Source organism: Streptomyces sp. NPDC006743, from assembly GCF_040703815.1.
Classification (GTDB): Bacteria; Actinomycetota; Actinomycetes; order Streptomycetales; family Streptomycetaceae; genus Streptomyces.
The window spans coordinates 1-113,234 of record NZ_JBEYJA010000005.1 but is presented as its reverse complement, the minus strand read 5'-3'; the positions used below and the strand labels follow the sequence as shown (position 1 = coordinate 113,234).

Here is a 113,234-nt window from a genome sequence, read left to right as displayed (position 1 = left end):
CGCCGTGAGCGCCTCCCGGCGCAGGGGGTCACCCGGCGGCAGGCTCGCCCGTTCCTGGGCCAGCTGGGCCGCCGTGTCGTGCAGCCGGGCCAGCAGTTCGTCGGGCGACAGGTCGAACGCCGACAGCGACCTCAGCACCGTACGCAGCTGACCCATGCCGGCCGCCGCGTTCAGCCCCCGTCCCGAGACGTTCCCCACCACCAGCGCGGTGCGGGCGCCGGACAGGGCGATGGTGTCGTACCAGGCGCCGGGGTCGGCGCCGCTGACCGACAGGTAGGCGGTCTCCAGCGACGCGTGGGACTCGGGACGGCGGGGCAGCAGCTGGCGCTGGACCGTGGCGGCGATGGTGTGTTCGCGGATGAAGCGCCGGGCGTTGTCGACGCACAGGGCGGTGTGCGCGGCCAGCTCCACCGCGAGCCGCCGGTCGCCCGTGTCGAACGGCGGCGAGTCGCCCGACCGGTACAGGCTGACCAGGCCCAGTACCGTGCCCCGCAGGGCCAGCGGCACCACCAGCAGCGTATGGGTGTCCGCGGAGCGGATGGCGTGCGTGCGCGGCGGGTCGGCGGGCATCCACTCGGCGCCCGGGCGCAGCGGGACGATCCGGGGGCGCAGGTCGGTCAGGGCCTGGGTGAAGGGCGTGGGCGCCGGCAGCCGCCGCACGTCGCCGACCGGGTGCGCCTGCGGCGGGTGCGCGGTGCCGCTGCGGAAGGCGGTGCGCATCAGCGGGGTGCCCGGCGGCAGCGGGGCCGGCGGCGGCTCGTCGCCCCGGATCACCGATTCCACCACCTCCACGACCGCGATGTCCGCGAACTGCGGGACCACGGCCTCGACCAGTTCCTCGCCGGTCACCACCGGGTCCAGCGTCCGCCCCACCCGGCGCCGCACGGCGTCGAGGACCCTGGTGCGGGCTCGTCCCCGTTCCCGGTCGGTGACGTCGACCGCGGTGACCGCCACACCCAGTACCTCCCCGCGCCGGCTCTCCAGACGCATGGCGGTCGTCTCGAAGCAGCGCTCCTCGGGCGGATCCCCTTCGACACGCGCCCGCACCAGCCGCTGCCGCAGGGGCTCGCCGGTCTTCAGCACCTCACGCAGCGCGGCCTCCATGTCGTTGTCCTCGACCATGCGGTAGACCTCGCGCATCGGCCGCCCGGTCGGATCGTCGGCGGACTTTCCCCGCCCGGCGGGCGTCCCGGGGGTCAGCCGCACCACCCGCAGCTCGGGGTCCAGCAGATGGAGTCCGACCGGTGAGCCGGTGAAGAGCGCCTCCAGCATGGCTGCCGAGGTCTCGTCCACGCGCCGTCCGGGATCGCCGTACGCCACTGGGACCTCCTTCGGCCGCGCCGGTCCGTCCGCTCGCGCCGCACGCCGGTGGCACGCCCCGGGGGTGCGGGCTTCCAGCGTGCTCCGCCCGGGGGCCCGCCGCACGCGCAGCGCGCGGGCGGCCCGGCGTGGCCGCGGGCGGGCCGGGCGCCGCGCGGCCGGGCGGACGGTCCCGGTCAGTCGAAGTTGACCATTCTCAGGTAGCGGACCCAGTCCCAGTTCGGACCGGGATCGGTGTGGTCCGTGCCCGGCACCTCGTAGTGCCCGATGATGTGCGTGCGGTCCTTGGGGATGCCGTACCGGTCGCAGATCGCCGAGGTGAGCCGGGCCGACTGCTCGTACAGTGCGTCGGTGAAGTACGCCGGTCTGTCCACCCACCCTTCGTGTTCGATGCCGATGCTGTGGGTGTTGTAGTCCCAGTTGCCCGCGTGCCAGGCGATGTCCGATTCACGGACGCACTGCGCGATGTGTCCGTCGGCCGACCGGACGAGGTAGTGCGCGGACACCTTCTTCTGGGGGTTCTGGAAGATGGCCAGCGTGTTGGCGTAGGTCTCCTGGGTGACGTGGATGATCACCCGGTCGAGGGAGTAGCTGGTGGGCCGGTCGGACGCCGTGTAGTTGGAACTCGAGGCGGGCTGCCAGTCGGTGGGCGGGTAGCCGGCGGCCAGGGGCCGGGGGCGCGCGGTGGCGCGGGCGGCGGGGAGCAAGGCGGAGGGGACGGCGGCGAGGGCGGCGCCCTTCAGGAGGCGCCGTCGGCTGGGCTGGGATCCTGCCCGGTCCATGGGCGACGACCTTTCTCGTGTGGGGGGGGAGTCCCGCTTGTCTCGGGGGCTCGTTCTTCGTGGAGGTCCGTGTTCCGAGGAGGTTCGCGTTCCGTAGAAGTTCGTGCGGTTTCGTGGGGGTGTGTCCGCCGGTGGCGGTGAGTCTCGCGCACAGCCGGGCGCTCCGCGCGGAGCCCGGCCGCGTGTCCGGTTGGTGTCGCACACCTCGGTGGCGGTGGTGCGACCGGGTGGGTACGGGCCGCCGCCGTGAGCCCGCGGACGGCGCCTCGCGTGAATCACGGTACGGCGCGCAGGGGTTGGGCAGAAGGGCCCGGCAAGGATCCGTGGACGGGCGGTGAATTGTGGACAACGCCGCCACTCGGACGAGTGAACTGCGCCGGGTTTCAGGCGCGTTCGGCCACGGCCGCCGGGTCGTCGAGTACGGCGCGGACCACCGCGTGCGCGGCGCCGAGCAGCGGGCCCTCTGGGCCGAACGGTGAAACGGTCACCGGGCAGGCCGGTCCCGCGGTGCGCCGGTCCAGCTCGGCCTCCAGCGCGGGCAGCAGCCAGGGAGCGAGCCCGGCCAGCGCCCCGCCGAGCACGACGGACCGGGGGTCGAGCAGGTTGACCGCGCCGGTCAGGGCCACACCGAGCGCCCTGCCGGCGTCGTGCAGGGCCCGCCGTACGTCCTCGTCCCCCTCGGCGGCGCGGGTGGCGAGCAGCCCGACCCGGCCCTCGCCCGCCGCCATCCCGGCGGCCCGCAGCACGGCCTGCTCGCCCGCGTACTGCTCCAGGCAGCCCCGGCCGCCGCACGGGCACGCGGGCCCCTCCGGCTCGACCGGGACATGCCCCAGCTCGCCGGCGAAGCCGCGGGTGCCGCGCAGCAGCCGGCCGTCGACCACCAGCGCCGCGCCGATGCCGATCTCCGCGGACACGTGCAGGAAGTCCGGCGGCGTGTCCTCGCCGAGCCAGAGTTCGGCCAGAGCGCCGAAGTTCGCCTCGTTGTCCACCGTCAGGGGGTAGGCGCCGGGCAGCAGGGTGCCGAGGTCGGTGTCGCGCCAGTCCAGGTTGGGGGCCCGGACGACGGTGCGGCCGTCCCGCGCGACCAGGCCCGGCACGGCGACGGCGAGTCCCGCCGGCCACAGGCCCTGGCCCTGCGCCTCGGCGACGACCTGGGATATGAGCGCGGTGAGGTCCTCGGTCACCGGTTCCGGGGCGCGTCCCCGGTTCGTGCCGTGCCGTACGGCCCGTGCCCTGACCTGCCCGCGAAGGTCGACCACGCAGGCCGCCAGGTGGTCCACGCCGATCTCCGCCCCGATCCCGGCCGGTCCGCGTCCGCTGACGGCGAGCGCCGAACCGGGCCGGCCCACCCGGCCGGGCCGCTCGGGCCCCAGTTCCTCCAGGAGACCCGAGCGGATGAGCTCGTCGACCAGCGTCGACACCGCCGCACGGGTGAGCCCGATGCGCGAGGCGACCGCGGCCCGCGACAGCGGTCCCTCGGCGCTGACGGTGTGCAGGACCCGGGCGAGGTTGCGGCGGCGCATGCCCTGCTGGGTGTCGGACAGCGCACGTCCCGGACCGGTCGGGCGGGGCTCGTTCAGCGGTGCGGTCATGCCTGCGTCGTCCTCGGTCGGTGTACGGCGGCGGGGCCGCACGGTCGTGCCCGGCCGCGGCCCCGCCGGTCCTGTCAGTGCTCCCGCGTCCCCCGCTCCAGCAGCGGCGCCGCGTCGGAGAGTACCCCGGAGATCCTCTCCAGCGTCGCCTCGTCCCGCTCCACCGCGTCGAGCACCGGCCCGTCGGCCGTCCTCCAGCGGCGGGCCACCGCGGCCGGGTCCTCACCGGTCAGCAGCCCGGCGGCCTGGGCCGCGGCCCCCAGCGCGACCAGTTCCCTGGCCTCGGGGATGCGCACCGGGCGCCCCGAGAGCCGGCGTACGGTCTGCTGCCACGCCGTGCCCCGGGCGCCCCCGCCGATCAGGACCAGGGGGGTGGTGCGGTCGGCGTCCCGGTCCAGCACCAGGTCCAGCGCGCCGAGCAGGGAGTGGACGGCCCCGTCGTAGGCGGCCTGCAGCAGCTGTCTGGCGGTCGTGTCGTGGCGCAGCCCGTGCAGCAGGCCGGAGGCGTTCGGCAGGTCGGGGGTGCGTTCGCCGTCGAGGTAGGGAAGCAGGGTGACGCCGCCGGCGCCGGGCTCGACGGCCTCGCGGTCGAGCCCCAGCAGGGTGGCGATCCGGTCGACGGCGAGCGTGCAGTTGAGGGTGCAGGCCAGCGGCAGCCAGTCCCCGCGCGCGTCGGCGAAGCCCGCCACCGTGCCGGAAGGGTCGGCGGGGCGGTGCTCGGAGACCGCGTAGACCGTGCCCGACGTGCCGAGGCTGAGGACCGGCGTGCCCGGGCGCAGCCCGAGGCCGAGCGCCGCGGCGGCGTTGTCCCCGGTGCCGGGCGCCACCAGGGTGCCCTTGGAGAACGGCAGGTCGTGGATGTCGCGCACCGTCCCGGCCACCTCACCCGGGCGCACCACCCGGGGCAGCAGAGCGGGGTCGAGGCCGACCCGGGTGAGGATCTCCTCGTCGTACGCCTCCTCGGCGGACGCCCACCAGCCCGTTCCCGAGGCGTCACCGCGGTCGGTGGTGCCCTGACCGGTCAGCCGCTCGGTCAGGTAGTCGTGCGGCAGGCGCACGGCCGCCACCGACCGCGCCGCCTGCGGCTCGTGCTCGGCGAGCCAGGCCCATTTGGTGACCGTGAAGGACGCGCCCGGCACGCTGCCCGTACGGTCCGACCAGGCCTTCGGGCCGCCCAGCTCGGCCACCAGCCGGCGCGCCTGCGGGGCCGAGCGCACGTCGTTCCACAGCAGGGCGGGCCGTACGGGGTCCCCGTGCGCGTCCAGGGTGACGAGCCCGTGCTGCTGGCCGCCGATCGACACGGCGGATGCCTCGCGCGCCGCGTCCCCGCACTGGTGCAGCGCCGCGACCAGCGCCTCCCACCACTGGCGCGGGTCGCTCTCCCGGCCGGCTCCGGTGGAGACCGTGTGCGGTGCCTGGCCGCTCGCCACGACCCGACCGGTGGCCGCATCGACGACGAGTGCCTTGGTGGACTGGGTGGACGAGTCCACACCGACGACGAGCGGACCCTCGGCTGCTGACATCGGCTCTCCTCTTTTTTCGCGGCTCATGGAGTTCTGACCTGCGGTTTTCCTGCTGCGCCGGGGGCGGATCCGGACGCTGCGGACCGGTCGGCGCCCCGTTGTCCCTTCCCAGGGACGCGTCGGCATACTAATTTGTAAATCGCCATGACGAAATAGTCGCAAGCGAGCAAGGAGCCGCGGCATGAACTACCAGCCCACCCCCGAGGACCGGTTCACGTTCGGTTTGTGGACCGTCGGCTGGCAGGGACGGGACCCCTTCGGCGACGCCACCCGCCCCGCCCTCGACCCGGTGGAGTCGGTCCAGCGCCTGTCCGAACTGGGCGCGTACGGCGTGACCTTCCACGACGACGACCTGATCCCCTTCGGGTCCTCGGACAGCGAGCGCGAGGCCCACGTCAAGCGCTTCAGGCAGGCCCTGGAAGCGACCGGCATGACGGTCCCGATGGCCACCACCAACCTCTTCACGCACCCCGTCTTCAAGGACGGCGCGTTCACCGCCAACGACCGTGACGTGCGCCGGTACGCGCTGCGCAAGACGATCCGCAACATCGACCTGGCGGTGGAGCTGGGCGCGAAGACCTACGTGGCCTGGGGCGGCCGGGAGGGCGCCGAGTCCGGGGCGGCCAAGGACGTGCGCGCGGCACTGGACCGGATGAAGGAGGCCTTCGACCTGCTCGGCGAGTACGTCACCTCCCAGGGCTACGACCTGCGCTTCGCGATCGAGCCCAAGCCGAACGAGCCGCGCGGCGACATCCTGCTGCCCACCGTCGGTCACGCCCTGGCTTTCATCGAGCGCCTGGAACGCCCCGAGATGTACGGCGTCAACCCGGAGGTCGGCCACGAGCAGATGGCCGGTCTGAACTTCCCGCACGGCATCGCCCAGGCCCTGTGGGCGGGCAAGCTCTTCCACATCGACCTCAACGGCCAGTCCGGCATCAAGTACGACCAGGACCTGCGCTTCGGCGCCGGTGACCTGCGCGCCGCGTTCTGGCTCGTCGACCTGCTGGAGAGCGCCGGCTACGACGGCCCGCGCCACTTCGACTTCAAGCCCCCGCGCACCGAGGACTTCGACGGCGTGTGGGCCTCCGCGGCCGGCTGCATGCGCAACTACCTCATCCTCAAGGACCGCGCCGCCGCCTTCCGCGCCGACCCCGAGGTCCAGGAAGCGCTGCGCGCGGCCCGCCTCGACCAGCTCGCCCAGCCCACCGCCGCCGACGGCGTGCAGGCGCTGCTGGCCGACCGGTCCGCCTACGAGGACTTCGACACCGACGCCGCCGCCGCGCGCGGCATGGCCTTCGAACACCTCGACCAGCTCGCCATGGACCACCTGCTGGGCGCCCGAGGCTGAGCCGGGGACGCCGGGTGGGGCGCACGCGCGCGTGCACCCCACCCGGCGGCGCGGCCTCAGACGCGGTGCGGCAGCCGCACGTAGGTCACCGTCGTCTCCACACCGCTGTCCACCAGACGTCCCCGCGCGTCGAACGCCTCCGCGCCGTCCGTCATCCCGAAGTCGTTGTCGTTGACGAGGGCGAGCGTCCGGTCGTCCACGCGCGCGACACCCTCGATCTTCCCCGGCACCCCGGGGACCCCGCCCAGGTCCACGACCAGCCGCTTGCGCAGCACCGGCACACCGGCCGCCGCCGGGTCGTCGAGCTGTTCCAGCGACGGCGAGGCGGTGTCGTCGTCCCAGCGGCCGCCGAGGATGTCCGCCCGGCGCTCCAGCCGCACCAGGTGCAGCCGCGCCGCCCTGTCGGTGCGCTCCTCCACCAGCAGCCGGTCACGGCCCACCGCGACCACGGAGGAGATCTTCAGCTCGGAGGTGTCGTCCTCGCCGGGATCGACCACGTCCACCGGGTCGAAGCGGTACGCGTACTCGGCGGTGACCGCCCGCTGGCGGGGCGAGAAGCGCAGCAGCCGGGTCGTGCGCGAGGCGTCGCCCGCGTCCGCGTCGGGCAGCGACAGCGGGCTCTGCAGAGCCATCACCAGGTCACCGCCCGGCAGTTGCGCCAGACCCTCGAAGCCGCGGTTCGTCTTCCGGTGGAGGAGGACGGACGGCAGCGCCTCCACCACCGGGTAGTCCGCGCCGGTCAGACCCAGTCCCTCGGGCACGTAACGCGTGAGCACCCTCCCGCGCGCGGAGACGTGGACGAGGGAGGGTCCGTACTCGTCGACGAGCCAGAACGAGCCGTCCGCCGCCCGGACGATGCCCTCGGTGTCCAGACCGTCCGGGTCGTACGCCAGCGCCGTCCGGGCGTCGTAGGAGTACGGCGCCTCGTCGCGGCCCGCCTGGTCGGGCAGGCCGGTGACCGCCCTGCCGGAGGCTGTCGTCAGGGGGATCGCGTCCAGCACCCGCACCTTGTCGCCCGACACGCGGATCTTCACGATCGCCGGGTCGAAGCCCGGCACGGGGAACGTACGGCGCTTCTTTCCGGCCACCTTGATCTGGCCGTTGGGCCCGCGGTCGGTGACGGTCCAGAACTCGCCCTTGCGGCCCGCCGGGTAGATGTCGCTGCCGATGCCACCCAGGTCCACGCCCCGGTCGTCGTCCACCGTGCCGGGCAGCAGTCCGTTGCTGAACGCGCCGAGCGGGATGTCCGGGAGCGTCGCCGTGCGGATCACGCGGGCGTCGCCGGTGCGGTCCGCCCGCGCGGCACCGGCAGCGCCGGCGGGGGTGGCCGCTGCCGTACCGGCGGCGAGCCCGGCGAGCAGGGCGAGCGGGAGCCCCGCCGCGAGAGAACGGTGGATGCGCCGCCGACCGGGGGCGTGCGAGGACATCGGGCCTCCTGAGAACACAAGTGCGCTGACAGCGGCCAGCGTTGGGCCACACGCGCAACGGCCGCCGACGGACGGGTGAACGACGGGCGTCCGCGGGCCGTCGGCCTGGGGACGGCGGGGCGCGCCGCCGCCCGGGACAGAGGCATTGCCCGTCCCGGGCGGCGCGGCCCCTCGCGTCAGCCCCCGCACACAACCCCTGCCGCACCGGACCGGGCTGTCTCGGACGGGCACGTGCCGATTCGGGGACGCACGTTCGGTCCCGGCCCTTCACGCGGTCGGGGTGCGAGGTCAGGGGCCTTCCGGGGCGGGGTCCGGCGCGGTGGTGTCCTGCGCCGTCGTGTCCCCCGCGGGGGCGCCTTGTGCGGTGGCGAGTGCGGTGGCCGGGTCCTGGGCGGCGGCGCCGGCCGGCTCCCAGTGGCCGTTCTCCTTGCGGAAGGGCCACCAACGGCCGTCCTGTCCCAGCCGGAGCTGGTGGGCCGTGCCGACGACGGTCCACCGGTTGCCCGTGGCCCGCAGCGGGGGCCGGTCCTCCTCCCAGGCCGACGTCAGCGCGGCACGCGCGCGTGCCTGTGCCTCGCCGTCGGGGCTCCACTCCTCCTCCAGCACGGACAGCCCGGCGGCACCGCCCGCCCGCCAGGCCCGCACAGCCCGCGCGAGCTGTGCCCTGCCCCGTCCCGAGCCCTTGGCCAGCCGGTCCAGCAGGACGTCGTCCGCGCCCTCCGGGTGGCCGGTGCCGTCGATGCCCTCCCACAGGCCCGCGGCAAGGCGCACCGCGTCCTGCGCGGCCGTCAGGCCGTCGCCCGCCGGATGGCCGGCGGGCGCACCCTCCCGTGCCCCGACGAGCCACCTGTGAGCCGTGGCCGCGGTGTGCGCGGCCAGGAACTCCAGGGCGGCCGGGTCGACGCCGGGCGGCGGGGCCGCGTCGGTGCCGAGCGACGGCGGCAGCCCCGGACCGGCGAGAGGTCCGGGCGGGGGCGGCAACGCCGGCAGGGCGCGTCCCGGTGCGTAGGCCGCCGCTGCGTCCACGCCGTCCGGCGCGCTCGGTGCCTCGCCGCGCGCGGCGTCCCGCGCGTGCAGTTCGTCGAACAGGGTCCGCTCGTCGCAGCCGCGCATCAGCAGCAGCACGAAGGGATCCTGGTCCAGGAGGCGGGCCACGAGGTGGCACAGCGCGCTCGTGTGCCCGCAGTGGTCCCAGGCCTCGCAGTCGCACCGCGGTTCCAGGTCGCCGATCCCCGGCAGCAGCTCGATGCCGGCGGCCGAGGCGTCCTCGACGAGGTGGGGCGGCAGGTCGCGGTCGAGCAGGGCGGCGAGGTGCCCGGACCGTTCCACGGCCAGGTCGAGGAACCGGGCCCACTGGGCGTCGGACAACCGCTCCAGCAGGACGTCCGCACGGTGCGCCGTGCGGTCCCGGTCGTGCACGACGGCGGTGATGCGGCCGGGGCGCACCGACACCGCGCCCACCGCTCCCGAACGGGCTAGGCGCCGTCCGGTCCGCACCTGCTGCCCGTCCAGCGCGGTGTCCTCCAGCGCCTTCAGCCAGGCGTGACCCCACCAGGTCTGCGCGAATCCGCGTCCCTGCGCGGGAGGCAGCGCGGCGAAGGTCCGCTCCGGATCGGTGTCGTGGTCGCTCATCGGGATCCTCCTCGCAGCTCCACCAGCGCGGCCAGTTCGGCGTCGGTCAGTTCGGTGAGCGCGGCCTCACCGGATCCGAGGACCGCCTCGGCGAGGCCGCGCTTGCGGCGCAGCAGGTCGGCGATGCGGTCCTCGACCGTGCCCTCCGCGACGAGCCGGTGCACCTGCACGGGCCGGTGCTGGCCGATGCGGTACGCCCGGTCGGTGGCCTGCGCCTCGACCGCCGGGTTCCACCAGCGGTCGTAGTGCACGACGTGTTCCGCGCGCGTGAGGTTCAGTCCCGTGCCCGCGGCCTTCAGCGACAGCAGGAACACCGGGACCTCGCCGTCCTGGAAACGGCGGACCGACGCCTCCCGCTCGGCGACCGGTGTGCCGCCGTGCAGGAACAGCGACCGTACGCCGCGCGCCGCCAGGTGGCGTTCGATCAGCCGCCCCATCTGGACGTACTGCGTGAAGACCAGCACGCTCGCGTCCTCGGAGAGGATGGTGCCCAGCAGCTCGTCCAGCAGCTCGAGCTTCCCCGACCGCCCGGGGAGCACCGGCCGTTCCTCCTTGAGGAACTGCGCCGGGTGGTTGCAGATCTGCTTCAGGCCGGTCAGCAGCTTCACGACCAGTCCGCGCCGGGCCATGCCGTCCGCGCCGGAGATCTCGGCGAGCGTCTCGCGCACCAAAGCCTCGTACAGCCCGGCCTGTTCCCCGGTGAGCGCGACGGCGTGGTCGGTCTCGGTCTTCGGCGGCAGTTCGGGCGCGATCCCCGGATCCGACTTGCGGCGGCGCAGCAGGAACGGTCCGACCAGCCGCGCGAGGCGTTCGGCGGCGGCCGGGTCCCGGCCGCTCTCGACGGCCTGCGCGTACCGGGTGCGGAAGGTGCCGAGCCGGCCGAGCAGGCCCGGGGTCGCCCAGTCGAGGATCGCCCACAGCTCGGACAGGTTGTTCTCCACGGGGGTGCCGGTGAGCGCCACGCGCGCGCCCGCGCGGATGGTGCGCAGCTGGCGGGCCGTGGCCGAGTACGGGTTCTTCACATGCTGGGCCTCGTCGGCCACGACCATGCCCCAGGCCACCTCGGCCAGTCGCGGCGCGTCCAGGCGCATCGTGCCGTACGTGGTGAGGACGAACTCGCCGTCCGCGAGGTCCGCCAGGTCGCGCCGGGTGCCGTGGAAGCGGCGCACGGGTGTACCCGGCGCGAACCTCTCGATCTCGCGGTGCCAGTTGCCCATCAGGGACGTCGGGCACACCACCAGTGTCGGGCCGCCGGCCGTCGGGTCCTGCTGCCGGTGCAGGTGCAGTGCGATCAGCGTGATCGTCTTGCCGAGGCCCATGTCGTCGGCCAGGCAGCAGCCGAGTCCGCCGGCCGTCATCCGTGCCAGCCAGCCCAGGCCGCGCAGCTGGTAGTCGCGCAGCCGGGCGGTGAGCGCGGCCGGCTGTGCGACGGGCTCCTGGGCCTGCGGTCCCGTGAGACGGTCCCGCAGGGCCGCCAGCCATCCGGTGGGACTGACCTCGACGCTGTCGCCGTCGACCTCGGCGGAGCCCGTCAGCGCGGCGCCCAGGGCCTCCACGGGGGTGATCTTCCGGTCCTGCCGGGCTCTGGCGCGCCGCAGTTCGCCGGGGTCGACGAGCACCCACCGGTCGCGCAGTCTGACCAGGGGCCGGTTCGCCTCCGCCAGGCGGTCGAGTTCGCCGCGCGTGAGCCGCTGACCGCCCAGCGCGAACCACCAGTCGAAGGCGAGCAGGGCGTCGGCGGACAGCGCCGCTCGGGGCCCCGGCGAGGCGCGTCGGGCACCGTCCGCGCCGTCCGGCGGCCCGACGGTCGCACCCGACGTCAGCCCGCGGGCCGTCTCCGCGGGCCAGTGCACCTCCACCCCGGCCGCGGCGAGCGCCCGCGCGCCCTCCCCGAGCAGGCCGGCGACGTCCTCGTCGGCGAGTTCGACGGTGTCCGGCACGGTCGCCGACAGCAGCGGGGCCAGGGGCGGCCAGGCCCGGACGGCCCGGCGCAGCGCCAGCAGGACGTCCCTCCTGGCCCCGGGGCCGGACGTCGCGCCCATGACCTCGGGCTCGTCCCAGATCCGCGCCGCGTCGGCCACCCGCGCGCGGCCGCTCACACTGTGCGCCTGCAGTACGGCCCGGAACCGCGGATCCGGGCCGCCCTGTCCGGCGGCGTCCAGCCCCGTCACCTCGACGCGCAACGAGACGCGCAGCCCCGCGTCGTGGCCCGCGGCCACCTCGGCGGCCCACGCCCGGTGCCGCGGTACGTGCTGTGGTTCCCCGACCGCGTAGGCCGCCGCGCCCGTGACGAGGGGCGCGGCCGGTGAGCGGGGCAGGGTGTCGGCGACGGCGTCCAGGAAGGCACGCAGCAGGTGCTCGGGGTCGGGCAGCCGCAGCCGCCCGGTGTCGTCGAGCGGCACCGCGTGCGCCTCGGGCGGCATCGCGGCGGCCAGCGCGCCGACCCGCTCCGCGTCGGCGCCGTGCAGCGGGGCCGCGCGCCAGGCGTCGTGATCGCCCGCCGACAGGCCCGGCAGCAGCAGGCCGCGCGCCGTGAGGTGCAGGCCCAGCATCGCTGCCGCGCCCCAGAAGACGGTGGCCCGGTGGCCCTGCCCGTCCTCACGCGCGCGTGTGAGGACGGGCAGGGCCACCCGCAGGGGGAGAGCGACGGCGGGAACGGTCACCCGCGCGACCGTGTCGTCGCGGGGAAGGACGACCGTCAGGTCCGTCACGGGCACCTCGGCCGGTGCCGCGGGAGCCGAGCCGTCGGGCCGCCAGAAGGCGACCCGGCCGCTGCGCGCGGGGTCCGAAGGCAGGAACACGGCGCAGCAGCGGGCGAGTTCGGAGAGGTCGGGCGGTGTTGCCGGAGAGATCCTCTGCACAGCGACGCTGATTCCTCAAATTTGACTACTGGTGAGCCGCCGAGGGTACAGCACCATGGCGCCCCCCGGAGAGCGGTGCGGCAGTGACGTGCGCCACCGGAGGCAGAGGTGCGGCCGGCCCCCGGGGGCTAACCCCCGCCTCGCCCGTAGGCGGCCCCCCGGCCTGCCCGGGTGCTGGCGCCATGGTCGGCACAGGGCCTCGATCCCTACGTTTGCTCAGGTCAGGCCGATACCGAGAGACCGGAGACCTCGCCATGCCCCAGCCCGCCGCAACCGTCGTGGACGGTATCGCCGAGAGGGCCGGCGGACCGTCCGCCGGCGGCAGTGAATTCGCGCCCCTGCTCCGCACCGTCAAGAGCCAGGAACTGCTGGGCCGGCGCCATGGCTGGTACGCGCGCGTCATCGCCGGCAACGCGCTCGCCCTCACCGCGGTCGTCGCTGGGCTCTTCCTGATCGGCGACTCCTGGTGGGCGCTGCTCCTGGCGGTGCCGTTCGCCGTGCTCTTCGCCCGTACCGCCTTCATCGGCCACGACGCCGGCCACGCGCAGATCACCGGTCACAAGGCGGTGAGCCGGGTGATCGGGCTGGTGCACGGCAATCTGCTGCTCGGTCTGAGCTTCTCCTGGTGGAACGCCAAACACAACCGGCACCACGCCAACCCCAACCACATAGAAAAGGATCCGGACGTCGCCGCCGACGTACTGGTCTTCACGGGCGGGCAGGCCGGTGTCCGGCAGGGCTTCCGCCGCTGGCTCACCCGCAACCAGGCCTGGCTGTTCTTCCCGCTCACCCTCCTGGAGGGCATCGCGCTCAAGGTGCACGGCTTCCAGGACCTGCGCCGCCAGTCCCCCCGGGAGCGCGCGGTGGAGGGCACCCTCCTCGTCGCCCACGTCGTGATCTACGCGGCGCTGCTGCTGGCCGTCCTTTCACCGGGCAAGGCGCTGGCGTTCGCCGCCGTGCACCAGGCACTGTTCGGACTGCACCTCGGGCTCGCCTTCGCACCCAACCACAAGGGCATGGAGATGCCCGACCCGAACGGAGACCGCTGGGGGCACCTGCGCCGTCAGGTGCTCACCTCCCGCAACATCCGCGGCGGCGTACTGACGGACTGGTTCCTCGGAGGACTCAACTACCAGATCGAGCACCATCTCTTTCCCAGCATGCCGCGCCCGCACCTGCGGCTCGCCCAGCCCCTGGTGCGCGCCCACTGCCGGGACCTGGGCATCCCCTATGCGGAGACCGGCCTCGTCGACTCCTACCGGCAGGCCCTGCGCCACCTGTACGAGGTGGGGGAGCCGCTCAGGGCGGAGTAGCCGGGTCCGAGCCGTCGTCGGCGAGAGCAGCGGGGCGGCCGCCGTCCGGGCCGGGCGGCTCGCTGAGGGGCAAGACCCGTAGGGGACAGGACTCCGGGGTCTCTCAGGGGTATCTAGGGGACGTCCTGGGGGTGCGGTCCGGAACCGCCCGAGCGGCGAAACCGTTTCCACGACAGAGAGCGGCAGTGGCCGCGAAGGAGGCGACAGATGTCGAAGAACGCGAAGACCGCCTTGGGCGGAGTGGCGGTCGGACTGATCCTGTGGATCTGGCTGCCCTGGTGGGCCGCGCTCCTCATAGTCCTCGGCGTCCCGGCCGCCGCCTACCTCGCGCTGGACCCCTCCCAGCGCCGCAGGCTGCGCCGCGTCACCCGCAAGGAACTCGGCCGCTGAGGCTCGGCTGCCCCGCCCCGCCGGTCGCCGCGCATGGTCGGCCGCGCGTCCGCCGACCGGCGGCTCCTCGTCCGGGCGGGGAACCGGGTGAGCCGCCCCGCCCGGGGCGGCGGCCAGGGGCGGCGCGACTGTTCAGCTGGGGCGTACGGCCAGCTTGTCCAGGGCTTGCAGCAGGCCGGGCAGCTCGGGCCCCCGCCCGACCGGATGGACCTCACCGGGCTCCTCGTCCAGGAGGACGAACGCGATGTCGTCGGTCCGGGCCACCATCGACCAACCCGGCCCGTAGGCGCGCAGGGTCCGCGCCTCGCCCGGCGCGAAGGAGGACCGGACGCGGCCCACCGGAGGCGGCGAGTCCAGGTACGCCCGCGCCTCCGCCAGGACACGCCGGACGGCCCGGTGCCCAGGGAGAGCCTCCTCCCGGGGTTCGCCCGGCGTGCCGCCGTCCGCCGCGGACCCGCGCCCCTCGCCGCTCTCCCGCGCCCGGCCGCCCTGCCCCTCTTCCCGCGCAGCGCCGGCGCCTGCCTCCCGGTCCGCTGCGGCAGCGTCGCCGCTCGTGTCCCGCACATCGCCGCTCCGCCCGCGCGGGGCGGCGAAGGCGTCGTCGTCGAGCTGTTCCCGCCACGCCGTCCAGCGCAGGGCAATCTCGTCGGCGCCCAGGCGCCGCTGCGCCGGCCCCCAGGTGCTGGTGTCGGGCGGCACCAGCAACGGACCGTACCCCGCCTCCGGGGCGGGATCATGAGGTGCGGGCACACCCGGCGCCGCGACCGCGACGGCCAGCGGCCAGCCCGGCAGCGCGGCGACGACCGTGCGCTCGTCCGGCGACAGGTCGTACTCCATGCCGCAGTCCCAGGAGGCGATGGCCACGGCCACCAGTGACACGTCGTCGACGACGACCGTCCAGCGTGCCCCGGCACCGTCCTGACCGAGCACCAGCCCGTATCCGTCCGCCGCCGGGGCCAGACCGAGCGCCGCGCAGGCTTCGGGATAGTCGTCGCCCAGCACGCTCGGGAACTGCGCCGGCGTCAGCAGCACCGCCGTGAGCACGTAGAGCGCGTCATCCGCGGCGGTGACGGCTTCCTCGTCCGTCCCGGCCATCCCAGCCTCCCCATCGGTTCGTCCAACGGCGCGCACCCTAGTGCGCGGGGAAGGCGGTTGTCACGGCCCGCGTCACCTGTCGGACCTGCAGTTTTCCTCCCCGGAGGGGGCAAACGACCGCACCGCGCGCCGGCTGCTGCGCACTTCGCGCACCGCTTCTCCACCGATGGCTCATATGTCGCTACGCACAGTAGAGTCGGAGCGCGACGGGGAAGAAGGGGGTGCGGCGTGCACAAGCGGTACCAGCGGCTGCAGCAGATCCGCCGGATGGACCCGGTGGCCGAGGCGACCGAGATCCACCGGCTCACCGCGGCGTACGAGTTCCCCTGGGACTTCACCCGCGCCCTGGAACTGGCCCTCTACCGGACGTACGCCGTCCCGAGCATCGGCAGGCTGCTGGCCGAGACCGCGGAACTCACGGACCGCGCCCAGAAACGGTACGACGACACCGCATTGCTCCTGGACACCGTCGTCGAGCACGGGTTCACCGGTGAACAGGGCCGCACCGCGATCCGGCGCATCAACCAGATGCACCGCAGCTACGACATCAGCAACGACGACATGCGCTATGTGCTGTGCACGTTCGTCGTGATGCCCAAGCGGTGGATCGACGCGTACGGCTGGCGCAGGCTCTCCCGGCACGAGACCGTGGCCGCCGCCGTCCACTACCGTACGCTCGGCCGGCACATGGGCATCAAGGACATCCCCGAGTCCTACGAGGAGTTCGAGGCGCACCTCGACGCCTACGAGAAGGCCCACTTCGGCTGGGACGAGCGGGCCCGCACGGTCTCCGACGCCACGCTCGGCCTGATGACGTCCTGGTATCCGCGCGCCCTCGCGCCCCTCCTGCGCGGTGCCACCCTCGCCCTGCTCGACGAACCGCTGCTCAGGGCGTTCCGGTACGACCCGCCGTCCGAGCTGACCCGCACGCTCGTGCGCCGCGCGGTCCGCGCGCGCGGTCGCGCCGTCAGGCTGCTGCCACCGCGCCGCGCACCGCATTTCGCGCGGCAGAACTGGGAGATCAAGAGCTATCCGGACGGCTACCGGGTGGCCGACCTGGGGACCCGTCCGGTGCCCGGCCTCCGGGGCTGCCCCGTGCGGCACGCCGGCGACTCGGAGGGCGGCCGCACCGGCCGGTGAGCCGGCGCAGCCTCTTCGTCGGCCTGCCCGGACGCGGCATCGGCGACCGGCCCGCGGACTTCGGTCACACCCCGGAAGGTCACGCCGCCCTGGCTGCCTGCCGGGCGCGGCAGGGCTGACCGGCGCGGAACTGGTCGCGCCCAGCATGGCGGCGCCGTCGCGACCGTGCTCGTCCACCGCAGGCCAGGACCGGTCTCCCGGCCGGTCCTGGCCGAGAGCGCACCTGGACCGATCCCCTCCGCAGACGCCGGGCAGCAGCGCCATCGCCTCGTTCGACGAGGACGCCCTCGTCGACAGCGGCCACGCGCGCGTGCCGCGCCATGCCGGGCCCGCCCGGGCGGCGACCCGCGGCTGACGCACACCCCGCGCGCTGCACCGCAGCGCGGTCGGTCTCCGGCGCGGCTCGCACCGCACGATGCGCGACATACCCCTGGGGCTCGCCGCCGCCCGCGTCTTCCTGCAGGGCGATCCCGGCGGCGAACTGCCGGGCAGGAGCGGTCTGGAAGCCGGGGGCGTACGCGTGGCGGCCGTGCCGGGCTCGGGCCACGACATCATGTTCGACAGACCGGAAGCGTTCGCGGCCGCTGCCGCGGACAGGGGCGGGCGGTGACCGTGCTCCGACGGCCCGCGCCGAGGGCCTGGCGTTCGACCGTACGGAATGTACTCCCTAAGCCGCCGGTGCCGGTGCCCGCGCGCGGGGACACGGCCGGCGTCAGTCCTCGCGGACGGCCAGCGCGAGGAACCGGGCGTCCTCGTCGGCGTACGAGGTCATGCGCCACCCCGCCCCCGCCAGCAGCGGCCGGAGGCTGGGCTCCGCGCGCAGGTCGTCCGGCGTGAGGCGGCGCCCCTGGCGTGCCGCGAGCGCCGCCCGGCCGATCGGGTGGAACAGCGCCAGGCTGCCCCCCGGCCGCACCACGCGCCGCAACTCCCGCAGGTTCTCGGCCGGGTGGGGAAGATGCGCGACGAGGCCCGCCGCGAACACGGCGTCGAACGACTCCGAGCCGAACGGCAGCGCCGCGACATCGGCGAGCACGAGTCGCCCGTCCCGGTCACGGCCGGCCCGCAGGGCCGCCTCCAGCATCGCGAGGGTCAGATCGGCCCCCACGACCACGCCGGAGGCCCCCACGGCGGCGCGCAGCGGCGGCAGGGCGCGCCCGGTTCCGCATCCGGCGTCGAGTACGCGGTCGCCCTCGCGGAGCCCCAGCTCGGCGACCGCGGCGGCATAGGCGGGCCCGTCATCAGGGAACCGGCTGTCCCAGTCCGCTGCGCGGGCGGTGAAGAACTCCTGTACGCGCGTGTGGTCGTCACTCATGCCGTGCATGATTCCGCACCGCATCGGGTGATGTCACCGCGCGCATGCGCGGACGGGTGTGGGCGCATCCGCCCCACCCGTCGGGTACCAGGGACGGGCGCGCACCGCCCGGCTGGTGGCGACCAGCCGGGCTGAACGGCGCGCGGACGCGCGGCCTGTCCGGCGCGGGTACGGGACCGGATCAGTCCGCGACGTCCCGCAGCGCCACGACCTTGTCGATCCTGGCCCGGACCAGCAGTTCACCCGGGACGCCGTTGCGCGCACCGAACTCCTCCGCGCGCTCCTCGCCCATGTACCGGGCGCCGATCCGGGTGGCCCAGTGCCGGACCTGGTCCAGGTCCTCGGACAGACGCGCGCGTCCCTGCACCACCACGAAGGCGAACGGCGGCCGGTCGTCGTCCACGCACAGCGCGAACCGGCCGTCACGTGCCAGGTTGCCGCCCTTGACCGTGTCCTTCCCGGTGTTGAAGACCACGTCGTCCCCGTCGAGCAGGAACCAGACCGGCGCCACATGAGGGCTTCCGTCGGCCCGTACGGTCGTCAGCTTGGCGGTGCGGGTGCCGTACGAAACGAACGCCCGCCATTCCTCGTCGGTCATCTTGTCTGCCATGCCCCCATCCTCCTTGCCGGGGCAGTGACAGTGGTGAAGGCTGGCGGGAGATCCTCCGGTCAGGAGGAGACCACACAGGGGGGCGACAGCATCATGGAGCAGAAACGCACACTCGGTTGGCTGCTGGACGACCTGACCGAACGGGTGGAACACGTCCGGCATGCCTTACTCCTGTCCACCGACGGGCTGGTCACGGGAGCCAGCACGGGCCTGCGGCGGGAGGACGCCGAGCACCTCGCCGCCGTCTCGTCCGGGCTGCACAGCCTGGCCAAGGGCTCGGGACGTCACTTCGGCGCGGGTGCGGTGCGGCAGACGATGGTCGAGTTCGACGACGCGGTGCTGTTCATCACCGCGGCCGGAGCGGGCAGCTGTTTGTGCGTCCTCAGCGGCGCCGAGGCCGACATCGGACTGATCGGCTACGAGATGACCCTGCTGGTGAACCGGGTCGGTGAGCACCTCGGCGTGGCGACCCGGAGACCTGAAAGCGGTCCCGCGACCGATCTCTGACCAGCGCGTTCGCTTCTTCCCCGGAGTTATCCACAGGCCCGAGCGGAGATTCGCAGCCGCGGCTACCGTTTTTCACAGGCGAGCGCGGCAGACGCGAGCCACTCACTCCACGGGGGACGAACATGTCCGGCGACACCATCACGCACGAGTCCACATCCACGCCCCACCCCGCCGCGGGGAAACGCGACACGACGACTTTCAGCCAGAGCCGGGCCGCCCGCGAACTAGGCCTCACCCGCCGCCAGTTCGACCTGGCGGTACGCCTCGGCCACATCCGCACCCTCCCCGACGAAGGCGGAGGCGGCCGCCGGGTGGCGCGCGAGGAGATCGAGCGGCTCCGTGCTCAGCAGGACTTCCCCGAGGCACTGCGCAAGAGGGCGGAAGCCGTCGGCACCCGGCAGGCCGCGGAGGTCATGGGGGTGACCGGAGACCGGTTCACCCGCCTGGCGCGCCTCGGCCTGGTGGTACCCGTCGACTTTTATGTCAACAGGTATCGGGCCGTGGTGTGGCTGTACCTGCCCGACGAACTCGAGGGATTCGCGGCCGACCCGAACAACGGCCCGCTGCTGAACCGGCCGCTGCCGGAGTCCCTGCGGGACCAGCTGCACGCGGGCCTGGACCTGCGCCCGCGCAACTGGCGCGGCCGGTACCTCGGCTTCCTGCTGCGGCAGGCCGAGGACCCGTGGGAGCGGGCCGCCGCGCTCGCCTCACTGCTCGACCCGCTCCAGGTCTCCGAGACCGTCGGCGACCCCTACGAACGCGCCCATCTGAACCGCTTCCGGGTCCGCCCGCCCGCGCACGGGGCACCCGGTTCGCCCACCGCCCACCTCACCGAGCGGATCGCCACGGCGGAGGACCCCGATGAGATCGCCTGGCTCCGGGCGGACCTGGCGGGCGCGGTGACGCAGGCGCGCCAACACCGTCCCGCGCCGCGCCCGGCGCCCCGGCATCCCGACGGCGGAGCGGCACCGGAGGCAAGGCCCGCACCGGACGGGCAGCGGGAGCCCGCCCGGGAGAACCCGCCGGGGGGTCTGCTCGGGCGGATCTTCCGCAGAGGCGCCTGACCTCCGGGTCACATCTCCCGACGCCGCCACCGAGCCGACGCCGCCCCTGGAGCCGGCATCCGCCACCGAAACCAGCGTCCGCCACCGGCGCCGAACGGCGGCCGCGGACCGTCTACACCGGGCGGAACAGTCCCTCCTGGACGACCGAGACGAGCAGACGTCCCTCCGTGTCGTAGATGCGACCGCGGGCCAGACCCCGCCCGCCCGTCGCGACCGGGGACTCCTGGTCGTACAGGAACCACTCGTCCGCCCGGAACGGCCGGTGGAACCACATGGCGTGATCCAACGAGGCCATGTCGAAGCCGCGCGGACCCCACAACGGCTCGACGGGCAGACGCACCGCGTCGAGCAGCGTCATGTCGCTGGCGTAGGTCAGCGCGCAGGTGTGCACCAGAGGGTCGTCGCCGAGCGGCCCGACCGCGCGCATCCACACCGCGCTGCGCGGCTCGGCGTCCTCGATCTCCTCGGCGGTCCAGCGCAGCCGGTCCACGTAACGGATGTCGAAGGGCTGGCGGCGCGCCATCCGCTCCAGTTGCTCGGGCAGCACGCCCAGGTGCTCGCGGACCTCCTCGGCGACCGTCGGCAGGGATTCCGGTGGCGGAACCTTGCGGGCGGGCGGCAGCTGGTGCTCAAAACCACCCTCTTCGGCGTGATGAAAGGAGGCGGTCAGATTGAAGATCGTGCGGCCCTGCTGCACCGCGGTGACCCGGCGGGTCGTGAAGGACCGTCCGTCCCGCACCCGCTCGACCTGGTACACGATCGGCACCCCCGGCCGGCCGGGCCGCAGGAAGTACGCGTGCAGGGAGTGCACCGGGCGGTCACTGTCCGTGGTGCGTCCCGCGGCCACCAGGGCCTGGCCCGCCACCTGGCCGCCGAAGACCCGTTGCAGGGACTCCTGCGGGCTGCGGCCGCGGAAGATGTTGACCTCGATCTGCTCCAGGTCGAGCAGATCGACAAGCCTCTCGGCCGGGTTCGTCATGGGTGGGATTCTCCTGTGCTCACGGCTGACCGGGACGTGTTCCCGGCTGACCGACGTCCCTTCAGAGCTGTCCGACAGCCGTCACCCGGACGACCGCCCGGCCCTCGACGTCCGAGGCGGCCAGATCGACCTCCGCGCTGATGCCCCAGTCGTGATCGCCGTTCGGGTCGTCGAAGATCTGCCGTACGCGCCACAGCCCGTGCTGGGGCTCCTCCTTGATCACCAGCAGCTTGGGGCCGCGGGCGTCGGGACCGGTGCCCAGATCCTCGTACTCGTCCCAGTACTTGTCCATGGCCTCGCCCCACGCCTCGGCGTCCCACCCGGTCTCCGCGTCCATCTCGCCCAGCTCCTCGACCTGGTCGAGGGCGGCGAGTTCCACGCGGCGGAACATCGCGTTGCGGACCAGGACACGGAAGGCGCGCGCGTTGGAGGTGACCGGCTTGACCTGGTCGGCCTTCTCCTGCGCCTCCTCGGCGGTCATCTCCTCCGGGTTCGCCAGCTGCTCCCACTCGTCCAGCAGGCTGGAGTCCACCTGGCGCACCGTCTCACCCAGCCAGGCGATCAGATCCTGCAGATCCTCGGACTTCAGGTCGTCCGGGACGGTGTGCTCCAGCGCCTTGTAGGCGCTGGCCAGGTACCGCAGGACGATGCCCTCGGTCCGCGCCAGTTCGTAGACGGACACCAACTCGGTGAAGGTCAGGGCCCGTTCGTACATGTCCCGGATCACGGACTTGGGCGACAGCGGGTGGTCGCCGACCCACGGGTGGCTCTTGCGGTAGGTGTTGTACGCGTGGAAGAGGAGTTCCTCCAGCGGCTTGGGGTAGCTGACGTCCTGGAGGCGCTCCATGCGCTCCTCGTACTCGACACCGTCCGCCTTCATCGCGGCCACGGCCTCGCCGCGCGCCTTGTTCTGCTGGGCCGCCAGGATCTGCCGCGGGTCGTCCAGCGTGGACTCCACGACGGACACCATGTCCAGCGCGTAGGACGGCGATTCGGGATCGAGCAGTTCGAACGCGGCCAGCGCGAAGGTGGACAGCGGCTGGTTGAGCGCGAAGTCGTGCTGGAGATCGACGGTGAGGCGGACGATCCTGCCCTCGGCGTCCGGCTGGTCGAGCTTCTCGACGATGCCGCCGTCCAGCAGCGACCGGTAGATGGCGATGGCCCGCCGGATGTGCCGCAGCTGCTGCCTGCGAGGCTCGTGGTTGTCCTCCAGCAGGTGCCGCATCGCCTCGAAGGCGTTGCCGGGGCGCGCGATCACCGACAGCAGCATGGTGTGCGTCACGCGGAAACGGGAGGTCAGCGGCTCCGGCTCGGAGGCGATGAGCTTGTCGAAGGTGGTGTCCGACCAGGCGACGAAACCCTCGGGCGCCTTCTTGCGGACGACCTTGCGGCGCTTCTTCGGGTCGTCGCCGGCCTTGGCGAGCGCCTTCTCGTTCTCGATGACGTGCTCGGGGGCCTGCGCGACGACGAAGCCCTCCGTGTCGAAACCCGCACGCCCCGCCCGGCCCGCGATCTGGTGGAACTCCCGGGCGCGCAGCGTGCGCACACGACTGCCGTCGTACTTGGTCAGGGCCGTGAACAGCACCGTACGGATCGGGACGTTGACACCGACGCCCAGCGTGTCCGTACCGCAGATCACCTTCAGCAGACCGGCCTGCGCCAGCTTCTCCACCAGTCGCCGGTACTTGGGCAGCATGCCGGCGTGGTGGACGCCGATCCCGTGCCGGACGTACCGGGAGAGGTTGCGGCCGAACTTGGTGGTGAAACGGAAGTTGCCGATCAGCTCCGCGATCTGTTCCTTCTCCTCGCGGGAGCACATGTTGATGCTCATCAGCGCCTGCGCCCGCTCCACCGCCTGCGCCTGTGTGAAGTGGACGATGTAGACGGGCGCCTGCCGCGCCTGCAGCAGCTCGGTGAGTGTCTCGGTGAGAGGGGTGCGCCGGTACTCGTACGACAGGGGCACCGGGCGGGTCGCCGAGCGGACCACGGCGGTGGGCCGGCCGGTGCGGCGGGTGAGGTCCTTCTCGAAGAACGAGACGTCGCCGAGCGTGGCCGACATCAGGACGAACTGCGCCTGCGGAAGTTCGAGCAGCGGAATCTGCCAGGCCCAGCCGCGGTCCGGTTCCGCGTAGAAGTGGAACTCGTCCATGACGACCTGGCCGACATCGGCGTCCTTGCCGTCACGCAGGGCGATCGAGGCGAGCACCTCGGCGGTGCAGCAGATGACGGGCGCGTCGGCGTTCACCGAGGCGTCGCCGGTGAGCATGCCGACGTTCTCGGTGCCGAACAGCTTGCACAGCTCGAAGAACTTCTCCGACACCAGTGCCTTGATCGGCGCCGTGTAGAAGGTGACCTCGTCCCGGGCCAGGGCTGCGAAGTGCGCACCCGCGGCGATCATGCTCTTGCCGGAGCCGGTGGGTGTCGACACGATCACGTTCGCCCCGGAGACCGCCTCGATCAGCGCCTCCTCCTGGTGGGGGTAGAGCGTGAGACCCCGCTCCTGGGCCCACGACTCGAAGGCTTCGTAGAGGGCGTCGGGGTCGGCGGTCGGCGGCAGCTGATCGATGAGGGTCACGCACCCATCTTGCCTGGCCGCCCGGCCCGGACGGGAATCGGCTGCCGGAAGGAAGATCACGACCGCTACGCTGTGTGGTCGGCGCCCTCACGGCGCACCGGGCCAACTGGGCGGCAGCACACGACGAATGGGGCGGGGAACGGCCATGATGGGACCAGCACACTCACTGTCGGGCGCCGCGGCCTGGCTCGGGGTCGGAGCGGCGACGGCAGCGGCCGGGCACGCGATGCCCTGGCCGGTCCTGCTGGTCGGTGCGCTGATCTGCGCCGGGGCCGCACTCGCACCGGACCTGGACCACAAGGCCGCCACCATCTCGCGGGCCTTCGGTCCCCTGTCGCACTGGCTCTGCGAGATCGTCGACAAGCTCTCCTACGCCGTCTACAAGGCGACCCGGAAGAAGGGCGACCCGCGCCGTTCCGGTGGCCACCGGACGCTGACCCACACCTGGCTGTGGGCGGTCCTCATCGGCGCCGGTGCCTCGGCCCTGGCGATCACCGGCGGACGCTGGGCGGTGCTCGCCATCCTCTTCGCGCACATGGTGCTGGCCATCGAGGGCCTGCTATGGCGGGCGGCCCGCGGTTCCAGCAGCGACATCCTGGTGTGGCTGCTGGCCGGGACGAGCGCCTGGATCCTCGCCGGCATCCTCGACCAGCCCGGCAACGGATCCGACTGGCTCTTCACGGCGCCGGGCCAGGAGTACCTGTGGCTGGGCCTGCCGATCGTGCTGGGCGCGCTCGTGCACGACATCGGGGACGCGCTGACCGTCTCCGGCTGCCCCATCCTGTGGCCGATACCGCTGGGCCGCAGGCGCTGGTACCCCATCGGACCGCCCAAGGCCATGCGCTTCCGGGCGGGCAGCTGGGTCGAGCTGAAGGTGCTGATGCCGGTGTTCATGCTGCTGGGCGGGGTGGGCTGCGCGGCCGCGCTGAACGTCATCTGAGCCGCTCCTCGCCCCTGCGCTCCCGCGTCCGCCCCGTGCGCGGACGGCGGATGGGGCCGCCGTGGCGGCGGTGGCCGCTCTCACCCCTCGTCCCGGCTCTGCCCCGAGCCGCCGCCGTAGCGGCGTTCGAACCGGGCCACACGCCCCTCGGAGTCCACCGTGCGGGCCTGGCCGGTGTAGAAGGGATGACTCTCCGAGGAGATCTCCACGTCCACCACCGGGTAGCTCTTCCCGTCGTCCCAGTCGATCGTCCGGTCACTGACCGCGGTCGAACGGGTCAGGAACGCGTAGCCCGCCGCCCGGTCACGGAAGACCACGGGGTGGTAGTCGGGGTGCTTGTCCTGCTGCATGGATGCTCCTCGTCGTGCGGCGGTGGCGCGGGAAGCGACGGCGGCGACCGCGGGCGGGCCGCGTCAGCCGTACAGGGTGTCCTCGTCGACGACGTGCATCGCCGCCTCCTCGGCGGAAGCGGCCGCGCCGTCGATCCCGACGTCCATGGCGACCAGCGCGCTCTCCTCGTCCTCGTGGGCGCCCTCGTCGGGAGCGACGAGGCGGCCGGAGCGGGCGGCACCGACCTCGTTGTCCAGGAGTTCCCCGTCGGAGCCGTCACAGTCACCGATGCCGTCGCCGTCCGGCGGGGCGAGGTCGGGCAGCTCCTCCGCCAGACGCTGCTCCAGCGTCTCGCCCTGCCGGCGCTCCGCCGCGGTCACCCCGGTGTGCTCCACGGCCCACGGCCGCTCGGGAGGCGACCAGCCCCGGTCCAGCGGATCGTCGACACCGTCGTACTCGAGGGTGTCCTCCGAGTCCAGCACTCCGGTGTCTTCCTTGATCTCGGAGTCGTCATCGGGCTGGTAGACGTCGTCTCCCCATCCGTCGGCGCTGTCCACGGGTACCTCCAGGTGGTGGGGACGGGCCCGTTCTCTCGCCGCCCGGCGCGCACCGGACGGTTCCAGGGCGCTCCCCGAGCCGCTGCCTCATTCCAGCCTTCCACCCCTGTTCGGCACCGCGCAACGGCACGGCCACGGCACGCCGCCGCCGGGCCCTGCGCCGCCCCTGCACCTTTCGCCGACCGCGTCCCCGGGCCCACCCGTGCCCTGTCCGGCCCGTGCCGTGACCGGAGAATGCCACGGGGTGCGGCGCCCGCCGAAGCGGGCGGCCGCCCGACCTGGGCCGCCCGGGCCCCGGTCCCGCCCCTTGGCTCAGCCGTGCCAGGAACGCCACAGCGCCGCGTACGCGCCGTCCGCCGCGACGAGTTCGTCGTGGCTTCCCAGCTCGCTGACCCGGCCGCTCTCGACCACGGCGATCACGTCCGCGTCATGTGCGGTGTGGAGCCGGTGGGCGATGGCCACGACCGTGCGCCCGTCGAGGACCCGGGCCAGGGAGCGTTCCAGGTGACGGGCCGCCCGCGGGTCCAGGAGCGAGGTCGCCTCGTCCAGGACCAGGGTGTGCGGGTCGGCCAGGACCAGCCGGGCCAGCGCGACCTGCTGCGCCTGGGCCGGGGTGAGCGTGAGGGCGCCCGAGCCGACCTCCGTGTCCAGGCCTTCGCCGAGGGCACGGGCCCAGCCGTCGGCGTCCACCGCGCCCAGCGCCGCCCACAGCTCGGCGTCCACCGCGTCGGTGCGGGCGAGCAGCAGGTTGTCGCGCAGCGAACCCACGAACACGTGGTGCTCCTGGTTGACGAGGGCCACGTGGGAGCGGACCGCTTCCGCGGGCATCCGCGACAGCTCGGCACCGCCGAGGGTGACCCGGCCGTCCCGGGGCGCGTAGATACCGGCGAGCAGCCGTCCCAGCGTGGACTTGCCGGCACCCGAGGGGCCGACCAGGGCCAGCCGGGTGCCGGGGGCCACCTTCAGGGACACCTGGCGCAGTACGTCGACGCCCTCGCGGTAACCGAAGCGCACCCGGTCCGCGTGCACCTCGCGTCCGTCAGGCGCGAGCGAGCCGTCCCCGCCCTCCGGCTCGATGTCACGGACGCCGACCAGCCGCGCGATCGACACCTGAGCGACCTGGAGCTCGTCGTACCAGCGCAGGATCAGCCCCACCGGGTCGATGAGCATCTGCGCGACGAGGGCACCCGTCGTGAGCTGGCCGACCCCCATCCAGCCCCGCAGCACGAACACGCCCCCGACCATGAGCACGGAGGCGAGCACTGTCACATGGGTGACGTTGATGACCGGGAAGAACACCGACCGGAGCCACAGCGTGTAGCGCTCCCACGCCGTCCACTCCTTGATGCGGCGCTCCGACAGGGCGATCCGGCGCGCACCGAGCCGGTGTGCCTCCACGGTGCGGCCCGCGTCGACCGTCTCGGCGAGCGCGGCGGCCACCGCGGCGTACCCCGCGGCCTCCGACCGGTAGGCGGACGGCGCCCGCCGGAAGTACCAGCGGCAGCCGACCAACAGCAGGGGCAGGGCGAGCAGCACGGCCGCGCCGAGCGGCGGCGCGGTGACGACCAGGCCGGCCAGCAGCAGTGCCACCCACACCACACTGATCGCCAGCTGGGGCACGGCCTCGCGCATCGCGTTGGCGAGCCGGTCGATGTCCGTGGTGATGCGCGAGAGCAGGTCGCCGGTGCCGGCCCGCTCCAGCACGCCCGGCGGCAGACCGACCGCCCGGACGAGGAAGTCCTCGCGCAGGTCGGCCAGCATCCGCTCGCCGAGCATCGCACCGCGCAGCCGCACCTCGCGCACGAACGCGGCCTGGGCGAGCAGGGCGATGACGAACAGCGTGGTGGTGAGGCCGAGGCGCAGTTCCCTGCTCCCGTCCGAGACCCGGTCGACCAGGTCGCCGAGCAGCCACGGACCGGCCATGGAGGCGAGGACCGAGACCGTGTTGACCGTGACGAGCAGGCCGAACTCCCGGCGGTGCCGGTGCAGCAGCTCCTTCACGTAGGCGCGTACGGTCGCGGGGGCGCCGACGGGCAGGGTGGCGGCCGTCGTCGGGGCCGCCGGGTCGTACGACGGCGGGGCCACGCCGATCATGCGGTCTCCTCGATCTCTTCCAGCTCTTCGAGTTCTTCCAGCTCTTCGAGCGCGCCCCGGAGGGCGGACTTGCCGTGGCGGTGCGGTGGGCCGGCCGCTGCGGGCTCCGTGTCACTCGTGTCATCCGGGGCGTGTTGCCTGTCACCCAGGGTCTGTTGCCCGCCGTTCACGGCTCGTTGCTCCGCACCGTCGTCGTGTGTCGCGCGCTCCTGGTCCGTCTCGCGTGTCACCACGGCCCGGTACCGGGCGTCGGTGTGCACCAGGTCGCGGTGGGTGCCCACCGCGGCGACCGTTCCCTCGTGGAGCAGCACCACCCGGTCGGCGCGTTCCAGGACCAGCGGTGACGACGTGAAGACCACGGTGGTGCGTCCGTCACGGAGGTCCCGCAGGCCCTGCGCGATCCGAGCCTCGGTGTGGGAGTCGACGGCGGAGGTCGGTTCGTCCAGGACCAGTACCTCGGGGTCGGTGACGAGGGACCGGGCCAGGGCCAGCCGCTGGCGCTGGCCGCCGGAGAGGGAACGGCCGCGTTCCGTGATCCGGACGTCCATCGGGTCCCCGGCGACCGGTGACGCCTGCGCCAGGGCCTCCAGGACATCACCGCACTGCGCCGCCCCGAGCGCGGCCTCCGCGGTGACCTCACCCGAGGCGGGCACGTCGAGCAGCTCCCGCAGTGAACCCGACAGCAGCACCGGATCCTTGTCCTGCACCAGGACGGCCGTTCGGGCCAGGTCGAGCGGCAGTGCGTCGAGGGGCGTGCCGCCCAGGAGCACCGACGGGCCGGGCTCGCCGGGGTGGCCGCCGAGGCGTTCCGCCAGCCGGCCCGCCTCGTCCGGGTCGCCGCAGACCACGGCGGTCAGACGTCCACCGGGCGCCAGCAGCCCCGTCGCCGGGTCACGCAGATCCCCCGCGGGGGCCTGTGCCAGGGAGGAGGGGGACCGCTCGTCCGCGGGGGCCGCTTCCGCGGCGGCGGTCCGCTCCAGCGACAGCACCCGTGCGGCGCGTTTGGCCGACGGCCGGGAGAAGGAGTACGCCATGGCGATCTCCTCGAAGTGCCGCAGAGGATAGGTGAGGACCATGACGGAGCTGTAGACGGTGACGAGTTCGCCCACGGTGATCCGGCCCGCGCGGGCCAGGTGCACGCCGTACCAGACGACCGCGATCAGCAGCAGCCCCGGAAGCAGCACCTGGACGGCGGAGATCAGGGACCACATGCGAGCGCTGCGCACGGCTGCCTGCCGGACTTCCTGGGAGGCGCGGCGGTAGCGGTCGAGGAACAGTTCCTCGCCGCCGATGCCGCGCAGTACCCGCAGGCCGGCCACCGTGTCGGAGGCCAGCTCGGTGGCGCGGCCCGCCTTCTCGCGCTGCAGGTCGGCGCGCCGGGTGGCGCGCGGGAGCAGCGGGAGCACGGCGAGTGCCAGAACGGGCAGGCCCGCGGCGACGACCACGCCGAGCGCCGGCTGGTAGACGAGCAGGGCGATGCACACCAGCAGGATGGTGACGGCGGCTGCGGTGAAGCGGGACACGGCTTCCACGAACCAGCCGATCTTCTCGACGTCCCCGGTGGAGACGGCCACCACCTCGCCGGCGGCGACCCGACGGGTCAGGGCCGAGCCCAACTGGGCGGTTCTGCGGGCCAGGAGCTGCTGGACGCGGGCCGCGGCGGTGATCCAGTTGGTGACGGCGGCACGGTGCAGGAAGGTGTCGCCGAGCGCGTTGCCCGCGCAGGCCAGCGCGAGCAGGCCGCCGCTGAGGGCGAGCCGGGTGCCCGAGCGGTCGACGACCGCCTGGACGGCGAGTCCGACGCAGAACGGGAGCGCGGAGACGGAGGAGAAGTGCAGCAGCCCCCAGGCCAGCGCTCTCAGCTGTCCGCCGAGCTGGTTCCGCCAAAGCCACCACAGGAATCGGGGACCCGAGCGTGCGTCCGGCACGCCCGGGTCGGGATACGGAAGGTCGTGAATCTGCATGACGTCCCAGTGGTTCGGGTCAGGGGCGGAGGAGGGCCGCGACGGCGGCGACGAACCGTGACAGGTTCGCTTCGCCGAGTCGTCGAAGGCAACCGGTTTTCCACTGCGGGGCAACGGGATTGACGACCGCGCACGCCGAGCGGGCCGGGAACGGGCCCGCGCCAGGCGCACGCTCACGCCGGCCGCGATGACCGGCTGCCCGCACGCCGAGCGGGCAGCGACCGGGCGGGAAGCCATGCGCACGTCGGCTGCGGCGATCGGTCACGGGTGCGTCGACCGGATCGGCGGGCCGTCCCGCATGTCGGCCGCGGCGACTGGCCAGGTGGACGCCGACTGGATCGGTGGGTTCACCCGCACGTCGGCCGTGGCGATCGGTCACGGGTGAGCCGACCGGATCGGCGGGCCGTCCCGCATGTCGGCCACGGCGACTGGCCACGTGGACGCGGACCGGATCGGTGGGTTCACCCGCACGTCGGCCGTGGCGATCGGTCACGGGTGCGCCGACCGGATCGGGGAGTTCACCCGCACGCCGACCGGACCCAGGGGCCGCCCCGCACACCCCGACTCCGGCGGTCGGGCACGTGCAGCCGGCCATGCGGCCGGTGCGCGCGCACCGCCGTTCCGACCTGCCGCGCGCACAGGGGCCGTACCGGCAGGCCACGCGTGCGCTGCCGTGCCGGACGGGCCGCCCCTGCGTGCGGCCCACGGGTGCATGTGCGGCCGTCCGGGTGTCGCGCAGAGGGCTCGGATTCCGGATGGCGGTCGGGGCCTCGGCGGCCGTGGTTCCCGTACCTCCTCGACCCCTGCTCCGGGCCTGTCCGCCGCGCCCGGCACCCCCCAAAGAGAAGCGAATAAGGCTGTTTGGACCAACGTCGAGTAGTTCGTCAGGTCCCCGGTGCCCACCATGGGTTCATGCGAAGAGGCGGCGTAAGGCATGCGATGGTCGCGATGACGGCCTGTGGATTCTTTCTGACGGCTCTGGCCGCGTGTGGTGGCCCGCGGACCGAGGTCCGTCACGGAGACGTCCCCCGACCGGGAGGCCCCACGGGGACCGCCCGGCCCAGTCCCACGGTGAAGCCGGCCCGTGTTCCGGGGGTGGGCGAGCGGATGTGGCGGCGGGTTCCGGCGGGCACCCGGCAGGTGGTGGTGGTGTACGGAGAGGGCAAGAACTCCCCGGACTCCACCCTGGTGTTGTACGAGAAGCACGGCACGGCGTGGCAGCGGGTCGACAGTTGGGCCGCGCACAACGGCAAGCAGGGGTGGAATCCCAACCACCGGGAGGGCGACGAGCGCAGCCCCGTGGGCGTGTTCACGCTCTCCGACGCCGGCGGTCTCCTCGACGACCCCGGCACCAGACTGCCGTACACCCAGGACGAGGACGCCTTCGCGACCCCGTACTACTGGGACGAGGCCCACTGGCACGACTTCGACTACGTCATCGCCATCGACTACAACCGCAGGCCGGGCACGCGTCCCGACGATCCGACCCGCCCGCAGGGGCAGAAGAAGGGTGGTGGCATCTGGCTGCATCTGGATCACGGCGACGGCACGCTGGGCTGCGTCAGCGTTCCGGAGTCGGCCATGGAGTACCTGCTGCGCAGGCTGGATCCCAAGGACAAGCCGGTGGTCGTGATGGGGGACAAGGCGGAACTGCGGGCGTAGCGGCCGCAGACCGGTCCACGGACCGTTCCCCGGTCCCGGTCCACGGACCCTTCGCCGGCCCACCCACGAGACACGAACAGTTCGGCAGTCCCCCGCACAGCACGGTTGACCGGTCCGACCACAGCACAATGACCGGTCCGACCACAGGTCAGTCGGCCGGTTCACCTTCAGGAACAGTTCGGGCGGGCGGCCACAGGACAGCCGGCGCGTCCGCCTTCAGGAACAGCCGACCGGTCCGGCTCCGGGAACAGTCGGCCGGGCCACGTACGGGAGCAGTTCGGCGGTCCGCGTGCGGACCGGCAGACGCGGCGCCGGTGATCCGGCAGGATCACGGCGAGGTCGAGCCTGTTGCCGACACGCCCGTGGCCGCGCCCCACCCCGCAGGCGTTCGGGCGTGCGCCCTCGAACGCGCCACCTCACCCCCTTCAACAGCGGTGCCCCCGTGCGGGCGTCGTGCCCACGAGGGTGTCCAGCAGCTCACCGAGGGCCGCACGCTGCGGGTCGGTCAGGGGCGCGAGGATCTCCTCGGCGGCGGTCCGGCGCACTCCGTGCAATTCACGCAGTGCGCCGCGCCCGTCGTCGGTCAACTCGATGCGCGTCACGCGGCGGTTGGCGGGGTCGGGAACCCTGCGCACCTTCCCGCTCGCCTCCAGCCCGTCCACCAGCGTGGTCACCGCGCGCGGCACGACCTCCAGCGACGCGGCGAGATCCGCCATGCGCGGCGGCTCCCCGAAGCGCGCGAGGGTGCGCAGGAGCCGGGACTGCGCCGGCGTGATGCCGAGGGATCGCTGTTCCAGATGGCGCTTCTGGATGCGGTGCACCCGGCGGGTGAGCAGCAGCAACTGCTCGGCGAGGAGGCCGTCGGCGTCGGGGGTCGTCATACGGGAACAATATCAGGACGCTGTTCATTATGAGCATAGGTAACAATGAGCTAGCATCAGGAAAGCCGCCGCCGACCGTATGCCCGGACGGCGCGCGCCGAGCCCACTCACTCCCGTAGGAGCCCATGCACCCCGACCGTCACCCCTCCTGGACCCCGCCCGCCGACGCGAAGGAACAGCCCCGGCAGGTCCGCCGCATCCTCGGGCTGTTCCGCCCCTACCGCGGCCGTCTCGCGGTCGTCGGCCTGCTCGTCGGCGCGGCGTCGCTGGTCTCCGTCGCCACGCCCTTCCTGCTGAAGGAGACCCTGGACGTCGCGATCCCGCAGGGCCGCACCGGCCTGCTCAGCCTGCTCGCCGCGGGCATGATCCTCAGCGCGGTCCTCACCAGCGTCTTCGGTGTGCTGCAGACCCTGATCTCCACGACCGTCGGCCAGCGCGTCATGCACGACCTGCGCACCGCGGTCTACGGGCGCCTGCAGCGCATGTCCCTCGCCTTCTTCACCCGCACCCGCACCGGTGAGGTGCAGTCCCGCATCGCCAACGACATCGGCGGGATGCAGGCCACCGTCACCTCCACCGCCACCTCGCTGGTCTCCAACCTCACCAGCGTGGTCGCCACGATCGTCGCGATGGCCGCGCTCGACTGGCGGCTGACCGTCGTCTCCCTGCTGCTGCTTCCGCTGTTCGTGTGGATCAGCCGCCGGGTGGGCAACGAGCGCAAGAAGATCACCACCCAGCGGCAGAAGCAGATGGCCGCGATGGCCGCGACGGTGACCGAGTCGCTCTCCGTCAGCGGCATCCTGCTCGGCCGGACGATGGGCCGTTCCGACTCGCTGACCGCGTCGTTCGCGGCGGAGTCGGAGAGCCTGGTCGGTCTCGAAGTGCGCTCGAACATGGCCGGGCGCTGGCGCATGGCCGTCATCACCGTGGTCATGGCCGCCATGCCGGCCGTCATCTACTGGACCGCGGGCGTCGCGCTCCAGGTCGGCGGTCCGAAGGTCTCCCTGGGCACGATCGTCGCCTTCGTCTCGCTCCAGCAGGGCCTGTTCCGGCCGGCCGTGAGCCTGCTGGCGACCGGTGTGCAGATCCAGACCTCGCTCGCTCTCTTCCAGCGCATCTTCGAGTACCTCGACCTCCCGATCGACATCACCGAGCGGGAGCGGCCGGTGCGCCTCGACCGGGTCAAGGGCGAAGTCCGTTTCGAGAACGTCACCTTCCGCTACGACGACAAGGGCGGTCAGGACGGGAGGGCCCAGAGGGGCGACAGGAGCGAGAGGAGCGGCAAGGGCGACAAGGCCGACCTGGGAGTCGAGGGGAGCCTGGGAGGTCAGGAGCATCAGGCGCACCAGGGCGGCCAGGGAGCGCCGATCCTCGACGGCATCGATATCACGGTCCCGGCGGGCAGCAGCCTCGCCGTCGTGGGTCCGACCGGCGCCGGCAAGTCCACGCTCGGATATCTGGTCCCCCGGCTGTACGACGTGAGCGGGGGCCGGGTCACGCTGGACGGCGTCGACGTGCGGGACCTGGACTTCGACACGCTCGCCCGCGCGGTGGGGGTGGTCTCGCAGGAGACGTACCTCTTCCACGCCTCGGTGGCCGAGAACCTGCGGTTCGCCAAGCCGGACGCCGCGGACGAGGAACTGCACGCGGCCGCGAAGGCGGCCCAGATCCACGACCACATCGCCGCCCTGCCCGACGGCTACGACACCGTCGTGGGCGAGCGCGGCCACCGGTTCTCCGGCGGGGAGAAACAGCGCCTGGCCATCGCCCGGACCATCCTGCGCGACCCGCCGGTCCTCATCCTCGACGAGGCCACCAGCGCCCTGGACACCCGGACCGAGGCGGCCGTCCAGGAGGCCATCGATGCGCTGTCCGCCAACCGCACCACGCTCACCATCGCGCACCGCCTGTCCACCGTCCGCGACGCCGACCAGATCATGGTCCTCGACTCCGGCCGCGTGGCCGAACACGGTACGCACGATCAACTGCTGGCACTGGGCGGACGCTACGCGGCGCTGGTCCGCCGTGACGCCCGGCTGGAGCCGACGGCCTGACGGCCCGCGGTGGCCCGGCCTGCGCCCGCGGCGGGCGCGCGAGCGCGGGGCCCGAGCGGACCACTCCCCGCCGGACGCCGACAAGATGACGATATGCCGGGTTTGCGGGCCCGGGAGGGTTACCGTGCCCGCATGCAGACGAACACTCCGTCACGGAAGACCGTCAAGCTGACGCGGCGGGGCCGACTGGTCCTCCTCGTGTCCGGGGCCGCCCTGGCCGGCACCGCCGTGGTGGTGCCGCTGCTGACCCTGCGCGACGACGGGGCGGTGCGCCCGCGCACGCTGGTGATCCCGGAGGGCTGGCGGGCCGTCCAGGTGTACGCCGCCGTCGACAAGGCGCTCGCGTTGCCCCCCGGCAGTACGAAACAGGCGACCGCCGGGGCGGGCCTCAAGCTGCCGGATGCGGCCGAGGGCAATCCGGAAGGCTATCTGTTCCCGGCGACGTACCCCGTCGACGAACGGACGACGCCGCGGTCGCTGCTGTCGGCCATGGTCTCCACGGCGAACAGGAAGTTCTCCGCCGCGCCGGTCGCCGCGGGCGCCCCCCGCACCGCGATGAGCCTCTACCAGGCGGTCACCATCGCGAGCATCGTGCAGGCCGAGTCCGCCACCAGGGCCGACATGGGGAAGGTGGCGCGGGTCGTCTTCAACCGGCTGGCGCAGGGCATGCCGCTCCAGATGGACTCCACCTTGAACTACGGCCTCGGCCGCAGCACCGTCCGCACCACCGCCGAGGACACGCGGATCGGCAGTCCCTACAACTCCTATCAGCGCATGGGCCTTCCGCCGACCCCGATCGACAGCCCCGGCGAGGACGCCCTGCGCGCCGTGTACAACCCGACCCCGGGCGACTGGCTGTACTTCGTCACGGTCAAGCCCGGTGACACACGATTCACCGCCGACTACGCCGAGCACCAGCGCAACGTCGAGGAGTTCAACGCGCGCCGGCGGAGCCTCGTCCAGCAGCGGAGCGAGCAGCAGGGGCACGCGGAGCACGGGGACGGAGAGCGCGGGGACGGGGCGCAGGGGGACCAGCGGCCGAGCCGTGGTCCGCAACCGGCCGGGAGGTGAACAGGTCCCCAGGACGGACTCAGGCGGCGACGGCCGGTTCCCCGGCCAGCAGCCGCCGGATGTCCCGGACGGCCGCACGCCCGGCACGGTTGGCGCCCACCGTGCTCGCCGAGGGACCGTAACCGACGAGGTGGACGCGGGGATCGGCCGCGGCACGGGTGCCTTCGACGCGGATGCCGCCGCCCGGCTCCCGCAGCCGCAGCGGGGCGAGGTGGCCGAGCGCGGCCCGGAACCCCGTCGCCCACAGGATGACGTCGGCCGCCAGGCGCTGCCCGTCCCGCCACTCCACCCCGTCGGGGGTGATCCGGTCGAACATGGGCCGGCGGTCCAGGACGCCGCCGCGCAGCCCCTCCCGCACGGCGTCGTTCAGCGGAAGCCCCGTGACCGAGACGACGCTGCGGGGCGGCAGCCCCTGGCGGACCCGTTCCTCGACGAGCGCGACCGCGGCACGGCCCGCGTCCTCGTCGAAGGGTCCCGCACGGAAGACCGGCGGCCGTCTGGTCACCCACGTGGTGGCGGCGGCGTAGGGCGCGAGTTCGAGCAGGTGCTGGGTGCCGGAGGCGCCGCCGCCGACCACGATCACCCGCTGTCCGGCGAACTCCTGCGGACCGGCGTACTGCGCGGTGTGCAGCTGCCGTCCGCGGAAGGTCTCCTGACCCGGGTACCGGGGCCAGAACGGCCGGTCCCAGGTGCCGGTCGCGTTGATCAGCGCGCGTGGCGCCCACACCCCGGCCGAGGTCTCCACGCGCAGACGCCCTCCGGCGCCCTCGCGCACGGCACGCACGTCGACGGGCCGCCGTACGCGCAGGTCGAACGCGCGCTCGTACCGGGCGAAGTACTCGCCGATGACGTCGGAGGACGGCCGCGCGGGGTCCGCGTCCGTCAGTTCCATGCCGGGCAGCGCGTGCATCCCGTGCACCTTGCCGTACGTCAGAGAGGGCCAGCGGAACTGCCAGGCGCCGCCCGGGCCGGGGGAGTGGTCGAGCACGACGAAGCCGCGATCCGGCTCGAGACCGGTGCGCCGCAGGTGATGGGCGGCGGCCAGACCCGCCTGACCGGCGCCGACGACGACCACGTCGACCTCGTGTGTGCTGTTCACGCAGGCACCAACCGCGCCGCGGGCACGGATCTTCCCCGGGATCGAGGAGGATGGGTGCATGTCACATGCCTTCACCACCCGAGTGCTGAACGTCGCTTCCGGCTCACGGGAGAGGGTCGTCGACCTCACCCGTGACTGCGAGGCCTTCCTGCGGGAGGTCTCCGACGGCCGTGACGGCCTGCTGAACCTGTTCGTACCGCACGCCACCGCCGGCATCGCGATCATCGAGACGGGCGCCGGCAGCGACGACGACCTCCTGGCCGCCCTGCACACCCTGCTGCCCGCCGACGACCGCTGGCAGCACCGCCACGGCAGTCCCGGCCACGGCCGCGACCACGTCCTGCCCGCCCTCGTCCCCCCGCACGCCACTGTCCCCGTCATCGGCGGCCGGATGGAGCTGGGCACCTGGCAGTCGGTGTGCCTGGTGGACACCAATGTCGACAATCCGAACCGTCAGGTACGGCTGAGCTTCCTCGGGTGAACCGCGGGCGGACCGGGAAGGCCAGGAAGGTCAGGTAGGCCAAGTAGGCCGGGAAGGCCGGGAAGGCCGGGAAGGCCGGACAGGCCAGAGTGGACGCGGATGGGCGCGGGGGCCCGGCGCCGGGATCGTGGTCGATCACGGCCGACGCGTTCGATCAGGACCGGCAGTTCCCGCCGTCCGACCTCCTGGTGATCACCGGTCCCCTGTCCGCCCCCGCCCTCCTCGTCACCGCCTTCGTGCTGCTGCGACGCCAGTGGCGCAGCGGACTCGCCGCAGGGAGCATCACGTGACCGACAGCACCGCCCGCTCCGGAGCCGCCCAGCCACCCGCCCCCGGGCCGGTGGGCGCGACACCGGCGTCCACCCCCGGACCAGCGCCCGCCGCCGCTTCACCGGGGGCCGCCCCGGCGCCCGCGCCCGGCCCGCCCGCCGGGACCGTCAGGCGTCCCGAGACGCTGCTCGTCATGGACGCCAGGTCGCGCGAGACGCAGTTCCGCGAGGAGGAGATGACGCGGCTGCGGGCGGTGGCGGCGCTCGGTGAACCCGTGGTCGTGGACGAACTCGCCTCGCCCCGCACCCGGCGCCGGCTCGGTGAGACGGAGGTGCTGATCACCTCCTGGGGCTGCCCCCCGCTCGACGCGCGGGTCCTGGACGCGGCCCCCGGGCTGCGTGCCGTCCTGCACGCGGCGGGCTCGGTGCGCCCGCACGTCACGGACGCCGTCTTCGACCGGCGCATCCTGGTGACGACCGCCGCCGACGCCAACGCCGAACCGGTGGCCCACTTCACCCTCGCCGCCGTCCTGTGGGCCTTCAAGAAGGCTCCCTTCCTCGCGAACGACGCCCGGCGCTTCCGCGACGACTGGAGCTACGTCGAGCGCCGCGGCGAACTGACCGGTGCCGGCCGCACGGTGGTGGTCGTCGGCTTCTCCCGCATCGGCAGCCGCGTCGTACGGCTGCTGCGCGAACTGGACCTGGCACGGGTCCTCGTCGTCGACCCGGTGGCCGACCCCGCACGCATCGTCGCGGCGGGCGGCGAACCCGCCACCCTCGCCGAGGCACTGCCCCGCGCCGACGTCCTCAGTCTGCACGCGCCCGCGCTGCCCGGGACCCGGCACATGATCGGCGCCGCCGAGCTGGCCGCTCTGCCCCGGGACGCGGTCCTCGTGAACACGGCACGCGGCAGCCTCGTCGACACGGCGGCGCTGGAGGCCGCCTGCCGGGCCGGACTCCACGCGGTCCTCGATGTCACCGACCCCGAACCGCTGCCGGCCGACTCGCCGTTGTACACCCTGCCGAACGTGATGCTGACCCCGCACATCGCGGGGTCCCTCGGCTCCGAGGCCCGCAGGATGAGCGCACTGGCCCTGACCGAGCTGGAACGCTACGCCGCCGGCCTGCCCCCGCTCGCCCCGGTCACCCGGCAGAGCCTGGCGGTGCAGGCATGAGCCGGCCGTACGAGCGCCCCGCCGCCGGTCCCGGCCGGGGGACCTCCCCGCACACCGGCCGGGAACGGCGGCAGGGGGCCGCCCTGGCGGGCCACCTGCTCACCACGCCCGACGCCCCCGGAAGGGGTGGCCTGCCCCGCTCGGACATCCGGCCCGGCGAGGGCGGTGGTCTTCTCACGCGGATGCGGGGGACCGGCGGGGCGCTCATCCGGATCGCCGCTCCCCGGGGCTGACGCCGCCCCGCCCGGTCCGGCGGTCGCGCGGCGGGACCCGGCCCTGCCGAAGAGTCCCACGGAAACCGGTCACGCTTTACCCAGTGCTGGTACGTTTCCGCGCCTGCCGGGACGTTTCCGCTGGGCGGATTCCTGCTGCGCCGACTTCTTGGAACAGTGGTCCGACCGGCCTCTTCGCCGATGGCACGCTAGCACGAAACGGAACCCGAGGTACCGCGTTCCCTGCCGCCTTCACGCGGATGAGTGGACGTCCATCTCCCCCGTTTGCTGATGTGCCGGGAAGGACATTTTCCGGGGTGACGGGCGGAGGGATTTCGTGGACTGTTCTGAAGAGTTCAATCGTTCAAAAGAGTTCCAGCGGGAATTCTCCTGGGATGTCATTGCCGGCCACCGCGAACGCCTGATGCGGCTGGTGCGCCGCCGGCTTCCGAACGCCCAGGACGCGGAGGACTGCGTACAGGAGGCAATGCTCCGGGCTGCCGCGCACGGCAACCTGGACCGGGAGCGGATCGGGCCGTTTCTGACCTCGGTCGCCCTGCGCCTGTGTGTCGATCACTACCGTGAACAGGAACGACGCCATCGGCTGCTGCGACGTGCGGCGGATGCGCGCGCTCCCGAGATGCCGGACGAAGGGGTGTGTGACCAGGACTTCGGGCGCTGGCTGCTCGGTCAGGTGCACCTGCTGCGCGGCCGCGAGCGCCAAGTCGTGCTGGCGCGCGCCCAGGGCATCTCCACGCTGGAATTCGCGCGCATGCACCAGATCTCGGTGAAGGCGGCGGAAGGTGCTTTCACCCGGGGCAGGGCCCGGCTGCGGCTGGTGTGTGCCCGCGCGCTGGACGGCGCGATGGCCTGAACCAGAAAATGATCGCATGCGATCGGCGGTAGATTCCGTGATGTAAAGAAAAAACGTGAGTGGAATCCGCAGAAAAGCTCCATCAGGTTCGTTTCAAGGATTTTCGGTTCCCGGATTCTTGGATTTCTGGACCTTCGATTTCCCTGGACATCAGGGAATCAATTTCCGCACTCCGTGCACACCACCTCGGGACTCCGTGGGTCGACCTCCCCGGATCCCGGCAGGCTCATGAAAGGGAAGTGACCGTGGGGAAGAACAACACGCAGGACACCATCAAGGACCTGATCGGCGACATCGCCGACAGCACGAAGAAGGCCTTCGACGAACTGCTCGACCGGAAGGACGACGACCGCGGCGGCCTGGACTGGTTCGGGCCGGTCAACCCGTACCAGGCACTCACCGGCCTGCCCGGCGACGTGCTCCGGACGGTCAGCGCGCTGTCCGCCCTCGGCGGGGTCGCCAACCCGGTCGCCGCGCTGGCCAACGCCGCCAACGCGGCGGCCGGAGCGGGCCATCCGCTCGGCGCGCTGACCGGCGCCGCGGGCAGCCCCCTGGCGGCGCTCACCGGCGGGGGCGCGAATCCGCTCGCGGCGCTGACCGGCGCGGCGGGCGCGGTCAACCCTCTGGGTGCGCTCGCGGGTGGAGCCAACCCCCTGGGCGCCCTCACCGGTGGCGGCAATCCCCTCGGTGCACTGGGCCAGGTCGCGGGCGGTGCCGCCTCGGCGGTGTCGGGTGCGGCCGGCATGGCCGAGGGGCTCGCCGCGCTGCCCGGCCAGCTCTCCCAGCTCACCGAACTCGTGGCCAACCTGGCGAGCGTCCTGGAGAACGTCCAGAAGGTCGCAGGCCCGCTCGCCGGCGTGAGCACCCCGGCCGCCCGCAAAGCCACCTGAGCCCTCCGCGGCTCCCGGTTCGCGGCTTCCGGGCCGGCCCCCCGGCCCCCGGCCCCCGGGCTCCCCGGCCTCACCGGGCGGAGGCTCGCTTTCGTCCGGTGGCCGCCTCGCGGGGCCGACGAGCACCGTGCCGGGCCGAGGCGCCCGCCTCGCGGGACGGGCGTGATCCCTCCGGTCGCTCCGCGTCCGTCCCGGGGCTTCGCGCCCCCGCCCGCGGGCCACGGCGTCCGCCCGGGCACTCCGTGCCTCCCCGCCCGGAGACCCACCGCGGCGCCGGGGACACCGGGGCGCCTTGGCCCGGCAACTCCTCGCGGTGGTTGGGCATCTCGGCTCCTTGGCCCGGTAACTCCCGTCAGAGGTACGGCATCTCAGCTCCTCGGCCCGATAACTCCCGGCAGAGATAAGGCACCTCGGCCGCCTCGGCCGGGCAACTTCACGCGGCGAGCGGGCACCTCGGTTCCTCGGCCCGGCAAGTCACCGCGGCCGTACGGCACCTCGGTGCCTCAGCCCGGCAACCCGCTGCGGCCGACGGCACCTCGGTGCCTTCGCCCGGCGGACCCGGGGTCCCGTCGGGAACCCCCGACATCCGTCAGACATCAGGAGGATGTGGCACATGAGTGCCCCGCTCGGCAGCCGGCTCCGGCTGGTGGTGAAGGTGCTGGGAAGCCTCGTCACCGACGAGGTCGGCCAGATGGCCCGGGCCAGACGGCAGTTCGGGCGGGACTCGCCGCCCTCGGCCGAGGCCTCCGCCGGGGAGGGCAGCCGCCGCGCGCGAGCGGTCCGTCAGGCGCTGGAGAGCCTCGGCCCGTTCTACGTCAAGCTCGGACAGATCCTGTCCACCCGTCCCGACATGGTGCCCCCCGCCATGATCGCCGAACTGCAGAACCTCCACGACCAGGTCGACGTCCAGCCGTTCTCCGTCTTCGAACCCGTCCTCGAGGCGGAGCTGGGTCCGGACTGGAAACTCTGCTTCGATGACATCGACACCACCCGCCCGCTCGGCGCCGCTTCGCTGGCCCAGGTGTACCGGGTGGAACTGCCCGGCGGCCGCCCGGCCGTCGTCAAGGTGCAGCGCCCCGGCATCCGCGACGCCGTACGCGCCGACATGGCGCTGATGCGCAAGGCATCCCGGATCCTGGCACGCACCGCGCCCCGCTTCAACGAGGTCATCGACGTGGAGGCGATGCTCGACTCCATCTTCGACGCCATGGAGCCCGAGCTGGACTTCACCGGCGAGGCACGCAACATGGACGAGGCGCGCGAGAACATCCGCCGCTACCCGACCCTGGAGGTGCCCCGGGTCGTCCACGCCACCCCCAAGGTGCTGGTGCAGTCGCTCGCGGCGGGGACCTCCGTCCGCCACGTCGACCGGCGCGCGTTCAGCGACCGGGAACGCACGGACATGGGCAAGGACCTGCTGCGGTTCATGTACCGCGGCTACTTCGTCGACCGCATGTTCCACGCCGACCCGCACGCGGGCAACGTGTTCGCGCGGCCGGGCGGCCCGGCCACCCTCATCGACTGGGGCATGGTCGGCCGGCTCGACCGGCGCACCAGCCTGCGCCTGCTGCCGCTGCTGATGTCCATCGCCCAGAACGACGGGCACGGACTGGCCTGGGCGTGGGCGGACATGGGCCGCGTCACGGCCTGGTCCAACCTGCCGGCCTTCGCCTCCGACATGGCCGCCCTGGTGCCCAAGGTGGCCACGGCCTCGCTGGAGGACATCAACTTCGGGGTGTCCCTGACCACCGTGCTGGAGAAGGCCACACGGCGGGGCATCGGCTCGGCGCCGGCCATCTCCCTGCTGGGCAAGTCCTTCGCCAACCTGGAAGGCTCGGTGCGCTGCCTGGCACCGGACATCGCGCTCGCCGAGGTCTTCAAGTCCGAGGTGCGCGGCATCATCGTCTCGCTGCTGCGCGAGTACTTCTCGCTCGATCAGGTCGCCCGCAACACCATGGACCTGCTCACCGCGGTGACCTCGGGCCCCGAGCAGTGGCGCGGGGTGCTCGCGGACGCCGCCAACCGCCGCTTCGCCCTCCAGGTCAACGAGCCGTACACCCCTGCCTCCCTGGGCGGGCAACGCTCATGGTCGCCCTCGCGCGGCCTGATGGCCCTGGGTGCCGCGGCCCTCCTGCTCGACCGCCGACGGGCACCCCGCTGAACCCGCCCCCGCCAGCCCGCGCCCCGCCCACACCGCCCTCGCCCCCGGCGCAGGCCCCGCGCGGCAACCGCTCCGCGCGGCAACCGCTCCGCGCGGCAACCGCCCCGCGCGGCAACCGCCCCGCGCGGCCCACCAGGCCACCCGCCGCCCCGGCCCCCCACCGAGCCGCCGAGCCACCGAGCCGCCGGGCCGCCCGGCCACCGGCTCACCCCCTCACCGACCACGGCCTCACCCCGTACCGCCCCTCGCCCCCCACTGACCCCCGCCCACCACCTCGTCACCTCACCGCCCCCGACTCGCCACCTGACCAACCCACCCCCACCCACCACCGAGCCGACCCCGCACACCCCTCCCCCCCCGGAGCCGTCTGCCGCCGCTCGCCCGGATGCCGCCCCCCGCGCTCGCCCGGCCACCACGCTGGCCCGGCGCCCGGCGCCCGGCGCCCGGCGCCCGGCCCCGGCCACCCGGCACACCCGCGGCCCGGGGGAGCCGCTCGTCCGGTGGCCCCGCGCCGCCGCCCGCCCCGACGACCCGCCCGTGTGCGCCCCCTGAGACGAAGGATCCCGACCGATGCCCATGTTGCTGCCGCAGGACGACACCCACTCCGCCGACGGGACCGACCCCGTGTCCGCCGCCCTGGACGGCGTCTCCGGAACGGCCCTGTGGACCGTACGGATGCGGGCCCAGGAGTCCGCCCGCGCCGACGCCCTCTTCGACGACCCGCTGGCCGCCGAGTTCCTCACCCGTGCCCGTGAGGCGGGCACCCCGCCCGGCAGCGGCCTGCTCCAGCAGGTACTGCCGGACTGGCTGGCCGTACGCACCCGCTTCTTCGACGACCACCTCATCGCCGCCACCCGTTCCGGCTGCCCGCAGGTGGTCCTGCTGGGCGCCGGGCTCGACACCCGGGCCCACCGGCTCGACTGGCCCGACGGAGTCCACCTCTTCGAGGTCGACCTGCCGGCCGTGCACGCCTTCAAGGAACGCATCGTCTCCGGTCACCCGGCGGCCGTCGCCCGCCGCGTCCCGGTCGCCGCCGACCTCCTCACCGACTGGTCCGGCGCCCTGCGGGCCGCAGGGTTCGACCCCGGCCGGCCCACGGCCTGGCTGTGCGAGGGGCTCCTGTTCTACCTGGCCCCCGAGGCCGTGGACCGCCTCGTCGCCACCGTCGGAGAACTGTCCGCGCCCGGCAGCACGCTGGGCGCGGAGTGCCTGAACGCCGACGCGGCCGACTCGCCCTTCGTCCGGCCCTGGCTGGAGGCCCTGTCCGGCTCGGGCACCCCATGGGTGTGGCACCTGGCGGACGCCGAACACTGGTGGGGCGAACGCGGCTGGGACGCCCGTACGGCCGACCTGCTCGCCCTGCCGTACGCCGTCGAACGCTTCGCTCCGCACCTGGCCGCCCACCCCGGCCTGGAGAGGCAGAGCATGGTCCTGGTCACCGCGACCCGGCCCGCCGGGGGGCGGTGAGCGCGATGGACGGCCACAACCTCTGCCAGACCCCGACCACCTACCGGCTGCTGCGCCTGGAGTACCTGCTCGGACTGCTCGTCGCCGCCGGGTTCTTCCTGGCCCATCTCGCCGAGGTCCGCTGGTGGGTCGCCGCGGTGCTCTTCCTCTACGTCGACCTGATCGGCTACCTCCCCGGCGCCGTCGCCTACCACCGCAGCCCCGACCGGCGGATCTCCCGCGTCTACTACGTCCTGTACAACACCATGCACAGCCTCAGCGTGCAGGGCGCGGTCCTCGGCGCCTGGGTGCTGGTGCACGGCTGGGAATGGGCGCTGCTCGTCCTGCCGATCCACCTGTTCGGCGACCGCGCCCTGTTCGGCAACTTCGTCAAGTCGTTCACCGTGTCCTTCGAACCTCTCCCACACCCCTCGGTCCAGTCCGCGCTGCACGACTTCGCGTCCGTGCCCTGGCACCAGGCGGCCGCCCGATGAGCACCCGGCAGGCGCGGCAGCCCTCCCCGCCCCCGCGGCCGCCGCAGGCCCCCGACGACGACGAGGCCTACGCCATGCTGCGCCGCCACGCCGGCCACAGCAGCGCCTTCCTCGCCCTGAACGCGGGCAACCGCCGCTTCCGCACCCCCGGCGTCGACGGCTTCGTCCCCTACCGGGAGGGCGGCCGGCGGCATCTGTTCGCGCTGGGCGGACCGATCTGCGCCGCCGGGGACCGGGACCGGCTGCTCGCCGCGCTGCTGGAACGGGCCAGGAGCGAGGGCCGCCGCGTCACCGCGGTCCAACTGCCGCGCCCGGCGGCCGAACTGCACGCCCGGCACGGCTTCACCGTCAACCAGTTCGGCGCCTCCTTCAGCATCCACCTCGACGGCTACGGCCTCGGCGGACAGCGCATGGTCAAGGTGCGCAACATGGTCAACCGGGCCCGCCGCGAAGGCGTGACCGTCACCGAGGTGACCGCCGGGGAGCGGACCGCCCCGCGAGTCCGTGCCGACCTCGACGCCGTCGACCGGGCCTGGCTGCGCGACAAGGGCCGCCATGTGAAGGAGCTGGACTTCCTGATCGGTGAACGCGGCGGGCCCGGCGCACCGCACCGGCGGCTGTTCACCGCCCGGCACGCGGGACGGACGGTCGCCTACGTGTCGTACTCGCCCGTCTTCGGCGACCGCTCCGGCTGGCTCTACGACCTGACCCGGCGGCTGCCCGACGCGCCGCCCGGCACCGTCGAGATGGTCTTCGCCACCGCGCTGCGCCGCTTCCAGGACGAGGACTGCGCCTGGCTCCACCTCGGCTTCACCCCGTTCGTCCAGCTCCGGCCGGACGCATGCGCCTTCGGGCCCACCAGCGGCGCCCTGCGGCGCTGTCTGGAACTCCTCGCCGCCAAGGGGCAGGCGATCTATCCGGCGGCCACCCAGGAGTCGTTCAAGCTCAAGTGGCGTCCGCAGCTGATCGAACCCGAGTACCTGGCCTTCCAGGGCCGGGTCACCCCCGGCGCCGTATGGCGGCTGATGCGGCTGACCAAGGCCGTCTGAACCCGCCCTCCTCCTCTCCCCCCGCGTACCGACGCGAACACACCCTGAGCTGAAAGGCAGAGATGACCACAACCGTCGCCCACGGCCCGGCCCGCCCCACCGCGATCCCCGCGGAGGCCGACCGGAACCGCGCCCCGGGCCTCCTCGACGGCGCGCTGCACGCCGACCTGACACCGGAGGGCTGCGACCTCGGTTACTGGTTCCGCGCCGTCCCCGAAGGCACCCTCGCCGGCGACCCCATGGGCCGCACCCCGGACGTCACGGTCCCGGAGCACATGCTGTGCGAAGGGCCGCTGCGGCAGGCCGTGATGCAGGAACTGGCCTTCCGTTCCATGGCCGAGGAGAAGGCGGCCCGCGCCATCTCCTACCTGGTCGCGCACGCCCCCGACCTCAGCGGCATGGACTTCTACACCACCCAGCTGATGGACGAGGCCCGCCACGCCTACGCCTTCCGCGGCCACCTCCTGGAACTCGGCGTCGAGACGGCCGACCTGGAAGCCACCATGGAGGACCTCGCCGGGGCCGACCGGGACGCGGTCCTCGCCCCGCTCGAGGAGTTCGGCCTCGAGGTCCTGCGCGACCAGCGGGACTACGTCGGCGGGGTCATCACCCTGACCGTGCTGGTCGAGGGCGTCCTGGCACCCACCGCGGAACTCAGCGAACGCAAGTGGCGCCCCTTCGACCCCGCCGCCGCCGAGATCGAACGGGCCGCCGGCATCGACGAGATCCGCCACCTGTCGGTGGGCACCACCATCGTCCGGCGCCACCTGGAACAGCACCCCGAGGACCGCAAGCGCATCGGCGGCCTCATCGCCCGCGGTGTCGAGCTGTGGTCGCGGCTGCCCGTGCGCGAACTGACCCTGCGGCGCGAACAGCTCTACCAGCAGGGCCTCGAACAGCACCGGGACATCGCGGGCGACTACGAGGTGTGGCCGGGCCGCCGGCTCGCCGACACCACCGCCGAGGAACGGATGGCGACCGCCGCCGAATGGGCCGAGAACACCCAGCGGGCGCGCCTGGCCGACATGGGGCTCGCGCCGTGAGGCGGCCTCCCCACCCCGTACGAAACCGAGAACGAAAGGGCTGGTGGCACCCCCGATGACCGACATCCCGGCAGTCGACTCCGCACCCCGTGAACCGGGCGCGGCGGAGGAGGACTTCCGCGAACTGACCCGGCGCGTCACGGCAGCCGGGCTGATGCGCCCCCGCAAGGGGCAGTACGCGGCCGCCATCGTCACCGTGTGGCTGATGAACGCCGTCGGCTGGGCGGCGCTCGCGCTGAGCGACGGCATCTGGTGGCAGATCGTGCCGGCGGCGGTCTGGCTGGCGGTCTGGCACGAACAGCTCGCCTTCCTGCTGCACGACGCGGGCCACCGGCAGATCAGCCGCTCCCAGAAGACCATCCGTGCCCTCGGCCTGATCCACGGCAACCTCATGCTCGGGGTGTGCTTCGGCTGGTGGGTGCAGCACCACAACCGGCACCACAACCACCCCAACCACCTGGAGCTGGACCCCGACATCCTGCGCCGGGTCGCGGTCTTCGCGCCCGAACAGGCCCGGCAGCGCACCGGGTTCGCCCGTTTCCTCGCCGCCAACCAGCGTTACCTCTTCTTCCCGCTGCTCGGCCTGGAGTCGGTCGTGCTGCGCATCGCCGGGGTCATCGCCCTGCGCCGGCGCGCGGTGCGCCGGCCCTGGCTGGAGGGCGGCCTGATGGCCCTGCACGCGGTGCTGTTCTTCGGCGCGCTGTTCTGGCTGCTGCCCTGGCCGAGCGCCCTGCTGTTCCTCGCCGTGCACCAGGTCCTGCTCGGCTACCTGCTGGGCATGGGATTCGCCGTCAACCACAAGGGGCTGCCCACCCGGACGGGCGGCGAGTGGAGCTGGCTGGAGCGCCAGGTGCTCACCTCGCGCACCCTGCCCACCGGCCTGGTCGGCGACTTCTTCTACGGCGGTCTCAACTACCAGATCGAGCACCACCTCTTCCCGGGCATGCCCCGCGCCGCACTGCGGCACGCCTACCCGCTCGTCAAGCAGTTCTGCGCCGAGCGCGGCATCGCCTACACCGAGACCGGCGTCCTGGAGTCCTACCGGGACCTCGCACGCCACCTGGGTTCCGCGAGCGAGGTCCTGCGCTCCGGCACCGTCACCGCCTGACCCCCTCACCCCGCGCACGTCCCGTGAAGCCCTCGCGGACACGGAAGGAACCGTCGTATGAAGACCGGCCGGACCACCGCCACCCCACCCCGCTCGCGTCCAGCCCGGCTGCGCAGGGCGCTGCTGCCCGCCGCCCTGCTCGCGGGCCTCGGCCTGGCCACCCCGGCCGCCGTCGCCGCGCCGGCCGCCACCCCGGCTGCCTCCGCCGCCCGTGCCGCGGTGGCGGACCCGGGGCCCGTCCCCGACCTCGTGTGCCGCCTCGACGCCGAGGTGAACTTCAGTCCGCCGCTCGGCGTGCTCACCCGGCAGTCGCGGGTGACCGGGCACATCGGCTACCGCGACTGCCGCTCGCCTGACGGCGCGGCCCCGGAGCTGACAGACATCGTCTTCCATGTCGTCGGCACGGGCCGGTTCGGCGCCCTGCCGGTGCCGACGTTCTCCGTGGAGGGCACCGGCCAGGGCACCTGGAACACCGGGGAGTACGGCTCGCTGTACTTCAACGGTGAGCTGAAGAAGGGCAGCCCCGTGCCCGACCGCACCGTGACCGGCGGCCCGCTCGCCGGTGACGGGATCAACGGCCTCCAGATCCCCGTGCCCCGCTTCGACAAGATCGACCCGAACGGGGTCGCCGGCTTCGACGTGGTCGGCCAGGTCTGCTTCTGGAACGGCGAGAAGGGCAGGTGCACCGCGTACTGAGCCCGGCCGGGAACACGACGGTGGGGTGAGGCCCGAGGGCCTCACCCCGCTTCGTCGTGCGCGGGCCTGCCGCTCAGCCGTCCAGGGCCCGGAGCATCTCGCGCAGCACGACGGGGTCGTACGGCATCGCCATGTGCGTGGTCCGGTTGTCCGGCGTGAGTTCCTGCAGGCACAGGTTGGTGACCTCGTGCCCCGGCTCACTGGGGGTGAGCCGCTGCGAGGTGGGCGGCTGGACCACCTCGTCGCGCGTGGACCAGATCACGGTGTACCGCACCCCGGCGACGGTGTCGCCCGTCGACGTCAGCTCGCGGACGAACTCCGAGTCGTGCAGCAACTGCACGAACGCCGGACTCATCCGGAAGAGCAGCTCCTCCTCGACGATGTCCCGCACCCCGACCGCCTGACGGACCAGCGCCGTCAGCCCCTCCACGGTCACCCCGTGGCTGCTGGGCGCGATGCCGACGAAACGGCGCACCTTGCCGGCGCCGCCGAGGAACTTCAGGTAGTAGTGCGGGATCATCCCGCCCTGCGAGTGCCCGACGAGGTCGACCTGGGCCGCGCCGGTGTCGGCGAGCACCCGGTCGACGAACTCGGCCAGTTCCCGGCTGGAGAGCCGGATGTCGGCGAGGCCGTACAGCCGTGGGAGAGTCGGCATCTCCCCGTAGTTCAGCCGGAAGACCCGGTGTCCGGCGGCCTTGAGCACCGGCACGGCCTCCCGCCACACGTACTGGCGGTCGCCCAGGGTGCCGTGCACGAGGACGACGGGGTACGGGCGCTGGGCGTCCGGGGGCCGGCCCCAGTCGTCCGCGGTGGCCTCGGCGTCGAGAGCGGCGGCGACCCGGTGGCCCGCCGCCGTGGTGTTGCCGGCAAGCCGCTCGGGCCCGCGGGTGAGTTCGGTCCGCGCGTCGTCGGCGTTGACTCCGGGCATGGGGGGCAGGGACATACGACCTCCTTGGACGGTCATGTCGGTGAGCGGATACGCGGACGCCCGGCCGGTGGAGCTGATGGCCGGGCGTCCTTGAGGAGGAGAACGGTCAACTTCCCCCGCCCTGGGACGGGAGAGAAGCGGGTTCGGCCCGAGAGGGAGCAGGAGCGGGTGCGGACTGAGAAGGAGGAGAGGCGGGCGCGGTCCGGGGTGGCAGGGGGGCGAGGGCGTGGAAGGCACGGTCGTGCCACAGCAGCGGCCGGCCGGCCCCGGCCTCGGCGGCCCGTACCCGGCCGACGACCGCGTCGTGGTCGCCGTAGCGGCGTACGTCCTCCACGAGACACACCGACCAGGCGAGCGCCTCGGACACCACCGGCACGCCCAGCACCTGCCGGACCGGGACGCCGGTGAACCGGGCGGCGGGGGACAGGGCCGGGTCGGCGAAGCGCTCGGCGACGCCGCGCTGCCGCTCGGTGAGGAAGCTGACGGCGAACGCGCCGCGCTCCCGTACGGCGGTCAGGGTCTGCGAACCGCCGCGCAGACAGGCGAGCAGCAGCGGCGGCCGGGCCGACACGGAGGTCAGGGCCGAGACGGTCATCCCGGCCGGCCTGCCGGCGGCGTCGAGCGCGGTGACCACCGTGACCCCGGCCGCCAGCCTGGTGTAGAGGGCGAGGCAGCGGACGGCGTCGGGACCGGGTTCGTCGCGCAGCGTGTCCCAGGCCGCCGAGGGCGGTGCTCCCGGTCTGAGCGGGGCGAGGGCGAGATCAGCCACTGACGGGCGCCGCCGTCCGGGACAGCGGGAGGGCCGGCGCCGCGGTGACGGAACCGAGCAGTCCGCCCAGGATCAGTTCGATGTTGGTGCGCAGCGTGGACTCCGCCACCGGGTCCAGCATGTCGGCCAGGGTCGGGATGCCCAGGTCGAACACGGCGTCGAAGGTCACCACGGTGCCGGACCCGGTCGGCGCGCACCGCCAGGTCCCCTCGAACACCTCGAAGTCGCCGCGCAGCTGGGTGAAACCGAGGGTCAGGCGCTCGGGATGGAACGAGTCACGTTCCGACCACCGCATCAGGCCGTTGCGGAACCGGACGGTCCAGTCCGACACCACCGAGCCGTCGGCGCCGGGCGGATGCACCACCACCTCGCGCACGGTCTCGGTGACGTCCGGATAGCGGCGGAAGTCCCGGATGCGGTCGTAGGCGGCTTCCGGGCTCACGTCCTGGGCGTTCATCTGTACGGTCACGCGACGCATGGCAATACCTTTCGTGGTCGTGACGGTCGCTGGTGGTCGTGGTCGTGGTCGTGATGGTGTGCAAGTGGTGCCGGTGGTCCAGGTGGCAGATGTGGTCTCGGTGGCACGTGTGGTCTCGTGGCACCTGTGGTTCGGTGGCCTCGGCCTCGGCAGCCTTGCGGTGCGCAGTTGCTTTCGAGGAGACGGGAGGGAGGAGCCCGGGGCGCCAGGAGGCGAAAAGGGGCGGAGGAGGGGCGCCGGTCAGCCGACCCGGGCCGCCACCGCGCGCAGCGCCTCGCTCAGGGCCGTGAGGAAGAGTCCCAGCTCGTCGTCGGTGACGACGGCCGGCGGGGTCAGACGCAGCACACGGCCGGCGTTGAGCGAGTGGTTCACCAGGACGCCACGCCCGACCAGTTCGAGGATCAGCTCGCCCACGGCCTGCTCCACGGCGAACTCCATGCCGATCAGCAGGCCACGGCCGCGCACGTCACGGACCAGGCCGCCGGTGTAGGGCGTACAGGCGGCGCGCACGCCGTGCAGCAGCCTGAGTCCGAGCGCCCGGGCACGGCCGGGCACGTCCTCCCGCTCCATGGTCTGCACGGCGGCCAGCGCGGCGGCGCAGGCGAGCGGCGAGGCGGCGAAGGTGGAGGTGTGCAGGTAGGGGTCGCGCGAGAACGGCGCGTAGGCCTCGTCGGTGGCCACCATCGCGGCAACCGGCACCACACCGCCGCTCAGGCCCTTGCCCACGAGGAGCACATCCGGGCGGACGTGCTCGGTGTCCACGCCCCACCACGAACCCAGCCGGCCCAGACCCGTCTGGATCTCGTCCACGATCAGGAAGGCACCGTACGTCCTGCACAGCCGCCCCGCGTCCGCAAGGTAACCCGGCGGGGGGATGCGGACACCGCCCTCGCCCTGCACGGGCTCCACGATCACACAGGCCCGTTCGCCGAAGCGGGCGAGCATGTCCTCCAGGGCCTCCCGGTCCCCGAACGGCACCGCCGCGCTGTCCGGCAGCAGGGGACGGAACGGGTCCTGATAGGTCGGGTTGGCGGTCGCGCTGAGCGCGCCGAGGGTCTTGCCGTGGTACCCGCCGACGGTGCTGACCAGCGCGGTGCGGCCGTGGGCGCGGGCGAGTTTGAGACCGGCCTCGGTGGCCTCCGCGCCGGAGTTGACGAAGTGCACCCGGTCGAGGCCGAGCGGGGTGTGCGCGGCCAGCGCGGCGGCGGCCCGGGCGGCGACGGGCTCCAGGAACACCCGGGTGGCCAGCGGATGGGCGTCGATCTGCCGGTGCACCGCGGCGGTCACCGCCGGGTGCCGGTGGCCGAGGATGAAGACGCCGTACCCGCCGAAGTCCAGATAGCGGCGGCCGTCCGCGGTGTGCACCCAGGCACCCTCGGACACCGTCTCCACCATGCCGCCGAGCACCTCGCCGAGCACCGCGCGGCCGGCGGCCAGGTGCTCGCGGTAGAGGCGGGCGATGTGTGCTCCGTCGGCCGGGGGGTCCGCGGGCGGCGGTGCCGCGTCCTCCGCCGCCTCCGGGGCTCGGCGGGCTGCCGGGAAAGGCGCGGTCTCGGTGACGGGGAGCGCGGTCATGACGCCAGCTCCCGGGGTGCGGTGCCCTCCTGGAGGGCCGGCCGGGTCCGCCGTTGCCGTCGCAGGCCCGCCGGACCCGCCGCCCAGGCGGCCAGGTTGCTCAGCAGCGCCCGGCGCAGGTCGTCCTTGGCGACGGCCGTGCCGCAGTGCGCCGACCCCAGGGAGGACTCGAAGGGCAGGGCCCGCTGGAAGACCAGCAGCAGTTCCGCGTACGTGTGGAACCGGCGGCGCAGCGACTCCGGGAAGGCCGGGCCCTCGATCAGCGGGAGCAGGAGCCGGTGCACCGACTCCAGCGGGATCAGCCGCGGGGGATGCGGGCGGGGACCGTAACGGTCGGCGAACTCCAGGCAGGTGTCGACGACTTCCCGTTGCAGGAGCGCCTCGGTGCCCGCCGTCAGCCAGTACTCGCCGCCGGTGACACCGCCGCGCAGCAACGCGCCGACGGCACGGGCGACGACGTCCTGGGGAACCATGTCGATGCGCGCCCCAGGCTCTCCGGGCAGGACCGGGACCTGTCCCTTCACGATGGCGCCCAGGGCCCGCGTCAGCCCCTGGGCGCCCGCGATGCGGCCGGTGACGGAGTCGCCCATCACCACCGACGGACGCAGGATCGTCGCGGGCACCGGCGCCTCGCGCACGGCCTGCTCCGCCGCGGTCTTGGAGGCCAGGTAGGCGGCGGCGCCGGGGAAGCGCCGCTGCTCCTCCTCGGCCAGCGGGTTGGCCACGAAGGCGGTGCTGATGTGGTGGAAGGGCGCCTGCGCGCGCACGGCGAGGTCGAGCATGGTGGCGGTGCCGTCGAGGTTGGCCCGCCAGATCGCCTCGGGCTCGGCCTTCCAGTTGGTCGCCGCGGCGGAGTGCACGACGAGGTCCACGTCGTCGGCCAGCCGCGCGAACTCGGTCCGCGACAGGCCGAGACCGGGTTCCAGCAGGTCGGCGCCGACCTCTTCGACCCTGGGGTCGTCCACGGGTGTGCGGTGGCGCAGGCAGATGATGCGGAAGCCGGGCGACAGCTCCTCGATCAGTGCCCGGCCGAGGACACCGGAGCCCCCGGTCAGCAGGAGCACCGGGCGGCGGGGCGGCGGTAGATGCGGCATGCGAAGGATCCCCTCGGTCGGAGACAGGCGGTGACGGCGCGGCCGGGAAGCCCGGTGGGCGGCCGGCGTGGTGGACGCGGAGGCGGGCGCGGTGACGGGAACGACGGTGGAGCCGACCGCTTCGGCGGCGGCAGGCTGACGACGACAGCTTCGGCGGCGACCGCTTCGGCGACGGCGGGTACGAGGGCGGTGACGGAGACGACGGGGTTTGGGGGCGACGGAGACGACGGGGTGTTGGGTACGAGGGCGGTGACGGAGGCGGCGGGGATGATGGGTGCGACGGCGGTGGCGGAAGGCCCGGTGGGTCTGGTCGCGCGCGCCACCGACCGCGGCCGGACACGGCAGTGCGTGACAGGCCCACGCTGGCTCACGCCACGACCGGCCGCTGGAACGGCGGGTCGACAGGCGCGGCCGCGCGCCGTGGCAGCGGGTTGTCAGGCCCCGGCCGTGCGCCGTGGCGGCCGGGTGTCAGGCGGCGGCCGTGCGCCGTCGCGCGGGGGTGTCAGGCCACGGTCAGTGGCCCGTCGGCCAGATAGGCGGCGAGCGGGCCGGTCATCCGCGACCGCGACGGCGGGTGCAGGGCGAGGCCGTTGGTACACGCGGCGAGGTAGCCGACCTCGTCGGAGGTCATGAAGTTCAGGCCGCCGAGCAGTTCCACCGCGCGCGGGACGATCCGGGACAGCGCGTCCTGGACGCCGTAGCGGACGTAGAGCGATTCGGCCAGTGTGGACTCATCGGGAGTGCTCTCGTCCACACGGCGGGCGAGGCCCTCGACGGACGCCGCCACGCTCTCGGCGGCGACCAGCAGCGCGACCCGCTCGCTCTCGGGCACCCGGTCGTTGAGCAGCACCCGCTCCACCAGGCCGCTCGCCGCGCCCAGGTAACTGCCCGTCATCAGCAGCTCGAACCAGACCAGACCGATCGTCTGCACCTCGTCCAGCCGGGCCCCGGGCGGACACGCGGTGCGCACCATGAGGTCGGGCGGCACCAGCACGCCGTCCAGGGTCACCTGGTCGCTCTCCGCGCCCGCCAGGAACCCGCTGGACCAGAAGCCGCTGACGCTCAGCCCCTCGCTGGCGGCGGGCACCAGGGCCACGGCCAGTTCCTCGCCCTCGCCGTCCTCGCGGGGCACGAGCACGCTCGCGGTGAGCAGGTCCATGGAGCGGGCCAGGCTGCACGGCCGCTTCACACCGGTGATCCGCAGCCCCTCGGGTGTCGGAGTGGCGGACATCGACGGCGACAGGATGCCGGCGCCGCTGCGCCCCTCGGCGAACCCGGAGGCCATCAGCTGGTTCTCCGTGGCGACGGCCTGGACCAGCATCCACTCCAGGCCTTCACCGGCGTTGCTCAGTCCCACGAGGGTCGCCATCGAGAAATGGTGCATGGTCGTCGCCACGGCCAGGGAGGGCGAGCGGCTGCCGAGGGCGCGCTGCACCCGTACGGCGTCGAGCGCGGTGGCGCCCCGGCCCTGGAGGGACGCCGGGGCGAGCAGCCCCGGGCCGCCGCTGTCCCGGAAGAGCCCGATGCCCGGGCTGCCGGGCCGCTCCAGAGTCATCAGCGGTACGGCTCGCAGGCTGTCGTCGAGCCCCGGCAGCAGTTTGGTGAGGGCCGCACGTTCACGGTCCAGGAATCTCATGTCGTCCCCTGCTCCTTGGTTCGCGGGCGCTGCCTGCGGCGAGGTTCACGGTGTCGCTGTCGTGGCAGCGTCACTTGTGTTTACGCGCGGGGCGCGAGGACCCCTCGGGACGAAACGAGGTGACGCGAACTCGGGGACCGGTGAGGGGAGATGGAGCAGGAGGACGAGGGAGAAGAGGAGCGCCGGGCGAGGCGGGACGATGCGGGGCGGGGGTGAGGTGACGCGGGCCGGGTGAGGGATGTTGAGGTGAGGCCGGGTGCGGCGCCGGGCATGCGGGAGAGACGGGCACGCGGGGGCAGGGGGCGGCCGGAGGCGGGCGGTGGTGCGTGGCCGGGTGCGTCCCAGGAGGGGGCCGTGCGGCCTCAGCGGCCGGGCGCTCCGACGCGCAGGCCGTCCATCACCAGGTCGAGGAGGCGGCTCGCGCGGGACTGCCAGTCGCCGTGCGGGTCCAGCTGCCAGATGCCGGCGATGGCGAGGACGAAGTCGTCCGCGCTCACGCCGGGTCTGATGGCGCCGGCCTCCTCCGCGGCGCGCAGCAGCAGTTCGGCGGCGTCGGCCAGGGTGGTGTGCCCGGGCTTGGCCGGGCTGCCCGGTCCGCTCGTGGCCTGGCGGATCACGTCCGCCAGCCCGGCCTTGGTCATCGCGAACCGGGCCAGGCGGTCCATCCACTCCCGCAGCGCCCGGTCGGGAGGGCGGCACTTCAGCAGTTCGGCCGCGCTGTCGGAGACCTGCTGCATCTCGTGCCGGTAGATCTCCAGGACCAGCGCCTCGCGGTTGGGGAAGTTGCGGTAGAACGTGCCCTGCCCCACCCCCGCCTTCCTGGCGATCAGGCTGAGCGGGACGTCGGCACAGCGGGTCAGCTCGGCCACCGCGACCTCCAGGATGGTTTCGCGGTTGCGTTGCGCGTCCGAGCGCAGAGGGGCGTGCTTCTTGTGCTGCACTCGTCCTCCTTTCGGGTGCGTAGCCGAACCCGGTCTTGCTAAGCGGACAGCTGTCCGGTAGTTTTTCGAGAACGGACAGCTGTCCGCTTGTCGTCCACCATAGCGGCGGGCAACGCTGTTCCGCCACGTACAGTGCCCACTCCTGCCACCTGAGTCCTTACCTCGCAACGCGCCGCATTTTCCGGACTCGTCACCTTTCAGGCCGACATCCCGATGTGTTTCCGCCGCTTACGCGAAAGAAGCTGATCATGGACCCAGTCACCTCGTCGACGCACAGCCCTATCACCTTGAACATCAACGGCGAGAAGCACGCGCTGTCCGTCGACCACCGCACCACCCTGCTCGACGCCCTGCGGGAGCGGCTCGATCTGACCGGCACCAAGAAGGGCTGTGACCAGGGACAGTGCGGTGCCTGCACAGTGCTGCTCGACGGCCGTCGGGCCGTCGCCTGCCTCCAGCTGGCGGTCGCCGCCGAGGGGCGTGAGATCACCACCATCGAGGGCATCGCCGAAGGCGACCGGCTGCACCCGGTGCAGCAGGCCTTCCTCGACCTCGACGGCTACCAGTGCGGCTACTGCACACCGGGCCAGATCTGCTCGGCCGTCGCCATGATCGAGGAGCACGCCGCCGGCTGGCCGAGCGCCGCCACCGACGACGTGCGTCCCGAAGCGGGGCCGCCCCCGCTGACCCCGGAGGAGATCAAGGAGCGGATGAGCGGCAACCTGTGCCGCTGCGGCGCCTACGCGTCGATCGCCCAGGCGGTCGCCCGGGCCGCCGCGCCCACGCAGTCCGACGGCAAGGCGTCGGCCGCCAAGACCGAGGAGGCCGTGGCATGAAGGAGTTCGGCTACGAGAGGGCTGAGGACGTCGCCGGTGCCGTCGCCCTGCTGGACGCCGACCCGGACGCCCGGTTCCTCGGCGGCGGCACCAACCTGGTCGACCTGATGAAGACCGGTGTCGAGCGGCCCACCCGCCTCGTCGACGTGCGCGAACTCCCGCTGGACGGGATCGAGCCCACCGAGGAGGGCGGCCTGCGCATCGGCGCCACGGTCACCAACAGCGACCTGGCCGCCCACCCCGAGGTGCGCCGCCGCTACCCCGCGCTGGCGCAGGCGGTGCTGGCCGGTGCCTCGGGCCAGCTGCGCAACATGGCCACCGTCGGCGGCAACCTCCTCCAGCGCACCCGCTGCGGCTACTTCACCGACGTCACCCGGGCGTGCAACAAGCGCGTCCCCGGCAGCGGCTGCCCCGCGATCGAGGGCGAGCACCACAACCACGCGATCCTGGGCGCCTCCGAACACTGCGTGGCGGTCCACCCCTCGGACATGGGGGTGGCCCTGACCGCCTTCGACGCCGTCGTCTCCTACGCGACGGCCGACGGGCCGGGCAGCCTGCCCCTCGCGGACTTCTACCTGCCCGTGGCGGACACCCCGCACCGTGAGACCGCTCTGCCGCCCGGCGCGCTGATCACCGGTGTCACGCTGCCGCCCGCCCCGGTCGCGGGCAACTCGCGCTACCGCAAGGTGCGCGAGCGTGCCTCCTACGCGTTCGCCATCGGCTCGGTGGCCGCCGCGCTCGACGTCCGCGACGGCAGCGTGCACGACGTGCGCCTGGCCTTCGGAGCGGTCGCCTCCCGCCCCTGGCGGGCCCGCGCGGCCGAACAGGCACTGACGGGTGCCCCCGCCGACGCCGCGGCCTTCGCCGCCGCCGCGGACGCCGAGCTGGCGGCGGCCGACCCGCTGCCGCACAACGGGTACAAGGTGACCCTCATGCGCAACCTGGTGGTGGCCGTGCTGACCGAACTCGCCGAGGAGACCGCCCGATGACCACCGCCACCGGAACGCGTACGACCGTCCAGGGCGCCGTCGGCACCGCGCACACCCGGGTGGAGGGCCGCGACAAGGTCACCGGAGCCGCGCGCTACGCCGGCGAGATCCCCTTCGCGGACCTGGCCCACGGCTGGCTGGTGCTCTCCACCGTGGCCCGTGGCCGGATCCGGTCCGTGGAGACCGCGCCCGTCCTCGCCATGCCCGGTGTCCTCACCGTCCTGCACCACGGGAACGCGCCCCGCCTGGAGACCGACTTCATCGGCCTGCTGGGCACGCCGCCGGACCCCACCTGCACCCTCTTCCAGAACGACCGGGTGGCGCACCTGGGCTGGCCGGTGGCCCTGGTCGTCGCCGAGACCTCCGAGCAGGCCCGGGAAGCGGCCGAAGCCCTCGTCGTGCACTACGAACAGGAGCCGCACGACACCGAGTTCTCCGCCGACCGCACCGACGCCTACGCGTTGGAGGGCCATATGCCGGCGGTGGTGGAGAAGGGCGACCTGGAGGCCGAACTCGCCGCCTCCGCCGTCGCCCTGGACCAGCAGTACACCACCCCCGAAGAGCACCACAGCATGATGGAGCCGCACGCGGCCACCGCCCTGTGGGACGGCGGACGGCTGGAGGTCGTCGACTCCAACCAGGGCGCCAGCTGGGTCGTCGGCGAACTGGCCAAGCTGTTCTCGCTCGACCCGTCCGCCGTGCGGGTGCGCTCCGAGCACGTCGGCGGCGGCTTCGGCAGCAAGGGGGTCCGCGTCCACCAGGTGGGCGCGGTGATGGCCGCGACCGTCCTGCACCGCCCGGTCCGTGTCGTGCTGACCCGCCGCCAGATGTTCTCGCTGACCGGCTACCGCAGCCCCACCGCCCAGCGGATCAGGCTCGGCGCGGACGCCGACGGACGCCTGCGCGCGCTGGAACACCTCTCGCTCAACCAGACCTCGTCCGTGCACGAGTTCGTCGAGTCCTGCGCCGCCCCCTCGCGGGTGATGTACGACGCCGACGCCCACCGTACGGCCCACCGCATCGTCCGGCTGGACGTACCGACCCCGACCTTCATGCGCGCACCGGGAGAGGCCCCGGGATCCTTCGCGCTGGAGTCGGCGCTCGACGAACTCGCCGAGAAATGCGGCCTGGACCCGATCGAACTGCGCCGGCGCAACGAACCGGAGCGGGGCCCCGCCTCCGGGCTGCCCTTCAGCGGCCGCAACCTGGAAGCCTGCTTCCGTGAGGGCGCCCGCAGATTCGGCTGGGCGGACCGGGACCCGCGCCCCGGCGTGCGCCGCGAGGGACGCTGGCTGCTCGGTACCGGCATGGCCGCCGCGTCCTTCCCCTCCGGAGCCGGACCGTCCACCGCGATCGTCACCGCCGAGGCGGACGGCACCTTCACCGTGCGGATCGCCGCCGCGGACATCGGCACCGGCGCCCGCACCGCGCTGGTCCTGATCGCCGCCGACGCCCTGGCGACCACGCCGGACAAGGTCCGGGTACGGATCGGGGACAGCGACTTCGGGCCGGCGATGATCGCCGGCGGTTCCATGGGCACCCGCTCCTGGGCCTGGGCCGTCACCGCCGCGGCCGGGGAACTGCGCGAGCGGCTGGCGCTGGGCACCGACATCCCGCCGGAGGGCATCACGGTACGGTCCGACACCACCGAGGCCGTCGGCGCCCTGGCCCGCAAGGAGCGGCACTCCTTCGGCGCCCAGTTCGCCGAGGTCGCCGTGGACGTCACCACCGGCGAGGTACGGGTGCGCCGCATGCTCGGCATCTTCGCGGCGGGCAAGATCGTCAACCCGCTGACGGCACGCAACCAGCTCGTCGGCGGCATGATCTGGGGCATCTCCATGGCGCTGCACGAGGAGGCCGTCCGCGACCGGGCCAGCGGTGGCCTCTACGGCGCCGACCTCGCCGGCTACCACGTCGCCACGCACGCCGACGTACCGCCGCTGATCGAGGCCGACTGGGTCGACGACCCGGACCCGGACGACCCGGTAGGCATCAAGGGCGTCGGCGAGGTCGGCATCGTCGGCGCCGCGGCCGCCGTCGCCAACGCGGTCTGGCACGCCACCGGCGTCCGCCACCGCCACCTGCCCATCCGCCCCGACCGGGTCCTGCAGGCGGCCGCTGGGGAGCCACATGCTTGACATCGCCGGGGAACTGCACCGCTGGATCGAGGAGGGCCGCGCCTTCGCCGTCGCCACCGTGGTGGCCGTCGGCGGCAGCGCGCCGCGCGGCCCGGGCGCGGCCCTCGCGGTCGACAGCGAGGGCACCGTCATCGGCTCGGTCTCCGGTGGCTGCGTGGAAGGCGCGGTCTACGACCTGTGCCGGCAGGCGCTGCAGGACGGCACCACTGTCCTCGAACAGTTCGGCTACAGCGACGAGGACGCCTTCGCCGTCGGCCTGACCTGTGGCGGGACCATCGACATGATGATCACGCCGGTCCCGGCGCACGCACCCGTGCGGACGGTCCTGCGGGCGGCCCTGTCGGCCGCCGTCCAGGGGGAGCCGGTGGCCGTCGCCCGGATCGTCCGGGGCCCGGACGACCTGCTGGGCGCCACGGTGCTGGTCCGGCCGGACGGGACGGACGAGGGCGCGGACGACGGCGGCTTCGGCGACCACCCGGAGGCGGCCCGCACCGCGGTCGCCGAGGCCCGGGCCCTGCTGGAGGCCGGCCGCACGGGAACGGTGGAGCTGTCCGAGGACGGCTCGCACTGCCCGGGCGGTCTGACCCTCCTCGTGGAGTCCACGCTGCCCCCGCCCCGCATGATCGTCTTCGGGGCGGTCGACTTCGCCGCCGCACTGGTCAGGGCGGGCAAGTTCCTCGGGTACCACGTCACGGTGTGCGACGCCCGGCCCGTGTTCGCCACCCGGGGCCGCTTCCCCGAGGCCGACGACATCGTCGTCGACTGGCCGCACCGCTATCTGCGGGAGACCCCCACGGACCGGCGGACGGTGCTGTGCGTGCTCACCCACGACGCCAAGTTCGACATACCGTTGCTCACGGTCGCGCTGCGGATGCCGGTCGCCTTCGTCGGCGCGATGGGCTCGCGCCGCACCCACGAGGACCGCCGGCGCCGGCTGCGCGAGGCAGGCGTGGGCGAAGCGGAACTGGCCCGCCTGCGGTCCCCGATCGGCCTGGACCTCGGTGCGCGGACCCCGGAGGAGACCGCCCTGTCGATCGCGGCCGAGATCGTCGCCGCCGGGCGCGGAGGCACCGGCGCCCCGCTCACGGGATCCGACGGACCGATCCACCACGACCGGGCCGCACCCGGCGCCAACCGGGCGGCATGAGCCTCACGGCCCGGGCACCGCGCACCGGACAGCGGCGTCCGGGCCGGGTCCCGGCTGCGGCCGCAGCCGGGCTCAGGGGCAGGACCGGGGAAAGGTCTCCAGGGCGGCGGCGAGACCGGCCGCGTCGGTGCCGACCTTCCGGTACACGGAGGAGAGGAGCTGGCGCACTCCCCGCTCGGTGAGGTGCAACTCCTTGGCGACCACCGCGACCGGGTGCCCCTGGGCGGCCAGCTCGGCGGCCCTGCGTTCCTGGGCGGTGAGCGTGTCGGTCTGCCCGTACCGCAGGGGCAGCGGGCGCATCCCCGCAGCCGACAGCTCCGCCCGGGCCCGGCCGGCCAGGGCCTCCGCCCCGCAGTGCACCGCGGTCTCCAGCCCCCGGTACAGGCGGTCGGCGGCCTCGGGGAGCCTGCCGTTGCGGGCGAGCGCCGCGCCGTGCCCGATCAGCGCGCGGGCCAGCTCGTAGCCTGCCGGGGACCCCTCCAGCAGACTCACCGCCTCCGCGTGCAGATCGAGCGCCGCCGGTCCGCCGGTGACCTCGGCCAGGGTGCGCAGCGCCTGCCCGGTGGCCGACGCGGCGCCGAAGGCCCGCGCCCGCTCGACGGCTTCCGTCGCCAGGCCCACGGCACGCTCAGGGGCCGTGGGGGCCAGCGCCGATGCCAGGTCCAGCTGCCAGGGGCACCACGCCGGATTGCGCCAGGCCCGGGCGTCCAGCCGCTCACCGACGTCGGCCAGCAGCCGCACCGCCTCGGCGTCCCGGTCCTCCGCCAGCAGCAGTTCGGCGTAGACCGTGCGGGGGTCGGGGTAGATGACCGCGTTCGGCGCCGTCTCGCCGAAGCGGTGCTCGTCGGCGACCCGCCGGGCCTCCGTGACCCGGCCGCGGGCCAGCAGGGTCTGGATCAGGACACCGACCGCGAACCACTGGGCCGGAACCGCGCCTTCCACCCGGTCGGCGGTCCGCAGGCCCTGCAGGACCAGGTCCTCCGCCTCGGCCAGACAGCCGCGGTGGTAGCGGATGTAGCCGAGGAGGGTCTGCCCCAGGGCCAGGTGGGAGCCGCGCCACCCCTTGTCGGTGCACTCGGCGATGCCCCGGCCGAACAGTTCCTCGGCCCGCCGGGGCTGGTCGCAGTACATGAACAGCAGGGCGACCGAGGCGGGGACCTCGAAACCCCGGTGCTCGTCGGTCCAGCTCAGCCCTCCGCGCAGCGCCCTCTCGGCGTGCTCCAGGACGGTCTGCCGGTGCTCTCCGCGCACCATGGCGTCCCAGGCGCGCAGCCCCAGGATGTAGCGCTCCTCCAGGGTGCGTCCCGTCAGCCGTCCCGCCAGCCGCGCCAGCTTGCGGGACCGGGCAGGTGAGTCGGGTTCGTCGCTGCGGAAGGCGCTCCACACGAAGTGATCGGCCTGCATGCGCAGCCGTGTCCGCGGATCGGTGGCCTGCTGCGCCTCCTCGGCGGCCACGCGGGCGGCCTCCGCCATGCGGTCCGTGTGGGCCAGGGCCTGGGTCAGCCGGTAGACGACGGAGGCCCGCAGGCCGGGAGCGAGGTCCGGCTCCGCCAGCGCCTCCCGGAGAAGGGCGACGGTCGCCGCGGGCTCGATGAGGAAGGTCGCGCAGGCCAGTTCGTGCAGGAGCGCGGCCCGGTCCTCGGGCAGCGGCGGCTCCTGCAGCGCCCGGGTCAGCACCCGGCGGGCGGCTTCGGGAGCCCCCGCCCGCAGGTACTCACGGCCGGCCTCCCGCAGACACTCCACGGCCTCGGGCCTGGCCTCGCACGGAACCTCCAGCAGATGCCGCGCGGCGGCCGTGGGCCCGAGCCCCGCGGCGCGGACGGCCACCGCGGCGGCGTTGTGCAGGCCGACCCGAAAGCCCGGCTGGATGGCCCGGTAGATCGCCGTGGCGATCAGCGGATGCGCGAACTCCAGTCCGCCGCCGGGGGCCTGGCTGTCGGTCAGGATCCCGGCGGCCCGCAGCTTCGCGGTCTCCTGTGCGGCCTGCTCCACACCGACCACGGCGATCGTGGCGGCCAGTTCCGGCGAGACGGAGGTGCCCAGCACGGCGGCGGCCGAGGCGAAACGGACGGACGTCGTGCCGAGCCGGCGCAGCCGGTCCAGCAGCCCCGGACCCTTGATCGCCGACGCCAGGTCGCGCATGACCGGCAGGTCGTCCCCGGTACCCCGCACCTCCCGTTCGGCCAGCCGGATCGCCAGCTCCACCGCTTCGAACGGGCGCCCCTCGGTGACCGCCCAGCACTCCGCGCAGAACTCCTCCTCGGCTCCCTCGCCCAGATGGTCCCTGATGATCCGGGCGACACCCGCGGCGGAGAGCGGCATCAGTGCGTGCGGACGGTTCTCATGGCGTTCGAGCAGTGACCGGAACGCGGTGGCCTCCGGCGGCAGTTCCCCGGGACGGTAGGCGACGACGATCAGCAGCGGAAGGTTCTCGATGCGCGCCGCGAAGGAGGCGAGCCAGCTCAGGGACTCGGCGTCGGCCCAGTGCGCGTCGTCGAGCAGCAGCACGACCGGCGCCTGCTCCACGGCCAGGCGCGTCATCACCCAGTCCAGACCGTCCCGCACCCCGGCCGGGTCGGGCACCCGGGCGCTGCCGGACGCCTCCAGACCGAGCGCGGTGGCGACGATGTCGTACCAACTGCCCAGAAACGTGCGGCGTTCCGGTCCGGGCATCGCCGCCAGCGGGGGCTGCACGAGCTGCCGCACCACGTGGAAGGCGAGTTCCTGCTCCGTCTCCCCGCCCCGGCCCGAGAGCACCGTGAGTCCCCGCGCGGCGGCCCGGGCGCGCAACTGGGCCATGAGCGTCGTCTTGCCCAGCCCCGCCGCGCCCGTGAAGGCGAGCAGCCCACCACGGCGCGGAGCACCGTCGGCGGACGCGGCGAGATCGGCCAACGCGGCGTCGAGCACGCGCAGTTCCCGCTGGCGTTCGAGCAGGGGTCGGTGTTCGGTGTGTGACTGCCACGGCTCATGTGCCATGTGCCCTACCGCTTCCTGTCCTTGGGCCCTGTCCTCCGGGGGAAGCCAGAGCGTACGCCCGGGCGGCCCCCGGACGGCCGAATGGGGCACGCAAGGGGCAAGGAAGGGTGAATCACCGCCGCCGGAGGATTGACGTGCCCTCCGGGTGGGTAACGCCGGTCGGATGGGCAGGCCGCGGGTCGGACAGGCGGGCCGAGGGCCGGACCGAGCGGGCGGCAGGTCCTAACGGGCGGGCGCCTGCGCGGAGTCGGCGTAGCGCGGTACCGTGCGCGACCAGTGGTAGCACCCGCGGATCCAGCCGCTCATCCCGTCCACGTAGCCGAGGCCGGCGGCGCTCAGTTCCGGCCGGAGCTCCGCGCGGATCCGCTCGAACTCGCGGATGGTGCCGTTGATCCGCGCGATGGCCGGCAGCACGGCCTCCGCCAGGGAGCAGTCGTACGCCCGCTGGTAGCCGAGGGCCAGGTTGATCAGGCCGCCCGCACGCTGCTCCTTCACCGCCGAGTACAGGTCCGGTATCCACACCGCGGCGTCCACGGACAGCCTGGTCAGCCGCCGCATCAGCGGGTGATGGAGTTCCTGCGGCCGCATCTCCTCGGCCTCCGCCGCCTCGCAGAGCGGATAGAACGGCTCCACCCCGGCGGTCAGCGACCGTATCGACGTGCACACCCCCATGTGCGGCGGCACGCTCCCGTTCTGGGCGACCGCCTCGTACATCAGGCCGTGCACGTACTCCCGGCCGTTCCACGCCCAGCGCGCCGCCTGCGCGGGGGTGCAGCGCTGCCGGACCTGGCGGTGCAGGTCGGCCAGGGCCGCGCCGAGGGCCGTCGTCGGCGGCAGGCCGTCGCGGAGGATCTCGACGCTCTCGCACAGCATGGGCAGCAGCCGGTCGGCCCCGCCAGCCCCCACCTCCTCCGCCCGGTCGTCGAAGACGAACTGGTAGGCGATCTGGCGGGCGACGAGAAGCAGGATGTCCGGGTCGGCGTCCGGGGTGATGTAGGAGGCGAGCTGGGCGGGACGGGTACGGGCGATCATCTCCGCCACGCCGGGTCCGGCGGTCAGCCCGCAGCTGTCCAGCCAGGCGTCCGTGCCCGCCGCCGCCTCGGCCTCGTGGCGGTTGCTGCGGAAGGGGAAGGGCATGTACAGGTGGGCGTCGATCAGATCGTTCAGCGTGGCCGCCGGATCGGCGGCGCGGCCGGTGGCCGCGGCGGCCGGGGCTCCCTGGCGCGGTACCGCGCGTTCCTGGGTCGTCGACACCACTGTCACCTGCCCTTCGGGTCGGAGAGGTCCTGCGGACGGTCCGTTCGCGGTTCACAGGTCATCACCAGCGACCGCGGCCCCAGGGTCACCGCGGGGCGCGGCCGGACCGGCGGCCCGGGCAGATGGCGCAGCCGCACCCGCCCGGCGACGGTCGCGAGCGCCACGGTGGCCTCCGCCACGGCGAACGCGTCCCCGATGCACTTGCGGTTGCCGGCGGCGAACGGGAGCATCGCGCCCTGCGGCACGGCGGCCGCGGCGCCCGGCAGCCAGCGGTCCGGCAGGAACCGTTCCGGGTCGGGGAACGACGCGGGATCGTGGTGGAGCAGATAGGGGCTGTAGAGGACGGTGGCCCCGCGGGGCAGCCGGCAGCCGCCGAGTTCGGTCTCCTCGGTGGTGACGCGGGTGAAGAGCCAGCCAGGAGGGGAGTGCCGCAGCGTCTCGGTGACCGCGTTGCCGGTGTGCACCAGGGACGGCAGGTCGGCGGTCGTGGGCGCGCGCCCGCCGAGCACCGCGTCGACCTCCGCGTGCACCCGGCGCTCCGCCTGCGGGTGCCGGGCCAGCAGGCTGAAGAGGGAGGCCAGGCACAGGGCGGTGGTCTCCACCCCGGTGAGCAGCAGGGTGATGAGGTGGTCGTGGACCTCCCGCCCGGTGATCGGCGGCCCGTCGGCACCGCGCTCGGCGGCCAGCAGGGTGCCGAGCAGGTCGTCCCGCGGAGCGTCCGCGCGGCGCTGCGCGACGGCCGCGTCGACCAGAGCGTGCAGGCGGGCGAGGGCGCGCCGGTAGCGGCGGTTGGCGGGCAGGGGTATGCGGAAGGGCGCGTCCAGCGGCACCACCGTGCGGACGAACAGCCCGCGCACCACCGTGGACAGACAGTTCCTCAGCTCGGCGGCCGCCGCCTCGTCCAGGGTGTCGGAGAGCAGGACCCGGCTGGTGACCCGGGTGGTCAGCGTCATCATCGCGGCGCTGACGTCGATCCGCTGCCCTGGCCGCCACGCGTCGCACAGCGCAGCGGTCTCGGCTGCCATCAGTTCGGTGTACGCGGCGACGCGGGTGGCGTGGAAACGCGGTTGCAGCAGGCGGCGCTGCCGGCGGTGCGTGTCCTGGCGGCTGGTGACCAGGCCGTCGCCCATCAGCGTCCGCAGCCGGTCGTACTGGGGTCCGCCCTTGTCGAACGTATGCGTGTCCACGAGCATCCGGTGGACCAGCTGCGGATGGCACACCACCCAGGCGGGCAGCGGGCCCAGCCGGATCCGGACAATGTCGCCGCGTTCCGGCAGAGAGTTCACGAAAGCCAGTGGACGGCGGAACAAGGCGATACCGTGGCTGAAGAAAGGGAATATGCCTGGCGCAGTACCCACGGTCCAGGACCGGTCGGACCGGTCCGTCGTGGACAGGGCACCGGTTGACGCACCGCTCATCGAATACCACCTGCCTCAGTCGGCACACACAACTCGGGCGGTCTTTCAGGGCTTGGCGTTCGCACCATGTCCTGCCCAGTCCAACGCGTGACCGGTCTCCCCTGCGCCGAGCAACGGGGGCGCACGGGAGCGCGCGGAAGCGTGGGACCGACGTCTGTGTGCCTACGGAGGCAACCGGCCGTTTCCCGCCGTCAGGGCTCTTCCAACGTCAGACCTTCTCGGGTATGGAGCCCAAGGGGCTCTGCACGGCGGCAGGCCCCGTCCGGGACGGGGCCAGTCGCCGTGAGGATCGGCCCGGCACGGGTCCGGTCGCCGGGGGATCAAGCACGCGTGGGGATCAGCCCGGGGGCCAGGCCGTCATGGGGATCAAGCCGGCGTGGCGATCAGGCCGAGGTGGGGGGTCGGCGAGCCTGGGGAGCCGGCGGGTGTCGGCTCCGTCCGGTCGGCCGATCCTCTCCTGCCGGGCTCCTGTCAGCTCTGCGGGCCGTGGCCCTCCTCGGCGCGCTCGGCGTCCCGCTTCTTCAGCCGGGCCGCCTCCTTGCGGACCTCCGCCTGGGTGGCGCGCTCCTTCTCCAGCCACTCGGGCCGCTCCTGCTTGAGGGCCTCGATCTGCTCGGTGGTGAGCGCCTCGGTGACTCCGCCGCGCGCCAGACCCGCGATGGAGACCCCGAGCTTGGCCGCGACCACCGGGCGGGGGTGCGGGCCGTCGCGTCGCAGCTCCCGCAGCCACTCGGGCGGATCGGCCTGGAGCTGGTCCAGCTCGGCACGCGAGACGACGCCCTCCTGGAAATCGGCGGGCGTGGCGGGCAGGTACACACCCAGCTTCTTCGCCGCTGTGGCGGGCTTCATCGTCTGGGTGGTCTGGTGCGACTTCATGGTGTCCAGACTATCGACCGGCGCAGGGGGTTCCGACCACGCGCCGACGGACCGGGCGGGGGCGGGTAACCTGGCCGGGTGACAGGCTCGGAAGCATCCCCCACGTTCCGGCTGGCGTACGTCCCCGGGGTGACGCCCGCGAAGTGGGTGCGGATCTGGAACGAGCGCCGGTCCGACGTCCCCCTCGACCTCGTGCAGCTCCCGGCCGCCGACGCACCGGCTGCGCTGCGCGAGGGCGCCGCGGACGCGGGCGTCGTACGACTGCCCGTGGACCGTACGTTCTTCAGCGCGATCCCCCTCTACACCGAGACCACGGTGGTCGTCGTCCCCAAGGACCACCTGGTGACGGCGGCGGACGAGGTGTCCGTCGCCGACCTGGCCGACGAGGTCGTCCTCCATCCGCTGGACGACGTCCTCGGCTGGGAGCGGCCGCCGGGGGAGCCCGCCTTCGAACGTCCGGCCACCACGGAGGACGCGATCGAGCTGGTGGCGGCGGGCGTGGGCCTGCTGGTGGTCCCCCAGTCGCTGGCCCGGCTCCACCACCGCCGGGACCTGACCTACCGGCCCGTCGTGGACGCCCCGCAGTCGGGTGTCGGGCTGGTGTGGCCCGAGGAGGCGACCACCGACCTGGTCGACGACTTCATCGGCATCGTGCGCGGCCGGACCGTCAACAGCACCCGGGGCCGGACCGCCGCCCAGGCCCCCGCCGTGACCGGCGGCCGGAAACCCGCGACAGGCAAGACGGGCAAGACGGGCAGGGCGGGTGATACGGGCAAGGCCGGGAGCAAGGGCTCGGGCAGGACGGCGGCGGGCGCTGGAAAGGGCGCCGCGCCCAAGGGCGGCTCCCGCGGAGCGCCGCGCGGGGCCAGGGGGACGGGCTCCCAGGGCTCGGCCAAGGGCGCCCGGCGGGGCAGGCCCCGCCGCAGCTCTTAGCCGGGGCGTCGGGCCGTAGCCGGTCGCCGGCACCCGGGCGGTGGCGTCGGGCCGTAGCCGGTCGCCGGCACCCGGGCGGTGGCGTCGGGCCGTAGCCGGTCGCCGGCACTCGGACGGTGGGATCGGCACGCGGACGGCTCGCCGCTCGCACGAGCAGCCGGCTCCTGCCCGGGCCGCCGGATCGCGCGGCGGGATCACTTCCCGCTCGTGCGGCCGATCGACTCCACGAGGGGCAGCAGCCGGTGCGGGACGCGTTCGCGCAGGGCCACCTCGGTGCGGGTGCGGACCACGCCGGGCAGGCTGATCAGCTTCTGGATCACGTCCTCCAGGTGGGCGTTGTCCCGCGCCACGACCCGGGTGAGGAGGTCGCCGCCGCCGGTGATGGAGAACGCCTCGACGATCTCGGGCACCCCGGCCAGCGCGTCCCCCACGTCGTCCAGGTGGCCCTGGGTCACCTCGATGTGCACGAACGCCAGCACCGGATGACCGAGGGCGGCGGGGGAGAGGGAAGGTCCCGTGCCGGTGATCACCCCGTCCCGCTCCAGCCGGTCCAGCCGTGCCTGGAGCGTGCCGCGCGCGATGCCGAGGAGGCGGGCGTACTCCCGCACACTGGTGCGCGGCTGTTCGAGGAGCAGCCGCAGGATGCGGGTGTCGAGTTCGTCCACGGCCATGACGGCTCCGGTCTCCCAGCGGCGGGTCGATGCACCCCGACTGTACCAATGGCCCAGTCAGGTGCGATGCGAGTGGGCCAGTTGATCTCGGCCATTGGCCCGTTGACGGGCAGGTCTTCGCACAGCGGAGTGGGCCAATGGACCAGCGTTCCGGCGATGACTTGAGCCAGGGGCCTCGAAGGTGCTCTGATGGACGTGTCGATGGCGCTGCGGATCACCGCGGCGCCTTTTTCGTGTCGTGTCCGAAGTCTGCCGAGGGGGCGGTCATCAGTGCTGAAGAGGGTGTTCGCGGCTCCGGACCCCGGGCGGGCGCGGCTGCGGTTCGCGTCCCGCGCCGTGCTCGGGATCGCTCTGGCCACCGTCGTGTGCGGCCTGGCCGGCCACTCCCTGCCCGGCGCCGTCACCGGCGGGCTCGCCGCGCTGCTCGCACTGTTCACGGTCTCCGACCCCACGGTGCGCGGCCAGGCGGTCACCACCGCGCTGCTGCCCGTGACCGGCATCCCCGTCCTCGCCGCCGCGGCCTGCCTGCACGACCTCCCGGTGGCCCGTGACCTCACCTTCCTCGCCCTGGTCGGCGCGGGTGTGTACGCGCGCCGTTGGGGCCCGCGCGGCCACAGTCTGGGCGTCTTCGCGTTCATGACCTTCTTCGTGGCCCAGTTCCTGCACGCCACGCCCGCCCGGCTGCCCGAGCTGTCGGCCGCGGTGGTCCTGTCCGTGCTCAGCGCGGCGGCGGTCCGCTTCGGGCTGTGGTGCTACGAGCGCCGGCAGCCCCCGGCCACCGTGCCCGCACCGCCGGGCGGCAGCGGACTGGCCCGGGTGACCACCCGGCAGGCCGTCCAGGCGATGGCGGGGGCCGGCTTTGCGCTCGTCGTGGGCCAGCTGGTGTCCGGACAGCGCTGGTACTGGGCGGTCGGCGCGACCTGGTGGGTGTTCGTCAACACCGCCTCCCGCGGCGAGACCCTGGTCCGCGGGTTCCGCCGGGTCCTCGGCACGGTGCTCGGCCTCGTCCTCGGCGCCCTGCTCGTCGCCCCGCTGCACGGGACACCCCTGCCCACCGCCGTGCTGGTCGCCGTGGCCGTCTTCGGGATCTTCTACACGGCCGCCGTGTCCTACACCTGGATGATGCTCTGGGTCACCCTGCTCGCCGTCTCGCTCTACGGGCTCCTCGGCGTCCTCACCCCCGGCCTGCTCGCCCTGCGGCTGGGGGAGACGGCCGTCGGGGCGCTCGGTGCCTGGCTCGCCGTGCTGTTCGTGCTGCCGGTCAGCACCCATGCCGTCACCGGCGCCTGGATCCAGCGTGCCCTGCGCTGCGTCCACGCCTGCACCGCCGAGGCCACCGCCCGGCTCGCGGGCGCGGCGGACGCCGACCCGGCGCACCGCGTGGCCGAACTGGAGCACCTGCTCGGCCGGGTCCGGCTCTCGGTGGCGCCGCTGGTCCATCCGCTGAACCCGATGCGGGGCCGCAAGCGGCGCGCCCGCCGGGTGCTCGTGCTGCTCGATGACTGCGCCCGCGAGGTCCGCGGCCTGGTGGCGGTCGCCGCCGACCCCCAGGCGTCCCACGACGCGCGCCTGGCCGCCGCCTGCTGGCGGGTGGAGGCCGCGGTCCAGGCGCTCACCGACGGCGGTGGCGGACCCCGCGCCGCCGCCGACACGCCCGGGGCCGCCGCGGAGGTCCCCGCGCTCGCCCACCTGCACGGTCTGGAACGGGCGCTCGCGGAACTGGCCGCGCCGCTGCGGGCGCCGTCGGGCTCGCCCCTGGTCGGTGCCTGACGCGACGGTCCCGGCGGTACCGGCGGGACACTCCTGCGCCTTGGTCTAGACCGTTCTTGATCGACTGCTACCGTCACCCGCAACGGGTCGACGGAGAGGGGATCAGAGGTGGCGGACGAGGACGGCAGGCGACGGCGGGCCTTCATCGGGTCGTTCACGGCGGCGGGAGGACCCGGTGTGGTCACCGCGGCCGTGGCGGAGGACGGCGCGCTGACCGTGCTGAGCAGCGTGGACGGCGTGCTGGACCCGTCGTACCTCGCCCTGTCTGCCGACGCCGGCACGCTGTACGCGGTCAGCGAGACCGCCGAGGGCGCGCTGGCCGCGTACCGGGTGAAGGGCGAGACGGTCGAACTCACCGGCCCGCCGGTCCGGGTCGGCGGCAGCGGCCCCACCCACCTCAGTCTGCTCGACGGACACGTCCTCACCGCCAACTACGGCTCGGGCAGCGTCAGCGCCGTCCCCGTCCGCGCGGACGGCCGCCTCGGCCAGGGCGCGTCCGACGTGCTGCGGCACACCGGTTCCGGCCCGCACGAACGCAGACAGCGCGCCCCGCACGCGCACCAGGTGCAGCCCGACCCGAGCGGCCGCTGGGCCGTCAGCGTCGACCTCGGCACCGACTCCGTCCGGGTGTGCACGCTGACGGACGGCAGCCTCGGCCTGCACCGCGAGACCGCCCTCCGCCCCGGCTCCGGCCCCCGCCACCTCGCCTTCCACCCCGGCGCCCGGCACGCGTACGTCGTCAACGAACTCACGCCCACCGTCACCGCCTGCCGCTGGGAGGCGGAGAGCGGCTCGCTGCGGCCGCTGGCCGAGACCCAGGTCCTGCCGGACGCCCCGGCGGGCGACGCCTACCCGTCGGGCATCGCCGTCGCACCGGACGGCCGCTTCGTGTGGACCGCGACGCGCGGCGAGGACGTGCTCTCGGTCTTCGCCGTCGAGGCGGGCGGAGACCGGCTGGACCTGCGGGCGACCGTCCCGTGCGGCGGCCACTGGCCCAGGGCGCTCACCCTGTCCGACGGATTCCTCTACGTCGCCAACGAACGCTCCGGTGACGTCACCTGGTTCGCCGTCGATCCGGAGACGGGGCTCCCGGAACGCGCCGGCTCCGTCAAGGTGGCCGCCGCGTCCTGCGTCGTCTTCGGCTGACGCCCCGGCCGGTTCCGCCCCGTGCCGCCGGTGACGGCACGGCGAAGGGCCCGCCCCGGCCTGTGCGGAGCGGACCCTTCGAGGTGGTTCCGCGGGGGGTGCCCGTGCCACCGGGGTGGCTGCGGCCGCCCGAGTGCTACGGGCGCCGGTGCGGCGTCATCGCACCGGCGTGCCCTGCGGCTGCTGCGGGGCGATGCCCAGGGCGGTCGTGTACTTGGCCAGGGCGAGCTTGCCGATCGCCGGGTAGGCGCCGAGCGCTTCGGCGGCGGAGCAGTCCGCCTCCTTGACGGCCGCCTCGACCAGCTCGGCGTCGATCTCCGGACCGATCAGGTACGGCGCCAGGGCCAGCTGCTGCGAACCCGACGAACGCAGCTGTTCGGCGACGCCCGCGACGGAACCCTCCTGGTCGAGGGCGGCGGCCATCACCGGCACCGCGAGGCGGGCGGCGAGCAGCATGCCGGTGATCCCCGCCGCCTGCACGGCCTCCTCACCGCCGACCGACGCGAGGATGATGCCGTCCGCGGCCGTCGCCACGGTGAACAGACGGGCCCGGTCGGCGCGCGCGAGCCCCGCCTCCGACAGACGCACGTGCAGCGCCTCCGCGAGCAGCGGGTGCGGGCCGAGCACATCGGTCAGCTCGGCGGCGACCCGGCTGTCCATGACGGCCTGGCGCAGCCGGCGCAGCAGCGCGTTGTCCGGACCGGCCAGCAGCGGTACGACGACCGCGACCGGACCCTCGGGCTCCTTGACGTCCACACCGGCGGCCAGCGCCTGCTCGTAACGGGCCGTGCGCTCGTCGGCCGCGCGCGCGAGCACCGACTGCAGGGTCGGGAACTCCGCCCCGTCCCCGTCCAGGTACCCGATCAGGGCGTCGAGACCGGGAAGCTCGGAGCGGGCGATGCTCACGACCTCCTCGGCGAGGGAGCGCGCTGCGGCACCGGGCGTGCCCGGCACCGCGAGGACGAGCGCGGGCGCGCCCTCGGGAGCCGCCAGCGGTTCGGGTCGGCGGTGCCGTCCGGGCTGGCGGGGGCGCGGCATTCGTACAGGCAGGCCGGACGCGGGCCCAGTGGGGGAGCTCATGGCGCCGCATGTTACTGGCTTTCGGGGTTCCTCTGTTCGGGGAGGGGGCGGGTGAGCGGTTTCCGTCCGGTTTTGTCGTATGAGGTACACACCGATCGGAAATGATCGGTGTGGTACGAACCCGGCTTCAAGGGGCGTGAGGGGACACATCCGGGGAGCGGCACGCGGCGCGTCCCCCAGGGAGGCGAACCCCGCCGCACGCCACGGCGGCCGTCTCCAGCCGTCCCAGCCCTGTGCTCGCGGCCGGCGCCCTTGCCGGGGTACGAGTTGTTCCCTGCGGTGTGCGGGGTCGTTCCCCCGGGGGCCGGTGCGCACGGGATCCTTGGACTCTCGCTGCGCCGGCGGTCCCCGGCCAGGCATCCCGACGGCGGCCCGCAGGCCCGAACCTCCGCAGTCCACGGCGCGGAGACCGGCCGCGCCGCTTCCCGCGCACCCCTCCACGGCCGGTTCCGGGCAGCCCGGACCGGGCGGAGCGCCCCTGCCCCGCGGGCGCACGGACATGCAACCTCCCCGGGTTCCCGGGAGGTCGAAGACCGGGAGGGTCCCGGCGGCGGGAAGGGTGGCGTCGCGGGCCCGTCCGTGCGGAACCTCCCTGCGTGCGGCGTCCTGGCCTGTGCCAGTAGAGTGACGGCCCGTGGCAGCACGACCGTTGCATGAACTCGTCGAGGCGGGCTGGGCGAAGGCCCTCGAACCCGTGGCCGAACGCATCGCCGCGATGGGGAACTTCCTCAGAGCCGAGATAGCGGCCGGCCGGACCTACCTTCCGTCCGGGGCCAATGTGCTGCGGGCGTTCCAGCAGCCGTTCGACGACGTGCGCGTGCTCATCGTCGGCCAGGACCCCTACCCCACCCCCGGTATGGCCATCGGGCTGAGCTTCGCGGTCTCGCCCGAGGTGCGGTCCCTGCCGGGCAGCCTGGAGAACATCTTCCGGGAACTCCATTCCGACCTCGGTCTGCCCAGGCCGTCCAACGGCGATCTGACGCCGTGGACCCGGCAGGGCGTGCTGCTGCTGAACAGGGCGCTGACCACGGCGCCGCGCAAACCCGCGGCTCACCGGGGCAAGGGCTGGGAAGAGGTCACGGAGCAGGCCATCCGGGCGCTGGCGGCCCGCGGCAAGCCGCTGGTGTCCATCCTGTGGGGGCGCGACGCGCGCAATCTGCGTCCGCTGCTCGGCGATCTCCCGGCGATCGAGTCCGCCCACCCCTCGCCGATGTCGGCGGACCGTGGCTTCTTCGGTTCGCGCCCCTTCAGCCGGGCCAACGACCTGCTCCTGCGGCAGGGCGCGCAGCCGGTCGACTGGCAGCTCCCCTGAGCCCGCCTGCCGCCCGCTCCTTTCTCTGCCGACCCGTCCGATTCCCGCTGACCCGCCCCTCCACCGCTGACCCGTCCGCTTCACCGCCGGTCCGGCGAGGTGTCGTTCGCCTCGTCGGCCCGATCGGTCCCTGGGGAGCGTAATGACGAGGGGCCAAAAGCCCCATCGGCGACGGGCACACGTGTCATCCCTGTGGTTCCCCGGCACTTGGTTCGGGTGCCGGGCTCACGGGCGGGGCCGCGGCCGGGTGGTCGTCCCGGGCGGGGCGGTCGGGGACGGGCAGTGTGAACGCCACCTCGAAACCGGCCGCCGGTCCGGGCCCGGCGCGGAAACTGCCGCCGTAGAGCCTCACGCGTTCATACATGCCGATCAACCCGTGTCCGGTCCCCGCCGGGGCGGGGCCGGTCGCCTCCTCGGTCCGGTCGGCCTGCGTGGCGCGCCGGCCGGGTCTCCCGGCCCGCCCGCCCAGGCCCCTTCGCGGCCCGGGGACGGCGGCGCCCACGCTCCCGGCGTCGGATCCGGCACGGTTTCCGGCGTCCGTCCCGGCTCCGGCTTCGGTCCCGGCTCGGGTGTCCTTCCCACTGACGGCCTGGGACACCACCGGTGCCACCGACGTCCCCCGCGTCACCGGTGCCGCACCCACAGCCGTACGGGAGCCGTCCGAGCGGGGGCCGCCGTCGTCGGACACCGTGACGGCCAGCGCGTCGGGGTCGTACGCCAGCGCGATCCGGACCCGGGCACGCGCACCGGCGTGTTTCAGCGTGTTGGTCAGGGCTTCCTGGACGATGCGGTAGGCACACAGGTTCGCCCCCGGCGGCAGCGGCCGGGGCGTGCCCGTGACGGCGGTCTCGACGACGAGCCCCGCGGCGGTCATCCGGGCGGCGAGTTCGTCCAGCCGGGCGAGACCGGCGTCGGGTCCGGTGGACGGGCCGGACACGGCGTCGGTGCCGTCCGGGCTCACACGCAGCACCTGGAGCAGTCCGCGCATCTCCTCCAGCGTCTCGCGGGCGGTGTCCTCGATGGTGTGCAGGGCGGCCCGGGCCTTCGCGGCGTCGCTGTCGAAGACGTACCGGGCCAGACCGCTCTGCACCGAGACGACCGACAGATGGTGGGCGACCACGTCGTGCAGTTCGCGGGCGATCCGCAGGCGTTCCTCCGTGACCGCGTGCCGGGCGCGTGCTCCCTCCTCCGCGCGCAGACGGGCGGTCAGCCGGTCCAGTTCGGTGTTCTGCCGCTCCAGACGGCGCAGGTTCGTGCCGAAGCCCCACGCGAGGAGCAGGACCACGAGGGTCTGGCCCAGGGCCACCAGGACCGACATCGCGTGCGACGCCAGCGCGTTGTACAGCCACGCGGCCGTGACCGGCACGGCGGCCCGCGCGGTTTCCCGGGGAGGTCGCGCGGCGGCGATCGTGAAGAACGCCAGCATCGGCGACCACACGTTGACGGACGGCTGGTAGCCGAACGCCGTGTACAGGGCGAGGCCGGCGCACGTGGCCCACAGCACCGGCCACGGAGCCACCCGGCGCACCGCGAGGGGCAGGTGGATCAGGCAGGTCAGGACGACGGCGCGGGCGTCGAAGGCGGGCCAGCCAAGAGGCCGGTACCCGGCGGCGAAGCCCAGCGTGACACCCAGCAGCGCGGCCGCGATCAGCGAGTCGAGGTACAACCGTTGACGTGGCGTCACCCGCAAGCGCATGACCGCAGAGTAGCCAGCCTCCCCGGGCCCCGCGCCGGCGCAGGGGGCCGCACCTTCCTCCTTCCGCTCGCCGGGGCCGCCGCCGTGTCCACGGGAGCGTGGTCCGCTGCCGGGACCGGTGCTGGTGCCGGGACCGGTGGGCGGATCGTCCGTGGCAGTGGCCTTCGCCTCGGTATGGGGCATGGTCGTCGCTGGAGCTGGAGCTGGAGCTGGAGCTGGAGCTGGAGCTGGAGCCGGAGCGTGGGCCGCCCACCGCTCGCGCGTCAGTCGATCACCGCCGCGCGGACACACAGCACGTCGGGCAGGTGCGAAGCCAGTTGCTGCCAGCTGTCGCCGTCGTCCGCCGAGGCGTACACCTCGCCGTTGCGGTTGCCGAAGTACACGCCCGCCGGGTCCGCCGTGTCGGTGCACAGGGCGTCGCGCAGCACGGTGCCGTAGTGATCCTCCTGCGGCAGGCCGGCGCAGAGCGGCTCCCAGCTCCGCCCGGCGTCGGCCGTGCGGTACACCCGGCAGCGGCGGCCGGCCGGGACCCGGTCCGCGTCCGCGTTGATCGGGAAGACGTACGCCGTGTCGCCGCGGTGCGGATGGGTGGCCGCCGCGAAGCCGAAGGTCGAAGGCAGGCCCTCGCCGATGTCCGTCCAGTGCGCGCCCCTGTCGTCGCTGCGGTACACGCCCCAGTGGTTCTGCAGGTAGAGCCGGTCGGGGTCGACGGGGTCCTGGGCCACCTTGTGGACGCACTGGCCGAACTCCGGGTCGGGGTCGGGCAGGAACACGGCGGACACCCCGGAGTTGGACGGCGCCCAGCTCGCGCCGCCGTCGGCCGTGCGGAACACCCCGGCGGTGGACACGGCGACCGTGACGGCCTTCGGGTCGCGGCGGTCGGTGACCACGGTGTGCAGGCCCTCCCCGCCGCCGCCCGGCACCCACTTGGAACGGGTGGGGTGCTCCCACAGCGGACGGACCAGCTCGAAGCTCTCGCCGCGGTCCTCGGAGCGGTAGAGCGCGGCCGGTTCCGTGCCGGCGTACACCACGTCGGGTTCGGCGGCTGCGGGGTGCAGCTGCCAGACCCGCTCCAGCGACGCGCCGGTGTCCTTGGGGAACTTCACCGCCGGCCGGGCCGGTTCGGTCCAGGTGCGGCCCAGGTCGTCGGAGTGGAACACGGACGGCCCCCAGTGCGCGCTGTCCCCGCCGGCCAGCAGCCGTGGGACGGTGCCCCTGGTGTCGATGGCCACCGAGTACACGGCCTGGGCATTGAACTGTGGACTGTCGTCGAACTCCCAGGCGCCACCGCGCCGCCGCCCGATGAACAGACCCTTGCGGGTGCCCACGGCGAGCAGTACCTCGGTCATGCCGATCACCTCCGCGACACTGGGTCGAGGACGCCTTCGTCCCCGACACCGGCCAGTCTGCACCCCACCACTGACAGTCACCCCCGGGTCGGCGTCACCGCAGGTCACAGCGGCTCGTCGGAGAGGTGGCGGCCGGGCGGCGAAGGCGCGCCCGAGGTTTGCGGAGCACGGCCGGCCCCGCCGGGCGTGCCGAGAACGGGCGGAAGCTGCCGGGCGGCCCGGCCCGTGCCGTGGCCCGTCCCGATGGCCGGCGGATCCGGTCCGGCAGCGGCTCGTCCGGGATCCACGGCCCGTCCCCGCACCGGCTCGTCGTCGCTCTGGCTCGCCCCCACTCCGGCTCAGCGGATCCACGGCTGGCACGCCCGCCGTCTCACCCGGTTCGTCGGCCGGTCCGGGAGCGGCTCACCCGAATCCCGGCAGCGCCCGCTCCAGGATCGCGTCGAGGTCCGCCGAGGCCGGCAGCGTGCCGAAGGAGTGCCCCCAGTCCCCGCCCAGCCGGGTGGCGCAGAACGCGTCGGCGACGGCGGGCGGCGCGTGCCGCACCAGGAGGGACGCCTGGAGCGCCAGCGCCATCAGCTCGACCAGGCGGCGCGCGCCGGCCGGGGAGGCTTCGCCCAGCCCCCGCCGCAGACGGGTCACGGCCGCGTCCAGCCGGGGGTCGGCGCCGTGCGCGAGGGCGAGTTCGGCGAACAGCGCCTCGGCGGCGCCCGGCTCCCGTTCCAGCGCCCGCAGCACATCCAGGGCGTTGACGTTCCCGGAGCCCTCCCAGATCGACAGCAGTGGGGCCTCGCGGTAGTGCCGGGGCATGCCGGACTCCTCCACGTACCCGTTGCCGCCCAGGCACTCCAGGGCCTCCGCGGTGAAGGCGGGCCCCCGCTTGGTGACCCAGTACTTTCCGACGGCAGTGGCCACCCGCCGGAACGCGGCCTCCCGCGGCGCCCGCGCGTCCTCCCGCGCCACCCGGTCGGCAGCACCGGCCAGCCGCAGGGTGAGCGTCGTCGCGGCCTCGGACTCGAGTGCCAGGTCGGCCAGTACGTTGCGCATGAGCGGCTGGTCGGCGAGCAGCGCGCCGAAGGCCCTGCGGTGCCGCGCGTGGTGACCGGCCTCCACGAGGGTCTTGCGCATGAGGGCCGCCGACATCATCACGCAGTCCAGCCGCGTGCAGTTGACCATCTCGATGATCGTCTTGACGCCCCGCCCCTCGGGGCCGACCAGCCAGGCCACCGTCCCGTCGAACTCCGGTTCGCACGAGGCGTTGGAGCGGTTGCCCAGCTTGTCCTTGAGTCGCTGGACGCGGAACGTGTTGCGGCTGCCGTCGGGCAGGACACGCGGCACCAGGAAGCAGGACAGCCCGCCCGGCGCCTGGGCCAGGACCAGGAAGACGTCGCACATGGGCGCCGAGGTGAACCACTTGTGGCCGCGCAGCGTGTACACGCCGGGCTCCTTGGCCGGCGCGGCCGTCGTCGTGTTGGTCCGTACGTCCGAGCCGCCCTGCTTCTCGGTCATGCCCATCCCCGCCAGCAGCCCCGGCTTGCCGGCCGGCGCCCGCAGTCCCGGCTCGTAGACCCGGCTGGTCAGCAGCGGCTCGTAGAGGGCGGCCAGGTCCGGCTGGGCGCGCAGGGCGGGTACGGCCGCGTACGTCATCGACGTGGGGCAGCCGTGCCCCGCGTCGGTGTGGCCCCACACCAGGCCGCCTGCCGTACGGGCCACATGGGCGCCCGGCCGGTCGTCGGCCCAGGGCGCGCCCGCCAGGCCCTCGGCGACGGCGGTCCGCATCAGGTGGTGCCAGGCGGGATGGAAGTCGACCTCGTCGATCCGGTTGCCGTAGCGGTCGTGGGTCCGCAGTTCCGGCTCATGGCGGTTGGCGAGATCGGCCCACTCCTGCACCTGCGCGCTCCCGGCCCGCATCCCGAGCCGTCGCACGCCGTCCTCGGCCCACCCGGCTCCCTCCCGGCGCAGCCCCTCCAGCAGCGCCGCGTCGTCGGACGCGTCGTACGGAGGCAGGGGCGGAGCCTGGTTGGTCACCTCGTGGGTGGCGTAGGGGCGGGGTGAACCGACCGGCCCGGGGTGTGGCTGCGCGCCGTCCCGCCGGGCTTCTCCCGCGCCTGGCGCGAAGTCGACGGCGGGTCCGGGCGCGGGTGAGTGCGCGGGTGCCGGGGCGGAGCCGGACGCCGGCGCCGGTGCTGAAGCGGGGGTGCGTGCGGGTGTCGAGGCCATGCGCGCAGTGTTGCACTCTCGCTACGACCGCAGCAATACTGCAACAAGAGGAGATCCGTACAGTACGTGACCATGAACGCCCCCCAGGAGCCCGCAGCGCTCGACCTGCGCCCCTTGTCGGCACGGTCCGTCGTGCTGAGCCTGCTGCTGGGCACCCACCCGCCCGAGCTGCCGGTGAAGGAGCTCCTGCGGGCCGTCGAGCCCTTCGGCGTCGGCGGGTCGACCCTGCGGGCGGCGCTGAGCCGGATGGTGGCCGCCGGTGATCTGTGGCGCGCGGACGGCGTGCACGGCCTCAGCGACCGGCTGCTGGAGCGCCAGCGGCGCCAGGACGAGGCGGTGCACCCGCGGACCCGGCGCTGGGACGGCGAGTGGGAGATGGCCGTCGTGACGGCGACCGGACGCGGACCGGCCGAGCGCGCCGAACTGCGCGCCCGGCTGGCCGCCCTCCGGCTCGCCGAACTCCGCGAGGGTGTCTGGCTGCGACCCGCCAACCTGCGCCGCGCCTGGCCCGCGAGCCTCGACGGTGTCGTCCGGTACTTCGCGGCGCGACCGGCCGCGGGCCCCCGGCGGGAAGAGGTACGGCGGGACGGGGAACGTCGGGACGAGGACGTCCGGCCGGCCGAGGACACCCAGCGGAGCCAAGGCCCCGGACGGAGCCCAGACTCCGGGCGGAGCCAAGAATCCGGGTGGGGCCGAGCGTGCGGGCGGTATGAAGGCACCGGGGGAGACGAGGGTTCCCGCTGGGGCGAGGGCTCCCGGTCGGGCGAAGAGTCCGGACGGGACGAAGACTCGGGGCGCGACGAAGACTCCCAGGGGAACGGGGGCTGCCAGCGGGACGGAGACTCCCGGTGGGACGGCGGCTCCCAGGGGGGCAGCGGCTTCCAGCGGGACGGAGACTCCCGGTCGGACGAAGGCGCCCGCGCGCTGGCCGCGGACCTCTGGCCGCTCGACGCCTGGGCGGCCACCGCCCGGGCACTGCTCGCCCACGTGGCGCGCACCGACCGGCCGGCCGACCGGTTCACCGCCCTCGCGGCCGTCGTACGGCACCTGCTCGACGACCCCGTCCTGCCCCCGGCTCTGCTGCCCGCCGACTGGCCGGGACCGGAGCTGCGAGCGCTCTACACGGACCGGCAGAGGCGGCTGACCGAGGAGGTCCTGGGCGGGGCCGGCCGGTAGGCGGCCTGCCGAACGGCACGCCGGGCGCGTGCGGGCGTGGAGAGCGGGCGCCGTCCGGCCGGCACCCCGCACGGAAGACCAGGAGGTCCGGAGGGGGCAGTTCCGGGGAGCGCTTCCCGGATGCGGTCCGCCGACGCCGGGGCGGCCGACCCCGGTGGCGCGCGAGGGAAGCCTGACGTTCCCTGAGTAATGAACAAGGCGGGATGACCAGGGCGGCCGCGGGCACCCGGTGGGCACGGACGCGGGGATCTCACCCCAGGCGAGGAGAGTCATGGCTGAGCAGATGTCGTCGGTCCTCACGATGCCCCTGCACGGCGCCGCGTCGGTGCTGCGCAAGGTGCCCGGCGCCGGGACCGTGGGCAGGGCCGCGCAGGGCACGCTGGAGAAGATCGGCGCCGTGTCACCGAGGGGACGGCGGCTCGCGGTCTACACGGGTGCCGGGGTGCTCGGCGTCGCCGGGCTGGTCGAGTGGCCGGTGGCGCTCACCGGCGCCGCGGTGGCCTGGCTCACCCGCCCCCGGTCCGAGCACCCCGAGCAGCAGCCCGCGTCCCCAGGGCAGCGCACGGACGGCGCACGGCGCGCCTCCGCGCCTTCCGACGGCACCACACGCCCGCGTGCGCCCCGGAGCACGGGCCCCGGGCGGGAGACCCTGACCACGCCGGCCGCCAGGTCCTCCCTGGCGAAGACGACGACGAAGGCGTCCGCCGCGAAGGCCGCCGCCGTGAAGACGTCCGCCGCGAAGACGTCCGCCGCCAGGACACCTGCGGCCAAGGCGGCCGGCACTGCCACCGGGACCGGGGCCGCCGCGCGCGGCACCACGGCGGGCGAGACCCCCGCGAGCGAGAACGCCACGAGTGGGACCACGGCGCGCAGGACGACGGCCCGTAAGACCGCCCCCGGCGCGGCCCCCGCGGGCAGGGCACCGACGAGCAAGGCACCGGCGAGCAGGACGTCCGCGTCCGCGGCCAGGACCGCCGGCAGGACCTCCGCGGGCAAGGCCTCCCCGAGCACAGCCAGAAGCGCGACGGCCAAGGCCGCGACAGCCCGGGCCACGACGACCAAGGCCGCGGCGGGCAAGGCGGCTGCCCCCGAGACGGTCCCGGGGAGGTCGGCGGCCGCCAAGGCCGTGACCGCGAAGGCCGCGGCCGCCAGGGCCACGACCGCCAAGACCACGACCGCCAAGTCCCTTGCGGCGAAGTCGACGACGGCAACGTCCAGGACCGCCAGGTCCGCGACCGCCAAGGCCACCTCCGCCGCGAAGTCCACGACGGCCAAAGCCACCCCCGCGAAGTCCACCCCTGCCAAGTCCGCGACCGCCAAGTCCGCGACGGCCAAGTCCGCGACCGGTCGGCAGGGCAAGGGGCGGGGCGCGTCCGGCGGGCGGCTCGGGCCGACGACGCGGCCCGGCCGCACCACCCTCTGAAGGTGTGTCATGGTGCTCGGACTGCTCACGGCTCCTTCGGCCGCGGCCCGGCTGCTGCCGGCGGCCCCCGAACTGCTGGCGCGCGCCGCCGCCCCGGCGATCGGCGCGGCGGCCGGGGCGCTTGCCGGGACCGCGCGCGCAGGTGTGCGCGGCGCGGACACGGCGGCGCGGGTCGTGCGGGTCGCCCGCAACGCGCTCCCCGGCGCGCACGGCCACTGGCGCTCCGGCACCCGGGCCCACCTGACGCTGCGTACCGCCGAACCCGAACGCGTGCGCCGGGCCGGCGGGAGGGACCACCTGGCCCGCCGGGTGGCCGTCGCGCTCGCCGAGCGGCCCGACGTGCTCTTCGCGTACTGGGACGAGGGGCTCGCCCGGCTGGTGGTGACCGCGACGGAGGACGAGGCGGCCGAGCGCGTCGTGGACCACGCGGCCGACCTGGCCGCCCGCCACGGCCTGGCCCTCGACGGCGGGGACCCCGACGAACCGACGCACCCGGCCGATCCCGCCGGAGTGCGGGCGGCGGCGGCCACGCTGGCCGCCGACGTCCTCGGCATCGCCGTGGCCCTCACCGCGTCCGCCCTGCACCTGCCGCCCTCACCCCGGCTGGTCACCGCCGTGGTGACACTGCTCCGGGAGAACCCGCGCTTCCGTGCCTGGCTGCGGGGCCGGCTCGGCGACGCGCGGATGGATCTCCTGCTGGCCGGTGCGAACGCCGCCGCCCACGGCGCGGGCCAGACACCCGCCTCGCTGGTGCTCGACGGTGCCCTGCGCGGCTGCCAACTGGCCGAGACCGTGGCCCGTTCGGCGGCCTTCGACACGGTGCACGACCAGCTCTGCTCGCCCGGACGGCTCAGTCTCGCCGGGACCGGCGGGCCGCCCCGCCCGCCGTTGCGCGTCTCGCCCGCCCAGGAGTACGCCCGGCACGCTTCCGCGGGCAGCCTGGTGGGCGCGGCCGTGACCCTGCTCGTCAAGCACGACGCCGCCGAGGCCGCCGAGGCGGTGCTCGCGGGCTCGCCGAAAGCCGCGCGCTACGGGCCCGCCGTGTTCCACGCCGTGCTCGGCACCGCACTGGCCCGCACCGGCGTCCTGGTCCGCGACCCCGAGCGGTCCCGCCAGCTGGAGATGGCGGGCACCGTCGTGCTGCACCCCAGCGCGCTGCGCACCGCGGACGGCGAAGCCGACCCGTGGGCCGAACCCGTGCTGGACGCGGCCCGCCGGGCCGGGCTGCGGGTCGTGGTCGTCGACGACCCCGCCCTGGAGGATCTCACCGCCCTGGCCGACCAGGTCGTGGACGCCCGGCGCCCGCTGGACGACGTGGTGTACGGGCTGCGCGCGGAGCAGGAAGCGGGCGCTGTGCTGACGGTCGCCCGCGTCGGTTCGGCCGACGAGCACGGCGTCCTGGCGGGGCTGACCGGCAGCGACATCTCGGTCGCGCTCACGGACCGCGACTCGGCCGTCTTCTGGGACGCCGACATCCTGGCCCTGCACGGCCTGCCCGACGTGTGGCGGTTGCTGAAGGCGGTCCCGGCCGCGCGCACGGTCGGCCGCCGGGCGCAGACGCTGGCCCGTTCCGGTGCCGCGCTGTCCGGACTGCTCGTCGCCGTCGGCGAGTCCGGCAGGGGACGCGGGCGCCTCGCCGTCCTGCCCGGGCTGCGGCACGCGCCGGTCGACCTCAGCGCGGCCGTCGCCCTGGTCTCCGGGGCGCGCGCCGCCCTCGGCGTGGCCGTGGCCCGCGCGCCACACCCCCGTCCGCGCGTGCACTGGCACGAACTGCCCTCGGACGAGGCCCGGGAACGGCTCGCCCACGAGGAGCCGGCCGTACCGACCCCGCTGGAGGCGGCCACCGCAAGGGTGCGCGGCACGGCCGGCCAGGCCCTGCGGCACCCTCTGCTCGCCCCGGCACGCTGGACGTACGAGCTGGGCCGGGCCGTACGGGGTGAACTGCGGGACCCGCTCACCCCGGTCCTCGCGGTCGGCTCGGCGGCCTCGGCCATCCTCGGCTCGGTCATGGACGCGCTGCTCGTGGTCGGCGCCCTCGATCTGAACGCGCTGGTCGGCGGGGTCCAGCGGCTGCGCGCCGAGCGGGCCCTGTCGGGTCTGCTCGCCGACCAGAAGCGCAAGGCCCGGCTCGCGCCGCCCCCCGCCGAGGCGCCGGCCGGCGGCACCCGCACCGTCGAGGCGGGCCGGCTGCGGCCGGGTGACGTGATCGAACTCAAGGCGGACGACGTCGTGCCCGCCGACGCCCGCCTGCTGTGGGAGGAGGGCCTGGAGGTCGACGAGTCCGCGCTGACCGGGGAGTCGCTGCCGGTGCAGAAGCAGACCGCGCCGACCCCGCACGCCGTCGTCGCCGACCGGCTCTGCATGGTCTTCGAGGGCACGACCGTGGTGGCCGGGCAGGCCCGTGCCGTCGTCGTGGACACCGGCGAGGACACCGAGGCCGCGCGCGCCGTGCACCTCGCCGCCCGGACGCCGCCCGCCGCCGGTGTGCAGGCCCGGCTGCAGGAACTCACCCGCAAGGCCCTGCCGTTGACGCTCTCCGGCGGGGCGGCGGTGACCGGTCTGGCACTGCTGCGCGGCACGCCCGTGCGGGACGCGGTCAGCGGGGGAGTGGCCGTCGCGGTGGCCGCCGTGCCCGAGGGCCTGCCGCTGGTGGCCACGGTGGCGCAGCTCGCGGCGGCCCGGCGGCTCAGCCGTGACGGCGTGCTCGTGCGCACCCCGCGCACGCTGGAGGCGCTGGGCCGGATGGACACCCTCTGCTTCGACAAGACGGGCACGCTCACCGAGAACCGGCTGCGGCTGGTGCGGGTCTGCGCCACGGACGGCGTGATCCACCCGGTGGACGACGAGGCCGCCGCGGACACGGTCCGGGCGGCGGCCCGCGCCTGCCCCCGCCAGAACGGCGGCGCGAACGGCGGCACCGGCGCGAACGGCGGTACGGACCGGCCGGTGCACGCCACCGACGAGGCGGTCCTGGACGCGGCGGGCCCCGACCCGGACTGGACGCAGCTCGAAGGCCTCGACTTCGAAGCCGGGCGCGGGTACGCGGCGGCCGTCGGCCGCAGCGGGAACGGGCCGCGGGTGCTGGTGGTCAAGGGTGCCCCGGAGACGGTCCTGCCCGCCTGCCCGGGGCTGCCCGCGCACGCCTCGGGCGCCGCGCAGTCGCTCGCGGGCGACGGGCTGCGCGTCCTCGCCGTCGCCCGGCGGCGGCTCGCCGCAGGGGAGCGGGAGACCGACGTACTCGAACAGCCCTTGGCAGAGCTGGAGTTCGCGGGTCTGCTGGCGCTGTCGGACGTGCCGCGCGAGACCTCCATGGCCCTGGTCCACGGCCTGCACGAAGAGGGCGTACGGCCGGTCATGCTCACCGGGGACCACCCGCAGACCGCGCGGGCCATCGCCACCGAACTGGGCTGGCCGCAGGACACGATCGTGGTCACCGGGGACGAACTGGCCGCCGCCGACCGCGTCGCACGGGCCCGGATGCTGCGCGACGCGGGCGTGGTGGCCCGGGTGGCGCCCGAGCAGAAGCTGCAGGTCGTGGAGGCGTTGCGGGACGCCGGCCGGGTGGTGGGCATGGTCGGCGACGGCGCCAACGACGCGGCGGCGATCCGCGCCGCGGACATCGGCGTGGGCATCAACGCGCGGGGCTCGGCCGCCGCCCGCAACGCCGCGGACATCGTCCTGACCGCCGACGACCTCACCGTCCTGATCGACGCCATCGGCGAGGGCCGCGCGCTGTGGCACAGCGTCGCGGACGCCATCGCCATCCTGATCGGCGGGAACGCGGGCGAGGTCGGCTTCGGGATCCTCGGCACGCTGGTGTCGGGCCGGGCTCCGCTGTCCACCCGTCAGATGCTCATGGTGAACCTGTTCACCGACCTGTTCCCGGCCATGGCGGTGGCGGTGACGCCGAAGGAGGACGCGGCACGGGCCGCCTCCCCCGAGGACGCGGCGGGCGGGGTGCTGGGCGAGCCGCTCGTCCGGCAGATCCGCCACCGGGCCCTGACCACCTGTCTGGGCGCGGTCACCGCCTGGCTGATCGGACGCTTCACCCCGGGCACCGCGCGCCGCGCCGGCACGATGGCGCTGTGCGGTGTGGTCGGCACCCAGCTCGCCCAGACGCTGCTCGACCGCCGCGGCAGCCCGCTGGTGCGGCTCACCTCGCTCGGCTCCGCCGCCGCTCTCGTCGCCGTGGTCCAGACACCGGGCGTCAGCCACCTCTTCGGCTGCACCCCCCTGGGCCCGCTCGCCTGGGCCGGCGTCGCGGCGGCCATCGCCCTGGCCCTGGCCGGCCAACGGGCGCTGCCCCGGCTGGAGCAGACGGTCCTGCGCTACGCCCGACGGGACGCGGCGGAACCCGAGCAGGCAGCGGGACCCGCACGCTGACGACTCCACCCGCCCGCTCGGCCACCGGCCCGTCGGCCCTGCTCGGCGGAGCCCCTGGGCCGCCCTCGGCCAGGCACCGCCGCTCGGCGGAACCCCTGAGTCGCCCTCGGCGGACGGCCCGGCCCTCCCGCTCGGCGGACCCGCCGAGTCCTCCGCGGCGGACGGCCGGGCAGCACCCTTCCGCGGGCCGCCCGGCTGCCCCGCCCGTCGGTCTGCCGCCGGAGCTCGGGGGCTCAGACCGACCGGTGGTACTGGTCGGGCACGTGCACGGTGGCGCCCAGCTCGCGGGCGGCGTGGCGGGCCCAGGACGGGTTGCGCAGCAGCTCGCGGCCGAGCAGGACCGCGTCCGCCTCGCCGTTGGCGAGGATCTTCTCGGCCTGCTCGGTCTCGGTGATCAGGCCGACGGCGGCCACCGGCATGGGCGTCTCCGCCTTCACCCGGGCCGCGAACGGCACCTGGTAGCCGGGCCCCGTCGGGATGCGGACGGCGGAGGCGTTGCCGCCGGTGGAGACGTCGAGCAGGTCGATGCCGTGGGCGTGCAGCTGAGCTGCGAAGCGGACCGTGTCGTCGGCGGTCCAGCCGTTCTCCTCCAGCCAGTCGGTGGCGGAGATGCGGAAGAACAGCGGCTTGTCGTCCGGCCACACCGCCCGCACCGCGTCGACGACCTCCAGCGCGAAGCGCACCCGGTTCTCGTAGGAGCCGCCGTAGGCGTCGGTACGGCGGTTGGAGTGCGGGGACAGGAACTCGTTGATCAGGTAGCCGTGCGCGCCGTGGATCTCGGCGATCTCGAAGCCGGCGGTGAGGGCCCGGCGCGCCGCGGCCGCGAACTGCCCGACGATCTGCTGGATCTCCTCGACGGTCAGCTCGTGCGGGACCGGGTGGCCCTCCGCGAAGGGCACCGCGCTCGGGGCGACCGGCTGCCAGCCGTGCGCCTCCGGTCCGACCGGCGCCCCGCCCTTCCAGGGCCGCTCGGTGGAGGCCTTGCGTCCGCTGTGCGCGAGCTGGACCGCCGCCACCGTGCCCTGTCCGCGCAGGAAGCCGGTGATCCGGCGGAACGCCTCGACCTGGGCGTCGTTCCAGATGCCGAGGTCGTACGGCGAGATCCGGCCCTCCGGCGACACCGCGGTGGCCTCCACGATGATCAGGCCCGTGCCGCCGGCCGCGCGGGCCGCGTAGTGCGCGAAGTGCCAGTCGCCCGGCACACCGGCCGAGGGCCCCTCGGGCGCCGCCGAGTACTGGCACATCGGGGGCATCCAGACCCGGTTGGGGATCGTCACTTCGCGCAGGGTGTAGGGCTCGAAGAGCGCACTCACGGCGGGCTCCATTCGTCACGGGACCGAGGGACAGGCTTGTACGGTAACTCTCGTAGTACGGTGACTGTCAAACTACGACGGTGCTCGTAGAATGAGGACTCTCGCACGAAGTGGAGCCGCCGTGACCACCGCCCCCGTCCCCGCCGCCGGCAGCCGCGACCTTCCGCATCCCGGGCGGGAGGAGATCCGTCTGGAGCACGTGCTGCACGCGCTGTCCGAGCCCGTGCGGCTGCGGATCGTGCGCGCGCTCGCCGCGGAGGGCGACGAGTTGTCGTGTTCGTACTTCGACCTGCCCGTCAGCAAGTCGACCACCACGCACCACTTCCGGGTCCTGCGCGAGGCCGGTGTCGTCCGACAGGTCTACCGGGGCACGGCGAAGATGAACGGCCTGCGCCGCGACGACCTCGACCGGCTCTTCCCGGGCCTGCTCGACAGCCTCCTCGACGCCGCCGCCCGCCAGGCCGCCCGCCTCGCGGACGGCTGAGCCGGCCTGATCCGAACGGTCCCTACGGCGCCGCCGTGCGCGCCGCGGCCCGCAGGGACCGCCAGTCGGGCAGCTTGACCACGCCGGCGCGTCCGAGCGAGGCGCCCAGGTCCGCCTCGGCGCGCTCGATCGCCTGCCAGCCCGCCCACGGCACCGGCTCGAACCCCTCGGCGCGCAGCGCGGCCACCGCGTCGCCGGGCACCGGCTCCCGTACGAGAGCGGGCGCGTCCGCCAGCAGCGAGGCCACCGTCTCCTTGGCGCACGGCCGGTTGCTGCCGATGACCCCCGTGGGCCCCCGCTTGATCCACCCGGCCACGTACTCCCCGGGCGCCACCGCCCCGTCGCGCAGCACGCGGCCCTCCCGGTGCGGGACCGTGCCGAGGGCCGCGTCGAACGGGAGCCCGTCCAGCGGCACCCCCAGGTAGCCCACCGACCGCAGCACCAGTTGCGCGGGCACGTCCTCGTGCCGCCCGGTCCCGGTGACCCCGCCCCGCCCGTCCGGCACCGTCCGCTCGAACCGCACGGCCCCGACCCGGCCGTCCCGGCCGAGCAGCGCGACGGGACGGAGGAAGAAGCGCAGCCGGATCCGGCGGCCCGGGTCCCGCGCGCCCGTGCCGGTGGCCGTGGTGCCGCCGGGTTCCGGCGCGTCCGTGCCCGTGGACGCACTCGCCCAGCCGCGCAGCACCTCGACGTTGCGGCGCTGGGCGGCCGGCAGCGCGCAGGGGTCCGCGCAGGCCGGATCCAGCGCCAGTTCGGCGGGGTCGACGACGAGAGCGGTGCCCGGCAGGGAACCCAGCTCCCGCAGCTCCTTGGTGGTGAAACGGGCCTGCGAGGGGCCGCGCCGCCCCACCATGTGGATCTCCCTCACCCTGCTCGCGGCGAGCGCGGCCAGTGCGGCCTGGGGCATGTCGGTGGGGCTCAGCTCCGCCGCGCCCCGGGCCAGCATGCGGGTGACGTCCAGGGCCACGTTCCCGACGCCGATGACCACGGCGTCGAGCACGTCCCGCAGGAAGCCGTGGTCCACGGCGTCCGGGTGGGCGCTGTACCAGGACACGAACTCGGTCGCCGACCAGCAGCCCGGCAGGTCCTCGCCGGGGACGCCGAGCCGGCGGTCGGTCGCGGCGCCCACGCAGTACACCACCGCGTGGTACAGCTCCCGCAGCCGGCCGGTCGGCAGCCCGCCGGGCCCGCCGACCGGCACACCGCCCAGGAACCGGACCCGCTCGTGCTCCAGGACCGCGCGCAGACTGTGCTGCAGGGACTTGATCTTCTCGTGGTCCGGTGCCACGCCGTACCGCACGAGGCCGTACGGGCAGGGCAGCCGGTCGAGGACGTCGACGCGCACCGATGGGTCCTGCTGGACGAGGCCCTGAGCGGTGTAGCACCCGCTCGGCCCCGAACCGACGACGGCGACACGCAACACGGCACAACCCCCTGACTCCGGTGCGGACGGAGGACAGCGCTGAGGGTTCCAGCATGACACCCGGCGGCCGGGCGGGGCAGGACGACGACGCCGGAGTGCGGCGTGTCGCGCGGGACGGCTCCGGCCGCCCGGCTACTCCGGTCGCTCCGGCTGCTCCGCCGGGTGCCGTCCCGTGGCGAAGAACCGGGAGACGTCCGCACCGCGGGCCCCGCCGCCGGGACCCTCGGTGTCCGGGGGCATGCCCAGCTCCCAGCCGAGGCGGTACCGCTCGAACAGCTCCGCCCGCAGCTGCGGCACCGGCATCGGCGCTCCGGGGATGAGCGCCGAGTAGACCGCGCCCATCAGCAGGGCCCGCAGCATCGGGTAGTCGGCGTCGACGTCCGCCGAGCCGCGCCGGGCCACGGTGTCCCGCAGCAGGACCGCCAGGCGCTGCTGCTCGGGGCACTGGACGAAGCCCTCGGCCTGCAGGATCCCCGCCATGTGCTGGCGCATCAGCACGGGCCGGTCGCGGGCCAGCCCCAGGATCGCGTCGATGGCCCGTGCCATCCGCTCGCGGCCGTCCTCGGTGCGCGGCTCGCGCTCCAGCGCCTCCTCCAGCGTGCGGTGCATCAGACGGTGCACGGCGGACTGCACCAACTGGCGCTTGCCGGGGAAGTAGTACGAGACCAGGCCGCGCGCCGAACCCGCGCGGTCGGCGATGTCCCCGAGGGTCGTCGCGTCGTAGCCGTGCTCGCCCACGAGTTCGACCGCCGCCTGCAGCAGCCGCTCCCGGGAACGCCGTCGCAACTCTTCATTGACCGAAGCGCTTCGCGGGGACATCCTGTAACTCCTGCGTTGACTGGCTGCCAGCCAACTATACTCAACGCGAGCAGGCCGGCCTTGGCACGGGGGCGTGGTCGGGCTGCGCGCCCGTCTCGGGCGACGCGGGGGATCGTCCGAGACGGGCACCCTCATCACCCATTGGTTTACTCAGGCTACTTTCTCGCCCGGCCGGCAGCGACGCCTTCCCGGCCGGGCGCAGGTCGGGTCCCGGCCGGACCCGTACCGGCCGGCTCTCGCCTCACGCGCCCCCCGGCCGGGGCCGGCCCGCCAGGTCGAGCACGGGCCGCAGCGCGTCCGGGCGCTCCGCGACCGGCAGGTGATCCACGAAGTGCACCGCGCACCCCAGGGCCGCCGCGCCGCCGTCGGCCTCCCGGCTGTCGCCCACCATCAGCACGTCCTCCGGTTCCGCGCCGAGCGCCGCGCAGGCCATCGCGAACAGTCGCGGGTCCGGCTTCTGGATGCCGTGCTCGTACGACAGGACGTACGTGTCGACATAGGCGTCCAGGCCGTGGGCGCGGAACACCGGACGCAGGTCCCAGCCGATGTTGCTCACCACGCCCACCGCGACACCGCGTTCACGCAGGGTGCGCAGCACCTCCGGCGCGTCGGGGTAGGGGGCCCAGGCCTGCGGCGTCCGGTGCCGGTCGTACAGCGCGTCGTGCAACGCCGGGTCGGGCAGGCTCACTCGACGGGACATGCCGGTGTACGCGGCGCGGTGCTGTTCGGCGCTGCGGTCCCTGACCTGCCACAGCCCGGCCAGCTCCTCGGGGACCCGCACCGGCTCCGCCCCGCCCGGCAGGGCGCCCGCCTCCTCCAGTCCGCGGGCCGCCTCGGTCAACTCCCGCTCGCTGAGCGGCAGATCCGTCGCGTCCAGCACCGCGCGCAGCCAGGACTCGGTGGACTCGATGCGGAAGAGGGTGCCGGAGAAGTCGAAGAGCACAGCGGTCTTGGCCATGGGGGTGATCATCGCTCACTGTGCGCGCGGGGACCACCCGTCGGGGAGGGCGGACGCCACGGCCACCACGGCCGCACCGAGCAGCCAGCCGCCCAGGACGTCGGAAGGCCAGTGGACGCCCAGCCAGACGCGGGTCAGTCCGGCACCGGCGACCGAGATTCCGGCCACCCCCAGGGCGGCACGCCGTGGCCCGCGTCCGGCACCGCACTGGTGGAGCAGGCGCACGAGCAGGCCGCAGACCACCGTCGCGGTCATGGCGTGCCCCGAGGGGAAGGCCGCGTACTGGGCGGAGTCCACCGGATCGGGCCACACCGGGCGGGGCCGGCCGACCGCAGCCTTCAGGCCCTGCTGCAGCAGCGTGCCGAAGGTGCACCACATCACCAGCCACAGCGCCGTCCGCCAGGCCGCGCGCCGCCATACGAGCCACACGGCGCTCACCGCGCACAGCAGACGCATGGTCAGCGGGTCCCACACCCAGTCGGTGAGGACGCGGCACACGTGAGTGAAGGCTTGATCGCCCACCGCCCACCGGTGGGCGGTGCGGGCCACGGCCGCATCGAGAGCGGTCAGCGGATGCCACCGCAGGGCGACCAGGACCAGCAGGAGCGCGGAACACAGACCGAGCCCGAGGGCCGCACGGACCGCGGTGGTACGCGGCCCGGGGGTGCGGGGGTCCTGCGGGCGGGGCGGAGGGGCGGCGGATGCGGAGCGCATGACGCGATGTCCGGGGGTGCGGGGACGGGGGCGGGATGTGACGGCAGCGGATACAGGGAGCGGAGCGAGCGCAGGGGGACGGGGGGACAGGGGGCAGGGGACAGATGCAGGGGTGGAGGTGGGACAGAGGGGCGGGACAGGCGGGGGCGCGAGGCCGGGCGGACGCGGGATGCCGGATCCGGGGCCCCGGATCCGGAGTGCGGGATCCGGACCGGGCGCGGGGTCCGCGGACGCCGTGCCGGGGCGCCTCAGCCCAGGGCGCGCAGGCCGGGGACCAGCGTCACCAGCACCGGGACCACCGGCACGAGCGACGCCACGGCCGTCAGGCGCACCCGGCGGGCCGCGGTGAGCCGGTCCGGGGGAGTGAGCAGACGGTGCACCCGGTGCGGCACATGCGCCTGCGGGGTGGGGCAGGGGCCGAAGACACCGCGGTCCTCGTTGAGTTCGACCAGGGCGAGAGCGGTGGTGAGCCGGCCGAAGCGGCGCGAGGCCATGTCGTCGGCGGCGAGTTCCACCAGGCGGTGCATCTCGTCGCGGAACGCGGCGAACACCGGCACCTGCGGGAAACCGTCCGCCAGCGCCGCCGAGCAGTGCAGCAGCCAGTCGTGCCGGGCCCGGGCGTGACCCTGTTCGTGCGCGAGGACGGCATCGAGCTGACGCCCCTTCAGGCGGCGCAGCGCGGCGGTCGTCACCACCAGCCGGGGCGCCGCCCCGGGCAGCCACCAGGCCTCCGGCCGCTCGCCCTCCAGGACGACCAGCCGCTCCGCGCCCGCGTCCTCGCCGGGCAGCAGCGGGGCGCGGACGAGGAGTTCGACGCGCCGCCGACGGCGCCGCGTACGTGCTCGTACGACTTCACGGACCAGCATCGCGGCACTCCACACGCCGCCGCAGGCGAGGGCCACCGCCGTCGTCGGCGCCCAGGCGCCGGCCGCGCCGAGGGCGTAGGCCTCCACCACCGGACGCGGAGCCGAGGCGAACACGTGCCCGCGCACCTCCTGCCAGGCCGCAGCGGCGCTCAGGATCATCGACAGCGCGCAGCACAGCAGAACGGCGGCCACCACGCACTGCCACACCCACAGGGCGACCACCGGCTCACGGTCCGGCCAGTCGGCCCGGGCGAGCAGTCGGGGCGCGGCGACGGCGGTCAGCGCGCCGAGCAGCAACAGGAGCGCGGGCACCATCATGCGATCACCCTATGAGCGGCCACCCGCTCAGGGGTACGACTCCGCGCGGCAAGTGACGCAGACCACGGCGTGTCCGGATCCCCCGGCACCGCGCCTCACATGGTCAGCAGCATCGCCACCATCGCCAGCCCCATCGACAGCCGGCACGCCTGCGCCAGTTCCGGCCGGTCGCCCCAGCCCGTCGGCCCGCCGGCCGGGCCGCCGCCGGTGGGGGCGCCGGAGCCCTGCGGCCCCGCCGTGGCCGGGACCAGCCGTGCGCCGCTCACCAGGACGTATCCGGCGAAGTACAGCAGCAGGACGCCGGTGACGACGGGCACGCCCGAGCCGCCGTGCGCGTGGTGGTGGGTGCCCGGCGCGAGAGCCATCGCCACGGACATGTAGACCATGGCGGCGGCGCCCACCAGATGGTGCAGGTGGTGCGCGCTGGTGCGCGCCCACCACAGCGCCCGCACCGCCGCGACGCCGAAGACCCCGGCGTAGAGGGGCCACGCCCAGGCGGGCGGGCTGAACACCGCCGCGGGCACGGCCATGACGGCCATCCCGAAGCCCATGAGCGCCTCGCCGCCCGCGGCGCGGCGCTGCTCCTCGACAGGGCTGCGCATCCGCAGCAGACAGTAGGCCCCGGTCGCCGCGCACAGCGCGACCAGCAACCAGCCGGGCGAAGCCGGTCCGTGCACCCGCCCACCTCCCGCTCGCAGGTCCGGACCGCGCGATCGGCGGCCCTCCGGTCGGTCAAGCGATGCCCACCACACTCGGTGCGCACACGAGCGCAAGGAGGTACAGGGGGAGCGTGCGCGGGGAGCGTGCGGGCGGCGGGAGGACCGAGCCGGCTTCCGACGACTGCCCGCGATTACTATTTTACGAGTAAAACACCTGCTAACCTTATGGGTATGAGCAGTGCGCCCGTCAGCCCGACACCCGCCCCCACGCCCCCTTCTTCCGCGCCCGCGCGCCGTGCCGTCCGGCGCCTCCCGCTCACCGGTGCGCTGCGGCTCGGCCGTCCCTCCGACATCTGGTTCAAGCCCGCACTCAGCTCGGTGATCTCCGTCGCGCCGCCGAACCTCACCCTGCTCGCCCTCGGCCGGCTCGACCTCGCCATGTACACGATGGCGGGATCGCTCTGCGCCCTGTACGCCCACAACCGCCCCTACGCCGTGCGCGCCCGGGTGCTGGCCTGGGTGGTGCTCGGCATGCTCGGCGGCCTCGCGGTCTCCCTGGTCACCGCCTCGCTCACCCGCGACACCGTCGTCCTGGTCGCCGTGGGCGCCGTCATGGCCGCGGCGCAGAAGGCCCTGTGCGACGCGACCCGGGTGGGCCCGCCCGGCAACGTCGTCCTCACCTTCATCAGCTCCGCCTCCCTCTTCGCCCCGCAGACGCTCGGACAGGTCCCGGCCCACATGGGGCTGGCGGCCGCCGCGGCGGTCTGGGCGTGGCTGGTCGGCATGGCGCCCGGCCTGGTGCGCCCCCACGGCCCGGAACGCCGCGCCACCGCGCAGGCGCTGAACGCCGCCGCCGCGTACGCGGCCACGGGCGGGACCGGCGAGAGCCACGCCCGCACGCGTGCCGCCGCGGCCGCCGCCGTGCAGGCCGCCTGGCAGGCGCTGCCGGCGACCGGTTCCCGGTCGCGGTCCCGGCGCGCCCTGGCCCAGCTCGTCATCCGCGCCGAGGTCGCCCTGGCCGCCCCCGCCGACACCGACCCCGAGCGGCTGCGGAACTGGGCACGTGAGCTGCGCGGCAACGGACCGATCCCGCACACCGGCGAGACGGCGGCGGCCACGGAGGAGATCCTCGGCCTGGACGCCGAGGCCGACGCCCCGCGCCGCTCCTGGCGGAGCCGGCTCGCCCCGCTCACCCCGATCGCCGTGCGGACCGCGCTCGGCTGCGCGCTCGCCGGGTACGCCTCCCTCGCCCTCGGCATCGGCCGCCCCTACTGGGCCCTGGTCACCGCGGCCTCCCTCTACCAGGCGAACGTGACGCTGACCTGGAGCCGCGGGGTCCAGCGCGTCGTCGGCAACCTGGTCGGCGTCCTCGTCTTCGCCGCGATCACGCCGCTGGCCCACACCAGCGGCGTGGCCCTCGTCCTGATGTGCGTGGCCCTCAACTTCGGCGCCGAGGCCCTGATGGGCCGCAACTACTGGCTCGGCAGCATCTGCGTGACGCCCATGGCCCTGCTGGTCACCGAGTTCGCCGGGCAGCACCCGGCGGGCGAGCTGATGACCGAGCGGGCCGTGGACACCGTCGTCGGCGCGCTGGTCGGCTTCGTCGCCGCCGTGGCCGTCACCAACCGGCGGGCGGGGGACCGCATCGGACACGCGCTGAGCGCCGTCGACCGCGCCCGCGAGCGGGCCGCGCGGCTGCTCGCCGAACCCCGGCCCGGCCCCGCCGCGCTCGAGTCCGCCCGGCGGAGCCTGGCCGCGGCCCTGGTGGATCTGCGCGCCACCGTCGACGCCGCGTCGGGCGAGTGGTGGCAGCGCGCCCTGCCCCAGGAGCGGGTCGTGCTCACCGAGCAGTCGGCACACCGTACGCTCGCCGCGACGGTACGACGCCTGGGCCTGCACACCCCGGCGGCGAGCACGGGCAGGACGACGGAGGACGCACGGCCATGACGGCGAGCAACGGACGACCGGCACCCACGGAAGCGGGCCCCCGGGACACATCCCGCGGCTCCGGCCCCGCGGAGGCGGACCCCACGGCCCCGTCCGGGACCACGGAGCCGTCCCCGGCCACCGGTTCAGCACCCGCCGGCCGCGCGCACGTTCCCGCCGAACCTCCGGCCCCCTCCGATGCCGCGCCCGTCCCTGCCGACCCGGCCCCCGCCGGCCGCGCGCACGTTCCAGCGGAACCCCCGGCCCCCGCCGGCCCGGCGGCACCGGCCGCTCCCGTGCCGTCGGCCGCCGGTTCCGCCCCGGCCACTCCCACGGCTCGGGCGGGCGCCGCCGTCCGGGACGACACCGTCGCGGGGGTCGTCCGGCAGTGGCGGGCGGTCCACCCCGACCTGGACACGGCGCCGATGGAGATCATCGGCCGGATCAACCGCTGCGCCGCCCTCCTCCAGCAGGCGGAGGACGCGCCGCTGCGCCGGGCGGGGCTCAGCCGGCCGGAGTTCGACCTGCTCGGCGCGCTGCGGCGGACCGGCCACGAACTGACGCCGAGCGAGCTGGCCCGGGAGACCTTCTCCTCGGGCGCCGCCGTCACCAAACGGCTCAAACAGCTCACCGAACGCGGTCTGGTGGAGCGGCGCGGCGACACCCGGGACCGCCGGGTCGCCCATCTGCGCCTCACGGACGCGGGCCGGGAGCTCGTCGACGGCCTGCTGCCGGACCAGCTGGCGTACGAACGGACCGTGCTCGGCGCCCTGGACGGGGACGGGCGCGGTGAGCTGGCCGAACTGCTGGGCGAGCTGCTCACGCGTCTGGAGGGCCGCCCCGGCGTCCCCGGGGTCTGAGGGCGCGGGCGACGCGGCCCGGCGGCCGGCGGGCCTCGGTCCTCGTCGTCAGTCCTCGTCCCCGCCCTGGTAGACGCCGAAGGCCGCGCCCTGCGGGTCGCGCAGCACCGCGATGCGCGGCCCGTGCGCGACGGTGACGGGCTCCTGGAGGGCACTGGCCCCGGCCCCCGCCGCCACCTCCGCGGTCCCGTCGACGTCCTCGACGGCGAAGTAGGGCAGCCAGTGCGGCGGCACATCGGCCGGGAAGCGCTCGTGCACCGCGGTGACACCGCCGAAGTCCATGCCGTGCATGCCCCACTGCGTGTACCACTCGGAAACGTTGACGCTCCAGCCGAACACCGTCGTGTAGAAGTCCCTGGCCCGTTTGACGTCCCTGGTCGCCAGCTCCACCCAGCCCAGTGATCCGGGCCGGTTGAACACCCCGGCGCCGGCGAAGCCCTTGGCCTGCCAGATCTGGAAGGCCGCGCCGGACGGGTCGAGCGCCACGGTCCGGCGGCCTTCGTCGAAGATGTCCATGGGGCCTCGGATCACCGTCCCGCCGGCCTGCGCCACCCGGTTCGTGGCCGCGTCGGCGTCGGCGACGGCGAACGAGACGTTCCAGGCGACCGGCTGGGTCGGCCGGTACAGCGGGCCGAGCCCGGCCACCGCCGCGTTCCCCAGGCGCACGACGGTGTAGCCGCGCAGCTCCGGCCGGGCGTCCGGCTCGTCGCAGTGCCAGCCGAACAGCTCGCCGTAGAACCGCTTGGCCGCTTCCAGGTCACTGGTCCCCAGCTCCGCCCAGCAGGGGCCGCCGATCACCGGCTTGTCGAACTCCATGACACTCCTCCGGGAAGGCTCGGCCCCCACCACCAGAACGCTATCCCCGGTCACCGACGGTGGCCAGCGGGACTCGTACGGCCGGGAACGGGTCAGATGCCCGGCCGGTGGCGCAGCGGGTGCTCGGCGGGCACCTCGACGAGCACGAGCGGGATGCCGTCCGGATCGGCGATCCACATCTCGATCAGCCCCCAGGGCTCCCGCACCGGCGGGCGGACGATCTCGACCCCGGCGGCCCGCAGCTCGTCGTGGGCCGCGGCCAGGTCCTCGACCTGGAGCCACAGCCGGATCCCGGGGGAGAGTGGTGTCTCGGCGCGGCCCGACAGCTCCAGGAAGCCACCTCCGAGGAAGTAGACCGTGCCGCGCTCGGGGCCCGTGCCGAACTCGCGGTAGACGGGCAGCCGCAGCCGCTCGCCGTAGAAGGCGCGGGAGCGCTCGGGATCAGTGGGCCGGATCAGCGTCCGGCTGCTGAGTACGTGCACCATGCCCGGAGCTTAGGACCTCCCGTTCGGTTCCGTCCGGACCCTGCCGGGCTCGCGGGCACTGGCACCGTCCCCCGGACTCTCCGGGCCTGAATGGCGTGGGAGACGCCCCCGTCGCCGTGCCCCCTCGCGTCCCCGGCACCGGCGCCGTCCCTACGCCCCTGATCCGGGCGGGAGACCCCGCCCTGTCCGGCGGGGGTTACCCTCGTGCCTGCCCCGCCGCGCCCGAGACAAGACCCGAGAGGCACATCCCATGGACACCGCCGCCACCGCACCGGTCTTCCGCGACGCCACCGACGCAGACGTCGACACGCTGGTGGCGCTGATCGAGTCGGCGTACCGCGGCGACGCCAGCCGGGCGGGGTGGACCACCGAGGCGGACATCCTGCACGGGCAGCGCACCGACCCGGAGGGCGTGCTGGCCGTGATCAAGACCCCCGACAGCAGGCTGCTGGCCGTCGAGCGGGAGGGCCGCGTGGTCGCCTGCTGCCAGCTCGAGCACCGCGGTGACCACGCCTACTTCGGCATGTTCGCGGTCAGCCCCGCCCTGCAGGGCGCCGGTCTCGGCAAGGTGATCATCGCCGAGGCGGAGCGGCAGGCCCGCGCGACCTGGGGCGTCACGGAGATGCACATGACGGTGATCTCCGTGCGTGAGGATCTGATCGCCTGGTACGAGCGGCGCGGTTACCGCCGTACGGGGCGGATGAGCCCCTTCCCGTACGGCGACGAGCGCTTCGGCGTTCCGCAGCGCGACGACCTGGAGTTCGAGCTGCTCGTCAAGCCGCTCGCGCAGGGGGCGTGAACCCCGCGCGGGCCGCCCGCTACGCGGTGAAGCGGCCGGTGCGCTTGATCTCCGGGTAGTCGGTGGTGGCGCCGTCCAGTTCCAGGGCGCGGACCAGGCGCAGGTGGTCCAGGGTGTTCACCACCCACCCGATGATCCGCAGGTCCGCCGCGCGCGCGTGCTCGACGATCTCCAGGGTGAGCCTGCGGATGTCGAGCACGAGGGTGCCCGCGCCGGCCGCGGTGGCGCGCTCGACGACCTCGGTGCCGTAGCGCTCGGCGACCAGCGCGGTGCGCGCGCCGGGGACCAGGCGGGCGATCTCGGCGATCGCCTCGTCGTGGAAGGACAGCACCTCGACGCGGCCCACGAGGTCGCGGCGGCGCATCACCTCGGCGAGCGCCTTCGCCGCCGCCACGTCCTTGATCTCGGCCTGCACGGGCATGTGGACGGCGTCGAGCACCTCCTCGAAGACCGGGATCCGCTCACCGAGGCCCGCGTCGAGCGCCCGCAGCTCCGCGAGGGTCTTGTCGGCGATCGGGCCGCTGCCGTCGGTCGTGCGGTCCACTTCGGGGTCGTGCATGACGACGAGCGCGCCGTCCTTGCTCAGGTGCAGATCGAGTTCGACGGCGTCGAGGCCGGCCTGCTGGGCGGCGACGAAGGAACGGAGGGTGTTCTCGGGCTCCACACCCATGACCCCGCGGTGACCGATGGTAAGGAAGTTCAAGGTTCAACTCGCTTCCGTCGACGGCGGCTCGGCTCGCCCGCGGACCGGGACCTCGTCGTCCACGCGGCAGTGCCGCAGCCTAACGGTCCGCAGTCGCGATGCACCCGTGCGTACACGGGGCAGTGGGGTGACGGCCGGGCAGTGGCGGGGCCGGGGCGGCCCGGGCGGTCACCCCTGCGTGGGCGAGTCCTCGGGACGTTGACCGAGCGGGCCGGCGGAGCGGGCCGAACGTGGGTGCGCCGCCGGGCCGAACGGGGGTGCCGCCGGGCCGGCCCTGCTCGCGAGGCCGGAAACCGCCCCCGCGGATCCCTGGCACGCATCACCCGGCAGGCCTGGGGTAGCCGCCGCCATACGGGTGTCGGACAGGAAAATGACCGGCGAAGGTGAGCGTCGGCAGGATAATTTCCGGAGGGCGCCCTTGCTGGAAGAAAGCTCATATGTATACGGTCTTCTTACGCGAGCTTCTCCCGTGGAGGATGGGTCATGACGGAAATTCTTGTGCAGGTGGGTGCGGAGGGGCATGTCCCTCCGGTGAGCAGGGTGGTCGAGCACCCGGCGTGGCCCGTGCTCAAGGATGCCGTGGAGCAGATCCGGCCATGGCAGTCGAAGGACGGCTCCATAGACTTCGACCGCGAGGGCGCGCCCGCCCGCGAGGACGCCGAAGCCGCGGTGCGCCGCGTGAGCGGCGCCGTCGAGGAACTGTCCCCGCTGCTGCCGCACGACGCCGCCTACCACCGCGCGCTCGTGGCGGACCTGCGCCGCTGGGCCGGCGACGGCTTCCAGGTGCCGGACTTCCTGGACTCGCTGCTCGCCTTCCAGCCCGCGGCCCACCGCGCGGACGGCCTCCAGCACCTGGTCGTCTTCCCGATGTACACGCAGAACGGCAACCCGGACCGCAACCTGGAGGCGGTCGTGCTGCGCATGGTCTGGCCGGACTGGCTGGCCGAGCTGGAGCGCACCCGCTACGACAACCCGCTCTTCTGCGGCATCACCTTCGAGGACTTCACGGCGGGCTACGACACCAACTCCGCCGTGCTCTTCCCCGAGACCATCGCCGTGCGCGAGGCGCCGGAACGATTCTCCTGGGGCGGCATCTTCTGCGACCGCGAGGCCGCCCGCTTCCGCCGGGTGACCGCCGCGGCCGTCGGCCTCCTGGGCCTGGAACTGCCCGACGACATCGCCGCCATGGTCGACGACCAGAAGCGCTGCGAGGAGGCGTTCGTCCTGTGGGACATGGTCCACGACCGCACCCACAGCCACGGCGACCTGCCGTTCGACCCCTTCATGATCAAGCAGCGCCAGCCGTTCTGGATGTACGGCCTGGAGGAACTGCGCTGCGACCTCACCGCCTTCAAGGAGGCCGTGAAGCTGGAGGCCGACGGCGTCCCGCAGGCCCGTGACGTGCAGTACGCGGTCCTCTTCGACCGCATGTTCCGCTTCCCGGTCACCGGCGAGCGCGTGCGCAACTACGACGGCCTGGGCGGCCAGCTGCTCTTCGCGTACCTGCACCGGCACGACGTGGTGCGCTGGACCGACAACAAGCTCTCCATCGACTGGGAGCGCGCCCCGCAGGTCACCAACCAGCTGTGCGCCGAGATCGAGAAGCTGTACCGCGACGGCATCGACCGCCCGAAACTGGTGCACTGGTTCGCCGGGTACGAGCTGGTCGCCACCTACCTCGCCCCGCACCCGGCCTCCCGGTGGGCCAAGGGCCCCGACGCCCTGGACCTGACCCAGCCGCCGCGCAAGCTGGTCGATGACGTGCTTCCGGACGAGTTTCCGCTCAGCATGTTCTACGAGGCACTGTCCAAGAAGCTGAAGAACGTGATCGCCTCCACCAAGGGCATCACGGCCGACAGCGCCGAGCGGGTCGCCGCGTGAGCGACCGCGTCCAGAACACTGCTCCTACGGAGGCGAAGAAGATGGCGGGCAACGGGGCTCTCAGCGGTGCGGTGATCGCGGTGGCCGGCGCGGGCGGACCCGCCGGCCGGGCGACGCTGCTCAGGCTCGCCGAGGCGGGCGCGACCGTCGTCGGGGCGGACAACGACCCCCAGCGGCTCTCCGAGGCCGTGGACGCGGCCCGCTACGCCTCCGGCGGCGCGAGCGTCACCGGCGACACCGTCGACCTGCTCGACCTCAAGTCCACCCGGGACTGGGCGGCGCACGTCGAGAAGGACTTCGGGCGCGTCGACGGCCTGGTCCACCTCGTGGGCGGCTGGCGCGGCAGCGAGACGTTCACCAAGACCAGCCTGGACGACTGGGACTTCCTGGAGCTGCTGCTCGTCAAGACCGTGCAGCACACCTCCCTGGCCTTCCACGAGGCGCTCCAGCGCAGCGAGCGCGGCCGGTACGTGCTGATCAGCGCCTCGGGTGCCAGCAGGCCCACGGCGGGCAACGCGGCCTACTCCGCCGCCAAGGCCGCCGCCGAGGCCTGGACGCTGGCCATGGCGGACTACTTCCGCAAGGCCGGGAAGGCGGAGGGCGCCGAGGGACCGACGTCGGCGGCTGCGATCCTGGTGGTGAAGGCGTTGGTGCACGACGCGATGCGCGCCGAGCGTCCCAACGCGAAGTTCGCGGGCTTCACGGACGTCAAGGACCTCGCCGAGGCCATCACCGGCGTCTGGAGCAAGCCCGCCGCGGAAGTGAACGGAAAACGTCTGTGGCTGACCGAGCAGCCGTGAACCCTGCCAAGACCGACGCGCGCCGCCGTCACGACCCCGAGGTCCGCGGCTTCGCCAGCGACAACTACGCCGGTGTCCACCCCGAGGTGCTCGCCGCCCTGGCCCTGGCCAACGGCGGGCACCAGGTCTCCTACGGCGAGGACGAGTACACCGACCACCTCCAGCGGATCGTCCGCAGCCACTTCGGGGCGAGCGCCGAGGCGTTCCCGGTGTTCAACGGCACCGGCGCCAACGTCGTCGCGCTGCAGGCCGTCACCGACCGCTGGGGCGCGGTGATCTGCGCGGAGAGCGCGCACATCAACGTCGACGAGGGCGGCGCCCCCGAGCGCATGGGCGGCCTGAAGCTGCACACCGTGCCCACCCCGGACGGCAAGCTCACTCCCGAGCTGATCGACCGGCAGGCGTTCGGCTGGGAGGACGAGCACCGCGCGATGCCGCAGGTCGTCTCGATCACCCAGAGCACGGAGCTGGGCACGCTCTACACGCCCGAGGAGATCCGGGCGATCTGCGAGCACGCCCACGCCCACGGCATGAGGGTGCACCTGGACGGCTCCCGGATAGCCAACGCGGCCGCCTCCCTGGACGTCCCCATGCGGACCTTCACCAACGCCGTCGGCGTCGACATCCTCTCCCTGGGCGGGACGAAGAACGGCGCCATGTTCGGTGAGGCGGTCGTCGTCCTCGACCAGGGCGCCGTCCGCCGCATGAAGCACATCCGCAAGATGAGCATGCAGCTCGCCTCCAAGATGCGCTTCGTCTCGGTGCAGCTGGAGGCCCTGCTCGCCAAGGACCTGTGGTTGCGCAACGCCCGGCACGCCAACGAGATGGCGCAGCGGCTCGCCGAGGGCGTACGGGCCGTGCACGGGGTGGAGATCTGCTACCCCGTCCAGGCCAACGGCGTCTTCGCCAAGCTGCCGCACGCGGTGAGCGAGCGCCTGCAGAAGCGCTTCCGCTTCTACTTCTGGGACGAGTCCGCGGGGGTCGTGCGCTGGATGTGCTCGTACGACACCACGGAGGACGACGTGGACGCGTTCGTGGCGGCGCTCAAGGAGGAGATGGCGCGCCACTAGAGCGAGACGGGCGCACGGCATCCCGGAAGCGTGCATAGTTATGCGATCACTCGGAAAGTCATTGACTGCTGAGTGATCGCATTCCTATGCTCTGCGGCCATGGAGCTGATCCAGCACACCTCTGACCTGTCCGCCTATCTGGCCGCCGACAAGGCGATCGACCACGATCACCCGGTGGTCCGCGAGGTCGCCGCCCGGCTCGCCGAGGGCGTGGCCGACTCGTATGCCTATGCGCGGTCCGCGTACGAGTTCGTGCGCGACACCATCCCGCACTCGCAGGACTCGGGGGACCCGCGCGTCACCTGGCGGGCCTCCGACGTCCTGCGGCTGCGCACCGGCATCTGCCACGCCAAGGCGCACGCCCTCGCCGCCCTGCTGCGCGCCGAGGACATCCCCACGGCGCTGTGCTACCAGAGGCTCGTCCGGGACGACGGCGCCGGACACGCCCTGCACGGACTCGTCGCCGTCCGGTTCCGCGGCGCCTGGCACCGGCAGGACCCGCGCGGCAACAAGCCCGGTGTCGACGCGCGGTTCTCACTGACAGGGGAGCGGCTGGCCTGGGTACCGGACCCGGAGTCGAATGAGATGGACTATCCGGTACTGTACGCTGAACCTCATCCGGTCGTGCTGAGTGCGCTCCAGGCCGCCCCCGACCGGGCCGCGCTGTCCGCAGCGCTCCCCAGCGAACTGTGATGTACGAGGCGGAGAGACCATGACGCTCACACTCACCGTGTCCGAAGAGGTGCGCGCCCTCGCGCCCGGCTTCACCCACGTGGCCGTCGAGGCGCACGGCCTGGTCAACGGCCCCAGCACGGAGGCCGGCGCCGCGCTCCTCGACGACGCGGCCCGCCGCCTGGCCCTGCGCCTGGACGGGCGTGCCCCGCACGAGGACCCGCACATGGCCGCCTGGCGCGAGACGTACACGGCGTTCGGGTCCAAGCCGTCGCGCACCCGGAACTCGGCCGAGGCGCTGGCCAAGCGCGCCCTGTCCGACGCGGGGCTGCCCCGCATCAACGTCCTCGTCGACCTCTACAACGCCGTCAGTGTCGCCCACCTGATCCCCGTCGGGGGCGAGGACCTCGACCGGATCCGGGGCGGCATGAGCCTGGTGCGGGCCGGCGGCGAGGAGGAGTTCGTGACCGTCGCGGGCGGTGAGGAGGTCGTCGAGCACCCCGACGCCGGCGAAGTGGTGTGGCGCGACGAGGCCGGCGTCACCTGCCGCCGCTGGAACTGGCGCCAGGGCCCGCGCACCCGTCTCACCGAGCGGACGACCTCCGGCCTCTTCCTGCTGGAGAGCCTGGCCCCGATGCCCGTGGCCGACGTCGTCCGCGCCGCCGGCGAACTCGCCGAACTGCTGGAGAAGTTCAGCCCGGGCGCACGGATCACCGTACGCGAACCGTGCTCCGTGTCCTGAGTCACCGGGCTTTGAACACGAGGGACGCCCGGCCGGTCGGACTCCCCTTCTGTCCGGCGCTCTCAGGGGCGGCGGTACTGGTCGCTCATGGTCGGCGTGGTGTTGTGCATCGCCAGCGTGCTGTAGGAGGAGCGGTCCCGCTGGGCCTGGATCCGGCTGGCCTGCTCGATGAGCAGACCCTCCGCGTTCTTGGTGGAACCGTTGCGTCGGCGCAGCAGCACGACGACCAGGCACGTCGCGACCCCGGCGAGCAGGCCGAACATGACGGCGAGCGAGACCATGGACATCCCCCGTCCCCTTGTACGCGCCGGCCGGTCCCGGCCGGCGCGCGAAGTCCGCGGTGACCCGGCGGACCGTCAGTTTAGATCGCTCGGCGGCCGGGGCACCACTGATCAGGCGTCAGAGCGCGGCCGCCGTCCGCAGTTGTTCGGGAGTGGGAGCCGTGCCGCCCAGGTGCGCGGGCATCCACCAGGTGTCCTCCGGGTTCCTCGGACGCACCGGATAGGCGCGCTGGGCGGCCTCCAGCAGTTCCTGGACGCGCTCGCGCAGCCGGCGGGTGATGGCCCCCGCGTACTGGTCGCGCGGGGCCTCGACCGCTTCGCCCACACGGACCGTGACGGGCGTGTGGCTGCGCCTGAAGTTGCGCGGGTGCCCCTTGGTCCACAGCCGCTGCGTGCCCCACACCGCCATCGGGATCAGCGGCACCCCCGCCTCCTGGGCCAGCCGCGCGGCACCGGACTTGAAGCTCTTGAGGGTGAAGGACTCCGAGATGGTGGCCTCGGGGAAGACGCCGATCACCTCTCCCGAGCGCAGCGAGTCCAGCGCGTGTGCATAGGCCGCCTCGCCCTGGGCGCGGTCGACCGGGATGTGCTTCATGCCGCGCATCAGCGGACCCGAGATCCGGTGCCGGAACACCGACTCCTTGGCCATGAAACGGACCAGGCGCTTCTGCGGCAGGGCCGCCAGACCGTTGAAGATGAAGTCCAGGTAGCTGATGTGATTGCTCACCAGCACCGCGCCGCCCTGACGCGGTACGTTCTCCGAACCCCGGCAGTCGATCTTGAGGTCCCACACCTTGAACATGGTGCGGGCGAAACCGATCACGGGACGGTAGACAAGCTCGGCCATGGGCGGGGTGGACCCTTCTGTCTGCCAGGGAAGGGGGAACTCCCGGCGGAAGTTACGCAGCCGTAGGTTTACGGCATGTCGCAGATCGTGCCCCAAGAACGGCCGGGGAGCCAGTCCACGTGCCCGTCACCGGCGAGATCCTCGTCACGTCGATCGGCCGTCCGGGGCGCCCCCGCCGCCGGCCGGGAATCTCCGCGGGCCCGCGCGCGCTGAAGCGGAGCGGAGCAGGATGACGGCAAGGGACGGCGGAACGGGAGGGTACGCGTGCGCGGACCGGAGACCCACAAGCGGCTGGGCGCGGCCGAGTTGGGGCGGGAACTGGGCGAACGCGCCACGCTGGTGCAGTTCTCCACCGCCTTCTGCGCACCCTGCCGGGCGACCCGAAGGGTCCTCGGCGAGGTGGCCCGCATGGTCCCGGGCGTCGCCCACGTCGAGATCGACGCCGAGGACCGCCTGGCGCTCGTCCGCGAGCTGGACGTCCAAAAGACCCCCACCGTGCTGGTCCTCGACGCGCAGGGACGCATCGTGCGGCGCGCCACCGGGCAGCCCCGTACGGCGGACGTCGTCGCGGCCCTGGGGGAGGCGCTGTGAGTCCCGTGCGCACGAGGGTGATTCAGGTCCCGTGTGGTACGTACTTGACTGCACCCGCCACCTATCGTCAGCCTGACCGTATGCCTCGAGAACTCCTTCTTCCCGGCCGGCGCCAGGGGGCGGCGCTCCCGGCCCGCGGCGTGAGAGCGCGCTGTCCGGGCTGTTGAACAGCCACGGTTCCCGCGCGTCCCACCAGCAGAAGGACAACTCCATGACGGTCCCGTCCGACCTCGTCACTCCCGGCACCATCCGGCCTGCCTCACCCGACCTGCTGCGCTCCGCCTTCCGGCGGCACGCGGCGGGCGTGGCGGTGATCACCGCGCGCGGTGCGCGGGGACCGGTCGGCTTCACCGCCACCTCTCTGACCTCCGTCTCCGCCGAGCCGCCGATGATCTCCTTCGGGATCGGCACCGGCGCCTCCAGCTGGCCGGCCGTGTCCGGCGCCGAGCACGTCGGCGTGCACATACTCGGTGAGCACCAGGAGGAACTGGCCGCCACGTTCGCCCGCAGCGGCGCCGACCGCTTCGGGGAGCCCACCGCCTGGCGCGACGGGCCGCAGGGGGTCCCGGTGCTCGACGGTGTCCTCGCGTGGCTGGTCTGCCGGGTCGTGGGACGGGTCCCGGCGGGCGACCACCGCATCGTGATCGCCGAGGTCGTCCTCGGCGACTGCCCCGGCGCCGGCCGCCCGCTCCTCTACCACCAGGGCCGCTTCGGCGCCCTGCGCGACTGAGCGGACGGTCCGCGGCCGCTCGCCCGGCGCCCGTCCGCGGAACGGTCGAGTTCCGGTTACGCTGCGTTGCGAAGGTCACAGTTCAAAGCGCTTGCTCAGCGGGAAGGAACTGGGTGTACTGGCGAGTAATATCTCGCTCGGAGCGCGGGGTCGCCCCGACCGGGATCGGCCGCTTCAGGCGCCTATGCTGCCTGCAAGAAGGCAGCCCAGAAATGACGATGCAGTAGGAGAGCCGGCGTGAGCTTGAGGATCGTTGTCACTGTGAAGTACGTGCCCGACGCCACTGGCGACCGGCACTTCGCCGATGACCTGACCGTCGACCGGGACGACGTGGACGGTCTGCTCTCCGAACTGGACGAGTACGCCGTGGAGCAGGCCCTGCAGATCGCGGAGAACGCGGACGACGCCGAGGTGACCGTGCTGACGGTGGGCCCGGAGGACGCGAAGGACGCGCTGCGCAAGGCGCTCTCGATGGGGGCGGACAAGGCGATCCACGTCGAGGACGACGACGTGCACGGCACGGACGCGATCGGCACCTCGCTGGTGCTGGCCAAGGCGGTCGAGAAGGCCGGCTACGACCTGGTGATCTCCGGCATGGCCTCCACCGACGGCACGATGGGCGTGGTGCCGGCGCTGCTGGCCGAGCGGCTCGGCGTTCCGCAGGTCACCCTCCTCTCCGAGGTCTCGGTCGAGGACGGCGTCGTCACGGGCCGCCGCGACGGTGACACCGCCTCGGAGCAGCTCCAGGCGTCGCTGCCGGCGGTCGTCTCGGTGACCGACCAGTCGGGCGAGGCGCGTTACCCCTCCTTCAAGGGGATCATGGCGGCGAAGAAGAAGCCGGTGGAGTCCTGGGACCTGTCGGACCTGGACATCGAGGCCGACGAGGTCGGCCTGGCGGGCGCGTACACGGTGGTGGAGTCGGCGGCGGAGCGTCCCGCGCGGACCGCGGGCACGATCGTCAAGGACGAGGGCGAGGGCGGCAAGCAGCTCGCCGAGTTCCTCGCGGGCCAGAAGTTCATCTGAGCCCCCTCCGCCGTCCCCTCCCTCAACCGTCGCAAGCAGGAGAGAAGAAGTCCCATGGCTGAAGTCCTCGTCTACGTCGACCACGTGGACGGTGCCGTCCGCAAGCCCACCCTGGAGCTGCTGACCCTGGCCCGCCGCATCGGCGAGCCCGTCGCCGTCGCGCTGGGTGCCGGCGCCTCCGGCACCGCCGCCGCCCTCGCCGAGCACGGCGCCGTGAAGGTCCTGACCCACGAGGCCGCCGAGTACGGCGAGTACCTGGTCGTGCCGAAGGTGGACGCGCTGCAGGCCGCCGTCGAGGCCGTGTCCCCGGCCGCGGTCCTGGTCCCCTCCTCCGCGGAGGGCAAGGAGATCGCCGCCCGTCTGGCGCTGCGCATCGGGTCGGGCATCATCACCGACGCCGTCGACCTGGAGGCCGGCGCGGAGGGCCCGGTGGCCACCCAGTCGGTGTTCGCCGCCTCCTTCACCACCAAGTCCCGCGTCTCCAAGGGCACGCCGGTCATCACGGTCAAGCCCAACAGCGCCGCCGTGGAGGCCGCCCCGGCCGCCGGTGCGGTCGAGGCCCTGGACGTGACGTTCTCCGGCCAGGCCACCGGCACCCGGATCACCGGCCGCACGGCGCGTGAGTCGACGGGCCGTCCGGAGCTGACCGAGGCCGCGATCGTGGTCTCCGGCGGACGCGGCGTCAACGGCGCGGAGAACTTCGGGATCATCGAGGCGCTCGCCGACTCGCTCGGCGCGGCCGTCGGTGCCTCCCGCGCCGCCGTCGACGCCGGCTGGTACCCGCACACCAACCAGGTCGGCCAGACCGGCAAGTCCGTCTCGCCGCAGCTCTACATCGCCAACGGCATCTCCGGCGCGATCCAGCACCGGGCCGGCATGCAGACCTCGAAGACCATCGTCGCGGTCAACAAGGACCCCGAGGCGCCGATCTTCGACCTCGTCGACTACGGCGTCGTCGGCGACCTCTTCGAGGTCGTCCCGCAGCTCACCGAGGAGATCAAGACCCGCAAGGGCTGATCCCGCGGCCCCTTCCCGGGGCCGCCCGGGCCAGGCCCCCGTGACCGCACCGGTCACGGGGGCCTCGGCTTGTCCGGGTCCGGCCGATGGCCCAGGCTGCGGACAGGTGTTGACCGCCGGGAAGCTCCACGGATAGCTTCGTAGTGCGGATTATTGATTCCGCACAACGGAAAACAGGAGGGTGTGGAATGGGTCAGGGCCAGCAGGAGACGGTGGCGACGAGCCTTGCGGGCGCCGTCAGCGAGGAGATCAGCGCCTCGCTCGCGCCGGTCGACGCCGAGCTGGAGCGCCGTTATCCGGGCGATCCCGGCACCCGCCAGCCCGTCCACACGGTGTACGTCCCCGGCGACGCCTTCGCCGCCGACACCATCCGCTCCTGGGGCGACCGGGCGCTCGCCGCCCTCGACGAGCACGCCCCGGACGCAGCGTCCTTCGCCGCGGTCCTCGGCCTCGGCGACGAACTCGCCGAGCCGGTCTACTCCCGCGTCCGGGCCAAGCTGGAACGCGAACCGATCGAGGACCTCCGCATCGACTTCGAGGACGGCTACGGCCCGCGTTCCGACGCCGAGGAGGACGAGGCCGCCGCCCGGGCCGCCCGGCTGGTGGCCGAGGCGTACGCCGAGGGCACGGCCGCGCCGTACATGGGCATCCGCATGAAGTGCATGGAGGCGCCGGTACGCGACCGGGGCATCCGCACCCTCGACGTCTTCCTCAGCGGTCTGATGCGGGCCGGCGGACTGCCCGACGGACTGGTCCTGACCCTGCCGAAGGTCACGTACCCCGAGCAGGTCACCGCGATGGCGCGGCTGCTGGAGGCCTTCGAGAAGGCCCACGGGCTGGAGCCCGGACGGCTCGGCTTCGAGATCCAGATCGAGACCAGCCAGTCCATCCTCGCCGCGGACGGCACCGCCGCCGTCGCCCGGATGATCGGGGCCGCCGAGGGCCGTGCCACCGGCCTGCACTACGGCACCTTCGACTACAGCGCCTGCCTGGGCGTCTCCGCCGCCTACCAGGCCAGCGACCACCCCGCCGCCGACCACGCCAAGGCCGTCATGCAGGTCGCCGCGGCCGGCACCGGCGTCCGGGTCTCGGACGGTTCCACCAACGTCCTGCCGGTCGGCCCCACCGAGAAGGTCCACGACGCCTGGCGCCTGCACTACGGCCTGACCCGCCGCGCCCTGGCCCGCGCCTACTACCAGGGCTGGGACATGCACCCGGCGCACATCCCCACCCGGTACGCCGCCGTGTTCGCCTTCTACCGCGAGGGCTTCGAGCAGGCGGCGGGCCGCCTCGCCCGCTACGCCAACCGGGCCGGCGGCGACGTCATGGACGAGCCCGCCACGGCCAAGGCGCTCAGCGGCTACCTGCTGCGCGGCCTGGACTGCGGCGCCCTGGACATCGCCGAGGTCGCCCGCCTCACGGGCCTGACCCGGGCCGACCTGGAGGGCTTCGCCGCCCCCCGCCGCGGCGACCTCACGGCGTCCGCGCAGTAGCCCCGGGGCAGGCTGCCGCCGCGGCGGAGAGCCCGGTGGCGGGGGAGTCCGACCGCCCCGCCGGCCGGGCTGTCTGCCGCTCCGGCGTCCTGCGGACCTGCCGGAGCGGGAGCGGCACGCGGACGGACGGGGTGCGTCGTCACGGGGGCCGGTCGGCAGGCCGGACCCCGGGCGGGAGGGCCGACGGGAGGGCCGGCCGCTTCCGCCTCGTCGGCCTCGCCCGCCGGACTCGGTTTTCCGGCGTCGCCCCCGGCGTCGCCCTCCCGGCTTCACCCGCCGGGCTCGGTCTTCCGGCTTAGCTCGGCGGGCTCGGTCTTCCGGCTTTGCCCGGCCGCTTCCGCCTCGTCGGCCTCGCCCGCCCGGGGCTGGGTGGAGGCGTCAGGGCGCGGGCGGCAGTTCGCCCGAACCGCGCTGGACGAGCCGGGTCGGCAACTCAATGCGTTCCGGGGCCAGATGGGTGCCCTCCAACTGGCGGAAGAGCCGTTCGGCCGCGGTGCGCCCGAGGGCCGCCGCGTCCTGGGCGACCACGGTGACGCCCGGCTGCAGCAGGTCGGCGAGTTCGATGTCGTCGAAGCCGACGAGCGCGACCGGCCGGGACAGCCCGGCCAGGACACGGATCACGGTGACCGTCACCCGGTTGTTGCCCGTGAAGACCGCGGTGACCGGGTCCGGCCCGGACAGCATCTCCTCGGCCGCCCGGCGCACCCGCTCCGGATCGGTGACGCCCAGCGACATCCAGGAGTCCTGGACGGTTATGCCGGCGTCCTCCATCGCCGCCCGGTAACCGCGCAGGCGTTCGGCCGCGGTGTGGATGCGGGGCATGTCGCCGATGAAGCCGATCCGGCGGTGGCCGTGGGCGATCAGGTGGGCCACGCCGTCGCGGGCGCCGCCGAAGTTGTCCGAGAGGACGACGTCCGCGTCGATCCGCCCGGCCGGGCGGTCCACGAACACCGTCGCCACGCCCGCCTTGATCTCCGGTTCCAGATACCGGTGGTCGTCGCCGGCCGGGATGATGACCAGCCCGTCCACCCGGCGCGCGCACAGCGCCAGGGCCAGCTCCTGCTCACGGTCCGGGTCCTCCGCGCTGGAGCCGTTGATCAGCAGGGCCCCGTGCGCCCGGGCCACCTCCTCCACCGCGCGGCTGAGCGGACCGTAGAACGGGTCGGCGAGGTCCTCCAGGACGAGCCCGATGCTCGCCGTGCGCCCCTTGCGCAGCACCCGTGCGCTGTCGTTGCGGCGGAAGCCGAGCGCGTCGATGGCCTCCTGGACGCGCCGCTCGGTGTCCGAGGTGACGCCGGGCTCGCCGTTGACGACGCGCGAGACGGTCTTGAGGCCCACGCCGGCCCGGGCCGCCACGTCCTTCATCGTCGGACGATTGCCGTACCGTGTCCCGGACGCGCGGTCCGTGGCACGGTCGGCGGGGCGGTCTTCTCGGCGGGCGGTCTCTGGCACGATGCGGCGTCCTGTCCTGTCGTCCGGCGGGGGTGTGGCGGCCCCTGGGTGCGTAAGAGGATGTGGCGTCGAGCATAGAGCCTGGACAACGTTGTCATACCCGCGAGAGACTGTCCATCGCATACTCGGTCCGCACTCCCTTCGCGCGGCCGGTCTGCGCCCACCTCTTGGCTCTTTCATGGTTGACGGGGAGATCTGACTCTGATGCACACCGACCTCGTGGCCGCGCTCGACATCGGCGGCACCAAGATCGCCGGCGCGCTGGTGGACGGCCACGGCAGCATCCTGGTGCGCGCCCAGCGCGCCACGCCCGCGCGGGAAGACGGCGACACCGTCATGCGGGCCGTGGAGGACGTGCTCGGCGAGCTGAGCGCGTCGCCGCTGTGGGGCAGGGCCACGGCGCTGGGCATCGGCAGCGCGGGCCCGGTGGACGCGTCCGCCGGCACGGTCAGCCCGGTCAACGTGCCGGGCTGGCGCGGCTACCCGCTGGTGGAGCGGGCCCGGGCCGCGGCCGGCGGGCTGCCCGTGGAACTCATCGGGGACGGCGTGGCCATCACGGCCGCGGAGCACTGGCAGGGCGCGGCCCGCGGGCACGACAACGCGCTGTGCATGGTGGTCTCGACCGGAGTGGGCGGCGGGCTCGTCCTCGGCGGCCGGCTGCACCCGGGCCCGACGGGCAACGCGGGCCACATCGGCCACATCAGCGTCGATCTGGACGGTGACCTCTGCCCGTGCGGGTCGCGCGGGTGTGTGGAGCGCATCGCCAGCGGCCCGAACATCGCCCGCCGGGCGCTGGAGAACGGCTGGCGGCCGGGGCCCGACGGCGACGACACGGCCGCCGCGGTGGCCGCCGCGGCCCGCGCGGGCGACCCGGTCGCCGTGGCCTCCTTCGAGCGCGCCGCCCGGGCCCTGGCGGCGGGCATCGCGGCGACGGCGACCCTGGTGGAGATCGACATCGCGGTGATCGGCGGGGGAGTGGGCAAGGCGGGGGACGTGCTGTTCGCCCCGCTGCGCCGGGCCCTGACCGACTACGCCACGCTCTCCTTCGTCCGGCGTCTGACGGTCGTCCCGGCGCAGATGGGCACGGACGCGGGGCTGGTGGGGGCCGCGGCGGCGGCGCTCACCGGACGGACGGACGCCGCCGCGGCCGGAGTCTGACCGCGGCCCTGCGTGGGAATGCGCGCGAGCGAAGGGGTGGGGCCGGGCGACGTGTCGCCCGGCCCCCCCCCCCAAACACCCCTTGACCGCGGAAAAAGAG

Annotated in this window: 96 protein-coding genes and 2 pseudogenes (1 of these 98 running past the window's edge); 51 read left to right on the top strand and 47 right to left on the bottom strand. The window is 74.0% G+C overall.

The window, feature by feature from the left end; translation table 11 throughout:
* From ABZ719_RS06645 to xylB, 4 genes are all read right to left on the bottom strand, one after another.
* Window positions 1-1,320: the 5' portion of a SpoIIE family protein phosphatase gene (locus tag ABZ719_RS06645; RefSeq protein WP_366724123.1), read on the bottom strand. The gene continues 765 nt to the left of window position 1, outside the view; only the first 1,320 of its 2,085 coding nucleotides appear in the window; its start codon is at window positions 1,318-1,320; its stop codon lies off the left edge, out of view.
* A gap of 176 nt (window positions 1,321-1,496) precedes the next feature.
* Window positions 1,497-2,102, bottom strand: coding sequence for an N-acetylmuramoyl-L-alanine amidase (locus ABZ719_RS06640; protein WP_366724122.1), 606 nt, complete (start codon window positions 2,100-2,102; stop codon window positions 1,497-1,499).
* A gap of 383 nt (window positions 2,103-2,485) precedes the next feature.
* On the bottom strand, window positions 2,486-3,694 hold the full coding sequence (locus ABZ719_RS06635; protein ID WP_366724121.1) for an ROK family transcriptional regulator: 1,209 nt from the start codon (window positions 3,692-3,694) through the stop codon (window positions 2,486-2,488).
* 74 nt (window positions 3,695-3,768) lie between these two features.
* The gene (gene xylB / locus ABZ719_RS06630; RefSeq protein WP_366724120.1) at window positions 3,769-5,217 is read right to left on the bottom strand and encodes a xylulokinase; all 1,449 of its coding nucleotides are present in this window, start codon (window positions 5,215-5,217) and stop codon (window positions 3,769-3,771) included.
* A 181-nt stretch (window positions 5,218-5,398) separates the two neighbouring features.
* Between xylB and xylA the strand changes: the two genes are divergently transcribed.
* Window positions 5,399-6,565 (top strand): xylose isomerase, encoded by a 1,167-nt coding sequence (xylA, locus tag ABZ719_RS06625; RefSeq protein ID WP_366724119.1) that lies wholly within the window; start codon window positions 5,399-5,401, stop codon window positions 6,563-6,565.
* Between the two features lie 56 nt (window positions 6,566-6,621).
* Here xylA and ABZ719_RS06620 read toward each other — a convergent pair whose 3' ends face one another.
* The 3 genes from ABZ719_RS06620 to ABZ719_RS06610 all read right to left on the bottom strand — a co-directional run bounded on the left by ABZ719_RS06620 (window position 6,622) and on the right by ABZ719_RS06610 (window position 12,485).
* The gene (locus ABZ719_RS06620) at window positions 6,622-7,992 is read right to left on the bottom strand and encodes an esterase-like activity of phytase family protein (protein ID WP_366724118.1); all 1,371 of its coding nucleotides are present in this window, start codon (window positions 7,990-7,992) and stop codon (window positions 6,622-6,624) included.
* A gap of 288 nt (window positions 7,993-8,280) precedes the next feature.
* On the bottom strand, window positions 8,281-9,624 hold the full coding sequence (locus tag ABZ719_RS06615; protein WP_366724117.1) for an SWF or SNF family helicase: 1,344 nt from the start codon (window positions 9,622-9,624) through the stop codon (window positions 8,281-8,283).
* Entirely contained in the window at window positions 9,621-12,485 is a 2,865-nt protein-coding gene (locus ABZ719_RS06610; RefSeq protein WP_366724116.1) for a DEAD/DEAH box helicase, read from the bottom strand. The genes ABZ719_RS06615 and ABZ719_RS06610 overlap by 4 nt, the downstream gene beginning before the upstream one ends.
* 254 nt (window positions 12,486-12,739) lie before the next feature.
* Here ABZ719_RS06610 and ABZ719_RS06605 point away from each other — a divergent pair, with 254 nt between their 5' ends.
* Window positions 12,740-13,798: an acyl-CoA desaturase gene (locus ABZ719_RS06605; protein ID WP_366724115.1), complete on the top strand. Its 1,059-nt coding sequence runs from the start codon at window positions 12,740-12,742 to the stop codon at window positions 13,796-13,798.
* 207 nt (window positions 13,799-14,005) lie between these two features.
* Complete coding sequence (locus ABZ719_RS06600; RefSeq protein WP_366724114.1) at window positions 14,006-14,188, top strand: hypothetical protein; 183 nt, start codon at window positions 14,006-14,008, stop codon at window positions 14,186-14,188.
* Between the two features lie 132 nt (window positions 14,189-14,320).
* On the opposite strand, the gene ABZ719_RS06595 is transcribed toward ABZ719_RS06600, so the two are convergent.
* Window positions 14,321-15,283 (bottom strand): hypothetical protein, encoded by a 963-nt coding sequence (locus ABZ719_RS06595; RefSeq protein WP_366724113.1) that lies wholly within the window; start codon window positions 15,281-15,283, stop codon window positions 14,321-14,323.
* 267 nt (window positions 15,284-15,550) lie between these two features.
* Between ABZ719_RS06595 and ABZ719_RS06590 the strand changes: the two genes are divergently transcribed.
* Window positions 15,551-16,423 carry an oxygenase MpaB family protein gene (locus tag ABZ719_RS06590; protein ID WP_366724240.1) on the top strand — a complete coding sequence of 291 codons (873 nt, stop codon included), beginning with the start codon at window positions 15,551-15,553 and terminating at the stop codon, window positions 16,421-16,423.
* Between the two features lie 415 nt (window positions 16,424-16,838).
* Window positions 16,839-17,033, top strand: a complete 195-nt coding sequence (locus tag ABZ719_RS06585; RefSeq protein WP_366724112.1) for a hypothetical protein — start codon at window positions 16,839-16,841, stop codon at window positions 17,031-17,033.
* Window positions 17,034-17,135: 102 nt separating this feature from the next.
* On the opposite strand, the gene ABZ719_RS06580 is transcribed toward ABZ719_RS06585, so the two are convergent.
* Both ABZ719_RS06580 and ABZ719_RS06575 read right to left on the bottom strand, forming a co-directional pair.
* Window positions 17,136-17,735, bottom strand: a complete 600-nt coding sequence (locus tag ABZ719_RS06580) for a class I SAM-dependent methyltransferase (protein WP_366724111.1) — start codon at window positions 17,733-17,735, stop codon at window positions 17,136-17,138.
* A gap of 181 nt (window positions 17,736-17,916) precedes the next feature.
* On the bottom strand, window positions 17,917-18,345 hold the full coding sequence (locus ABZ719_RS06575) for a PPOX class F420-dependent oxidoreductase (RefSeq protein ID WP_366724110.1): 429 nt from the start codon (window positions 18,343-18,345) through the stop codon (window positions 17,917-17,919).
* Window positions 18,346-18,438: 93 nt separating this feature from the next.
* Here ABZ719_RS06575 and ABZ719_RS06570 point away from each other — a divergent pair, with 93 nt between their 5' ends.
* The gene (locus tag ABZ719_RS06570) at window positions 18,439-18,852 is read left to right on the top strand and encodes a roadblock/LC7 domain-containing protein (protein WP_366724109.1); all 414 of its coding nucleotides are present in this window, start codon (window positions 18,439-18,441) and stop codon (window positions 18,850-18,852) included.
* 122 nt (window positions 18,853-18,974) lie between these two features.
* Window positions 18,975-19,916 (top strand): DUF6397 family protein, encoded by a 942-nt coding sequence (locus ABZ719_RS06565; protein WP_366724108.1) that lies wholly within the window; start codon window positions 18,975-18,977, stop codon window positions 19,914-19,916.
* Window positions 19,917-20,028: 112 nt separating this feature from the next.
* Here ABZ719_RS06565 and ABZ719_RS06560 read toward each other — a convergent pair whose 3' ends face one another.
* Window positions 20,029-20,895 carry an acyl-CoA thioesterase II gene (locus ABZ719_RS06560; RefSeq protein ID WP_037854725.1) on the bottom strand — a complete coding sequence of 289 codons (867 nt, stop codon included), beginning with the start codon at window positions 20,893-20,895 and terminating at the stop codon, window positions 20,029-20,031.
* Between the two features lie 61 nt (window positions 20,896-20,956).
* Window positions 20,957-23,470, bottom strand: a complete 2,514-nt coding sequence (locus ABZ719_RS06555) for a DUF3516 domain-containing protein (protein ID WP_366724107.1) — start codon at window positions 23,468-23,470, stop codon at window positions 20,957-20,959.
* Window positions 23,471-23,615: 145 nt separating this feature from the next.
* Here ABZ719_RS06555 and ABZ719_RS06550 point away from each other — a divergent pair, with 145 nt between their 5' ends.
* On the top strand, window positions 23,616-24,410 hold the full coding sequence (locus ABZ719_RS06550) for a metal-dependent hydrolase (protein ID WP_366724106.1): 795 nt from the start codon (window positions 23,616-23,618) through the stop codon (window positions 24,408-24,410).
* Between the two features lie 80 nt (window positions 24,411-24,490).
* On the opposite strand, the gene ABZ719_RS06545 is transcribed toward ABZ719_RS06550, so the two are convergent.
* The 4 genes from ABZ719_RS06545 to ABZ719_RS06530 form a co-directional block, all read right to left on the bottom strand.
* Window positions 24,491-24,760, bottom strand: a complete 270-nt coding sequence (locus ABZ719_RS06545) for a type B 50S ribosomal protein L31 (RefSeq protein WP_366724105.1) — start codon at window positions 24,758-24,760, stop codon at window positions 24,491-24,493.
* A gap of 63 nt (window positions 24,761-24,823) precedes the next feature.
* Entirely contained in the window at window positions 24,824-25,297 is a 474-nt protein-coding gene (locus tag ABZ719_RS06540) for a DUF5709 domain-containing protein (protein WP_037854719.1), read from the bottom strand.
* 312 nt (window positions 25,298-25,609) lie between these two features.
* Window positions 25,610-27,391 carry an ABC transporter ATP-binding protein gene (locus ABZ719_RS06535; protein WP_366724104.1) on the bottom strand — a complete coding sequence of 594 codons (1,782 nt, stop codon included), beginning with the start codon at window positions 27,389-27,391 and terminating at the stop codon, window positions 25,610-25,612.
* A complete protein-coding gene (locus ABZ719_RS06530; protein ID WP_366724103.1) occupies window positions 27,388-29,355 on the bottom strand; it encodes an ABC transporter ATP-binding protein in 1,968 nt (655 codons plus the stop codon). Before ABZ719_RS06530 ends, ABZ719_RS06535 begins: the two co-directional genes overlap by 4 nt.
* 912 nt (window positions 29,356-30,267) lie before the next feature.
* Between ABZ719_RS06530 and ABZ719_RS06525 the strand changes: the two genes are divergently transcribed.
* Window positions 30,268-31,017 (top strand): L,D-transpeptidase family protein, encoded by a 750-nt coding sequence (locus tag ABZ719_RS06525; RefSeq protein WP_366724102.1) that lies wholly within the window; start codon window positions 30,268-30,270, stop codon window positions 31,015-31,017.
* A 425-nt stretch (window positions 31,018-31,442) separates the two neighbouring features.
* On the opposite strand, the gene ABZ719_RS06520 is transcribed toward ABZ719_RS06525, so the two are convergent.
* A complete protein-coding gene (locus ABZ719_RS06520; RefSeq protein ID WP_366724101.1) occupies window positions 31,443-31,898 on the bottom strand; it encodes a MarR family transcriptional regulator in 456 nt (151 codons plus the stop codon).
* A gap of 125 nt (window positions 31,899-32,023) precedes the next feature.
* Between ABZ719_RS06520 and ABZ719_RS06515 the strand changes: the two genes are divergently transcribed.
* Window positions 32,024-33,952: an ABC transporter ATP-binding protein gene (locus tag ABZ719_RS06515; protein WP_366724100.1), complete on the top strand. Its 1,929-nt coding sequence runs from the start codon at window positions 32,024-32,026 to the stop codon at window positions 33,950-33,952.
* A gap of 132 nt (window positions 33,953-34,084) precedes the next feature.
* Window positions 34,085-35,023, top strand: a complete 939-nt coding sequence (mltG, locus tag ABZ719_RS06510; RefSeq protein WP_366724099.1) for an endolytic transglycosylase MltG — start codon at window positions 34,085-34,087, stop codon at window positions 35,021-35,023.
* A gap of 19 nt (window positions 35,024-35,042) precedes the next feature.
* Here mltG and ABZ719_RS06505 read toward each other — a convergent pair whose 3' ends face one another.
* A complete protein-coding gene (locus ABZ719_RS06505) occupies window positions 35,043-36,122 on the bottom strand; it encodes an NAD(P)-binding domain-containing protein (RefSeq protein WP_366724098.1) in 1,080 nt (359 codons plus the stop codon).
* Window positions 36,123-36,180: 58 nt separating this feature from the next.
* On the opposite strand from ABZ719_RS06505, the gene ABZ719_RS06500 reads away from it, so the two are divergent.
* The 13 genes from ABZ719_RS06500 to ABZ719_RS06440 all read left to right on the top strand — a co-directional run bounded on the left by ABZ719_RS06500 (window position 36,181) and on the right by ABZ719_RS06440 (window position 48,020).
* Window positions 36,181-36,603 (top strand): secondary thiamine-phosphate synthase enzyme YjbQ, encoded by a 423-nt coding sequence (locus ABZ719_RS06500; protein ID WP_366724097.1) that lies wholly within the window; start codon window positions 36,181-36,183, stop codon window positions 36,601-36,603.
* 89 nt (window positions 36,604-36,692) lie between these two features.
* Window positions 36,693-36,893 carry a hypothetical protein gene (locus ABZ719_RS06495; RefSeq protein WP_366724096.1) on the top strand — a complete coding sequence of 67 codons (201 nt, stop codon included), beginning with the start codon at window positions 36,693-36,695 and terminating at the stop codon, window positions 36,891-36,893.
* Window positions 36,890-38,047, top strand: a complete 1,158-nt coding sequence (locus tag ABZ719_RS06490; protein ID WP_366724095.1) for a hydroxyacid dehydrogenase — start codon at window positions 36,890-36,892, stop codon at window positions 38,045-38,047. Before ABZ719_RS06495 ends, ABZ719_RS06490 begins: the two co-directional genes overlap by 4 nt.
* Window positions 38,044-38,280, top strand: coding sequence for a hypothetical protein (locus ABZ719_RS06485; protein ID WP_366724094.1), 237 nt, complete (start codon window positions 38,044-38,046; stop codon window positions 38,278-38,280). The genes ABZ719_RS06490 and ABZ719_RS06485 overlap by 4 nt, the downstream gene beginning before the upstream one ends.
* Window positions 38,281-38,596: 316 nt before the next feature.
* Window positions 38,597-39,133 (top strand): sigma-70 family RNA polymerase sigma factor, encoded by a 537-nt coding sequence (locus ABZ719_RS06480; protein WP_366724093.1) that lies wholly within the window; start codon window positions 38,597-38,599, stop codon window positions 39,131-39,133.
* A gap of 245 nt (window positions 39,134-39,378) precedes the next feature.
* The gene (locus ABZ719_RS06475; protein ID WP_366724092.1) at window positions 39,379-40,023 is read left to right on the top strand and encodes a hypothetical protein; all 645 of its coding nucleotides are present in this window, start codon (window positions 39,379-39,381) and stop codon (window positions 40,021-40,023) included.
* A 613-nt stretch (window positions 40,024-40,636) separates the two neighbouring features.
* Window positions 40,637-42,184 carry an AarF/UbiB family protein gene (locus ABZ719_RS06470; RefSeq protein ID WP_366724091.1) on the top strand — a complete coding sequence of 516 codons (1,548 nt, stop codon included), beginning with the start codon at window positions 40,637-40,639 and terminating at the stop codon, window positions 42,182-42,184.
* Window positions 42,185-42,754: 570 nt separating this feature from the next.
* Complete coding sequence (locus ABZ719_RS06465) at window positions 42,755-43,651, top strand: SAM-dependent methyltransferase (RefSeq protein ID WP_366724090.1); 897 nt, start codon at window positions 42,755-42,757, stop codon at window positions 43,649-43,651.
* A 5-nt stretch (window positions 43,652-43,656) separates the two neighbouring features.
* Window positions 43,657-44,124, top strand: a complete 468-nt coding sequence (locus ABZ719_RS06460; RefSeq protein ID WP_366724089.1) for a hypothetical protein — start codon at window positions 43,657-43,659, stop codon at window positions 44,122-44,124.
* Window positions 44,121-45,173 carry a DUF2156 domain-containing protein gene (locus tag ABZ719_RS06455; RefSeq protein ID WP_366724088.1) on the top strand — a complete coding sequence of 351 codons (1,053 nt, stop codon included), beginning with the start codon at window positions 44,121-44,123 and terminating at the stop codon, window positions 45,171-45,173. The genes ABZ719_RS06460 and ABZ719_RS06455 overlap by 4 nt, the downstream gene beginning before the upstream one ends.
* 62 nt (window positions 45,174-45,235) lie before the next feature.
* Window positions 45,236-46,216, top strand: coding sequence for a VlmB-like protein (locus ABZ719_RS06450; protein ID WP_366724087.1), 981 nt, complete (start codon window positions 45,236-45,238; stop codon window positions 46,214-46,216).
* 55 nt (window positions 46,217-46,271) lie between these two features.
* Entirely contained in the window at window positions 46,272-47,324 is a 1,053-nt protein-coding gene (locus ABZ719_RS06445; RefSeq protein WP_366724086.1) for an acyl-CoA desaturase, read from the top strand.
* Between the two features lie 57 nt (window positions 47,325-47,381).
* The gene (locus tag ABZ719_RS06440) at window positions 47,382-48,020 is read left to right on the top strand and encodes a hypothetical protein (RefSeq protein ID WP_366724085.1); all 639 of its coding nucleotides are present in this window, start codon (window positions 47,382-47,384) and stop codon (window positions 48,018-48,020) included.
* Between the two features lie 73 nt (window positions 48,021-48,093).
* Here ABZ719_RS06440 and ABZ719_RS06435 read toward each other — a convergent pair whose 3' ends face one another.
* The 7 genes from ABZ719_RS06435 to ABZ719_RS06405 form a co-directional block, all read right to left on the bottom strand.
* Window positions 48,094-48,963, bottom strand: a complete 870-nt coding sequence (locus ABZ719_RS06435) for an alpha/beta fold hydrolase (RefSeq protein ID WP_366724084.1) — start codon at window positions 48,961-48,963, stop codon at window positions 48,094-48,096.
* Window positions 48,964-49,054: 91 nt separating this feature from the next.
* Window positions 49,055-49,717, bottom strand: a complete 663-nt coding sequence (locus tag ABZ719_RS06430) for a flavin reductase family protein (protein WP_366724083.1) — start codon at window positions 49,715-49,717, stop codon at window positions 49,055-49,057.
* A complete protein-coding gene (locus tag ABZ719_RS06425; RefSeq protein WP_366724082.1) occupies window positions 49,710-50,195 on the bottom strand; it encodes an SRPBCC family protein in 486 nt (161 codons plus the stop codon). The genes ABZ719_RS06430 and ABZ719_RS06425 overlap by 8 nt, the downstream gene beginning before the upstream one ends.
* 240 nt (window positions 50,196-50,435) lie before the next feature.
* Window positions 50,436-51,770, bottom strand: a complete 1,335-nt coding sequence (locus tag ABZ719_RS06420) for an aminotransferase class III-fold pyridoxal phosphate-dependent enzyme (RefSeq protein ID WP_366724081.1) — start codon at window positions 51,768-51,770, stop codon at window positions 50,436-50,438.
* Window positions 51,767-52,864: an SDR family oxidoreductase gene (locus tag ABZ719_RS06415; RefSeq protein ID WP_366724080.1), complete on the bottom strand. Its 1,098-nt coding sequence runs from the start codon at window positions 52,862-52,864 to the stop codon at window positions 51,767-51,769. The genes ABZ719_RS06420 and ABZ719_RS06415 overlap by 4 nt, the downstream gene beginning before the upstream one ends.
* Window positions 52,865-53,366: 502 nt before the next feature.
* Window positions 53,367-54,500, bottom strand: a complete 1,134-nt coding sequence (locus tag ABZ719_RS06410) for an acyl-CoA dehydrogenase family protein (protein WP_366724079.1) — start codon at window positions 54,498-54,500, stop codon at window positions 53,367-53,369.
* A gap of 362 nt (window positions 54,501-54,862) precedes the next feature.
* On the bottom strand, window positions 54,863-55,441 hold the full coding sequence (locus ABZ719_RS06405; RefSeq protein WP_366724078.1) for a TetR/AcrR family transcriptional regulator: 579 nt from the start codon (window positions 55,439-55,441) through the stop codon (window positions 54,863-54,865).
* Window positions 55,442-55,689: 248 nt separating this feature from the next.
* On the opposite strand from ABZ719_RS06405, the gene ABZ719_RS06400 reads away from it, so the two are divergent.
* The 4 genes from ABZ719_RS06400 to ABZ719_RS06385 are packed head-to-tail and all read left to right on the top strand — an operon-like array spanning window position 55,690 to window position 60,551.
* The gene (locus tag ABZ719_RS06400; protein ID WP_366724077.1) at window positions 55,690-56,277 is read left to right on the top strand and encodes a 2Fe-2S iron-sulfur cluster-binding protein; all 588 of its coding nucleotides are present in this window, start codon (window positions 55,690-55,692) and stop codon (window positions 56,275-56,277) included.
* Window positions 56,274-57,266, top strand: a complete 993-nt coding sequence (locus ABZ719_RS06395) for a xanthine dehydrogenase family protein subunit M (protein ID WP_366724076.1) — start codon at window positions 56,274-56,276, stop codon at window positions 57,264-57,266. The genes ABZ719_RS06400 and ABZ719_RS06395 overlap by 4 nt, the downstream gene beginning before the upstream one ends.
* The gene (locus tag ABZ719_RS06390; protein ID WP_366724075.1) at window positions 57,263-59,404 is read left to right on the top strand and encodes a xanthine dehydrogenase family protein molybdopterin-binding subunit; all 2,142 of its coding nucleotides are present in this window, start codon (window positions 57,263-57,265) and stop codon (window positions 59,402-59,404) included. The genes ABZ719_RS06395 and ABZ719_RS06390 overlap by 4 nt, the downstream gene beginning before the upstream one ends.
* Window positions 59,397-60,551: an XdhC family protein gene (locus ABZ719_RS06385; protein ID WP_366724074.1), complete on the top strand. Its 1,155-nt coding sequence runs from the start codon at window positions 59,397-59,399 to the stop codon at window positions 60,549-60,551. Before ABZ719_RS06390 ends, ABZ719_RS06385 begins: the two co-directional genes overlap by 8 nt.
* Window positions 60,552-60,623: 72 nt before the next feature.
* Here the strand turns inward: ABZ719_RS06385 and ABZ719_RS06380 are convergent, their stop codons facing one another.
* The 4 genes from ABZ719_RS06380 to ABZ719_RS06365 all read right to left on the bottom strand — a co-directional run bounded on the left by ABZ719_RS06380 (window position 60,624) and on the right by ABZ719_RS06365 (window position 67,078).
* Window positions 60,624-63,527: an AAA family ATPase gene (locus ABZ719_RS06380; RefSeq protein ID WP_366724073.1), complete on the bottom strand. Its 2,904-nt coding sequence runs from the start codon at window positions 63,525-63,527 to the stop codon at window positions 60,624-60,626.
* Between the two features lie 222 nt (window positions 63,528-63,749).
* Window positions 63,750-64,781, bottom strand: a complete 1,032-nt coding sequence (locus ABZ719_RS06375) for a (-)-alpha-amorphene synthase (RefSeq protein WP_366724072.1) — start codon at window positions 64,779-64,781, stop codon at window positions 63,750-63,752.
* Between the two features lie 5 nt (window positions 64,782-64,786).
* A complete protein-coding gene (locus ABZ719_RS06370) occupies window positions 64,787-66,070 on the bottom strand; it encodes a cytochrome P450 (protein ID WP_366724071.1) in 1,284 nt (427 codons plus the stop codon).
* Window positions 66,071-66,673: 603 nt separating this feature from the next.
* Window positions 66,674-67,078 carry a DUF5997 family protein gene (locus ABZ719_RS06365; RefSeq protein ID WP_366724070.1) on the bottom strand — a complete coding sequence of 135 codons (405 nt, stop codon included), beginning with the start codon at window positions 67,076-67,078 and terminating at the stop codon, window positions 66,674-66,676.
* Between the two features lie 78 nt (window positions 67,079-67,156).
* Here ABZ719_RS06365 and ABZ719_RS06360 point away from each other — a divergent pair, with 78 nt between their 5' ends.
* The gene (locus tag ABZ719_RS06360; protein ID WP_366724069.1) at window positions 67,157-68,011 is read left to right on the top strand and encodes a LysR family transcriptional regulator substrate-binding protein; all 855 of its coding nucleotides are present in this window, start codon (window positions 67,157-67,159) and stop codon (window positions 68,009-68,011) included.
* A 194-nt stretch (window positions 68,012-68,205) separates the two neighbouring features.
* On the opposite strand, the gene ABZ719_RS06355 is transcribed toward ABZ719_RS06360, so the two are convergent.
* On the bottom strand, window positions 68,206-68,682 hold the full coding sequence (locus ABZ719_RS06355) for an Lrp/AsnC family transcriptional regulator (RefSeq protein ID WP_037854684.1): 477 nt from the start codon (window positions 68,680-68,682) through the stop codon (window positions 68,206-68,208).
* Between the two features lie 270 nt (window positions 68,683-68,952).
* Between ABZ719_RS06355 and ABZ719_RS06350 the strand changes: the two genes are divergently transcribed.
* Both ABZ719_RS06350 and ABZ719_RS06345 read left to right on the top strand, forming a co-directional pair.
* The gene (locus ABZ719_RS06350; protein WP_366724068.1) at window positions 68,953-70,452 is read left to right on the top strand and encodes an FUSC family protein; all 1,500 of its coding nucleotides are present in this window, start codon (window positions 68,953-68,955) and stop codon (window positions 70,450-70,452) included.
* A gap of 108 nt (window positions 70,453-70,560) precedes the next feature.
* Complete coding sequence (locus ABZ719_RS06345) at window positions 70,561-71,598, top strand: lactonase family protein (protein WP_366724067.1); 1,038 nt, start codon at window positions 70,561-70,563, stop codon at window positions 71,596-71,598.
* Window positions 71,599-71,754: 156 nt separating this feature from the next.
* Here ABZ719_RS06345 and ABZ719_RS06340 read toward each other — a convergent pair whose 3' ends face one another.
* A complete protein-coding gene (locus ABZ719_RS06340; RefSeq protein WP_366724066.1) occupies window positions 71,755-72,678 on the bottom strand; it encodes a hypothetical protein in 924 nt (307 codons plus the stop codon).
* Window positions 72,679-73,312: 634 nt separating this feature from the next.
* Here ABZ719_RS06340 and ABZ719_RS06335 point away from each other — a divergent pair.
* The gene (locus ABZ719_RS06335; protein WP_366724065.1) at window positions 73,313-73,990 is read left to right on the top strand and encodes a uracil-DNA glycosylase; all 678 of its coding nucleotides are present in this window, start codon (window positions 73,313-73,315) and stop codon (window positions 73,988-73,990) included.
* Window positions 73,991-74,174: 184 nt separating this feature from the next.
* Here the strand turns inward: ABZ719_RS06335 and ABZ719_RS06330 are convergent, their stop codons facing one another.
* The 3 genes from ABZ719_RS06330 to ABZ719_RS06320 all read right to left on the bottom strand — a co-directional run bounded on the left by ABZ719_RS06330 (window position 74,175) and on the right by ABZ719_RS06320 (window position 79,252).
* Entirely contained in the window at window positions 74,175-75,686 is a 1,512-nt protein-coding gene (locus ABZ719_RS06330) for a histidine kinase (protein ID WP_366724064.1), read from the bottom strand.
* Window positions 75,687-75,949: 263 nt separating this feature from the next.
* The gene (locus ABZ719_RS06325; RefSeq protein ID WP_366724063.1) at window positions 75,950-77,035 is read right to left on the bottom strand and encodes an exo-alpha-sialidase; all 1,086 of its coding nucleotides are present in this window, start codon (window positions 77,033-77,035) and stop codon (window positions 75,950-75,952) included.
* Between the two features lie 402 nt (window positions 77,036-77,437).
* Window positions 77,438-79,252 (bottom strand): acyl-CoA dehydrogenase family protein, encoded by a 1,815-nt coding sequence (locus ABZ719_RS06320; protein ID WP_366724062.1) that lies wholly within the window; start codon window positions 79,250-79,252, stop codon window positions 77,438-77,440.
* Between the two features lie 72 nt (window positions 79,253-79,324).
* Between ABZ719_RS06320 and ABZ719_RS06315 the strand changes: the two are divergent.
* The 4 genes and pseudogenes from ABZ719_RS06315 to ABZ719_RS06300 form a co-directional block, all read left to right on the top strand.
* Window positions 79,325-79,804: pseudogene (locus ABZ719_RS06315) on the top strand (PaaX domain-containing protein, C- domain protein); the annotation flags it as partial.
* 372 nt (window positions 79,805-80,176) lie between these two features.
* Window positions 80,177-80,428 (top strand): annotated as a pseudogene (locus ABZ719_RS06310) (PaaX family transcriptional regulator C-terminal domain-containing protein); the annotation flags it as partial.
* Between the two features lie 271 nt (window positions 80,429-80,699).
* On the top strand, window positions 80,700-81,851 hold the full coding sequence (locus tag ABZ719_RS06305) for a hypothetical protein (protein WP_366724061.1): 1,152 nt from the start codon (window positions 80,700-80,702) through the stop codon (window positions 81,849-81,851).
* 9 nt (window positions 81,852-81,860) lie between these two features.
* Window positions 81,861-86,234, top strand: a complete 4,374-nt coding sequence (locus ABZ719_RS06300; protein ID WP_366724060.1) for a cation-translocating P-type ATPase — start codon at window positions 81,861-81,863, stop codon at window positions 86,232-86,234.
* A 233-nt stretch (window positions 86,235-86,467) separates the two neighbouring features.
* Here the strand turns inward: ABZ719_RS06300 and ABZ719_RS06295 are convergent, their stop codons facing one another.
* Window positions 86,468-87,547 carry an NADH:flavin oxidoreductase/NADH oxidase gene (locus ABZ719_RS06295; protein WP_366724059.1) on the bottom strand — a complete coding sequence of 360 codons (1,080 nt, stop codon included), beginning with the start codon at window positions 87,545-87,547 and terminating at the stop codon, window positions 86,468-86,470.
* A 121-nt stretch (window positions 87,548-87,668) separates the two neighbouring features.
* Here ABZ719_RS06295 and ABZ719_RS06290 point away from each other — a divergent pair, with 121 nt between their 5' ends.
* A complete protein-coding gene (locus ABZ719_RS06290) occupies window positions 87,669-88,031 on the top strand; it encodes a helix-turn-helix transcriptional regulator (protein WP_366724058.1) in 363 nt (120 codons plus the stop codon).
* A 22-nt stretch (window positions 88,032-88,053) separates the two neighbouring features.
* On the opposite strand, the gene ABZ719_RS06285 is transcribed toward ABZ719_RS06290, so the two are convergent.
* From ABZ719_RS06285 to ABZ719_RS06260, 6 genes are all read right to left on the bottom strand, one after another.
* On the bottom strand, window positions 88,054-89,454 hold the full coding sequence (locus tag ABZ719_RS06285) for an FAD-dependent oxidoreductase (RefSeq protein ID WP_366724057.1): 1,401 nt from the start codon (window positions 89,452-89,454) through the stop codon (window positions 88,054-88,056).
* 132 nt (window positions 89,455-89,586) lie between these two features.
* A complete protein-coding gene (locus ABZ719_RS06280) occupies window positions 89,587-90,273 on the bottom strand; it encodes a helix-turn-helix domain-containing protein (RefSeq protein ID WP_366724056.1) in 687 nt (228 codons plus the stop codon).
* A gap of 241 nt (window positions 90,274-90,514) precedes the next feature.
* The gene (locus tag ABZ719_RS06275) at window positions 90,515-91,231 is read right to left on the bottom strand and encodes an HAD-IA family hydrolase (RefSeq protein ID WP_366724055.1); all 717 of its coding nucleotides are present in this window, start codon (window positions 91,229-91,231) and stop codon (window positions 90,515-90,517) included.
* Between the two features lie 15 nt (window positions 91,232-91,246).
* Window positions 91,247-91,945: a phosphatase PAP2 family protein gene (locus ABZ719_RS06270; protein ID WP_366724054.1), complete on the bottom strand. Its 699-nt coding sequence runs from the start codon at window positions 91,943-91,945 to the stop codon at window positions 91,247-91,249.
* 248 nt (window positions 91,946-92,193) lie between these two features.
* Window positions 92,194-93,129, bottom strand: coding sequence for a M56 family metallopeptidase (locus tag ABZ719_RS06265; RefSeq protein ID WP_366724053.1), 936 nt, complete (start codon window positions 93,127-93,129; stop codon window positions 92,194-92,196).
* A 95-nt stretch (window positions 93,130-93,224) separates the two neighbouring features.
* Entirely contained in the window at window positions 93,225-93,806 is a 582-nt protein-coding gene (locus ABZ719_RS06260; RefSeq protein ID WP_366724052.1) for a DUF5134 domain-containing protein, read from the bottom strand.
* 213 nt (window positions 93,807-94,019) lie between these two features.
* Between ABZ719_RS06260 and ABZ719_RS06255 the strand changes: the two genes are divergently transcribed.
* The gene (locus tag ABZ719_RS06255) at window positions 94,020-95,735 is read left to right on the top strand and encodes an FUSC family protein (RefSeq protein WP_366724051.1); all 1,716 of its coding nucleotides are present in this window, start codon (window positions 94,020-94,022) and stop codon (window positions 95,733-95,735) included.
* A 275-nt stretch (window positions 95,736-96,010) separates the two neighbouring features.
* Window positions 96,011-96,574: a MarR family transcriptional regulator gene (locus tag ABZ719_RS06250; RefSeq protein WP_366724050.1), complete on the top strand. Its 564-nt coding sequence runs from the start codon at window positions 96,011-96,013 to the stop codon at window positions 96,572-96,574.
* A gap of 48 nt (window positions 96,575-96,622) precedes the next feature.
* Here the strand turns inward: ABZ719_RS06250 and ABZ719_RS06245 are convergent, their stop codons facing one another.
* Together ABZ719_RS06245 and ABZ719_RS06240 are read right to left on the bottom strand one after the other, a co-directional pair.
* The gene (locus ABZ719_RS06245; protein ID WP_366724049.1) at window positions 96,623-97,390 is read right to left on the bottom strand and encodes a VOC family protein; all 768 of its coding nucleotides are present in this window, start codon (window positions 97,388-97,390) and stop codon (window positions 96,623-96,625) included.
* Between the two features lie 92 nt (window positions 97,391-97,482).
* A complete protein-coding gene (locus tag ABZ719_RS06240) occupies window positions 97,483-97,875 on the bottom strand; it encodes a VOC family protein (RefSeq protein ID WP_366724048.1) in 393 nt (130 codons plus the stop codon).
* Window positions 97,876-98,125: 250 nt separating this feature from the next.
* Here ABZ719_RS06240 and ABZ719_RS06235 point away from each other — a divergent pair, with 250 nt between their 5' ends.
* The gene (locus tag ABZ719_RS06235) at window positions 98,126-98,674 is read left to right on the top strand and encodes a GNAT family N-acetyltransferase (RefSeq protein WP_366724047.1); all 549 of its coding nucleotides are present in this window, start codon (window positions 98,126-98,128) and stop codon (window positions 98,672-98,674) included.
* A gap of 19 nt (window positions 98,675-98,693) precedes the next feature.
* Here ABZ719_RS06235 and ABZ719_RS06230 read toward each other — a convergent pair whose 3' ends face one another.
* Window positions 98,694-99,377 carry a glycerophosphodiester phosphodiesterase family protein gene (locus ABZ719_RS06230; RefSeq protein ID WP_366724046.1) on the bottom strand — a complete coding sequence of 228 codons (684 nt, stop codon included), beginning with the start codon at window positions 99,375-99,377 and terminating at the stop codon, window positions 98,694-98,696.
* A 483-nt stretch (window positions 99,378-99,860) separates the two neighbouring features.
* Between ABZ719_RS06230 and ABZ719_RS06225 the strand changes: the two genes are divergently transcribed.
* The 5 genes from ABZ719_RS06225 (at window position 99,861) to ABZ719_RS06205 (ending at window position 104,542) form a co-directional block, all read left to right on the top strand.
* Window positions 99,861-101,258 (top strand): DUF6421 family protein, encoded by a 1,398-nt coding sequence (locus ABZ719_RS06225; RefSeq protein ID WP_366724045.1) that lies wholly within the window; start codon window positions 99,861-99,863, stop codon window positions 101,256-101,258.
* A 41-nt stretch (window positions 101,259-101,299) separates the two neighbouring features.
* Window positions 101,300-102,058 (top strand): SDR family NAD(P)-dependent oxidoreductase, encoded by a 759-nt coding sequence (locus ABZ719_RS06220; RefSeq protein WP_366724239.1) that lies wholly within the window; start codon window positions 101,300-101,302, stop codon window positions 102,056-102,058.
* On the top strand, window positions 102,055-103,128 hold the full coding sequence (locus ABZ719_RS06215) for a low specificity L-threonine aldolase (protein ID WP_366724044.1): 1,074 nt from the start codon (window positions 102,055-102,057) through the stop codon (window positions 103,126-103,128). Before ABZ719_RS06220 ends, ABZ719_RS06215 begins: the two co-directional genes overlap by 4 nt.
* 99 nt (window positions 103,129-103,227) lie before the next feature.
* The gene (locus ABZ719_RS06210) at window positions 103,228-103,821 is read left to right on the top strand and encodes a transglutaminase family protein (protein ID WP_366724043.1); all 594 of its coding nucleotides are present in this window, start codon (window positions 103,228-103,230) and stop codon (window positions 103,819-103,821) included.
* 19 nt (window positions 103,822-103,840) lie between these two features.
* Window positions 103,841-104,542 carry a phenylalanine--tRNA ligase beta subunit-related protein gene (locus ABZ719_RS06205; RefSeq protein WP_366724042.1) on the top strand — a complete coding sequence of 234 codons (702 nt, stop codon included), beginning with the start codon at window positions 103,841-103,843 and terminating at the stop codon, window positions 104,540-104,542.
* 62 nt (window positions 104,543-104,604) lie between these two features.
* Here ABZ719_RS06205 and ABZ719_RS06200 read toward each other — a convergent pair whose 3' ends face one another.
* Window positions 104,605-104,829: a hypothetical protein gene (locus ABZ719_RS06200; RefSeq protein ID WP_366724041.1), complete on the bottom strand. Its 225-nt coding sequence runs from the start codon at window positions 104,827-104,829 to the stop codon at window positions 104,605-104,607.
* 112 nt (window positions 104,830-104,941) lie between these two features.
* A complete protein-coding gene (locus ABZ719_RS06195) occupies window positions 104,942-105,670 on the bottom strand; it encodes a lysophospholipid acyltransferase family protein (protein ID WP_366724040.1) in 729 nt (242 codons plus the stop codon).
* Between the two features lie 264 nt (window positions 105,671-105,934).
* On the opposite strand from ABZ719_RS06195, the gene ABZ719_RS06190 reads away from it, so the two are divergent.
* The 5 genes from ABZ719_RS06190 (at window position 105,935) to ABZ719_RS06170 (ending at window position 110,524) form a co-directional block, all read left to right on the top strand.
* The gene (locus ABZ719_RS06190) at window positions 105,935-106,261 is read left to right on the top strand and encodes a thioredoxin family protein (RefSeq protein WP_366724039.1); all 327 of its coding nucleotides are present in this window, start codon (window positions 105,935-105,937) and stop codon (window positions 106,259-106,261) included.
* 211 nt (window positions 106,262-106,472) lie between these two features.
* A complete protein-coding gene (locus tag ABZ719_RS06185) occupies window positions 106,473-106,991 on the top strand; it encodes a flavin reductase family protein (RefSeq protein ID WP_366724038.1) in 519 nt (172 codons plus the stop codon).
* 237 nt (window positions 106,992-107,228) lie between these two features.
* On the top strand, window positions 107,229-108,014 hold the full coding sequence (locus ABZ719_RS06180) for an electron transfer flavoprotein subunit beta/FixA family protein (protein ID WP_037854640.1): 786 nt from the start codon (window positions 107,229-107,231) through the stop codon (window positions 108,012-108,014).
* A gap of 54 nt (window positions 108,015-108,068) precedes the next feature.
* A complete protein-coding gene (locus ABZ719_RS06175; RefSeq protein ID WP_366724037.1) occupies window positions 108,069-109,031 on the top strand; it encodes an electron transfer flavoprotein subunit alpha/FixB family protein in 963 nt (320 codons plus the stop codon).
* 188 nt (window positions 109,032-109,219) lie between these two features.
* On the top strand, window positions 109,220-110,524 hold the full coding sequence (locus ABZ719_RS06170) for an aldolase/citrate lyase family protein (protein WP_366724036.1): 1,305 nt from the start codon (window positions 109,220-109,222) through the stop codon (window positions 110,522-110,524).
* Window positions 110,525-110,902: 378 nt separating this feature from the next.
* Here ABZ719_RS06170 and ABZ719_RS06165 read toward each other — a convergent pair whose 3' ends face one another.
* Window positions 110,903-111,889, bottom strand: coding sequence for a LacI family DNA-binding transcriptional regulator (locus ABZ719_RS06165; RefSeq protein WP_366724035.1), 987 nt, complete (start codon window positions 111,887-111,889; stop codon window positions 110,903-110,905).
* A gap of 291 nt (window positions 111,890-112,180) precedes the next feature.
* Between ABZ719_RS06165 and ABZ719_RS06160 the strand changes: the two genes are divergently transcribed.
* Entirely contained in the window at window positions 112,181-113,134 is a 954-nt protein-coding gene (locus tag ABZ719_RS06160) for an ROK family protein (RefSeq protein ID WP_366724034.1), read from the top strand.
* The last annotated feature ends 100 nt before the right edge of the window (window positions 113,135-113,234 follow it).

What these genes read in the sequence shown, in the direction of transcription:
- ABZ719_RS06640 (WP_366724122.1), bottom strand. Translation starts at nt 2,102, where the DNA reads ATGGACCGGGCAGGATCCCAGCCCAGCCGACGGCGCCTCCTGAAGGGC.
- ABZ719_RS06635 (WP_366724121.1), bottom strand. Translation starts at nt 3,694, where the DNA reads ATGACCGCACCGCTGAACGAGCCCCGCCCGACCGGTCCGGGACGTGCG.
- xylB (WP_366724120.1), bottom strand. Translation starts at nt 5,217, where the DNA reads ATGTCAGCAGCCGAGGGTCCGCTCGTCGTCGGTGTGGACTCGTCCACC.
- xylA (WP_366724119.1), top strand. Translation starts at nt 5,399, where the DNA reads ATGAACTACCAGCCCACCCCCGAGGACCGGTTCACGTTCGGTTTGTGG.
- ABZ719_RS06620 (WP_366724118.1), bottom strand. Translation starts at nt 7,992, where the DNA reads ATGTCCTCGCACGCCCCCGGTCGGCGGCGCATCCACCGTTCTCTCGCG.
- ABZ719_RS06615 (WP_366724117.1), bottom strand. Translation starts at nt 9,624, where the DNA reads ATGAGCGACCACGACACCGATCCGGAGCGGACCTTCGCCGCGCTGCCT.
- ABZ719_RS06605 (WP_366724115.1), top strand. Translation starts at nt 12,740, where the DNA reads ATGCCCCAGCCCGCCGCAACCGTCGTGGACGGTATCGCCGAGAGGGCC.
- ABZ719_RS06600 (WP_366724114.1), top strand. Translation starts at nt 14,006, where the DNA reads ATGTCGAAGAACGCGAAGACCGCCTTGGGCGGAGTGGCGGTCGGACTG.
- ABZ719_RS06595 (WP_366724113.1), bottom strand. Translation starts at nt 15,283, where the DNA reads ATGGCCGGGACGGACGAGGAAGCCGTCACCGCCGCGGATGACGCGCTC.
- ABZ719_RS06590 (WP_366724240.1), top strand. Translation starts at nt 15,551, where the DNA reads ATGGACCCGGTGGCCGAGGCGACCGAGATCCACCGGCTCACCGCGGCG.
- ABZ719_RS06585 (WP_366724112.1), top strand. Translation starts at nt 16,839, where the DNA reads ATGCGCGACATACCCCTGGGGCTCGCCGCCGCCCGCGTCTTCCTGCAG.
- ABZ719_RS06580 (WP_366724111.1), bottom strand. Translation starts at nt 17,735, where the DNA reads ATGAGTGACGACCACACGCGCGTACAGGAGTTCTTCACCGCCCGCGCA.
- ABZ719_RS06575 (WP_366724110.1), bottom strand. Translation starts at nt 18,345, where the DNA reads ATGGCAGACAAGATGACCGACGAGGAATGGCGGGCGTTCGTTTCGTAC.
- ABZ719_RS06570 (WP_366724109.1), top strand. Translation starts at nt 18,439, where the DNA reads ATGGAGCAGAAACGCACACTCGGTTGGCTGCTGGACGACCTGACCGAA.
- ABZ719_RS06565 (WP_366724108.1), top strand. Translation starts at nt 18,975, where the DNA reads ATGTCCGGCGACACCATCACGCACGAGTCCACATCCACGCCCCACCCC.
- ABZ719_RS06560 (WP_037854725.1), bottom strand. Translation starts at nt 20,895, where the DNA reads ATGACGAACCCGGCCGAGAGGCTTGTCGATCTGCTCGACCTGGAGCAG.
- ABZ719_RS06550 (WP_366724106.1), top strand. Translation starts at nt 23,616, where the DNA reads ATGATGGGACCAGCACACTCACTGTCGGGCGCCGCGGCCTGGCTCGGG.
- ABZ719_RS06545 (WP_366724105.1), bottom strand. Translation starts at nt 24,760, where the DNA reads ATGCAGCAGGACAAGCACCCCGACTACCACCCCGTGGTCTTCCGTGAC.
- ABZ719_RS06535 (WP_366724104.1), bottom strand. Translation starts at nt 27,391, where the DNA reads ATGATCGGCGTGGCCCCGCCGTCGTACGACCCGGCGGCCCCGACGACG.
- ABZ719_RS06530 (WP_366724103.1), bottom strand. Translation starts at nt 29,355, where the DNA reads ATGCAGATTCACGACCTTCCGTATCCCGACCCGGGCGTGCCGGACGCA.
- ABZ719_RS06525 (WP_366724102.1), top strand. Translation starts at nt 30,268, where the DNA reads ATGCGAAGAGGCGGCGTAAGGCATGCGATGGTCGCGATGACGGCCTGT.
- ABZ719_RS06520 (WP_366724101.1), bottom strand. Translation starts at nt 31,898, where the DNA reads ATGACGACCCCCGACGCCGACGGCCTCCTCGCCGAGCAGTTGCTGCTG.
- ABZ719_RS06515 (WP_366724100.1), top strand. Translation starts at nt 32,024, where the DNA reads ATGCACCCCGACCGTCACCCCTCCTGGACCCCGCCCGCCGACGCGAAG.
- mltG (WP_366724099.1), top strand. Translation starts at nt 34,085, where the DNA reads ATGCAGACGAACACTCCGTCACGGAAGACCGTCAAGCTGACGCGGCGG.
- ABZ719_RS06500 (WP_366724097.1), top strand. Translation starts at nt 36,181, where the DNA reads ATGTCACATGCCTTCACCACCCGAGTGCTGAACGTCGCTTCCGGCTCA.
- ABZ719_RS06485 (WP_366724094.1), top strand. Translation starts at nt 38,044, where the DNA reads ATGAGCCGGCCGTACGAGCGCCCCGCCGCCGGTCCCGGCCGGGGGACC.
- ABZ719_RS06470 (WP_366724091.1), top strand. Translation starts at nt 40,637, where the DNA reads ATGAGTGCCCCGCTCGGCAGCCGGCTCCGGCTGGTGGTGAAGGTGCTG.
- ABZ719_RS06465 (WP_366724090.1), top strand. Translation starts at nt 42,755, where the DNA reads ATGCCCATGTTGCTGCCGCAGGACGACACCCACTCCGCCGACGGGACC.
- ABZ719_RS06460 (WP_366724089.1), top strand. Translation starts at nt 43,657, where the DNA reads ATGGACGGCCACAACCTCTGCCAGACCCCGACCACCTACCGGCTGCTG.
- ABZ719_RS06455 (WP_366724088.1), top strand. Translation starts at nt 44,121, where the DNA reads ATGAGCACCCGGCAGGCGCGGCAGCCCTCCCCGCCCCCGCGGCCGCCG.
- ABZ719_RS06450 (WP_366724087.1), top strand. Translation starts at nt 45,236, where the DNA reads ATGACCACAACCGTCGCCCACGGCCCGGCCCGCCCCACCGCGATCCCC.
- ABZ719_RS06445 (WP_366724086.1), top strand. Translation starts at nt 46,272, where the DNA reads ATGACCGACATCCCGGCAGTCGACTCCGCACCCCGTGAACCGGGCGCG.
- ABZ719_RS06440 (WP_366724085.1), top strand. Translation starts at nt 47,382, where the DNA reads ATGAAGACCGGCCGGACCACCGCCACCCCACCCCGCTCGCGTCCAGCC.
- ABZ719_RS06435 (WP_366724084.1), bottom strand. Translation starts at nt 48,963, where the DNA reads ATGTCCCTGCCCCCCATGCCCGGAGTCAACGCCGACGACGCGCGGACC.
- ABZ719_RS06425 (WP_366724082.1), bottom strand. Translation starts at nt 50,195, where the DNA reads ATGCGTCGCGTGACCGTACAGATGAACGCCCAGGACGTGAGCCCGGAA.
- ABZ719_RS06420 (WP_366724081.1), bottom strand. Translation starts at nt 51,770, where the DNA reads ATGACCGCGCTCCCCGTCACCGAGACCGCGCCTTTCCCGGCAGCCCGC.
- ABZ719_RS06415 (WP_366724080.1), bottom strand. Translation starts at nt 52,864, where the DNA reads ATGCCGCATCTACCGCCGCCCCGCCGCCCGGTGCTCCTGCTGACCGGG.
- ABZ719_RS06410 (WP_366724079.1), bottom strand. Translation starts at nt 54,500, where the DNA reads ATGAGATTCCTGGACCGTGAACGTGCGGCCCTCACCAAACTGCTGCCG.
- ABZ719_RS06400 (WP_366724077.1), top strand. Translation starts at nt 55,690, where the DNA reads ATGGACCCAGTCACCTCGTCGACGCACAGCCCTATCACCTTGAACATC.
- ABZ719_RS06395 (WP_366724076.1), top strand. Translation starts at nt 56,274, where the DNA reads ATGAAGGAGTTCGGCTACGAGAGGGCTGAGGACGTCGCCGGTGCCGTC.
- ABZ719_RS06390 (WP_366724075.1), top strand. Translation starts at nt 57,263, where the DNA reads ATGACCACCGCCACCGGAACGCGTACGACCGTCCAGGGCGCCGTCGGC.
- ABZ719_RS06385 (WP_366724074.1), top strand. Translation starts at nt 59,397, where the DNA reads ATGCTTGACATCGCCGGGGAACTGCACCGCTGGATCGAGGAGGGCCGC.
- ABZ719_RS06380 (WP_366724073.1), bottom strand. Translation starts at nt 63,527, where the DNA reads ATGGCACATGAGCCGTGGCAGTCACACACCGAACACCGACCCCTGCTC.
- ABZ719_RS06365 (WP_366724070.1), bottom strand. Translation starts at nt 67,078, where the DNA reads ATGAAGTCGCACCAGACCACCCAGACGATGAAGCCCGCCACAGCGGCG.
- ABZ719_RS06355 (WP_037854684.1), bottom strand. Translation starts at nt 68,682, where the DNA reads ATGGCCGTGGACGAACTCGACACCCGCATCCTGCGGCTGCTCCTCGAA.
- ABZ719_RS06340 (WP_366724066.1), bottom strand. Translation starts at nt 72,678, where the DNA reads ATGAGCTCCCCCACTGGGCCCGCGTCCGGCCTGCCTGTACGAATGCCG.
- ABZ719_RS06330 (WP_366724064.1), bottom strand. Translation starts at nt 75,686, where the DNA reads ATGCGCTTGCGGGTGACGCCACGTCAACGGTTGTACCTCGACTCGCTG.
- ABZ719_RS06325 (WP_366724063.1), bottom strand. Translation starts at nt 77,035, where the DNA reads ATGACCGAGGTACTGCTCGCCGTGGGCACCCGCAAGGGTCTGTTCATC.
- ABZ719_RS06320 (WP_366724062.1), bottom strand. Translation starts at nt 79,252, where the DNA reads ATGGCCTCGACACCCGCACGCACCCCCGCTTCAGCACCGGCGCCGGCG.
- ABZ719_RS06305 (WP_366724061.1), top strand. Translation starts at nt 80,700, where the DNA reads ATGGCTGAGCAGATGTCGTCGGTCCTCACGATGCCCCTGCACGGCGCC.
- ABZ719_RS06300 (WP_366724060.1), top strand. Translation starts at nt 81,861, where the DNA reads ATGGTGCTCGGACTGCTCACGGCTCCTTCGGCCGCGGCCCGGCTGCTG.
- ABZ719_RS06280 (WP_366724056.1), bottom strand. Translation starts at nt 90,273, where the DNA reads ATGTCCCCGCGAAGCGCTTCGGTCAATGAAGAGTTGCGACGGCGTTCC.
- ABZ719_RS06275 (WP_366724055.1), bottom strand. Translation starts at nt 91,231, where the DNA reads ATGGCCAAGACCGCTGTGCTCTTCGACTTCTCCGGCACCCTCTTCCGC.
- ABZ719_RS06270 (WP_366724054.1), bottom strand. Translation starts at nt 91,945, where the DNA reads ATGCGCTCCGCATCCGCCGCCCCTCCGCCCCGCCCGCAGGACCCCCGC.
- ABZ719_RS06265 (WP_366724053.1), bottom strand. Translation starts at nt 93,129, where the DNA reads ATGATGGTGCCCGCGCTCCTGTTGCTGCTCGGCGCGCTGACCGCCGTC.
- ABZ719_RS06255 (WP_366724051.1), top strand. Translation starts at nt 94,020, where the DNA reads ATGAGCAGTGCGCCCGTCAGCCCGACACCCGCCCCCACGCCCCCTTCT.
- ABZ719_RS06245 (WP_366724049.1), bottom strand. Translation starts at nt 97,390, where the DNA reads ATGGAGTTCGACAAGCCGGTGATCGGCGGCCCCTGCTGGGCGGAGCTG.
- ABZ719_RS06240 (WP_366724048.1), bottom strand. Translation starts at nt 97,875, where the DNA reads ATGGTGCACGTACTCAGCAGCCGGACGCTGATCCGGCCCACTGATCCC.
- ABZ719_RS06235 (WP_366724047.1), top strand. Translation starts at nt 98,126, where the DNA reads ATGGACACCGCCGCCACCGCACCGGTCTTCCGCGACGCCACCGACGCA.
- ABZ719_RS06225 (WP_366724045.1), top strand. Translation starts at nt 99,861, where the DNA reads ATGACGGAAATTCTTGTGCAGGTGGGTGCGGAGGGGCATGTCCCTCCG.
- ABZ719_RS06220 (WP_366724239.1), top strand. Translation starts at nt 101,300, where the DNA reads ATGGCGGGCAACGGGGCTCTCAGCGGTGCGGTGATCGCGGTGGCCGGC.
- ABZ719_RS06210 (WP_366724043.1), top strand. Translation starts at nt 103,228, where the DNA reads ATGGAGCTGATCCAGCACACCTCTGACCTGTCCGCCTATCTGGCCGCC.
- ABZ719_RS06205 (WP_366724042.1), top strand. Translation starts at nt 103,841, where the DNA reads ATGACGCTCACACTCACCGTGTCCGAAGAGGTGCGCGCCCTCGCGCCC.
- ABZ719_RS06200 (WP_366724041.1), bottom strand. Translation starts at nt 104,829, where the DNA reads ATGTCCATGGTCTCGCTCGCCGTCATGTTCGGCCTGCTCGCCGGGGTC.
- ABZ719_RS06195 (WP_366724040.1), bottom strand. Translation starts at nt 105,670, where the DNA reads ATGGCCGAGCTTGTCTACCGTCCCGTGATCGGTTTCGCCCGCACCATG.
- ABZ719_RS06185 (WP_366724038.1), top strand. Translation starts at nt 106,473, where the DNA reads ATGACGGTCCCGTCCGACCTCGTCACTCCCGGCACCATCCGGCCTGCC.
- ABZ719_RS06175 (WP_366724037.1), top strand. Translation starts at nt 108,069, where the DNA reads ATGGCTGAAGTCCTCGTCTACGTCGACCACGTGGACGGTGCCGTCCGC.
- ABZ719_RS06170 (WP_366724036.1), top strand. Translation starts at nt 109,220, where the DNA reads ATGGGTCAGGGCCAGCAGGAGACGGTGGCGACGAGCCTTGCGGGCGCC.
- ABZ719_RS06165 (WP_366724035.1), bottom strand. Translation starts at nt 111,889, where the DNA reads ATGAAGGACGTGGCGGCCCGGGCCGGCGTGGGCCTCAAGACCGTCTCG.
- ABZ719_RS06160 (WP_366724034.1), top strand. Translation starts at nt 112,181, where the DNA reads ATGCACACCGACCTCGTGGCCGCGCTCGACATCGGCGGCACCAAGATC.